At 71.5% G+C, this 108,466-nt stretch carries 112 protein-coding genes, 3 tRNA genes and 1 other RNA gene (2 of these 116 only partly in view); 59 read left to right on the forward strand and 57 right to left on the reverse strand.

The window, feature by feature from the left end; all coding sequences use genetic code 11:
• The 4 genes from IEX89_RS11285 to pal all read left to right on the forward strand — a co-directional run.
• Window positions 1-1,105, forward strand: partial view of a potassium/proton antiporter gene (locus IEX89_RS11285; protein ID WP_188912914.1) — the 3' portion only. It extends 764 nt beyond the left edge of the window; 1,105 of the gene's 1,869 nt are visible here — the last part of the coding sequence; its start codon lies beyond the left edge, outside the window; its stop codon occupies window positions 1,103-1,105.
• A gap of 128 nt (window positions 1,106-1,233) precedes the next feature.
• Complete coding sequence (locus IEX89_RS11290; RefSeq protein ID WP_280513918.1) at window positions 1,234-3,699, forward strand: heavy metal translocating P-type ATPase; 2,466 nt, start codon at window positions 1,234-1,236, stop codon at window positions 3,697-3,699.
• Window positions 3,696-4,085: a Cu(I)-responsive transcriptional regulator gene (gene cueR, locus IEX89_RS11295; protein WP_188912916.1), complete on the forward strand. Its 390-nt coding sequence runs from the start codon at window positions 3,696-3,698 to the stop codon at window positions 4,083-4,085. Before IEX89_RS11290 ends, cueR begins: the two co-directional genes overlap by 4 nt.
• A gap of 214 nt (window positions 4,086-4,299) precedes the next feature.
• Window positions 4,300-4,821: a peptidoglycan-associated lipoprotein Pal gene (pal, locus tag IEX89_RS11300; protein ID WP_188912918.1), complete on the forward strand. Its 522-nt coding sequence runs from the start codon at window positions 4,300-4,302 to the stop codon at window positions 4,819-4,821.
• A gap of 41 nt (window positions 4,822-4,862) precedes the next feature.
• Here the strand turns inward: pal and IEX89_RS11305 are convergent, their stop codons facing one another.
• Window positions 4,863-5,321 (reverse strand): Lrp/AsnC family transcriptional regulator, encoded by a 459-nt coding sequence (locus IEX89_RS11305; RefSeq protein WP_280513920.1) that lies wholly within the window; start codon window positions 5,319-5,321, stop codon window positions 4,863-4,865.
• Window positions 5,322-5,457: 136 nt separating this feature from the next.
• Between IEX89_RS11305 and IEX89_RS11310 the strand changes: the two genes are divergently transcribed.
• The gene (locus IEX89_RS11310) at window positions 5,458-5,721 is read left to right on the forward strand and encodes a DUF6356 family protein (RefSeq protein ID WP_188912922.1); all 264 of its coding nucleotides are present in this window, start codon (window positions 5,458-5,460) and stop codon (window positions 5,719-5,721) included.
• Here IEX89_RS11310 and IEX89_RS11315 read toward each other — a convergent pair.
• Complete coding sequence (locus tag IEX89_RS11315; protein ID WP_188912924.1) at window positions 5,712-6,209, reverse strand: CIA30 family protein; 498 nt, start codon at window positions 6,207-6,209, stop codon at window positions 5,712-5,714. The genes IEX89_RS11310 and IEX89_RS11315 overlap by 10 nt on opposite strands.
• Window positions 6,210-6,386: 177 nt before the next feature.
• Between IEX89_RS11315 and IEX89_RS11320 the strand changes: the two genes are divergently transcribed.
• From IEX89_RS11320 to IEX89_RS11335, 4 genes are read left to right on the forward strand one after another with little or no spacing between them, the layout of a single operon-like run.
• On the forward strand, window positions 6,387-6,917 hold the full coding sequence (locus IEX89_RS11320; RefSeq protein WP_188912926.1) for a putative pterin-binding protein: 531 nt from the start codon (window positions 6,387-6,389) through the stop codon (window positions 6,915-6,917).
• The gene (locus IEX89_RS11325; RefSeq protein WP_188912928.1) at window positions 6,914-8,695 is read left to right on the forward strand and encodes a sensor histidine kinase; all 1,782 of its coding nucleotides are present in this window, start codon (window positions 6,914-6,916) and stop codon (window positions 8,693-8,695) included. The genes IEX89_RS11320 and IEX89_RS11325 overlap by 4 nt, the downstream gene beginning before the upstream one ends.
• A gap of 15 nt (window positions 8,696-8,710) precedes the next feature.
• Window positions 8,711-9,085, forward strand: coding sequence for a response regulator (locus IEX89_RS11330; protein WP_188912930.1), 375 nt, complete (start codon window positions 8,711-8,713; stop codon window positions 9,083-9,085).
• 46 nt (window positions 9,086-9,131) lie between these two features.
• Window positions 9,132-9,953: a response regulator gene (locus tag IEX89_RS11335; RefSeq protein ID WP_244645312.1), complete on the forward strand. Its 822-nt coding sequence runs from the start codon at window positions 9,132-9,134 to the stop codon at window positions 9,951-9,953.
• 27 nt (window positions 9,954-9,980) lie between these two features.
• Here IEX89_RS11335 and IEX89_RS11340 read toward each other — a convergent pair whose 3' ends face one another.
• From IEX89_RS11340 to IEX89_RS11365, 6 genes are all read right to left on the reverse strand, one after another.
• Window positions 9,981-10,775, reverse strand: coding sequence for an MOSC domain-containing protein (locus tag IEX89_RS11340; protein WP_188912932.1), 795 nt, complete (start codon window positions 10,773-10,775; stop codon window positions 9,981-9,983).
• A gap of 25 nt (window positions 10,776-10,800) precedes the next feature.
• The gene (locus IEX89_RS11345) at window positions 10,801-11,787 is read right to left on the reverse strand and encodes a hypothetical protein (RefSeq protein ID WP_188912934.1); all 987 of its coding nucleotides are present in this window, start codon (window positions 11,785-11,787) and stop codon (window positions 10,801-10,803) included.
• A 128-nt stretch (window positions 11,788-11,915) separates the two neighbouring features.
• Window positions 11,916-12,395, reverse strand: coding sequence for a hypothetical protein (locus IEX89_RS11350; protein WP_188913435.1), 480 nt, complete (start codon window positions 12,393-12,395; stop codon window positions 11,916-11,918).
• Window positions 12,396-12,440: 45 nt separating this feature from the next.
• Window positions 12,441-13,709, reverse strand: coding sequence for a diaminopimelate decarboxylase (gene lysA, locus IEX89_RS11355; RefSeq protein WP_188912936.1), 1,269 nt, complete (start codon window positions 13,707-13,709; stop codon window positions 12,441-12,443).
• Between the two features lie 10 nt (window positions 13,710-13,719).
• Complete coding sequence (gene lptM, locus IEX89_RS11360; RefSeq protein WP_188912938.1) at window positions 13,720-13,962, reverse strand: LPS translocon maturation chaperone LptM; 243 nt, start codon at window positions 13,960-13,962, stop codon at window positions 13,720-13,722.
• Window positions 13,963-14,026: 64 nt separating this feature from the next.
• The gene (locus IEX89_RS11365) at window positions 14,027-14,287 is read right to left on the reverse strand and encodes a DUF6455 family protein (RefSeq protein ID WP_188912940.1); all 261 of its coding nucleotides are present in this window, start codon (window positions 14,285-14,287) and stop codon (window positions 14,027-14,029) included.
• A gap of 201 nt (window positions 14,288-14,488) precedes the next feature.
• On the opposite strand from IEX89_RS11365, the gene IEX89_RS11370 reads away from it, so the two are divergent.
• Both IEX89_RS11370 and IEX89_RS11375 read left to right on the forward strand, forming a co-directional pair.
• Complete coding sequence (locus IEX89_RS11370; protein WP_188912942.1) at window positions 14,489-14,917, forward strand: Panacea domain-containing protein; 429 nt, start codon at window positions 14,489-14,491, stop codon at window positions 14,915-14,917.
• Window positions 14,918-14,928: 11 nt separating this feature from the next.
• Window positions 14,929-15,399 (forward strand): hypothetical protein, encoded by a 471-nt coding sequence (locus IEX89_RS11375; RefSeq protein WP_188912945.1) that lies wholly within the window; start codon window positions 14,929-14,931, stop codon window positions 15,397-15,399.
• Window positions 15,400-15,450: 51 nt separating this feature from the next.
• Here IEX89_RS11375 and IEX89_RS11380 read toward each other — a convergent pair whose 3' ends face one another.
• Window positions 15,451-15,588, reverse strand: a complete 138-nt coding sequence (locus IEX89_RS11380; protein WP_188912946.1) for a ribbon-helix-helix protein, CopG family — start codon at window positions 15,586-15,588, stop codon at window positions 15,451-15,453.
• Window positions 15,589-15,724: 136 nt separating this feature from the next.
• On the opposite strand from IEX89_RS11380, the gene IEX89_RS11385 reads away from it, so the two are divergent.
• A complete protein-coding gene (locus tag IEX89_RS11385; protein ID WP_188912948.1) occupies window positions 15,725-16,531 on the forward strand; it encodes a hypothetical protein in 807 nt (268 codons plus the stop codon).
• An 8-nt stretch (window positions 16,532-16,539) separates the two neighbouring features.
• Here IEX89_RS11385 and IEX89_RS11390 read toward each other — a convergent pair whose 3' ends face one another.
• Window positions 16,540-16,851: a DUF1476 domain-containing protein gene (locus IEX89_RS11390; protein ID WP_188912950.1), complete on the reverse strand. Its 312-nt coding sequence runs from the start codon at window positions 16,849-16,851 to the stop codon at window positions 16,540-16,542.
• A gap of 299 nt (window positions 16,852-17,150) precedes the next feature.
• Between IEX89_RS11390 and purC the strand changes: the two genes are divergently transcribed.
• Complete coding sequence (purC, locus tag IEX89_RS11395) at window positions 17,151-17,945, forward strand: phosphoribosylaminoimidazolesuccinocarboxamide synthase (RefSeq protein WP_029031503.1); 795 nt, start codon at window positions 17,151-17,153, stop codon at window positions 17,943-17,945.
• Window positions 17,946-17,967: 22 nt separating this feature from the next.
• On the opposite strand, the gene IEX89_RS11400 is transcribed toward purC, so the two are convergent.
• A complete protein-coding gene (locus IEX89_RS11400; RefSeq protein ID WP_188912952.1) occupies window positions 17,968-18,720 on the reverse strand; it encodes an SDR family oxidoreductase in 753 nt (250 codons plus the stop codon).
• Window positions 18,721-18,778: 58 nt separating this feature from the next.
• On the opposite strand from IEX89_RS11400, the gene IEX89_RS11405 reads away from it, so the two are divergent.
• Window positions 18,779-19,420, forward strand: coding sequence for a TetR/AcrR family transcriptional regulator (locus IEX89_RS11405; protein WP_188912954.1), 642 nt, complete (start codon window positions 18,779-18,781; stop codon window positions 19,418-19,420).
• Here the strand turns inward: IEX89_RS11405 and IEX89_RS11410 are convergent.
• Entirely contained in the window at window positions 19,401-19,673 is a 273-nt protein-coding gene (locus IEX89_RS11410) for a BolA family protein (protein ID WP_188912956.1), read from the reverse strand. The genes IEX89_RS11405 and IEX89_RS11410 overlap by 20 nt on opposite strands.
• A 138-nt stretch (window positions 19,674-19,811) precedes the next feature.
• On the opposite strand from IEX89_RS11410, the gene IEX89_RS11415 reads away from it, so the two are divergent.
• The 6 genes from IEX89_RS11415 to IEX89_RS11440 all read left to right on the forward strand — a co-directional run bounded on the left by IEX89_RS11415 (window position 19,812) and on the right by IEX89_RS11440 (window position 26,213).
• Entirely contained in the window at window positions 19,812-20,453 is a 642-nt protein-coding gene (locus tag IEX89_RS11415; protein WP_188913404.1) for a J domain-containing protein, read from the forward strand.
• 150 nt (window positions 20,454-20,603) lie between these two features.
• Window positions 20,604-21,605: a cobaltochelatase subunit CobS gene (gene cobS / locus IEX89_RS11420; protein WP_188912958.1), complete on the forward strand. Its 1,002-nt coding sequence runs from the start codon at window positions 20,604-20,606 to the stop codon at window positions 21,603-21,605.
• Between the two features lie 8 nt (window positions 21,606-21,613).
• Window positions 21,614-23,530, forward strand: coding sequence for a cobaltochelatase subunit CobT (cobT, locus tag IEX89_RS11425; RefSeq protein WP_188912967.1), 1,917 nt, complete (start codon window positions 21,614-21,616; stop codon window positions 23,528-23,530).
• Window positions 23,531-23,540: 10 nt separating this feature from the next.
• Entirely contained in the window at window positions 23,541-24,584 is a 1,044-nt protein-coding gene (locus IEX89_RS11430) for an esterase-like activity of phytase family protein (protein ID WP_188912969.1), read from the forward strand.
• A 112-nt stretch (window positions 24,585-24,696) separates the two neighbouring features.
• Entirely contained in the window at window positions 24,697-25,890 is a 1,194-nt protein-coding gene (locus IEX89_RS11435; protein ID WP_188912981.1) for a benzoate/H(+) symporter BenE family transporter, read from the forward strand.
• Between the two features lie 80 nt (window positions 25,891-25,970).
• Window positions 25,971-26,213 carry a DUF1902 domain-containing protein gene (locus IEX89_RS11440; protein WP_188912982.1) on the forward strand — a complete coding sequence of 81 codons (243 nt, stop codon included), beginning with the start codon at window positions 25,971-25,973 and terminating at the stop codon, window positions 26,211-26,213.
• 233 nt (window positions 26,214-26,446) lie between these two features.
• On the opposite strand, the gene lexA is transcribed toward IEX89_RS11440, so the two are convergent.
• The 8 genes from lexA to IEX89_RS11480 form a co-directional block, all read right to left on the reverse strand.
• The gene (gene lexA / locus IEX89_RS11445) at window positions 26,447-27,154 is read right to left on the reverse strand and encodes a transcriptional repressor LexA (protein ID WP_188912984.1); all 708 of its coding nucleotides are present in this window, start codon (window positions 27,152-27,154) and stop codon (window positions 26,447-26,449) included.
• Window positions 27,155-27,494: 340 nt separating this feature from the next.
• The gene (locus IEX89_RS11450) at window positions 27,495-28,673 is read right to left on the reverse strand and encodes an IS481 family transposase (RefSeq protein WP_244645314.1); all 1,179 of its coding nucleotides are present in this window, start codon (window positions 28,671-28,673) and stop codon (window positions 27,495-27,497) included.
• A 391-nt stretch (window positions 28,674-29,064) separates the two neighbouring features.
• Window positions 29,065-30,285 (reverse strand): molybdopterin molybdotransferase MoeA, encoded by a 1,221-nt coding sequence (locus tag IEX89_RS11455; RefSeq protein WP_188912989.1) that lies wholly within the window; start codon window positions 30,283-30,285, stop codon window positions 29,065-29,067.
• 16 nt (window positions 30,286-30,301) lie between these two features.
• Window positions 30,302-30,781, reverse strand: coding sequence for a cyclic pyranopterin monophosphate synthase MoaC (moaC, locus tag IEX89_RS11460; RefSeq protein ID WP_188912990.1), 480 nt, complete (start codon window positions 30,779-30,781; stop codon window positions 30,302-30,304).
• On the reverse strand, window positions 30,778-31,581 hold the full coding sequence (trpC, locus tag IEX89_RS11465) for an indole-3-glycerol phosphate synthase TrpC (protein ID WP_188912992.1): 804 nt from the start codon (window positions 31,579-31,581) through the stop codon (window positions 30,778-30,780). The genes moaC and trpC overlap by 4 nt, the downstream gene beginning before the upstream one ends.
• Before the next feature lie 8 nt (window positions 31,582-31,589).
• The gene (gene trpD / locus IEX89_RS11470) at window positions 31,590-32,603 is read right to left on the reverse strand and encodes an anthranilate phosphoribosyltransferase (RefSeq protein ID WP_188912995.1); all 1,014 of its coding nucleotides are present in this window, start codon (window positions 32,601-32,603) and stop codon (window positions 31,590-31,592) included.
• A 220-nt stretch (window positions 32,604-32,823) separates the two neighbouring features.
• A tRNA-Leu gene (locus tag IEX89_RS11475) sits at window positions 32,824-32,910 on the reverse strand.
• Window positions 32,911-33,029: 119 nt separating this feature from the next.
• Window positions 33,030-33,377 carry a FliM/FliN family flagellar motor switch protein gene (locus IEX89_RS11480; RefSeq protein WP_188912997.1) on the reverse strand — a complete coding sequence of 116 codons (348 nt, stop codon included), beginning with the start codon at window positions 33,375-33,377 and terminating at the stop codon, window positions 33,030-33,032.
• Window positions 33,378-33,396: 19 nt separating this feature from the next.
• Between IEX89_RS11480 and lipB the strand changes: the two genes are divergently transcribed.
• A complete protein-coding gene (gene lipB, locus IEX89_RS11485) occupies window positions 33,397-34,179 on the forward strand; it encodes a lipoyl(octanoyl) transferase LipB (RefSeq protein ID WP_244645316.1) in 783 nt (260 codons plus the stop codon).
• A 17-nt stretch (window positions 34,180-34,196) separates the two neighbouring features.
• Here lipB and IEX89_RS11490 read toward each other — a convergent pair whose 3' ends face one another.
• Entirely contained in the window at window positions 34,197-34,745 is a 549-nt protein-coding gene (locus IEX89_RS11490) for a DUF1499 domain-containing protein (protein WP_188912999.1), read from the reverse strand.
• 135 nt (window positions 34,746-34,880) lie between these two features.
• Window positions 34,881-36,491 (reverse strand): LysM peptidoglycan-binding domain-containing protein, encoded by a 1,611-nt coding sequence (locus IEX89_RS11495; RefSeq protein ID WP_188913001.1) that lies wholly within the window; start codon window positions 36,489-36,491, stop codon window positions 34,881-34,883.
• A 143-nt stretch (window positions 36,492-36,634) separates the two neighbouring features.
• On the opposite strand from IEX89_RS11495, the gene IEX89_RS11500 reads away from it, so the two are divergent.
• Both IEX89_RS11500 and IEX89_RS11505 read left to right on the forward strand, forming a co-directional pair.
• On the forward strand, window positions 36,635-37,252 hold the full coding sequence (locus IEX89_RS11500; RefSeq protein ID WP_188913003.1) for an LOG family protein: 618 nt from the start codon (window positions 36,635-36,637) through the stop codon (window positions 37,250-37,252).
• A 124-nt stretch (window positions 37,253-37,376) separates the two neighbouring features.
• The gene (locus IEX89_RS11505; protein ID WP_188913005.1) at window positions 37,377-37,907 is read left to right on the forward strand and encodes a hypothetical protein; all 531 of its coding nucleotides are present in this window, start codon (window positions 37,377-37,379) and stop codon (window positions 37,905-37,907) included.
• Window positions 37,908-37,974: 67 nt separating this feature from the next.
• On the opposite strand, the gene IEX89_RS11510 is transcribed toward IEX89_RS11505, so the two are convergent.
• Window positions 37,975-40,068, reverse strand: a complete 2,094-nt coding sequence (locus tag IEX89_RS11510; protein ID WP_188913007.1) for an ethylmalonyl-CoA mutase — start codon at window positions 40,066-40,068, stop codon at window positions 37,975-37,977.
• Window positions 40,069-40,264: 196 nt separating this feature from the next.
• On the opposite strand from IEX89_RS11510, the gene IEX89_RS11515 reads away from it, so the two are divergent.
• From IEX89_RS11515 to IEX89_RS11530, 4 genes are all read left to right on the forward strand, one after another.
• Complete coding sequence (locus tag IEX89_RS11515; RefSeq protein WP_188913009.1) at window positions 40,265-40,825, forward strand: hypothetical protein; 561 nt, start codon at window positions 40,265-40,267, stop codon at window positions 40,823-40,825.
• Window positions 40,826-40,861: 36 nt separating this feature from the next.
• The gene (locus IEX89_RS11520; RefSeq protein WP_188913010.1) at window positions 40,862-41,401 is read left to right on the forward strand and encodes a hypothetical protein; all 540 of its coding nucleotides are present in this window, start codon (window positions 40,862-40,864) and stop codon (window positions 41,399-41,401) included.
• 147 nt (window positions 41,402-41,548) lie between these two features.
• Window positions 41,549-42,811 (forward strand): crotonyl-CoA carboxylase/reductase, encoded by a 1,263-nt coding sequence (gene ccrA, locus IEX89_RS11525; protein WP_188913019.1) that lies wholly within the window; start codon window positions 41,549-41,551, stop codon window positions 42,809-42,811.
• Window positions 42,812-42,931: 120 nt separating this feature from the next.
• Window positions 42,932-43,495: a flavin reductase family protein gene (locus IEX89_RS11530; protein ID WP_188913021.1), complete on the forward strand. Its 564-nt coding sequence runs from the start codon at window positions 42,932-42,934 to the stop codon at window positions 43,493-43,495.
• Between the two features lie 17 nt (window positions 43,496-43,512).
• On the opposite strand, the gene pcaD is transcribed toward IEX89_RS11530, so the two are convergent.
• Window positions 43,513-44,346, reverse strand: a complete 834-nt coding sequence (gene pcaD / locus IEX89_RS11535; RefSeq protein WP_188913023.1) for a 3-oxoadipate enol-lactonase — start codon at window positions 44,344-44,346, stop codon at window positions 43,513-43,515.
• Window positions 44,343-45,440 (reverse strand): LLM class flavin-dependent oxidoreductase, encoded by a 1,098-nt coding sequence (locus IEX89_RS11540; protein ID WP_188913025.1) that lies wholly within the window; start codon window positions 45,438-45,440, stop codon window positions 44,343-44,345. Before IEX89_RS11540 ends, pcaD begins: the two co-directional genes overlap by 4 nt.
• Window positions 45,441-45,694: 254 nt before the next feature.
• Between IEX89_RS11540 and IEX89_RS11545 the strand changes: the two genes are divergently transcribed.
• Window positions 45,695-46,774, forward strand: coding sequence for a Gfo/Idh/MocA family protein (locus IEX89_RS11545; protein ID WP_188913027.1), 1,080 nt, complete (start codon window positions 45,695-45,697; stop codon window positions 46,772-46,774).
• The gene (locus IEX89_RS11550; protein WP_188913029.1) at window positions 46,771-47,664 is read left to right on the forward strand and encodes an NAD(P)-dependent oxidoreductase; all 894 of its coding nucleotides are present in this window, start codon (window positions 46,771-46,773) and stop codon (window positions 47,662-47,664) included. Before IEX89_RS11545 ends, IEX89_RS11550 begins: the two co-directional genes overlap by 4 nt.
• Before the next feature lie 38 nt (window positions 47,665-47,702).
• On the opposite strand, the gene IEX89_RS11555 is transcribed toward IEX89_RS11550, so the two are convergent.
• The 6 genes from IEX89_RS11555 to IEX89_RS11580 all read right to left on the reverse strand — a co-directional run bounded on the left by IEX89_RS11555 (window position 47,703) and on the right by IEX89_RS11580 (window position 53,723).
• Window positions 47,703-48,647, reverse strand: a complete 945-nt coding sequence (locus IEX89_RS11555) for a Bug family tripartite tricarboxylate transporter substrate binding protein (protein WP_188913031.1) — start codon at window positions 48,645-48,647, stop codon at window positions 47,703-47,705.
• Window positions 48,644-50,242 (reverse strand): tripartite tricarboxylate transporter permease, encoded by a 1,599-nt coding sequence (locus IEX89_RS11560; protein ID WP_188913033.1) that lies wholly within the window; start codon window positions 50,240-50,242, stop codon window positions 48,644-48,646. Before IEX89_RS11560 ends, IEX89_RS11555 begins: the two co-directional genes overlap by 4 nt.
• Window positions 50,243-50,245: 3 nt before the next feature.
• Entirely contained in the window at window positions 50,246-50,758 is a 513-nt protein-coding gene (locus tag IEX89_RS11565) for a tripartite tricarboxylate transporter TctB family protein (RefSeq protein ID WP_188913035.1), read from the reverse strand.
• Between the two features lie 134 nt (window positions 50,759-50,892).
• Window positions 50,893-51,789 (reverse strand): AEC family transporter, encoded by an 897-nt coding sequence (locus IEX89_RS11570; RefSeq protein WP_188913037.1) that lies wholly within the window; start codon window positions 51,787-51,789, stop codon window positions 50,893-50,895.
• A 47-nt stretch (window positions 51,790-51,836) separates the two neighbouring features.
• Window positions 51,837-52,715: an NAD(P)-dependent oxidoreductase gene (locus tag IEX89_RS11575; protein WP_188913040.1), complete on the reverse strand. Its 879-nt coding sequence runs from the start codon at window positions 52,713-52,715 to the stop codon at window positions 51,837-51,839.
• 18 nt (window positions 52,716-52,733) lie between these two features.
• Window positions 52,734-53,723: a Gfo/Idh/MocA family protein gene (locus tag IEX89_RS11580; RefSeq protein WP_188913042.1), complete on the reverse strand. Its 990-nt coding sequence runs from the start codon at window positions 53,721-53,723 to the stop codon at window positions 52,734-52,736.
• A 208-nt stretch (window positions 53,724-53,931) separates the two neighbouring features.
• Here IEX89_RS11580 and IEX89_RS11585 point away from each other — a divergent pair, with 208 nt between their 5' ends.
• Genes IEX89_RS11585 through IEX89_RS11595 form a run of 3 tightly spaced genes read left to right on the forward strand, consistent with a single transcriptional unit; the run spans window position 53,932 to window position 56,682 of the window.
• The gene (locus tag IEX89_RS11585; protein ID WP_188913044.1) at window positions 53,932-54,888 is read left to right on the forward strand and encodes a LysR family transcriptional regulator; all 957 of its coding nucleotides are present in this window, start codon (window positions 53,932-53,934) and stop codon (window positions 54,886-54,888) included.
• A 31-nt stretch (window positions 54,889-54,919) separates the two neighbouring features.
• A complete protein-coding gene (locus IEX89_RS11590) occupies window positions 54,920-55,846 on the forward strand; it encodes a TRAP transporter substrate-binding protein (protein WP_188913046.1) in 927 nt (308 codons plus the stop codon).
• A 56-nt stretch (window positions 55,847-55,902) separates the two neighbouring features.
• Window positions 55,903-56,682, forward strand: coding sequence for an HAD family hydrolase (locus IEX89_RS11595; protein WP_188913048.1), 780 nt, complete (start codon window positions 55,903-55,905; stop codon window positions 56,680-56,682).
• A gap of 4 nt (window positions 56,683-56,686) precedes the next feature.
• Here the strand turns inward: IEX89_RS11595 and recJ are convergent, their stop codons facing one another.
• Window positions 56,687-58,525 carry a single-stranded-DNA-specific exonuclease RecJ gene (gene recJ, locus IEX89_RS11600; protein WP_188913051.1) on the reverse strand — a complete coding sequence of 613 codons (1,839 nt, stop codon included), beginning with the start codon at window positions 58,523-58,525 and terminating at the stop codon, window positions 56,687-56,689.
• 234 nt (window positions 58,526-58,759) lie between these two features.
• Between recJ and IEX89_RS11605 the strand changes: the two genes are divergently transcribed.
• On the forward strand, window positions 58,760-60,385 hold the full coding sequence (locus IEX89_RS11605) for an acyl-CoA synthetase (RefSeq protein WP_188913053.1): 1,626 nt from the start codon (window positions 58,760-58,762) through the stop codon (window positions 60,383-60,385).
• Between the two features lie 24 nt (window positions 60,386-60,409).
• On the opposite strand, the gene rnd is transcribed toward IEX89_RS11605, so the two are convergent.
• Window positions 60,410-61,564, reverse strand: coding sequence for a ribonuclease D (rnd, locus tag IEX89_RS11610; protein ID WP_188913055.1), 1,155 nt, complete (start codon window positions 61,562-61,564; stop codon window positions 60,410-60,412).
• A gap of 408 nt (window positions 61,565-61,972) precedes the next feature.
• Here rnd and IEX89_RS11615 point away from each other — a divergent pair, with 408 nt between their 5' ends.
• From IEX89_RS11615 to IEX89_RS11630, 4 genes are all read left to right on the forward strand, one after another.
• Entirely contained in the window at window positions 61,973-63,106 is a 1,134-nt protein-coding gene (locus IEX89_RS11615) for an NAD(P)H-dependent glycerol-3-phosphate dehydrogenase (RefSeq protein WP_188913057.1), read from the forward strand.
• Window positions 63,103-63,852: an HAD-IIB family hydrolase gene (locus tag IEX89_RS11620; protein ID WP_188913060.1), complete on the forward strand. Its 750-nt coding sequence runs from the start codon at window positions 63,103-63,105 to the stop codon at window positions 63,850-63,852. The genes IEX89_RS11615 and IEX89_RS11620 overlap by 4 nt, the downstream gene beginning before the upstream one ends.
• Window positions 63,849-65,372 (forward strand): glucosylglycerol-phosphate synthase, encoded by a 1,524-nt coding sequence (ggpS, locus tag IEX89_RS11625; RefSeq protein WP_188913062.1) that lies wholly within the window; start codon window positions 63,849-63,851, stop codon window positions 65,370-65,372. Before IEX89_RS11620 ends, ggpS begins: the two co-directional genes overlap by 4 nt.
• A gap of 837 nt (window positions 65,373-66,209) precedes the next feature.
• Window positions 66,210-67,808, forward strand: a complete 1,599-nt coding sequence (locus IEX89_RS11630) for a peptide chain release factor 3 (protein ID WP_188913065.1) — start codon at window positions 66,210-66,212, stop codon at window positions 67,806-67,808.
• Window positions 67,809-67,817: 9 nt separating this feature from the next.
• Here the strand turns inward: IEX89_RS11630 and murD are convergent, their stop codons facing one another.
• The 10 genes from murD to thrC form a co-directional block, all read right to left on the reverse strand.
• A complete protein-coding gene (gene murD, locus IEX89_RS11635; protein ID WP_188913067.1) occupies window positions 67,818-69,203 on the reverse strand; it encodes a UDP-N-acetylmuramoyl-L-alanine--D-glutamate ligase in 1,386 nt (461 codons plus the stop codon).
• Between the two features lie 13 nt (window positions 69,204-69,216).
• Window positions 69,217-70,302 (reverse strand): phospho-N-acetylmuramoyl-pentapeptide-transferase, encoded by a 1,086-nt coding sequence (mraY, locus tag IEX89_RS11640; RefSeq protein ID WP_188913069.1) that lies wholly within the window; start codon window positions 70,300-70,302, stop codon window positions 69,217-69,219.
• Window positions 70,303-70,311: 9 nt separating this feature from the next.
• Window positions 70,312-71,787, reverse strand: coding sequence for a UDP-N-acetylmuramoylalanyl-D-glutamyl-2,6-diaminopimelate--D-alanyl-D-alanine ligase (locus tag IEX89_RS11645; RefSeq protein WP_188913071.1), 1,476 nt, complete (start codon window positions 71,785-71,787; stop codon window positions 70,312-70,314).
• Entirely contained in the window at window positions 71,784-73,253 is a 1,470-nt protein-coding gene (locus tag IEX89_RS11650) for a UDP-N-acetylmuramoyl-L-alanyl-D-glutamate--2,6-diaminopimelate ligase (protein ID WP_188913073.1), read from the reverse strand. The genes IEX89_RS11645 and IEX89_RS11650 overlap by 4 nt, the downstream gene beginning before the upstream one ends.
• The gene (locus tag IEX89_RS11655) at window positions 73,235-75,025 is read right to left on the reverse strand and encodes a peptidoglycan D,D-transpeptidase FtsI family protein (RefSeq protein ID WP_244645319.1); all 1,791 of its coding nucleotides are present in this window, start codon (window positions 75,023-75,025) and stop codon (window positions 73,235-73,237) included. Before IEX89_RS11655 ends, IEX89_RS11650 begins: the two co-directional genes overlap by 19 nt.
• 4 nt (window positions 75,026-75,029) lie before the next feature.
• Window positions 75,030-75,440, reverse strand: a complete 411-nt coding sequence (gene ftsL, locus IEX89_RS11660) for a cell division protein FtsL (RefSeq protein ID WP_188913075.1) — start codon at window positions 75,438-75,440, stop codon at window positions 75,030-75,032.
• Window positions 75,437-76,480, reverse strand: a complete 1,044-nt coding sequence (gene rsmH, locus IEX89_RS11665) for a 16S rRNA (cytosine(1402)-N(4))-methyltransferase RsmH (protein WP_188913077.1) — start codon at window positions 76,478-76,480, stop codon at window positions 75,437-75,439. The genes ftsL and rsmH overlap by 4 nt, the downstream gene beginning before the upstream one ends.
• Entirely contained in the window at window positions 76,477-76,992 is a 516-nt protein-coding gene (gene mraZ / locus IEX89_RS11670) for a division/cell wall cluster transcriptional repressor MraZ (protein WP_188913079.1), read from the reverse strand. The genes rsmH and mraZ overlap by 4 nt, the downstream gene beginning before the upstream one ends.
• A gap of 521 nt (window positions 76,993-77,513) precedes the next feature.
• Entirely contained in the window at window positions 77,514-78,788 is a 1,275-nt protein-coding gene (locus tag IEX89_RS11675) for a M16 family metallopeptidase (protein ID WP_244645322.1), read from the reverse strand.
• The gene (thrC, locus tag IEX89_RS11680; RefSeq protein WP_373290575.1) at window positions 78,785-80,263 is read right to left on the reverse strand and encodes a threonine synthase; all 1,479 of its coding nucleotides are present in this window, start codon (window positions 80,261-80,263) and stop codon (window positions 78,785-78,787) included. Before thrC ends, IEX89_RS11675 begins: the two co-directional genes overlap by 4 nt.
• Before the next feature lie 136 nt (window positions 80,264-80,399).
• Between thrC and IEX89_RS11685 the strand changes: the two genes are divergently transcribed.
• The 4 genes from IEX89_RS11685 (at window position 80,400) to IEX89_RS11700 (ending at window position 83,793) form a co-directional block, all read left to right on the forward strand.
• On the forward strand, window positions 80,400-80,711 hold the full coding sequence (locus tag IEX89_RS11685; protein WP_188913083.1) for a hypothetical protein: 312 nt from the start codon (window positions 80,400-80,402) through the stop codon (window positions 80,709-80,711).
• A 12-nt stretch (window positions 80,712-80,723) separates the two neighbouring features.
• Entirely contained in the window at window positions 80,724-80,951 is a 228-nt protein-coding gene (locus IEX89_RS11690; protein WP_188913085.1) for a hypothetical protein, read from the forward strand.
• Window positions 80,952-81,193: 242 nt separating this feature from the next.
• Complete coding sequence (locus tag IEX89_RS11695; protein ID WP_188913087.1) at window positions 81,194-82,741, forward strand: Do family serine endopeptidase; 1,548 nt, start codon at window positions 81,194-81,196, stop codon at window positions 82,739-82,741.
• A 185-nt stretch (window positions 82,742-82,926) separates the two neighbouring features.
• Window positions 82,927-83,793 carry an RNA polymerase factor sigma-32 gene (locus tag IEX89_RS11700; protein WP_188913089.1) on the forward strand — a complete coding sequence of 289 codons (867 nt, stop codon included), beginning with the start codon at window positions 82,927-82,929 and terminating at the stop codon, window positions 83,791-83,793.
• A gap of 28 nt (window positions 83,794-83,821) precedes the next feature.
• Here IEX89_RS11700 and IEX89_RS11705 read toward each other — a convergent pair whose 3' ends face one another.
• Window positions 83,822-85,258, reverse strand: a complete 1,437-nt coding sequence (locus tag IEX89_RS11705; RefSeq protein ID WP_188913091.1) for a M48 family metalloprotease — start codon at window positions 85,256-85,258, stop codon at window positions 83,822-83,824.
• Window positions 85,255-86,079 carry a thermonuclease family protein gene (locus tag IEX89_RS11710; RefSeq protein WP_188913093.1) on the reverse strand — a complete coding sequence of 275 codons (825 nt, stop codon included), beginning with the start codon at window positions 86,077-86,079 and terminating at the stop codon, window positions 85,255-85,257. Before IEX89_RS11710 ends, IEX89_RS11705 begins: the two co-directional genes overlap by 4 nt.
• Window positions 86,080-86,302: 223 nt before the next feature.
• Between IEX89_RS11710 and IEX89_RS11715 the strand changes: the two genes are divergently transcribed.
• Window positions 86,303-86,572 carry a hypothetical protein gene (locus tag IEX89_RS11715; RefSeq protein WP_188913095.1) on the forward strand — a complete coding sequence of 90 codons (270 nt, stop codon included), beginning with the start codon at window positions 86,303-86,305 and terminating at the stop codon, window positions 86,570-86,572.
• Window positions 86,573-86,578: 6 nt separating this feature from the next.
• Here IEX89_RS11715 and copM read toward each other — a convergent pair whose 3' ends face one another.
• Window positions 86,579-86,965 (reverse strand): CopM family metallochaperone, encoded by a 387-nt coding sequence (gene copM / locus IEX89_RS11720; RefSeq protein ID WP_188913097.1) that lies wholly within the window; start codon window positions 86,963-86,965, stop codon window positions 86,579-86,581.
• Between the two features lie 41 nt (window positions 86,966-87,006).
• Window positions 87,007-87,210: a heavy-metal-associated domain-containing protein gene (locus tag IEX89_RS11725; protein WP_188913099.1), complete on the reverse strand. Its 204-nt coding sequence runs from the start codon at window positions 87,208-87,210 to the stop codon at window positions 87,007-87,009.
• Between the two features lie 125 nt (window positions 87,211-87,335).
• On the opposite strand from IEX89_RS11725, the gene IEX89_RS11730 reads away from it, so the two are divergent.
• Window positions 87,336-87,412: transfer RNA gene (locus tag IEX89_RS11730), tRNA-Arg, on the forward strand.
• A gap of 5 nt (window positions 87,413-87,417) precedes the next feature.
• Here the strand turns inward: IEX89_RS11730 and IEX89_RS11735 are convergent.
• The gene (locus IEX89_RS11735; RefSeq protein ID WP_188913102.1) at window positions 87,418-88,215 is read right to left on the reverse strand and encodes a DUF3750 domain-containing protein; all 798 of its coding nucleotides are present in this window, start codon (window positions 88,213-88,215) and stop codon (window positions 87,418-87,420) included.
• A 173-nt stretch (window positions 88,216-88,388) separates the two neighbouring features.
• Between IEX89_RS11735 and IEX89_RS11740 the strand changes: the two genes are divergently transcribed.
• On the forward strand, window positions 88,389-89,693 hold the full coding sequence (locus IEX89_RS11740; protein ID WP_188913104.1) for a DUF4214 domain-containing protein: 1,305 nt from the start codon (window positions 88,389-88,391) through the stop codon (window positions 89,691-89,693).
• A 12-nt stretch (window positions 89,694-89,705) separates the two neighbouring features.
• Here IEX89_RS11740 and IEX89_RS11745 read toward each other — a convergent pair whose 3' ends face one another.
• Window positions 89,706-91,280 carry a fused MFS/spermidine synthase gene (locus IEX89_RS11745; protein ID WP_188913106.1) on the reverse strand — a complete coding sequence of 525 codons (1,575 nt, stop codon included), beginning with the start codon at window positions 91,278-91,280 and terminating at the stop codon, window positions 89,706-89,708.
• A gap of 141 nt (window positions 91,281-91,421) precedes the next feature.
• On the opposite strand from IEX89_RS11745, the gene IEX89_RS11750 reads away from it, so the two are divergent.
• The 5 genes from IEX89_RS11750 to IEX89_RS11770 all read left to right on the forward strand — a co-directional run bounded on the left by IEX89_RS11750 (window position 91,422) and on the right by IEX89_RS11770 (window position 94,853).
• Window positions 91,422-92,261 carry a tetratricopeptide repeat protein gene (locus IEX89_RS11750; protein ID WP_244645324.1) on the forward strand — a complete coding sequence of 280 codons (840 nt, stop codon included), beginning with the start codon at window positions 91,422-91,424 and terminating at the stop codon, window positions 92,259-92,261.
• Window positions 92,262-92,338: 77 nt separating this feature from the next.
• Window positions 92,339-93,568 carry a GNAT family N-acetyltransferase gene (locus IEX89_RS11755; protein ID WP_188913108.1) on the forward strand — a complete coding sequence of 410 codons (1,230 nt, stop codon included), beginning with the start codon at window positions 92,339-92,341 and terminating at the stop codon, window positions 93,566-93,568.
• Window positions 93,569-93,645: 77 nt separating this feature from the next.
• Complete coding sequence (locus IEX89_RS11760; protein WP_188913110.1) at window positions 93,646-94,104, forward strand: hypothetical protein; 459 nt, start codon at window positions 93,646-93,648, stop codon at window positions 94,102-94,104.
• Window positions 94,105-94,162: 58 nt separating this feature from the next.
• Window positions 94,163-94,336 (forward strand): DUF1328 domain-containing protein, encoded by a 174-nt coding sequence (locus tag IEX89_RS11765; RefSeq protein ID WP_188913112.1) that lies wholly within the window; start codon window positions 94,163-94,165, stop codon window positions 94,334-94,336.
• A 217-nt stretch (window positions 94,337-94,553) separates the two neighbouring features.
• Window positions 94,554-94,853 carry a hypothetical protein gene (locus IEX89_RS11770; protein ID WP_188913114.1) on the forward strand — a complete coding sequence of 100 codons (300 nt, stop codon included), beginning with the start codon at window positions 94,554-94,556 and terminating at the stop codon, window positions 94,851-94,853.
• A gap of 32 nt (window positions 94,854-94,885) precedes the next feature.
• Here IEX89_RS11770 and IEX89_RS11775 read toward each other — a convergent pair whose 3' ends face one another.
• From IEX89_RS11775 to IEX89_RS11790, 4 genes are all read right to left on the reverse strand, one after another.
• The gene (locus IEX89_RS11775) at window positions 94,886-95,860 is read right to left on the reverse strand and encodes an Hsp33 family molecular chaperone (protein WP_188913116.1); all 975 of its coding nucleotides are present in this window, start codon (window positions 95,858-95,860) and stop codon (window positions 94,886-94,888) included.
• Complete coding sequence (gene argF / locus IEX89_RS11780; protein ID WP_188913118.1) at window positions 95,857-96,807, reverse strand: ornithine carbamoyltransferase; 951 nt, start codon at window positions 96,805-96,807, stop codon at window positions 95,857-95,859. Before argF ends, IEX89_RS11775 begins: the two co-directional genes overlap by 4 nt.
• Window positions 96,807-98,036, reverse strand: a complete 1,230-nt coding sequence (locus tag IEX89_RS11785; RefSeq protein WP_188913120.1) for an aspartate aminotransferase family protein — start codon at window positions 98,034-98,036, stop codon at window positions 96,807-96,809. Before IEX89_RS11785 ends, argF begins: the two co-directional genes overlap by 1 nt.
• Window positions 98,037-98,176: 140 nt before the next feature.
• The gene (locus IEX89_RS11790; protein WP_188913122.1) at window positions 98,177-99,088 is read right to left on the reverse strand and encodes an EamA family transporter; all 912 of its coding nucleotides are present in this window, start codon (window positions 99,086-99,088) and stop codon (window positions 98,177-98,179) included.
• Between the two features lie 205 nt (window positions 99,089-99,293).
• Here IEX89_RS11790 and IEX89_RS11795 point away from each other — a divergent pair, with 205 nt between their 5' ends.
• The 3 genes from IEX89_RS11795 to IEX89_RS11805 all read left to right on the forward strand — a co-directional run bounded on the left by IEX89_RS11795 (window position 99,294) and on the right by IEX89_RS11805 (window position 100,968).
• Window positions 99,294-99,806, forward strand: coding sequence for a DUF488 domain-containing protein (locus tag IEX89_RS11795; protein WP_188913124.1), 513 nt, complete (start codon window positions 99,294-99,296; stop codon window positions 99,804-99,806).
• Window positions 99,807-99,832: 26 nt separating this feature from the next.
• Entirely contained in the window at window positions 99,833-100,645 is an 813-nt protein-coding gene (locus tag IEX89_RS11800) for a M48 family metallopeptidase (RefSeq protein ID WP_188913125.1), read from the forward strand.
• A gap of 119 nt (window positions 100,646-100,764) precedes the next feature.
• Window positions 100,765-100,968 (forward strand): YgaP-like transmembrane domain, encoded by a 204-nt coding sequence (locus tag IEX89_RS11805; protein ID WP_188913127.1) that lies wholly within the window; start codon window positions 100,765-100,767, stop codon window positions 100,966-100,968.
• Between the two features lie 87 nt (window positions 100,969-101,055).
• Here IEX89_RS11805 and IEX89_RS11810 read toward each other — a convergent pair whose 3' ends face one another.
• Entirely contained in the window at window positions 101,056-101,652 is a 597-nt protein-coding gene (locus IEX89_RS11810) for a hypothetical protein (RefSeq protein ID WP_188913129.1), read from the reverse strand.
• Between the two features lie 302 nt (window positions 101,653-101,954).
• Here IEX89_RS11810 and IEX89_RS11815 point away from each other — a divergent pair, with 302 nt between their 5' ends.
• Complete coding sequence (locus tag IEX89_RS11815) at window positions 101,955-102,725, forward strand: DUF1194 domain-containing protein (RefSeq protein ID WP_244645326.1); 771 nt, start codon at window positions 101,955-101,957, stop codon at window positions 102,723-102,725.
• Window positions 102,726-102,737: 12 nt separating this feature from the next.
• Here the strand turns inward: IEX89_RS11815 and IEX89_RS11820 are convergent.
• A tRNA-Leu gene (locus IEX89_RS11820) sits at window positions 102,738-102,822 on the reverse strand.
• 153 nt (window positions 102,823-102,975) lie between these two features.
• On the opposite strand from IEX89_RS11820, the gene tpiA reads away from it, so the two are divergent.
• From tpiA to bchJ, 4 genes are all read left to right on the forward strand, one after another.
• Window positions 102,976-103,737 carry a triose-phosphate isomerase gene (gene tpiA, locus IEX89_RS11825; protein ID WP_188913131.1) on the forward strand — a complete coding sequence of 254 codons (762 nt, stop codon included), beginning with the start codon at window positions 102,976-102,978 and terminating at the stop codon, window positions 103,735-103,737.
• 126 nt (window positions 103,738-103,863) lie between these two features.
• A complete protein-coding gene (locus IEX89_RS11830) occupies window positions 103,864-104,238 on the forward strand; it encodes a DUF2794 domain-containing protein (protein WP_188913134.1) in 375 nt (124 codons plus the stop codon).
• A 132-nt stretch (window positions 104,239-104,370) separates the two neighbouring features.
• On the forward strand, window positions 104,371-106,083 hold the full coding sequence (gene bchE / locus IEX89_RS11835) for a magnesium-protoporphyrin IX monomethyl ester anaerobic oxidative cyclase (protein ID WP_188913136.1): 1,713 nt from the start codon (window positions 104,371-104,373) through the stop codon (window positions 106,081-106,083).
• 4 nt (window positions 106,084-106,087) lie between these two features.
• Complete coding sequence (gene bchJ, locus IEX89_RS11840) at window positions 106,088-106,723, forward strand: bacteriochlorophyll 4-vinyl reductase (RefSeq protein ID WP_188913138.1); 636 nt, start codon at window positions 106,088-106,090, stop codon at window positions 106,721-106,723.
• Here the strand turns inward: bchJ and IEX89_RS11845 are convergent.
• Entirely contained in the window at window positions 106,713-106,886 is a 174-nt protein-coding gene (locus IEX89_RS11845; protein WP_188913140.1) for a hypothetical protein, read from the reverse strand. The two genes, bchJ and IEX89_RS11845, sit on opposite strands and share 11 nt — an antisense overlap.
• Before the next feature lie 66 nt (window positions 106,887-106,952).
• Window positions 106,953-107,350: RNase P RNA component class A (gene rnpB / locus IEX89_RS11850), an RNA gene on the reverse strand.
• 188 nt (window positions 107,351-107,538) lie between these two features.
• Between rnpB and IEX89_RS11855 the strand changes: the two genes are divergently transcribed.
• The gene (locus IEX89_RS11855; RefSeq protein ID WP_188913142.1) at window positions 107,539-107,814 is read left to right on the forward strand and encodes a YMGG-like glycine zipper-containing protein; all 276 of its coding nucleotides are present in this window, start codon (window positions 107,539-107,541) and stop codon (window positions 107,812-107,814) included.
• Window positions 107,815-107,917: 103 nt separating this feature from the next.
• On the forward strand, window positions 107,918-108,466 hold the 5' portion of the coding sequence (locus tag IEX89_RS11860) for a TerB family tellurite resistance protein (protein ID WP_188913143.1). It continues 171 nt past the right edge of the window; the window shows 549 of its 720 coding nt (coding positions 1-549); the start codon lies at window positions 107,918-107,920; its stop codon lies off the right edge, out of view.

Consider the following 108,466-nt stretch of genomic DNA (forward strand, 5'->3'; position numbering starts at 1 on the left):
GGGGCTGATCCTCGGCAATCGTCCGGTGCGGGCCTTCCCCACGATCCTCTCCTTCCACGACGCCACGACCTGGCTCTCCCAGATCGTGATGTTCCTGGTGCTGGGCCTGCTCGTCACGCCCTCGACGCTGATCGACTACGCGCTGCCGGCGCTGCTGGTCGCCGCCTTCCTCATCGTCGTGGGCCGGCCTGTGGCGGTGTGGCTGTGCCTCACGCCGTTCGGCTTCTCGCGGCGCGAGAAGACCTTCGTCTCGTGGGTCGGCCTGCGTGGGGCGGTGTCGATCTTCCTCGCCGCGATCCCGACCCTGGCGGACGTGCCGAACGCGGACGTGTATTTCAACGTCGCCTTCTTCGTCGTCCTGGTCTCGCTGCTGGTCCAGGGCTGGAGCATCGCCTGGGCGGCGGGGCGGCTCGGGCTCAAGGTCCGCGACACCGGGCCCGAGATCAAGCGCCTGGAGATCGACCTGCCGGGCCAGCTCGAGCTCGAGCTCGTCGGCTACCCGGTCGCCGACCAGAGCCCGGTGCTGGCGGGCGCCGTCTTCCCGTCCTGGATGCGCATCGTGATGATCGTGCGCCGTGGCGAGGTCCTCACGCCCGAGGGGGCGGGAGACCTGCAGGTGGGGGACTACGTCTACGTCCTCGCCCCGCCCGCGCGCGTTGCTCGCCTCGACCGCCTCTTCGCCACGCTCGACGGCGCCACCGCCTTCGGCGTGGGCACGTTCTCGTTCGCGGGCGATGCGCCGATCGAGGACGTCTGCACGCTCTACGGCCTGCACGTGCCCGCCGACCTCAAGGGGCTGACCGTGGCAGACGGCTTCGCCGAGCGCTTCGAGGACCGCGTGGACATCGGCGACCGCATCGCCATCGAGCCCGCCTATCTCCTCGCCACCGCGATTCGCGACGACCGCGTCGCCAAGGCGGTGGTCGAGTTCGAGGAGGATGGCCGCGAGGGCCCCCACGGCATCGCCGGGCGCTTCGGCGCGCGGATGCGCGAGCGTTTCGTCGCGCGAAAGGCCCGCTCCGGCGAGACCCGGCCCTCGCCGGACGCCGCCGCGGACGCCGCGCGGGAAGCGCCGTCGCGCCGAGACGAAGCAGCGTCGCTCTGAGACGCGGCCGCGGGCATCGCCGCACGGTCATATCGCGGGAAAACCCGCATTGACCTTCCCATGATGGGAGACTTTATCGAGGACGGGACATGCGATGCGGCGTTCGACGCCGCCTCTCCCGGAGACCGATGATGAACCTCCAGCAGAAGACGCCGCAAGGCGCCGCTCCCGCCACCGCTCTGACGCGCCTCGACATCGACGTCGGCGGCATGACCTGCGCCTCCTGCGTGCGCCACGTCGAGCGCGCCGCCGGCGCGGTTCCCGGCGTCGCCGACGTGTCCGTCAATCTCGGCGCCGAGCGCGTGAGCCTCGACTTCGACCCTGCCCGCACCGACGCCTCCGCCATCGCGGCCGCCATCGAGGACGCCGGCTACGAGCCGCATGCGCGCACCCTCGCGCTCGCGATCGACGGCATGACCTGCGCCTCGTGCGTCTCGCGGGTGGAGAAGGCGCTCGCCACCGTGCCCGGCGTGACGGCGGCCTCCGTCAACCTCGCCAGCGAGCGGGCGACGATCACGGGCTACGGCCGCGATATCGAGGCGCTCGCCATCCGCGCGGTGGAGGATGCCGGCTACGGCGCCAAGCCCGTCGCCGACGAGGCGCAGGCGACGCGCGACGCCGAGATCGCGGCGACCGAGCGCCGGGAGATGGCGCTCGTCGTCGTCGGCCTCGCGCTCACCGCGCCCCTGGCGCTGCCCATGCTCGCGATGCCCTTCGGCGTCCACGCCATGGCGCCGGGATGGGTGCAGCTCCTCCTCGCCACGCCGGTCCAGTTCTGGCTGGGCTGGCGCTTCTACCGCGCCGGCTTCAAGGCGCTGCGGGCGAAGACCGGCAACATGGAGCTCCTCGTCGCCATCGGCACGTCGGCGGCCTATTTCCTGTCGATCTGGCTGCTCCTCACGGCGCCCGCGCATCACGCGCCCGAGCTGTATTTCGAAGCGTCGGCCGTGATCATCACCCTCGTCCTGCTCGGCAAGCACCTCGAGGCGCGCGCCAAGCGCCGCACGGCGGACGCGGTGCGCGCGCTGATGGCGCTGCGGCCCGACACGGCGCGCGTGCGGCGCGCGGACGGGAGCGAGGTCGAGGTGCCCGTCGCGCAGGTCGCGCTCGGCGACACGATCGTCGTCCGCCCCGGCGAGCGCGTGCCCGTCGACGCGACGATCCGCGAGGGCGCGTCCGAGATGGACGAGAGCATGGTCACCGGCGAGAGCCTGCCCGTCACCCGCGAGCGGGGCGAGCGCATCATCGGCGGCTCGGTGAACGGCACCGGCGTCCTCGTCGCCGAGGCGGTGGCGGTGGGCGGCGACACGACGCTCGCACGCATCGTGCGCCTCGTGGAGAACGCGCAGGCCTCCAAGGCGCCGATCCAGAAGCTCGTCGACAAGGTGGCGGCGATCTTCGTGCCCATCGTCGTCGGCATCGCGCTCCTCACCTTCGCCGCCTGGTACCTGACGACCGGCGATCTCGAGCTCTCCATCGTCACCGCGGTGGCGGTGCTCGTCATCGCCTGCCCCTGCGCGCTCGGCCTCGCCACGCCCACCGCCATCATGGCCGGCACGGGAGCCGCAGCCCGCGGCGGCGTGCTGATCAAGGACGCGGAGGCGCTCGAGCGCGCCAAGGCGATCCGCGCGGTCGCCTTCGACAAGACCGGGACGCTGACGGAGGGCCGTCCGCGCCTCGCCGGCTTCGTCGCCCTCGACGGGGAGCGCGCGGACGCGCTCGCCGTCGCGGCGGGCCTGCAGGCGGGGAGCGAGCACCCGCTCGCCCGCGCCGTCGTGGAGGCGGCCGCCGCAGAGGGCCTCGCGCCCTCCCGCGCCGAGGACGTCCGCGCCGTGGCCGGACGCGGGCTCGAGGGGCGTGTCGGGGAAGCGCGCTACGCCATCGGCAGCGCCCGCCACATGGCCGATCTCGGCATCGCGGTCGAGACCGCCGCCGAGGGCGCGCGGCGCGAGGCCGAGGAGGGGCGCTCCGTCTCCTATCTCGCCGCGCTCGACGAGCACCCGCGGCTCCTGGCGCTGCTCGCCTTCGCCGACACGCCCCGCGCCAGCGCCGCCGACGCCGTGCGGCGCTTGAAGGAGATGGGCATCGCCTCGATCATGCTCACCGGCGACAACGAGGGCGCCGCGCGCGCCGTCGCCCGCGCCATCGGCGTCGACGAGGTCGTCGCGGAGGTGCTGCCGGAGGACAAGGCGCGCATCGTCTCCGAGCTGAAGGTGCGCTTCGGCGAGGTCGCCATGGTGGGCGACGGCATCAACGACGCGCCGGCGCTCGCCGCCGCCGATCTCGGCATCGCCATGGGATCGGGCACCGACGTCGCCATGGAGGCCGCGGGCGTGACGCTGATGCGCGGCGATCCGGAAGCCGTGGCGGACGCGATCGAGATCGCCCGGGCGACCCAGGCGAAGATCCGCCAGAACCTGTTCTGGGCCTTCGCCTACAATTCGGCCGGCATCCCGCTCGCGGCGCTGGGGCTGCTCAGCCCCGTCATCGCGGGAGCCGCCATGGCGTTCTCCAGCGTCAGCGTCGTCTCGAACGCGCTCCTCCTGCGGCGCTGGAAGCCGAAGGCGTCCTCGAGCGCGGGGAGGGCGTCATGAAGATCGGCGAGGCGGCCAAGCGCTCCGGCGTCTCGGCGAAGATGATCCGCTATTACGAGGAGATCGGCCTCCTCGCACCGGCGGGGCGGGCGGGCAACTCGTATCGCGACTTCGATGCGCGCGAGGTGCACGAGCTCGTCTTCATCCGCCGGGCGCGGGCGCTCGGCTTCTCCATCGAGGAGATCGCCCGCCTGCTCGCCCTGTGGCGCGATCGCGGGCGGCCGAGCCGGGAGGTGAAGGAGATCGCCGATCGCCACGTGGCGGATCTCAAGGCGCGCATAAGCGATCTCCAGGGCATGGTCGACCAGCTCGAGCACCTCACGCGCTGCTGCACGGGGGACGACCGTCCAGACTGCCCGATCCTCGCCGACCTCGCGAGCCCGTGATCGGAAAGCGTGGCCTCGGCGGCGGGACCCGCCCCCGTCCCGCCGCATTCACGCTCGATTAACCCTGACCGAAACGCGGCGCGGCATCGTCGATTCGCGTCGTCCCGGGTAAGGCTCCGTCAACCAAGACGAGCGATCACGTAGGGGCGGGTGAAACGTGCGCCGGGGCACGCGCGCGCCGCCCGCAGACGTCCTCCAGGAGTTTCATCCCGCCATGCTCGCGTCGCTCACCTCCGTTCGCGCCCTGCGCTTCGCCGCCATCGTGGCGATGCCCCTCGCCTTCGCGGCCTGCGCCGCGACCCCGCCCGGCTCCGAGCTCGGCGGCGGCGCCGGCGCCGGATCGGGCCTCGCCGGTGCGGCGACGCCGGGCTCGGCGCAGGACTTCACCGTCAATGTCGGCGACCGCGTCTTCTTCGAGACCGACCAGTCGACCCTGACCTCCACCGCCCAGTCGACGCTCGATCTGCAGGCGCAGTGGCTCGCCCGCTATCCGCGCTACGCCGTCCTGATCGAGGGGCACGCGGACGAGCGCGGCACGCGCGAGTACAATTTCTCGCTGGGCGCTCGCCGCGCTCAGGCCGTGCGCGACTACCTCGTCGCCCGCGGCGTCGACGCGAACCGCCTGCGCACGGTGTCATACGGCAAGGAGCGTCCGGTCGCCGCCTGTGCGGACACGTCCTGCCAGTCGCAGAACCGCCGCGGCGTCACCGTCCTCGAAGGTGGCGCCGGCGCCTGATCGCGCCCGTTGCCTCATGCGTCCCTTTCCGGCGCTGCCGCTCACGCGTAGTCGAGCGGCAGCGCCGTCGTGTTCTTGATCCGCTCCATGGCGAAGGACGAGGACACGTCGTAGAGGTCCGCCACCGCGATGAGCCGCTTGTAGACCCGGTCGTAGGCGGCGATGTCGGGCACGACGACGCGAAGCAGGTAGTCGACCTGGCCGCTCATGCGCCAGAGCTCCACCACTTCCGGGATCTTCGCCACCGCCTCGCAGAAATGCTTCGCCCAGTCGGCCTCGTGGCGGCTCGTGCGCACCATCACGAACACCGTGACGCCGACGTTGAGCTTGTCCGGGTCGAGCAGCGCGACCCGGCGCAGGATCACGCCGGCCTCCTCCAGCTTGCGGATGCGCCGCCAGCAGGGGGAGGGCGAGAGCCCCACCGCGGCGGCGATCGCCTCGAGCGGGCGCGTCGCGTCCTCCTGCAGGCAGGCGAGGATTCTGCGGTCTATCGCGTCCAGGGTAATCGTTTCCGCCATTCGCCTACTCCGCAGAAAATTCTTCCGCGACGCTAGCGAACGGCGCCGAACTTCGCAAAGCGATTTCCGCCGCTCGGTGCCATCCTTCGGTCGTGTTCGCAAGCCGCAGGAGCCCCCGATGCCGAACGAGACCGACAGCCGCTTCTCCTTCACGGCCCACCCGGCTTCCGTCGGCGAGAGCTATGTCGAGCACATGGGCGTCGCCTTCTCCTTCGGCGGCCGCATGCTGGCGGCCGGGCTCGCCTGCCTCGTGCACGGGATCTTCCCGTTCCTGTTCACGAAGACCGGCTCGAAGACGGTGACCGAGCTCCACGAGCGCATGGTCCGCAATCGCGTCCGCCACGCCCATCGCGAGGGCGCCGAGGGCGTCGTTCAGCGATAAAGCGCGAGCCGCGCCAGCGCGAGATCGGCCGTGAAGGCGCGCCCGATGGCGACGAGGCCGACGCGCCGCACCCGCGCGAGGTCGAGCGGCGCCTCGATCCGATGCGCCGCGAAGCCCGCGAACGGCAGGCGCAGCCGCTGCCATTCCGGCAGGGCGACGAAGCTCGCGCGATAGGATTGCCACGGCCGCGTCACCTCCGCCGTGCGCAGGTGGACGCCGTAGGTCTCGCCGTTGCCGAATACGTCGAGCTCGAGCCCGGCATGGCCGGAGAGGTCGATCGCCGCGCCGTCGGGCGCGAGATCGCGCGCCATCTGCAGGAAGCCGCCGTCGTTCTCCAGGCTGACGCGGCCCGTCAGGCGCAGCGCCGCGCGTCCCGCGACCATCTCGCGCGCGAGACCCCCGTCGGAGACCCCGCCCATCACGCGATCCGAGATCGCGCGCCAGCTCTGCGGCGCGTCGGGCATCGCGGTGAATTCGTCGAGGATCATGGTGTACGGCCTTCTCGAGGTTCGCTCCAGAATGGAGCGGATTTTCGCGCTCGCCATCGTTTCGGAGAGGCGATGCGGTGAAACGAGCAAGGTTTTCCTGCTTTCGTGTGCCGCATGAAACCGGGCGAGGCGCCGCAGGCGTCCCGAGCCCGTCTCGTTGCCCTGCGGAGCCTTGCGATGAGTGGCGTACACGATCTCCTGCCGACCCGTCTCGCGCACCGTCTCATGGTGGCGACGCTCGCTCTCCTCGTCGTGTGCGCCGGTGCGGGCGCGGCGTCCGCGCAGTCGCTCCTGGCGCGCTGGGTCGATCGGGACGGCGCGGAGCTCGCGAGCCGTTCCGTCGACCTCGACGTCCTCGAAGGGCTCGACGGACGCACGATCGAGACGAGCACGCCCTGGACCGAGGGCGTGACCCGGTTCGACGGGCCGCGCCTGTCGGCGATCGCCGCGCTGGAGCCCGGCGCGCTCGTCGAGGCGCGCCTCACCGCGCTCAACGACTACGCCATCTCCATTCCCGCCGAGGACATCGTCGCGCACGAGCCGATCCTCGCGAGCCGGCTCGCCGGCGAGCGCATGCGCGTGCGCGATCGCGGGCCGCTCTGGCTCGTGCACGATCTCGATTCCGATCCCGCTCTGCAGACGCAGCGCTACCATGCCCAGATGATCTGGCAGGTGCGTGACGTCGTCTTCGTCGTGGACACGCCATGAGCCTCGCCCTCCGCTCCCGCGCGCCGATGACGCGCCGGCGCCGCGTCGCCCTCGTCTCGCTGCTCATCCTCGCCTGCACCGTCTTCATCGCCGCGACGGCGGCGGTCTACGTGCGCCAGCTCGAGCAGAAGGCGCTCCTCACCGAGTCGATCCGCGGCTCGGGCTGGACGGCCTACCAGGCGAAGCTCGAGCACGTGCGAAGCCTCGCCGCCCTCGATCTCGCCCGTGCCGCCCCCGACGCGCGCCACCTCCAGGAGGCGAGCCTGAGGCTCGAGATCCTGCTCTCGCGCCTCCCGCTCATCAGCAAGTCCGACGACAGCGACTTCCTGCGCGAGATCGAGGGCGTGCCGGAGATGGCGGCGCGCATGGAGCGCGACGTCGCCGCGATCCTCGACGGGCTCTACGCCACGGACCACGACGACCCGGCGCTGCCGGGCCTGCTCGACGGCTGGAACGAGCGGCTCGCGGCCTACGAGGTCGACCTCCAGGCCATGCTCCAGGCGACGGTCGCCTACAACGATCGCCTCTACAAGCGCGAGAGCGAGCTGCGCGAGGCGACGGCGATGCTGCCGCTGGGCTCCCTCGTGATCTCGGGGGCGCTCCTCGTCATCCTGCTCATCACCCAGGTGCGCCGGGCCGAGAGCGGGCTCGACGAGATGCGCGCGGCACGCGCCCAGGCGGCGGAGAACGAGGCGAGCCTGCGGCGCGTGGTCGAGGCGGCGCCCGTCGCCTTCGTCGTCGCCGATCCGCACACCGACGCCGCGGTCTTCATCAACCGCAGCGCCGCCGGCCTCGTCGCCGCCGATCCCCGCGACGGCGCCTGGCGCGCCGCCATCGGCCAGTGCCGGCGCGCCGTCGCCGCGCGCGACGCGCTCGGCCGCGAGAGCGCCGAGACGGCGGTGCCCGTCACCCTGCGCCATCCCGGCGGCTGGCTGATGAGCTGCACGGTCCTCTACGCCCGCATCGTCTGGAACGGGCGCGAGCAGGGGCTCTATGCGCTGGTCGAGACGACGCGCACGCGCACCGCCGAGCGCGAGGCCATGCAGGCCTCGACGCTGGCCGCCATCGGCGAGATGGCGGCGGCCATCGTCCACGAGATCAACCAGCCGCTGGCGACCATGAAGATGGCCTCCTCCAACGCCATCGCCCTTCTGGAGGAGGGCGCACCGCCGGAGAAGCTCAGGCCCAAGCTCGCGCGCATCGACGCGCAGGTCGACCGCGCCAAGCGCATCACCGACCAGATCCGCCGCCTCGTGCGCCGCGGCGACGAGCGGCCGCAGACCCAGTTCGCGCCCCAGGAGGCGATCGAACTCGCGGTCGGCGCCGTCGCCGAGCAATACCAGCGCGCCGGCATCGCGCTCGCGCTGCGCGTCGAGGACGCCCGCGGCGGCGTCGTCGCTGGGGATCGCACGCTGTTCGAGCAGGTGCTCGTCAACCTCCTCGTCAACGCCCACGACGCCTTCGGGACGCTCTCCGCCCGCGCCGCCGACGCGCCCGCGCCGCGGGTGCGCATCGCCGCGCGCATCGAGGAGGACGCGCTCGTCGTCGAGGTGCGCGACAATGCCGGGGGCCTGCCGGAGGAGATCGTCGAGCGCTTGTTCGAGCCCTTCGTGACCACGAAGCCCGCCGGGCAGGGCACCGGGCTCGGCCTGGCGCTCGCCCGCAAGATCGTGGTCGACATGGGCGGGCGCATCACCGGCGAGACCGCCAATGGCGGCGCGCGCTTCGAGGTGCGCGTTCCGCTGGCGGCGACCCGCCTCGCCGCCGCGGCGGCCTGACGAGGAGGCCAACCGATGATCCTGGTCGTGGACGACGAGGAGGATCTGCTCGAGGAGCTCGTCGAGATGCTCGAGCGCTCCGGGCTCGACGTCGTGGGAGAGAGCCGCCCGCGCGCCGCGCTCGACCTCCTCGCGAAGCACCCCGAGATCGACGTCGTCGTCACCGATTGGCGCATGCCCGGGCTCGACGGGCTCGCCCTGATGCGCGCCGCGCGCTGCGACCCGTGCGCGCGGCGTGACCGCACCTTCCTCGTGATGACCGGCCACGAGGGCGAGGCGGGGCTCGTCCATGCGCTCGAGGCCGGCGCCGCCGCCGTGCTGCACAAGCCCTTCGGCGCGGATGCGCTGCTCGCGGCGCTTCACGGTCACGCTCACGCTCACGAAACTTGAAGATTTGTCGTCTACCTGTGCGGGAGGGACAGGAGCCGACGAGCGGATGACGATCATGGCGACGGCCTTCGTGCGCGAGAACGCGCCGGACCAGGAGACCCTCACGGCGCTCCTCGTCGACGACGACGCGGACTTCCTTGAGGAGCTCGCCGACGGGCTGGAACGCTTGCGCGTCGGCGTCGTGTGCGCGCGCGACGCGACGGAGGCGCTCGCGGCCGTCGAGGGGCCGACGCGGATCGACGTGCTCGTGGTCGATGTCGGCCTGCCGCGCATCGACGGCATCGAGCTCCTGCGCAAGCTGCGCGCGCGCCGCCGCGAGCGGCCGCTGCCGGCGATCGTGCTCACCGGCGAGGCGACGCTGGAGCGCGCCGTCGCGGCCCTGCGGGTGGAGGCGCACGACTTCCTGCAGAAGCCCGTCGATGCCCACGAGATCGCCGCCGCCGTGCGCGCCGCCGCCGCGCGCCGGGACGAGACGCCGCCGACGATCGCGCTCCCCGATCCCGCGCGCGAGGAAGCTCCCAAGGCGTGCACGACGCCGGGAGAGCGCCTGGCCTCGCTCTTGGCCGTGCGCAAGGAGCGCAAGCGCATCTTCGGTGCGTCGCTGTTCGAGGACCCCGTCTGGGAGATGCTGCTCGACCTCGCCCATGCGGATTCGCGCGGGGAGGAGGTGGCGGTGACGAGCCTGTGCCTCGTCTCCGGCGTCTCCACCACGACCGCCCTGCGCCGCCTCGACGACATGGCGGCGGCCGGGCTGATCGAGCGACGGCGCGACCCCTCCGACGGGCGGCGCATCCTGGTGCGGCTCACCGACAGCGGCAAGGAGAAGGTCGAGCGCTACCTCGCGACCGTCGACCAGAAGCTGGGCTGACTCACGCGGCGCCGCCGAGCCGCGTCGTCAGAACGGCAGGCTCGCGCTCGCCGCCGCCCGCGCCGGCTCCAGCGTCAGCCGCTCGCCCACCGCGAGCGATCCGCCCGCGACGATCTCGGCATAGACGCCGCAATCGGCGTGGCCGTAGGCCTGCATCAGCGTCTTCGGGATCGCGAGATCGCGGATGCCGGTGGTGGGATCGACGTTCGTCGCCGCGCAGCGCACGGTGCGCTCGCGTACCCGCAGGCGCAGCCCCGAGGGCCCGGCGAGGACGTGGTCCACGAGGTCGAGCTCGGCGAAGGCCGGGAGACCCTCGACGACGAGGTTCGCTCGGAAACGCAGCGGATCGACGGGGGTGCCGACGCGTCCCTCGAGCTCGGCGAGGCTCGCGCGATTGACGAGCGAGACGTAGCCCGTGGGCGAATCCGTGAAGCGAAAGCCCTCGGGCGCGGCGAGGACCTTGGGCATGCCGTCGAGGGCGTCGCCCATGTAGGCGAGGAAGAACGCCTCGATCGCCGCGCGTCCCTCGCCCGTCGAGAGGTCGCCGCGCGCGGCCTCGGCGCCGCCATCGCGGATCGTCAGGACGTGCGTGTCGTGGTCGTAGCGCGTCTCCAGCCGAGCCAGAGCCTCGTGGCGCATGAGCATGAGGTAGTGCCGCTTCGACCGGTGGACCGGGTTTCGCGGGTCGAAGCCCGACGGGCCGTTTTCCACCGCATAGAGCCGATCGCCAGGCACGTAGGCGCCGGCCTCGAGCGCGACGCGCGCCATCGGCTCCGGGGAGAGGCCCTTGACGGGATAGCGATACAATCCGGCGATCCGCATGGCCCGTCTCCTGGAAGTGTCTGGTTCAGCGCGGCTCGAAGCGGCCGATTGCGAGATCCGGCGCGCTCGTGGCCCGGCGCGAGGGAGCCGTGCGTCCGACCCACAGATCGGTGGCGAGCCCGCTCTCGAAGGCGGTGATCGGCGCCTCCCGCCAGCCCGGCGCGTCCGCGTCGCGAACGGCGATCTCGGCGATCTCGGAGACCGAGCGGGTGACGTGGTCGCCGACGATCGCCGTGAAGGGGCGCCCGACGACGGGGCGGTCGAACACCACCTCGAGCACGAGCCGCTCGCGGTCGAGCTCGGCGAGCCGCACGGCGGCGCCGCCGCCCTCGACGAAGGCGAGCTGCATCGTGCGGGCGCGCGGCGCGAAGACGACGCTCTCGATGCGGGTGCGCAGGCGCTCGCCCTTGCCCTCGTCGAGATCCTGGAGAGGGCCGATGACGGCGCCCGCGCCGAAGGAGGTCGTCCCGCGGCCCTCGGGGGCGAGCGGGCGCATGCGCCACAGGCCCGTCGCCGTCTCCAGCGTGAGCACGGGCTCGGAGCGCCCGTCCTGCGTGACCCAGAGCTCCACGAGAGCGTAGCCCCCCGGCTGGGCGTCGCCGACGCGAACGGGCACCTCGGCCGCGGCGAAGAGCCCGCCGGGGCGCTTGACGCCGACCAGCCTGAGCCCCGCATCCTCGTAGAGCGTATTGCGAACGGGCGGCTCGGCGGGGGCAGCGGCCGGCGCGGCCTCGCTCGCGCAGGCGAGGAGATCGGCGGCGGGCGCGTCCGACGCGCCGAGCATGGGCAGGAAGGCGGGATGAGCGGCGACGATGGTGAAGCGCCGCGCCTCCTCGGAGGCGAGGGTCAGCGCCACGTTGCGCGCCCCGGCGCACAGCGCGGGCACCGTGCGGTTCTCGATCGCGACGGCCAGCCCGTCGAGGCTCGCCGCCGAAGCCGGCGAGACGGGGGCCGCTGCGAGGGCGAGAGCGAGAGCGGCGAAGGCGGCGGCGTGGCGGAGGGGGCGAAGCATCTGGCGGGCGCTCGTGATCGGTCGGAGCACCCATCAACCCCATGCGCCGCCCCCGCGCAAGGCCACGGATGCGCGAGAACGCGCGCAGCGCGCGCGCCGTGTCCGCGATGCCGCTCGCGGCGCCGTCCTCAGACCATCGCGAGGGCCACGGCGACCACGATGCCGAAGACCACGATGAGCGCGACGAAGCCGACGACGACGCGACCGTTCCCGGTTCGGGAGATGTCCGTGCCCGCCGGCGCGTCGACCTTCGGCGCGTTCCTGGCGGCCTCCTCGCGGGCGAGGCGCACGCGCTCGGGGGACGGCGGGTTGCCGGCCACCTCGTCGTCGGTGCCGAGCATGGACGTGCCGGGATCGAACACGGCGTTCTTGTCGCCGGTGCGTCCGGAATCCACGTCCGCCTTGAGCAGCGCCGGGTTCGGCCGCGCGTCGTCGGTGGGCGCGTGGTCGCCGGTCATGCGCTCGGACGAGGCGTGGGGCACCATGTCGGGCGTCGGCGGCTTCTCGGTCGCGTCGGCTGGGGTGGAACGGCGCCCGGTGCGGAGCGTGCCGGTCGCGGGGTCGTTCGAACGATCCCGCGCGCGGCGGGACTCGGGTGTCGCGGACATGTGCGCCTCCAATGTGAGACGCCAACGCCGCGGCGGCCCTCGCGTTCAGGCGAGCCAATCGGGCACGCGGTCGCGGCCGATGAGGTCCTCGTAGCGCTCGCGGGGTCGCACCACCGCCATCCGCGCGCCGCCCACCAGCACTTCCGGCACGAGGAGGCGGGTGTTGTAGGTGGAGGCCTGCACCGCCCCGTAGGCGCCCGCCGTCATCACGGCGACGAGATCGCCCGGGGCGAGGGGCGGCAGCGGGCGGGCCAGCGCGAGGTAGTCACCGGTCTCGCAGACGGGCCCCACCACGTCGACGAGGCGCCGCGGCGCCTCGGCTGCCGGCGCGCGCACCGGCTTGATCTCGTGATGCGCCTCGTAGAGCGTGGGGCGGATGAGGTCGTTCATCGCGGCATCCACGATGACGAAGGTCTTGCCCTCGCCCTCCTTCACGTAGACCACGCGCGAGACCAGGATGCCGGCGTTCCCGGCGATCATGCGGCCGATCTCGAAGAGCAGCGTGAGCCCGAGATCGCGGGTGTGGCGCTTGATCGTCTGCGCGAAGAGCGCGGGCGCCGGCGGCGGCTCCACGTCCTCGCGATAGGGCACGCCGAGCCCGCCGCCGAGATCCATGTGATGCAGCGGGTGCCCTTGCGCCATCAGGTCGCGCGCCAGCTCGGCGACGAGGGCGGTGGCGTTGTCGAAGGGCGCGAGATCCGTGATCTGGCTGCCGATGTGCATGTCGACGCCGGTGATGGCGATGCCCGGCAGCGCGGCGGCGCGGGCGTAGACCTCGCGGGCGCGCGAGATCGGGATGCCGAACTTGTTGTCGAACTTGCCCGTCGAGATCTTGGCGTGGGTCCGCGCGTCGACGTCCGGGTTGACGCGGATCGAGATCGGCGCCTCGACGCTCATCTCGGTCGCCACCGAGGAGAGCGCCTCGAGCTCGGGCTCGCTCTCGACGTTGAAGCACAGGATGCCCGCCGCGAGCGCCGCCGCCATCTCGGTGCGCGTCTTGCCGACGCCGGAGAAGACGATGCGCCGGCCCGGCACGCCGGCGGCGAGCGCGCGGCGCAGCTCGCCCTCCGAGACGATGTCCATGCCCGCCCCGCGGCGCGCGAGCGTGCGCAGCACCGCCTGGTTGGAGTTCGCCTTCATGGCGTAGCAGACGAGCGCGTCCATGTCCGCGAAGGCGGCGGCGAAGACGTCGTAGTGCCGCTCCAGCGTGGCGGTGGAATAGCAGTAGAAGGGCGTGCCCACCTCCGCCGCGATCTCTTCGAGCGAGACGTCCTCGGCATGCAGGACGCCGTCGCGATGGGCGAAGTGATGCATAGTCGCGCTCTCAGAGCAGGATGTCGAGGAGGAAGGGCCGGTCCGGCTGCGCCACCGGCACGCTCTCGGGCTGGCGCGGCCCGCCGACGGGGACGTTCACGAGGGGATCGGAGGGCACCGCCGCCTCGTCCGCCAGCGGCGCGGGGCCCGCCCCCGGCGGCGGCTCCAGCGCGCCGCGACGGCCGCAGGCGGAGAGCGTGAGCGCCGTCGCGATCAAGAGAATGAGACCAACGCTCGCCCGACCCGCACGCATCCGACCCCTCCCACGTTCGAGGGCCGCAGCTAAAGCACAGATCGGACGGGCTGGCGAGGGGGCGTCAACGCCGCGCGAGGCTCTCGAGCACGCCCGCATTGGCGCAGAAGGAGGGCGCGTGCTCCGCGCGCTCGGTCTCCGCGAGCCAGGAGCGGCAGGCCCCCTCGTGCCCGCACCCGGCGCAGCGGCGGGCGGCCTGGGCGAGGGCGAGGTCGGCGGCGGGGTCGTCCTGGCCCTCGGGGGCGACCCCGAGCCGCGCCATCATCTCCCCCATCAGCCGCGGCCGCTCCGCTGCCCGCCGCAGCCCCTCGATCATGCTCTTCATCACGCGCGCCTCCGTTGCGATGCGGGGCATGATGGAAGCCGAGGGCGGGGGAGCGCCTTGATCGAGCGCAAGGGGGACTTCTCCAGGTGAAGTCCGGGCTTATGTCGCTTTTTGCCGGTGTGCTCCGGTGACGGCCGTCCGAAGACGTGCTAGAAGATGCCGACGCGCGCAAATAGAAAATCTGGAGTTGAGGAAATTGCCGTGGCTACAGTATTCGACGTAGCAGACTACATCCTCCACCAGAAGGGCGAGATGACGGCGATGAAGCTCCAGAAGCTCGTCTACTACAGCCAGGCCTGGGGCTTGGTCTGGGACGAGGCGCCACTTTTCGACGCCAAGATCGAAGCGTGGGCGAACGGCCCCGTCGTGCCGTTGCTCTTTCAGGCGCACCAGGGCGAGTACGTCGTCTCCCGCGAGCCGAGAGGGGACCGGAACAATCTGTCGGACGAGCAGCGCGAGACGATCGACGCCGTCCTTGCTCACTACGGCGATAAAGCAGCCGCTTGGCTGAGCGACCTGACTCACCGTGAAGACCCGTGGCGGGACGCGAGACACGGCCTAGCCGACGGTGAACGCGGCAATCGCGAGATCACCCACGCCTCGATGGCCGAGTTCTACGGCAATCTCTGAGGCCGCACGCCGTGGGAAAGTCGCCGAAGATCGCGAAGCACGTCGTCGAGCCCGAGCCGACCAAGACACCCAAATACAGGGAACCGGAAATCGAGGGGCTGCCGCTCGCGTGGAGGTTCAGTGCTTGCGATCGGGACGGACCGTTCAGCTGGATCGCCTTCGAAACCGCAGACAAGTTCAAGGAGGTGATCGATCGCCTCCACGATTTCGAGACCAAGTCGTGGAATGATCTGCTTGGAGCGGGGTGTCACCCGATCGAGGTGTACCGCCTCGAGAAGGAGGCTCGTGACCGTCTTCGAGCCATCCAGCGCGATGATCTCGACGAGCTGATGTCGTTTCGCGTCGCGGGCGCGCACCGGCTCTGGTGCGTTCGGGAGCGCAACATCATGCGCATTCTCTGGTGGGATCCCGATCATATGGTCTACAGGACCGAGAAGGATCGTGCGGACAGAACGAAGCGGAAGAGAAAGGAAGGCCGTTAGGTCTTCGACAGCCTCGCCGATCAAATCCGCGTCGACAGGAGGTCTCGCACCTCACAACAACCCCCGCTCCTTCAAATAAGCCGTGACGATCCGGCGGATCATTTCCGACCGGTTCGGCTGGTCGGTCTCCAGGCGCGCGGCTTCGTCGAGGGCGTCCGTGATCTCCTTGCCGGCGCGGAAGCCGACCATGGGACGGATGCCGGTCGGGGGACGGCCGCGTCTTTTTTGATCATCAGATATTGACATCCGCGCCCGGTTTTTGCTAATCAATAATCCTGCAAGCCGAACGCATCAGAGCGCGCGTCGCGGCTCCGAGGACAGCGCCATGGCCGACCCTACCTATACCGCGCCCGCAGGCGCGGCGCATACCGATTCGTCCCCGTCCGACCCCGCCACCCAGAACCCCACCCCCTCCGAGCCCCCGCTCTCCGCCCTCGCCACCGAGTTGCGCTCGCGGGTGGCCATGGTCGAGGCGCTGGGCGAGCGGCTGTCGCGGGAGGGGGTGGACGACGACGCGCGCGATGCGCGGCTGCGCGCGCCGTGGGCGGCGTGCGATGCGCTGGCCGGGCGGATCGCCAGGCGGGCGTCGCGCACGCTCCTCGATCTGGAGGCGAAGGCGGCGGCGTTCCTGTGGCTCGATTCCGGGGCGACGTCGGCGGACGACGAGCCGCACGCGCGCCTCGTCGCCGACGTGATGACCTTCCTCGCCGGGGGCATCTCGGACTGTCTCGCCCCCGACCATCGCGACACGCCGCTCGACGTGCCGCGTCTGTTCGCGACGATCGAGACGCAGGCCCTCGTCGCCCGGGCGCGGACGGTGGGCGACCTCCTCGCGCTCCACGAGATCGGCCGCCTCCTGCGCGAGCGCGCCGGCGCACCCGCGGACGCATCGCCGGAAGCCGTCGAGGCGCTCGACGCCACGCGCCTCGCGCTCGGCGGCCTGGGCGCCGAGCTGGAGGAGGAAGCCGCCGCCCGGCTCGCGACGACCGAGCCCCGGACGGCGGAGGAAGCGCGCGGGCGCGCCATCGCGCTCTATGTCCGCGAGGCGGCGGCGCCGGTGCCCGATTGCCTGGAGCGCGCCGCGCGCGTCACGTTCCGCCTCGGCTTCGATCTGCCGGGCCACGTCTCGTAGGGCGCGCCTCAGGCGCTCTCCACCTCGTGCACCGCCCGGGCTAGGAGGTCGAGCATCTGCTTGCGGATCTCGGCGTCGGAGACGGAGGCCGGCAGGTCGGCGCGCAGCTGCTCGTAGACCTCGGCGTCGCCGGGCTTCTTCAGGTCGGCGGAGACGACGGAGCGGGCGTAGGCCTCGGCGTCCTCGCCGGTCTTGCCGAGGATCTCCGCGGCCCACAGGCCGACGAGCCGATCGCGGCGGGCGATCGCCTTGAAGCGGAGCGCCTCGTCGTGCGCGAACTTGTTCTCGAAGGCGGCTTCGCGGTCGTCGAAGGTGGTCATGGTCCGGGTCCGTGCGCGTTGAGCTGGGGGAGGGCGCTCGCGCCCTGCTCCTGCGGGTATATCGCCGGGGCCCGGCGCGCGCCACCCGGCATGCTGCGTACGCGAAGGCGCCCCGCGCGGGTCGCATGCGTCGTTCACGCAGGAGCGCGACGCGGGTGAAACGTTCGTTGTGAATCCCCATCTCTTCGGATAGGGTCCCCGGCGAACGGGCGGCCCTCATTGCCGCTCGACCGCGCTCGCCACCTCCACGTTCCTTCACCGGCGGGCCCGTTCGAGAGCCAGGAGCCTCAGGCCTTCCCATGGACTTCAACAAACCACGGTATACGCCAATGAATCGCCGCCGTCGGATCTACGAGGGCAAGGCGAAGGTCCTGTTCGAGGGGCCCGAGCCCGGTACGCTCATCCAGCATTTCAAGGACGACGCGACCGCCTTCAATGCCAAGAAGCACGAGGTGATCGACGGGAAGGGCGTGCTGAACAACCGCATCAGCGAGTTCGTCTTCCAGCACCTCAACGACATCGGGGTGCCCACGCACTTCATCCGTCGGCTGAACATGCGCGAGCAGCTCATCCGCGAGGTGGAGATCATCCCCCTCGAGGTCGTGGTGCGCAACGTCGCCGCCGGCTCGCTCGCCAAGCGCCTCGGGCTGGAGGAGGGCACGCAGCTGCCCCGCTCGATCATCGAGTTCTACTACAAGAACGACAAGCTCGACGACCCGATGGTGTCCGAGGAGCACATCACCGCCTTCGGCTGGGCGACGCCCCAGGAGATCGACGACATCATGGCGCTCGCCATTCGCGTCAACGACTTCCTGTCGGGTCTCTTCCTGGGCGTCGGCATCCGTCTCGTCGACTTCAAGATCGAGTGCGGCCGGCTTTGGGAGGGCGACATGATGCGTATCGTCGTCGCCGACGAGATCTCCCCCGATTCGTGCCGGCTGTGGGACATGAAGTCCGCCGAGAAGCTCGACAAGGACCGCTTCCGCAAGGATCTCGGCGGCCTCATCGAGGCCTACACGGAGGTCGCGCGCCGCCTCGGCATCCTCGCCGAGACCGACGGCGTCCCCATGGGCGGCCCGCGCCTCGTGCAGTGAGGCGCCGGCCGCGTCCGGCACGTCAGGACATCACGTCCGTCCAGCCGCCGTCGGCGACGAGCTCGGTGCCGGTGATGTACGACGCGTCGTCGCTGGCCAGGAAGAGCGCGGGCCCCGCGATCTCGTCCGGCGTGCCGAAGCGGCCGAGCGGAATCTTGGCCGCGAGCGTCTGCGCGATGCCCTGGAGCTGCTCAGGCGAGAGCCCGAGCTTGCCGTAGATCGGCGTCTCGATCGGCCCCGGGCTGATCGCGTTGACGCGGATACCGCGGGGCGCGAGCTCGCCGGCGAGGGTCCGCACGAGATTGCGCGCCGCCGCCTTCGTCGCGCCGTAGACCAGCGTCCCCGGCATGCCCATGCGGCCGTTGACCGAGGTGTTGACGACGATGGCGCCGCCCCGCGGCAGGTGGCGTGCCGCGGCCTGCGCCGTGAACAGGACGGCCCGCGCATTCACTGCCATCAGGTCGTCGAAGAGCGCCTGATCCGCGGTCTCGATGGACGCGAAACGTGCGGCACCGGCGTTGAGGAAGACGATGTCGAGCCCGCCCATCCGTCGCGCCGCCTCGTCGACCGCGGCGGTCGTCGCGCCGACGTCGCGGGCGTCCGCGGCGAGGGCGACGACGTCGCCCAGCGCGTGCTCCGCCTCGGCGAGCCGGCCCGCGTCCGCGCCCGTGATCGTCACGCGGGCGCCCTCGGCGAGGAAGCGCCGCGCGGCGGCGAACCCGATCCCGCTGGTCCCGCCGGTGACGAGGACCTTCTTCATCGAAAACCGTGACATGGTCGTTCTCCAGGGTTATAAGTACCGATGAGTCCGAAATAGATCGGGGCGGATCGCCATGCAAGAAAAAACGAACTCGCAGGTACGAAAAAGTGCGCGAGGCCGTGGCCGCCCCTCCACGCTCGACGAGGAGCGCGCGCTCGACGCGGCGTTGGACGCGTTCTGGCGGCGCGGCTACGCGGCGACCGACATCGACGCCGTCGCCGCGGCCGCGGGCACCGCGAAGCCGAGCCTCTATCGCCGCTTCGGCTCGAAGGAGGGCTTGTTCCTGGCGGCGCTGGAGCGGTACGCCGGCGGGCACGGGACGCAGCCGCTCGCGGCCTTCGCGGCCGAGCGGGACATCGCGTCCGCGGTGCGCGCCTTCTTCCGGACCGCGGTCGAGGGGCAGACGACGCCGGGGCGGCCGACCGGGTGCCTCTTCGCGTGCTCCGCCGCTCCGCTCGCGGAGAGCCAGGCGGCGGTCGGAACGCTCCTCGCAGACGGGACGCGTGCGGCGCACGCCGCCCTGGTGGCGCGGTTCGAGGCGGCGTCGGCCGACGGCGAGCTGCCGCGGGGCTTCCCGGCGGCGGCCCGGGCGCAGCTGATGCTCGACGCGATGCAGGGGCTCGCCCTGCGGGCCCGCGCGGGCGCCGATCGCGCCGCCCTCCTCGCAGACGCCCGGAGCTATGCGGACGTCGTGCTCAGCCCGGCTCCGCCTTGATCGCCAACGCGTGGAGCCCACGCGCGAACGCCTCCGCGAGGGCGGCGTTGACCATGCGATGACGCTCGACGCGGCTCTTGCCCGCGAAGGCGTTCGAGACCACCTCTATGCGGAAGTGGGTCTCGCCGCCCTCGCGCCAACCGGCGTGACCGGCGTGAAGGTGGGATTCGTCGACGACCGAGAGGCGCACGGGCGCGAACGCGTCCGAAAGCCGCGTCTCGATCAGGCTCTTCATGCTGGGCGTGTCGCTCATGCCGGGCCGGCTCTCCGCGCGTGTGGAATGCCTGCCCTGCGTCGCCTGCGCCGTGTCGCCGCGTCAAGCCCCGTTTGCGCCTCGCGCGCACACCTCTGCCCTTGCCCGCGCGCGGTCATGGCTCATAATCACGGGACCATGGACTTGAACTCGCCCCTGTTCGACCGCATCCGCATCAAGCCGAAGGCCGAGAAGGCCGCCGACGATGCGAAGACCTCGCAGTCCCCCGCCTGCGAGCATCCCGGCTGCACCGGCCAGGGGCTCTATCGCGCGCCCAAGGGCCGCGGGCAGGAGGGGAAGTACTGGCGCTTCTGCATGGACCACGTGCGCGCCTACAACGCCTCCTACAATTACTTCAAGGACATGCCCGACGACGCCGTCGCCGCCTACCAGAAGGAATCGATCATCGGCCACAGGCCGACCTGGTCGATGGGCGTCAACCCGGCCGCGCGCGAGCGCGCCGCCAAGGGCGCGCGGGGCGCGGGCTACAAGCGCGATTGGGCCTACCACGATCCCTTCGACGTGCTGCGCGAGGGCGGCGTGGGCGAGACGCGCCGCGCGCCGGAGCCCCCGCGCCCGCGCTATTCCGGCCCGGTGCGCCAGGCGCTCGACGTGCTGGGGCTCGAGGAAGGAGCCGACCCCGCGACGATCAAGGCCGCCTACAAGGCGCTCGTGAAGAAGTTCCACCCCGACGCGCATGGCGGCGATCGCTCCTACGAGGAGCGGCTGCGCGACATCATCCGCGCCCACGACACCCTCAAGACCGCCGGCCTGTGCTAGGAGTGCCGGCGACACCGTGATGCGGCGCGCGAGGCGCCGAGACCGGCCTCGACGTTGCATGGCGCGGCGACGGGGCGTAACCAGGACCGCGAGCGCGCGAGGCGGCGCCGAGTTGGGCGCCCGCGCGAGGTCCGCGAGAAAGAGGCGTTCATGCAGGCGACGACCGAGACCCGAGCCGACACCACCTCCGGCATGCCGGACATGAAGCTGTCCGTTCGCCAGACCTTCGGCATCGACAGCGATCTCGAGGTGCCGGCCTTCTCCTCGGGCGAGGAGCACGTGCCCGAGGTCGATCCGGACTACATCTTCGACCGCGAGACGACGCTCGCCATCATCGCCGGCTTCGCCTACAACCGCCGCGTGATGGTCACCGGCTATCACGGCACCGGCAAGTCGACCCACATCGAGCAGGTCGCCGCCCGGCTGAACTGGCCCTGCGTGCGCGTCAACCTCGACAGCCACGTCTCGCGCATCGACCTGATCGGCAAGGACGCCATCGTCCTGCAGGACGGCAAGCAGGTCACGGAATTCCGCGACGGCATCCTGCCCTGGGCCTACCAGCACAACGTCGCCCTCGTCTTCGACGAGTACGACGCCGGCCGTCCCGACGTGATGTTCGTGATCCAGCGCGTGCTCGAGAGCTCGGGCCGGCTCACGCTGCTCGACCAGAGCCGCGTCATCCGCCCCCATCCCTCCTTCCGCCTGTTCGCCACCGCCAACACGATCGGCCTGGGCGACACGTCGGGCCTCTATCACGGCACGCAGCAGATCAACCAGGCGCAGATGGACCGCTGGTCCATCGTCACGACGCTGAATTATCTCGAGCACGACCGCGAGGTCGAGATCGTGCTCTCGAAGGTGAAGTCCTGGCAGGGCACGGACCAGGGCCGCGACACCGTCAACAAGATGGTGCGCGTCGCCGACCTCACCCGCAACGCCTTCGTCAACGGCGATCTCTCCACGGTGATGAGCCCGCGCACGGTCATCACCTGGGCGGAGAACGCCGAGATCTTCGGCGACGTGGGCTTCGCCTTCCGCCTGACCTTCCTCAACAAGTGCGACGAGCTCGAGCGCAACCTGGTGGCCGAGTTCTATCAGCGCTCCTTCGGCAAGGATCTGCCGGAGAGCGCCGCCAACGTCGTGCTCACCTGAGCGTCCGCATGGCGATCTCCAACCGAAAGCCCGGCGAGAAGAAGGAAGCGCCCAACGAGGGCATCAAGCGCTCGGTGGCCGCATGCCTGCGCGCCATCGCCCGCAAGCCCGAGCTGGAGGTGACCTACGCCTCCGACCGGCCGCTGCTCACCTCGGACCGGGCGCGCCTGCCCGAGCCGCCGCGCAAGGCGTCCTCGCACGACGTCGCCGTGATGCGCGGCCACGCGGACGCGATGGCGCTGCGCCTCGCCTGCCACGACAGCGCGATGCACCGCCGCCTGACGCCCGACGGCGCGGCCGCGCGCGCGGTCTTCGACGCCGTCGAGCAGGCGCGGGTGGAATCCATCGGCTCGCGGCGAATGGAGGGCGTGGCCGACAATCTCGACGCCATGCTCGAGGACCGCTACCACCGCGGCGGCAAGTACGAGGACATCACCGACCGCGCCGACGCGCCCATCGAGGACGCCCTCGCGCTCATGGTGCGCGAGCGGCTCACCGGGCGCCGCCCGCCCAAGGCGGCGGCGAAGATCGTCGACCTGTGGCGCGAGCACATCGAGGCCAAGGCCGGCGGCGACCTCGACGGGCTGCTCTCCACCATCGAGAACCAGCGCGGCTTCGCCCGGGGCGTGCGCGACCTCCTCGTCTCCCTCGACATGGTCGAGCAGAGCGAGCTCGACCCCGAGGACAGCGAGGACGACGAGGAGCAGGAGGGCGAGGACCAGTCCGACGACAGCCAGGAGGGCGAGACCGAGGAGGACGCGCAAGGCCAGCAGGCCGAGATCGAGATCTCCGACGACGCCACCGACGACATGGAGGAGGGCTCGCAGGAGGCCTCCGACGGCCCGTCCGGCGAGATGCCCGAGGAGGCCGACGAGGCCGACAGCGAGGAGGCCAACGAGAGCTGGCGCCCGCCACCGCCGCGCGCCAACGAGCCGCGCATGCCGGACTACAAGGCCTTCACGAGCGCCTTCGACGAGATCATCCACGCCGAGGATCTCTGCGAGGCGGAGGAGCTCAACCGGCTGCGCGCCTATCTCGACAAGCAGCTCTCGAACATGCAGGGCGTCGTCGGGCGCCTCGCCAACCGGCTGCAGCGCCGGCTTCTCGCCCAGCAGAACCGCTCGTGGCTCTTCGACATCGAGGAGGGCATCCTCGATCCCGCACGCCTGCCGCGCGTGATCATGGACCCGATGACGCCGCTCTCCTTCAAGCAGGAGAAGGACACCGACTTCCGCGACACGGTGGTCACGCTGCTCCTCGACAATTCGGGCTCCATGCGCGGGCGCCCGATCACGGTGGCGGCCACCTGCGCCGACATTCTCGCGCGCACGCTCGAGCGCTGCGGCGTGAAGGTCGAGATCCTCGGCTTCACCACGCGCGCCTGGAAGGGCGGACAGTCGCGCGAGCAATGGCTCGGCGCCGGCAAGCCGCCGAACCCCGGCCGGCTCAACGACCTGCGCCACATCATCTACAAGTCCGCCGACGAGCCCTGGCGGCGGGCCAGGCGCAATCTCGGCCTGATGATGCGCGAGGGGCTGCTCAAGGAGAACATCGACGGCGAGGCGCTCGACTGGGCGCACAAGCGGCTTCTCGGGCGGCCCGAGCAGCGGCGCATCCTGATGGTGATCTCCGACGGCGCGCCGGTGGACGATTCGACCCTCTCGGTCAACCCGGGCAACTACCTCGAGAAGCACCTGCGCTTCGTCATCGAGGAGATCGAGACGCGCTCGCCCGTCGAGCTCATCGCCATCGGCATCGGCCACGACGTGACGCGCTACTATCGCCGCGCCGTCACCATCGTCGACGCCGAGGAGCTCGGCGGCGTGATGACGGAGAAGCTCGCCGAGCTGTTCGAGGACGACGGCCCCGCGCAGGCAGCCCCGATGCCGCGCCGCGCCGCCGGCGGGCGCAGGGGCTCGCGTTGAGGGGCCTGCGTTGAGGCTCACGAGGCGGCGGTTCCTCGCGGGAGCCGCGACCCTGGCGGCGGGCGCCCTCGCGCCCGGCCCGCGGGCGCGCGCGGACCTGCCGGGCCCCCTGCCGCTCTCGCTGCGCACCTATCCGATCGCGCATTTCGGGCCCCGCGGCCTCGTCGACGGCCTCTACGGCCGCCTGCGCTACCGGGCCGGGCTCGAGCTGCAGGCGGGAGAGGAGGCCTTCGGCGGGCTCTCCGGCCTCGTCATGGTGGAGGGCGGCGCCTCCCTCCTGGCGGTGTCCGACCACGGCTACTTCCTCGCGGCCGACCTGCTGCGCGGGCTCGCCGGCGAGATCGTGGGGGCGAGCGACGCCGTCCTCGTGCCGCTGAAGGGTCCCGACGGCGGGCTCCTGTGGCGCTCGGGCTTCTACGACGCGGAGGCGCTGACGCTCGCGGGCGGGACCGCCTATGTCGGCGTCGAGCAGGAGCAGGCGGTCTTCGCCTACGATCTCGCAGCCGGCATCGCCGCGCCGGGCGCGCGCATCGCGCTCTCCCCGCGCGTGCGCGCTGCGCTCGACCCCTGGCCCGGCAACAAGGGCATGGAAGCGATCTTCGTCGCGCCCGCGCCCTCGGCCTTCCCCGGCGCCCTCGTCGCCGTGGCCGAGCGGGCCGTGCGGGGCGCCGACGCGCCGACGGTCGGCGTCGTGCTCACGGGCGAGGCGGCGGGCACGACCTTCGCGCTGTCGCGCGAAGGCGGCTTCGAGATCACCGACTGCGCGGTGCTGCCCGGGGGCGACGTGCTCGTCCTGGAGCGGCGCTACGCGCTCACCTCCGGCGTCGCGGCCCGCATCCGGCGAATCGCCGGCGCGGATCTCGTGCCCGACGCGACCCTCGACGGGCCGGTGATCTTCGAGGCCGACTGGACGAACGCCGTCGACAACATGGAAGGGCTCGCGATCCATCGCGGCCCCGGCGGCGAGACGCTGCTGACGCTCGTCGCCGACGACAATTACTCGCTCTTCCAGCGCACGCTGCTGCTCGAGTTCGAGCTCGTCGACCCGGCGTGAAGCGGCGGGCGCCGCGGTGCGGCCCTCGTGGAGTGCAACCCTTCTCGGCGTTCGCGTCCCTGGCGCTCGCGCCGGCGGCACGGCATGGTGGCGCCGACGAGCGGAGGCACGCATGAGCGGGACGGCGGGCGAGACCACGGCAACGACGGCGGCGGCGGGCGGGGGAGGGCTGATCCAGCCGCTCTCCGCGGGCGCGCTCGCCGCACTCGTCGGCTTCGCCTCGACCTTCGCGCTGCTGCTGCAGGGCTTCGTCGCGGTTGGCGCCACGCCGGCGCAGGCGGCCTCGGGGCTGCTCGCCGTGTGCCTGGTCAAGGGCTTCCTCGCCATCGGGCTGTCGTGGCGCACGCGCCTGCCGATCTCCATCGCCTGGTCGACGCCCGGCGCGGCGCTGCTCGTGGCGACGGGCGCCTATCCCGGCGGGTTCCCCGTGGCGGTGGGCGCCTTCCTCGCGGCGGCCGGCCTCGTGATCCTGGCGGGCGTGATCCGCCCCTTCGGCCGCGCGGTGGAGCGCATCCCCATGCCGCTCGCCGCGGCCATGCTGGCGGGCATCCTGCTCGATCTGTGCCTCGCGCCCGCCCGCGCCTCGCTCGCCGAGCCGACGCTCGCGCTGCCCATCGTCGTCGTCTGGGCGCTCGCTTTGCGCTTCGCGCGGCCCTACGCCGTGCCGCTCGCCGTTCTCGTGACGATCGGGCTCGTCTTCGCGGCGACGCCGCTGCCCGAGGCCTCCTGGGCGACGCTCGCGCCGCGCCCGATCCTCGTCGCGCCCGTCTTCTCGCTCGATGCGATGATCGGGCTGGCGCTGCCGCTCTTCCTCGTCACCATGGCCTCGCAGAACGTGCCGGGGCTCGCGGTGCTCGGCGCCAACGGCTATCGTCCGAAGGTCGGGCCGATCTTCGTGGGAACCGGCGTCGCGAGCGCCATCGCTTCCGCTTTCGGCGGCCACCTCGTCAACCTCGCCGCCATCACCGCCGCGCTCTGCGCCGGGCCCGAGGCGCACCCCGATCCCGCCAAGCGCTGGGTCTCCGCCGCCGCGGCGGGCGCCGTCTACGTTGCGCTCGGGCTCTCGGCCGGCGCGGCGGCGGCATTCATCGCGGCCTCGCCCCCGGTCCTGATTCAAGCGGTGGCCGGCCTCGCGCTGCTGACGAGCTTCGCCGGCGCGATCCAGGCCGCGCTCGCCGACGAGCGCGCGCGCATGGCGGCCCTCGTCTGCTTCGTGACGACGGCGTCGGGCGTCGCCTTCTTCGGCATCGGTGCCCCGTTCTGGGGGCTTCTCGCGGGCGGGGCGATGTGGCTGCTGCGGCGGTGAGGGGGCGTTGCGCCGGCGCTGCGGCCGGCTCATCATGTGACCGGCTAGGCCGAGGGTCCCGGCCGACGAGAGAGGCGATCATGTCCAACCGACGCTTCACGGTTCGCACGGTCTACGATCCGGATGCGGGCGTCTTCTACACGAAGAGCGACATCGTCGGCCTTCACGTCGAGGCGCGCACGCTGGACGAGGTCGAGGCGCTCGTGCTGGAGCTCGCACCCGATCTCATCGTCGCCAACCACATGACGAAGCCGGACCTGATCGGCCGCCCGCTGGCCGATCTCATCCCGATGATCGTGCTCGAACGCCCGAGGGCCGCATGACGTGGTAGACGGGTATTACAAGATCGTCGCCGCCGAGCTGAAGCGTCTCGGCTTCCGCTACGTGAAGAATGCCAAGAAACTGCACGAGAAACGGGTTCGCACGAGAAGTGGGCGAACGAGGAGGGGCGGCTCCTGATCGTGCCGCGCAACCTCCTGAGCCGTCATCTCGCCAACGCGATCCTCGCCGATGCCGGCAGCGAACGCCGGCTGTGATCGCGGACGCTCCGCCGTCCTCAATACCGCCTGAACAGGCTCACCAGCTTGCCCTGGATCTTCACCCGGTCCGGGCCGAGCACGCGGGTCTCGTAGGCCGGGTTGGCGGCTTCGAGCGCGATGGAGGAGCCGCGGCGGCGGAAGCGCTTCAAGGTCGCCTCCTCGTCGTCGATCAGCGCGACGATGATGTCTCCCGTATTGGCCACGTCCTGCTTGCGCACGACGACGATGTCCCCGTCGAGGATACCGGCCTCGATCATCGAATCGCCGCGGACCTCCAGCGCGAAATGCTCGCCCGAGGCCACGAGATCCGGCGAGACCGTGATCGAATGGCTCTGCGACTGGATGGCCGAGATCGGCACGCCGGCGGCGATGCGACCCATGACCGGGATCTGGATGCCGCGCTCCTCGTCGGCGACGACGGGGGCGGGCGGGGGCGCGGCCTTGGGCTTGGCGGCGAGGCCGCCCTCCACCACGCTCGGCGAGAAGCGCCGGGCGCTCGTCACGCCCATGCCCTCGGGCAGGCGCACCACTTCGAGCGCGCGCGCGCGGTTCGGCAGGCGGCGGATGAAGCCGCGCTCCTCCAGCGCGGTGATCAGCCGGTGGATGCCGGACTTCGACTTGAGATCGAGCGCGTCCTTCATCTCGTCGAAGGAGGGCGGCACGCCGGTCTCGCGGACCCGCTCGTGGATGAATCGAAGCAATTCGTGCTGCTTGCGCGTGAGCATGGGCGTTCCCGTCTCCGATCCCCCCGCGCCGTCGGCCGATTGGCTGCCTTTCGACTCGCTGCGCGAATCGCTTCGACGGTGTCGCGGAAAACAAACGAGGAACTTATACCCGTTCCCCATGCGTTCCGCAACCCCACGAGCAGCGCTCGCGCGACGCGACGTCGCGGGAGGGTGAACGAGGCGGCGCATCTTCCCCGGAGGGGAGGAGTCCGCGCCTCGGCGCGGGCGGTGGGGCCGTGCGATTTTCCTGCTCGCCGGCCCGCCCCCTCCCCACCCTCCGGCTCTCGAGTGTCCAGCGGATAAATGACTGACAGATTGGACCGGATGAATGGTTGACACATCACGGCACCTGATCGGTCGTTTTCGCCGGCCGGTCCCCCGGCCGGGGGACCGGCCGGCGGCGGAGCTTTCGGGTTCGTCGATCGATGATGCCGATGGGGACGTCGAAGTAGCGGACCACCCACTCGCCGTCGTGCGTTTCCTCGATGGCGACGGGCTCGCCGACCAGAGCCTTGGTGATGTGCACGAGGCTGCCGTCCCACTTGATCTCGCCGGCCTGGCGGACCTTGCGCACCGCCGCTTCCGGCGGATAGTCCGGCTCCGGCAGGCGGTCGGGGAGCGGGCGCGGGGTCGGCCGGAAGAGGTGCGCCGGAGGCGTCTGGCCGAGCGCTTCGTGGGGACGCTCGTGATTGTAGTCGTGGCGGAAGGCGTCGAAGCGCGCCTGCTGCGCGGCCCTGTCGGCGGCCGGCGGCGTCATGGCCTCGCGCAGGAGCGTGCCGTGGAAGCGCTCGTGGCCGCCGTTCTGCTGCGGCTGGCCGGGATCGATGCGCTCGTGGCGGATGCCGAGCTTGATCCACCGCACGCCCAGCGTCGTCAGCCCCGTCGCCCCGCTCGAGGCGAAGGGCGCGCCGTTGTCCGTGCGGATCACGTCGGGCAGCCCGTGCTCGCGGAAGGCCTGCTCGAACAAGGGCTCGGCCTCCTCCGTGCGGGTCGAGGCGGTGGCGCCCAGCACCAGCAGGAAGCGGCTGAAGCCGTCCGTCACCGTCAGCGGCTCGAGTCGCTCCCGGTCGCCGAGCCGCACCCAGCCCTTGTGATCGGCACACCAGACGTGATTGGGCCGCTGCGGCCGGGTCAGCTCCTCGAGCCGCGGCGGGGCGTGACGGTGCAGGCGCCGTCCGCTCACCAGATCGGCCCGCTTGAGGATCTCCCCCACCGTCGAGGCCGACGGCCAGGGCGTCTCCGGCGCGCGCGCGCGCAGCTTCGCCACGAGCTTGCGCGGGCCCCATGTCGGCCGCTCCCGCCGCAACGCCACGATCGCCTCCACGACCGCATCCGGCGTCGCACGACCGTGCCGATGCGGGCCGCGCGGGCGATCCACGAGACCCGCCGCTCCCAGAGCCCGGTACCGGCGAAGCCACTCGTAGCCCGTCTGGCGACTGATCTCGAACAACGCGCACAGCTCCGTCATCGTGTGCTCGCCTTCATCCGCGAGCAGCGCGAACCGCATCCGCTGCTTCATCACACAGCTCTCGTTCCAAGCCATCGGCAGGTCCCCCTGCCGCCAGAACTGAACTGTCAACCATTCAACCGGTCCATTCCGTCAAGGATCTATCCGGTCCGGACACGAGCCGTCGTCCTCCCCTGCGGGGAGGTGGCGGTCGGTTTGCGTCATCGGCGTCGGTGGCTCGACGTCGGTGTCTCGGCGGCGAGGTTCAGGCGTCTCCGTCCTCGACGTTCGCGTCTTCCGCCGACCTCGCATCCTCCCCGGAGGGGAGGAGTCCGCGCCTCGGCGCGGGCGGTGGGGCGGTACCGATCATCCTGCACGCCGGCTCGCCCCCTCCCCACCCTCCGGCCCTCGGGCCGTCGTCCTCCCCTGCGGGGAGGTGGCGCGCGTCATCGCGCCCCACGCCTCACATCACCCCGTCCAGCCGCACGATCTCCACCACCTCCCCTCGCTCCAGCGCCGGTGCCTTCACGGGGCGGACGATCAGGGCGTCGGCGCGGGCGAGGATGCCGAGCATGGAGGAATCCTGGATCGGGGCGGGGGTGACCTCGGGGAGCGCGCCGGGGCGGGGGGCGAGGGTGGCGCGGACGTAGTCCTCGCGGCCGTCGTTCTCGGGGAGCGGCGCGCCCAGCACCGCCCATTCGGTGGCGAGGCCGTCGGCGTGCGGGTCGCCGACGAGGGCGCGGATCGCGGGGCGCAGGAAGAGCAGCGCGCAGACGAGGGAGGAGACCGGGTTGCCGGGCAGGCCTAGGAAGAGCGTGCCGTCGAGCGTCCCGTGCATCAGCGGCTTGCCCGGGCGCATGGCGATCTTCCAGAAGCCGAGCCGCATGCCGGCCTCGCGCAGGGTCTCCTGGACGAGGTCGTGGGCGCCGACGGAGGCGCCGCCCAGCGTCACGATGACGTCCGCCTGCGCCGCCCGCGCCGCCGCGAGCTTCTCGCGGATGGCGTCCTTCGTGTCGCGCGCGATGCCGAGCGAGACCGGCTCGCCCCCGGCGGCCGCCACGAGGGCTTCGATGGCGAAGAGGTTCGAGGCGACGATCTGGTCGGGCCCCGGCGTCTCGCCGGGCATGACGAGCTCGTCTCCGGTGGCGATGACGGCCACGATCGGCCGGCGGCGCACGGGGAGCGCGGGATGGTTCATCGCGGCGGCGAGCGCCAGCGAACGGGCGTCGAGGCTGCGGCCTGCGGGGACGAGGACGTCGCCCTCCTCGAAATCGAGGCCGCGCGGGCGCACGAACCGGCCCGCCGCGGCACCCTCGCGGATGCGCACGTGACCCTCGTCCAGCGCCTCGGCGTTCTCCTGGACGACGATCGTGTCGGCACCCTCGGGCACCGGCGCGCCGGTGAAGATGCGCACCGCCTCGCCGGCGCCGAGCGTGCCGGCGAAGCGCCGGCCGGCGGCCGAGGTCCCGACGACGCGAAGCTCCACCGGCGCCGAGGCGACGTCGGCGGCGCGCACCGCCCAGCCGTCCATGGCGGAGGCGGCGAAGGGGGGCTGCGTGCGCATCGCGACGAGATCGCGCGCCAAGGTGCGCCCGGCGCATTCCGCGAGCGGCACCGTCTCCGTTGCGAGCGGCGCGCCGGCGGCGGCGACGATGCGGGTGCGGGCCTCGGCGACGGAGATCACGGCGCGCGCCCCCCGCTCACGGCTCGGCTCGGTACGTGCCCGAGCGCCCGCCGGTCTTCTCGAGGAGGCGAACGCCCTCGATGCGCATGCCTTTGTCGGCGGCCTTGACCATGTCGTAGATCGTGAGGCAGGCCACCGAGACGGCGGTGAGCGCCTCCATCTCGACACCGGTCTGGCCCGCGACCTTCACCTCCGCCGTGACGCGCACGCCCGGAAGCGCCTCGTCGATGGCGCAGTCGACGCGCACCTTCGAGATCATCAGGGGATGGCACAGCGGGATCAGCTCGTGGGTGCGCTTGGCGGCCATGATGCCCGATATGCGCGCCACCCCGAGCACGTCGCCCTTCTTGGCGTCGCCGGCGCGGATGATCGCCAGCGTCTCCGGCTTCGTGATCACGACGCCCTCGGCGATCGCCGTGCGGGAGGTGACGTCCTTCTCCGAGACGTCGACCATGTTGGCGGCGCCGGTGGCGTCGATGTGGCTGAGCTCGCTCACGCGGCCTCTCCGAGGAGGGTTCGGGTGGCGCCGGCGACGTCCGCCTGGCGCATCAGGCTCTCGCCGACGAGGAAGGTGTCGATCCCCGCCGCACGCAGGCGCGCGATGTCGGCGGGGGCGGAGATGCCGCTCTCGCCGACGACGATGCGGTCGTGCGGGATGAGCGGTGCGAGGCTCTCGGCGACGGCGAGCGAGACCTCGAAGGTGCGCAGGTTGCGGTTGTTGATGCCGATCAGCGTCGCGGGAAGGGCCAGCGCGCGCTCGAGCTCGGGGGCGTCGTGCACCTCGACGAGGGCGTCCATGCCCCATTCGTGCGCCGCCTCGACGAGGGCGCGGGCTTCCGCGTCCGTGACGCTCGCCATGATGACGAGGATGCAGTCCGCGCCCCAGGCGCGCGCCTCCGCCACCTGGTAGGGCTCGAACAGGAAGTCCTTGCGCAGAGCCGGCAGCGCGCAGGCGGCCTTGGCGGCGGCGATGTAGTCCGGCCGGCCCTGGAAGGAGGGCGTATCCGTGAGGACGGAGAGGCAGGCGGCGCCGCCCGCCTCGTAGGCGGCGGCGAGGGCCGGCGGGTCGAAATCGGGCCGGATGAGGCCCTTCGACGGGCTCGCCTTCTTGATCTCGGCGATGAGCGCCGGGCGCCCCGCCGCGATCCGCGCGCGGATCGCGTCCGCGAAGCCGCGGGGCGAGGCCGCGTCGCGGGCGCGCGCGGCGATCTCGGCGGGCGGGATCGCTGCCTTGGCGGCGGCGATCTCCTCGCGCTTGTAGGCTTCGATCTTCGCGAGGATGTCGCTCTTGCTCATGGCCGGCCTCACGCCTGCGAGGCGCGCACGAGGCGCGCGAGCGCCTGCTTCGCGGCGCCGTCGTCCACGGCCTTCGCCGCCATGGCGACGCCCTCGGTGAGATCCGCGGCGGCACCCGCGACGACGAGGGAGGCGCCCGCGTTCAGGACCGCGACGTCGCGATAGGGCGTCTTCTCGCCGTCGAGCACGGCGCGCAGGGCAGCCGCGTTGTGGGCGGGATCGGCGCCCTTGAGGTCCTGCGGCCGGGCGATCGGCAGGCCGACGTCGCGCGGGTCGATCTGGAAGGAGCGGATCTCGCCGTCCTCCAGCGCCACGACCTCGCTCGGGCCAGTCGTCGTCAGCTCGTCGAGCCCGTCGGAGCCGTGCACGACCCAGACGCGCTCGGAGCCGAGCGCGCGCAGCGTCTCGGCCAGAGGCCGCATCCAGGCGCGGGAGAAGACGCCGAGCAGCTGGCGCTTCACGCCGGCGGGGTTCGAGAGGGGACCCAGAAGGTTGAAGATCGTGCGCGTGCCGAGCTCGACGCGGAAGGGCGCCACGTGGCGCATGGAGGCGTGGTGGGCCTGAGCGAACATGAAGCACACGTTCGCCTCCGAGAGGCAGCGCGCCAGCGCCGCGGGGTCGAGGCCGAGCGTCACGTCGAGCGCGCCGAGCACGTCGGCGGCGCCGGATTTCGAGGAGGCGGCGCGGTTGCCGTGCTTGGCCACCGGCACGCCGCAGCCGGCGACGATGAAGGCCGCGAGCGTCGAGATGTTGTAGGAGCCCGAATGGTCGCCGCCGGTGCCGACGATGTCGATGGCGTTCGCCGGCGCGGTGACCCGCAGCATCTTGGCGCGCATGGCGGAGGCCGCGCCGACGATCTCGTCGAGCGCCTCGCCGCGCACGCGCAGAGCCATCAGGAACGCCCCCGCCTGCGCCGGCGTCACCTCGCCGGACAGAAGCGCGTCGAAGGCCGCGCGCGCTTCGTCCTGCGAAAGGGCGGCGCCGGTCGCGACCTTGGCGAGATAGGGCTTGAACGCATCCATGATAGCGGCTCCCGCGTCTCCTGCAGGGTTCCTTAGCAAGCGTGGAGGCCGGGGGAAAGGCCGCGATCGACCACCCGGCGCGACGGCTGCCCGAGCGGCAGCGCGGGTAGGCGAGACGGCGGGGATGCGAGAGGTGGGATCCGAAAGCACGAAGGCCGCCGGGTCGCCCCGACGGCCTTTCGTGACAACCCTTTTCGGCTCCGACGCCCCGCACCATGTCTGGTGCGGCCGAGAGGATTTGAACCTCCACCCCGTTTCCGGGACTAGCACCTCAAGCTAGCGCGTCTACCAATTCCGCCACGGCCGCGGAGCCCGTTTCGGGGGCACCGCCCCCGGGGTGCGCAGCGTGTAACAGATCGAATCGGGGGCGACAAGCGGCATTTCTGGACGCCGGCAAAAATTCGGCGAAACGTCCGCAAACGCCTCTCAAGCGCCTTCCGCGGGCTCCGCACCGGCCTCGCGAGCCATGATCGCGGCCGCTTCCTCCAGCGCATCGCTCACCGAGAGCGCGTCGCCGATGGTCGTGCCGGGATCGGAGATGCGCGCGGGCTTGGGGATGATCTCGGTGATCTCCACCTGGATGCGCGTGCCGGTGACGACCACCTGGCCGCGGGCGATGGGATGGTCGTTGGCGCGGATCTCGACCATGTCCGTGTCGGAGGATTCGAGCTCGATCACCGCGCCGCGGCCCATGCGCAGCAGCATGTGCACGGGCATGTGCGTGCGCCCGAGCACGATCGTCAGATCGACATGAAGGCCTTCGAGACTGGACACGCGGCGCGAACTCCCCGACATGAGACGTATGACCCCGAACGACCGCGACCGCACGAGAGAGACCGTCTCGATGCTTGCCGATCATGGTGAACGCCCGGTTAACGATCGCGCCGCGCCCGCCGGCGGCTTCCGTGCGGCGCCGGGCTCTCCGCCGGTGGAATGGGCGATCGCGGAGGGGCTCGTGCCCTACGAGACGGCGCTCGCCACGATGGAGGCCCGCGCCGCCGCCATCGCCGCCGGCGAGGCGGCGGAGCGGGTGTGGCTCGTGGAGCACCCGCCGCTCTACACCGCGGGCACGTCGGCCAAGGAGGCGGACCTCGTCGCGCCGGGGCGCTTTCCCGTGCACGTCGCCGGGCGGGGCGGGCAATACACCTATCACGGCCCCGGCCAGCGCGTGGCCTACGTCATGCTGGACCTCACCCGTCGGCGCCAGGACCTGCGCGCCTACGTCGCCGCGCTGGAGGAATGGCTGATCACGACGCTGGCCGAATTCAACGTGCGCGGGGAGCGCCGGGAGGACCGGGTCGGCGTCTGGGTGCGCCGCCCGGAGAAGGGCGCGGGCGTCGAGGACAAGATCGCCGCAATCGGCATTCGCGTGCGGCGCTGGGCGACGTTCCACGGCATCGCGCTCAACGTCGAGCCGGACCTGACCCATTTCGACGGCATCGTGCCCTGCGGCGTGCGCGAGCACGGGGTGACGAGCCTCGTCGATCTCGGCCTGCCGGTGACGATGCCCGAGGTCGACGCCGTCATGCGCGCGACCTTCGAGGAGATCTTCGGCCCGACTGTCGCCGCGGGCTGAGCGGCTTCGGCGCGCCCTCAGGACGCGACGCCCGCCTCCGCGGCGACGCGGCGCTCGATCTCCTCGAGCCAGCGCTCGAGCCGCGCGCGGTTCACGCCCATGTCCGAATAGCCGATCTGCGAGCGCGAATAGAGCGCGAGGCGCGAGCGCCCGGGGCCGGCGCCGTAGATCCGCGCGGCGATCGTATCGGGATAGCGCATCAGCCCCGTGCGGGCGACGAAGCGGTCCGTCTCCTCCCGGATCGAGGCGTAGACGATGTCCGTGCGCGGCTCGGCGCTCGCCACCTCGACGACGATCTCGCGCAGACGCGCGCCGGGCACGTCGTAGACCGGCGTGACGATGTCGACGGGCGCCGCGCACACGCCCTCGGGGCAGGCGAGCGCGTCGTTGGGGCTGTCGCTGCGCGCCATGCGCTCGAAGTCGACGGGCCCGAGATCGGCCGGGCCGAAGAGGGCGGTGTAGACGTCGTCGATGCCCCCGGGCTCGGGCCCGCGCCACAGGAGGAAGCCGAAGCCAGCCCCGGCGAGGAGGGCCGTGGCGAGGGCGATGCGGGCGGCGGAGCGCATGGCGCGTTCGTCTCCTTTTCGGAAAGGCTGCGAGAGGATGGTGCGACGGGACGACGGCGCAAGTGCCGCGCCGGTTCCGCCCCGCCGGTTACGCCCCGCCGGGCCCGCGGTGCTCGCGTGCGGCGCCGCGACGCCTCAGCGCGCGTCGGCGGCCTCGGCGCCCGGCTCCATCGTCGGCAGGACGAAGACCTGGCCGGGGAAGATCAGGTTCGGGTTGCGGATCTGATCCTGGTTCGCGTCGAAGATCACCGTGTAGCGGATGCCGTTCCCGTAGATCCGCCGCGAGATGCGCCAGAGGCTGTCGCCGCGCACGACGAGGGCGGTGTTGATCTCGGGGATCGTCAGCGTGGCGGTGCGCGCCTCGCCCTCGCCCTCGAGGATCACGGCTTCGTCCGCCGCGACGGCGGGCGCCTCGGCCGAGGGATCCGCCGACGGATCGGCGGCGGCGACGTCGACCTCCGCCGCGGTCTCGATCGCGACGTCTGTCTCGAGCGCCGCCTCGGGAGCCTCGTCGGCCGCCTGCGCGACCTCGGGCAGCGCCGGCATCTCGAAGGTCACCTCGGCGCGGGAGGTCACGCGGCCGTCGCCGTCGTCGATCTCGTCGAGGCGCACGCGGTAGAGGCCGGGCCGTACGCCGCGGCCGATGGCGAAGGAGACGGCACCCGTCGCGCCCGCCTCGGCGCCGCCGACGAAGGTCTCGTTGAGGTAGAGCCGGACGTCGGCACCGGGCGCGCTCTCGCCGGAGACGTAGAGCCCGCCGCCGCTCTCGGCCTCGACGCTCGCGATGCGCACGCCCGGGCGCGTCGGTGGAGGTGCCGCCGCGTCGGCGCGGGCGACCTGGACCGCGGGCGCCTCGTCCGCCGCAGGCTCGGCCTGCGCGTCGGCGACCTCGGTCTCGGCAGTGGTATCGTCTCGGGCAGCAGCGTCCGCTGCCGCGGCGCTCTCGGGCGCCTCCGGCTGCGAGAGGATGCGCGTCGCGGCGCCCGGCTCGGCGAGGGCGACGACCGGGGCGGCGTCCTGCGTCTCGGCCACCACCACGGTGACGCTCTGGCGACCGCGGCGGGCCGAGCCGTCCTCGTCGCGTACCTGGAGCGCGATCTCGTGCGTGCCGGGCGGCAGCGGCGGCGGGATGAAGGCGAAGGCGCCGGAGGCGTCGGCGACGACGATGTCGTGCGTCTCGCCGTTGCGCAGGAGCTCCACCGTGGCGCCGGCGCGGGTGCGCCCGGCGATGACGGCGTCGCCCGTGGGCTCGACGCGCACGAGATCGAAGGAGGCCGCGTCCTCCGCGACGTCGTTCGCCGCCTCGGGATCGGCTTCGGCGACGGGGGCCTCGTCGGCGAGCGGCAGGGTCGGCAGGGGCTCGACGGGATCGATGGCGGCCACCTCGGTCTCGACAGGCGGCGTATCGGTGGCCGCCGCGGCGACCTCAGGGGCGACCGTCTCGGCGACGTCCGTCTCGACGACGGGCGTCTCCGGGGCGGTCTCGGCGACCGGCATGTCGGCCACCGACGTCTCGGCGGCAGGAGCCTCGTCCACGACCGCGTCCGCCACCGCGGGCGTCTCGACGACCGGCTCGGCCGGAGCCGGCGCGGGATTCGCCGCGGCGCTCTCGCGCGCGGAGACGTCCTCCATCGCGGTGACGGCGGCGTCGGTGCGGCGCTCGCTCGACCAGTGGAGACCGATCCCGCCCGCGACGAGCAGGAGCGTGACGATGATCGCGATGGCGCGACGCCGTTGGACTGACACGGCCGATCCGTCCTCTGCACTCACGGCGCGCACCCTGGCGCACCGACCCTGAAACGGTTTACTTTCCCTGTGCGTCGACGGAAACCAGAATCGTCGAGCCGGCAAGGGCGAATCGCAACATTTTTGAAGAGGGTGGCGCGACAATGCGTCGTATCGAGTCGATCTGCGTCTATTGCGGCTCCGCCGACGGGCGGGACGAGGCCCATCGCGCCGCGGCGACGGCGCTCGGCCGGGAGATGGCGCAGGCCGGCATCCGGCTCGTCTACGGCGGCGGCGCGCTCGGGCTGATGGGCACCGTCGCCCGCTCCGTGGTGGAGGCCGGCGGCGAGGTGACGGGGATCATCCCCGACTTCCTCACGCGCAAGGAGAAGCTCCTCGACGACGTCCAGGAGACCATCGTCGTCCCCGACATGCACACGCGAAAGCGCCTGATGTTCGAGCGCGCCGACGCCTTCGTCGCGCTGCCCGGCGGGATCGGGACGCTGGAGGAGCTCGTCGAGCAGATGACCTGGGCCCAGCTCGGCCGCCATCAGAAGCCGATCCTGCTCCTCTCGGTGGACGATTTCTGGAAGCCGCTGCTGACGCTTCTCAGCCACATGCGCGAGCAGGGCTTCATCCGCGCGGGGCACGAGCTCGCGTATCTCGTCGCCGAGCGCCCGAGCGAGGTCGTGCCGATGCTCGAGGCCGCCGCCGCCCACCGCCCGCCCCGCGAGGACGGCGATCGCAAGGCGGCGGAGCGCTTCGTCGAGCGCAAGTTCTGAACGGGGGGCGCCCGCCGCGTCCGAACCTGCGCGGCGCAGGCGCCGTTTCCGACGACGAACGGTCGAGCCGCCTCGTTTCCGACAATCTCGTAAAGGATGTCGCGTCCACGAAACGAGAACAGACATGCGTCGCATCCTTGAAGCGTCCGAGCGGGCCGCGGTCGAGCTGACCGAGCGCGCCGTGGCCGTCATCCTACCCGCCGTTCAGGCCCGACTGAGGCCGCTCCTCGGTAGACTGGCTCGACATCAGCCGGATCCCGAGGTCGTGCGCTGCCGGCAACTGGTCGAGATGCTCTCGGCTCTCGACGCGAACCGCCGGGACGTGGTCGGTGATCAGGCCCATCTGCTGTGGAGCGCCTTGCTGGAGCGCTTCGGTGGCGTATCCGGTTATCTCTCCGCTCCGGTGAGCGACCGCGACCGGTATCTTCAGCAGATCGATGCCTTCGTCGCACGATACGAGGAAATGCTGAGCACCGACCGCGCGCATGAAGTTCTCGGGACTGCGCTCTTCGCCATCTATGCTCACCACTTGGTGCGATCGGACATTTCTCCCGAAGCGAAGGTGGTGGGGAAGGACGTCGTCGCGCTGATCGAAGAGGCGAGGAAGCGGTCCAAAGCTCGCGGGTCGATCGTCGCCAGGGACCAGGTCGCGTGACGCACCCTTCGGCAGCGTGATCAGCAGACTTCCCTCCCTGCCGCGATGATCTGGACGCCAGCGCGCGTCAATAGCTCCCGCGCGCCGCGCGGCGGTCGCGCTTCGTCGTGCCGGGCGCCGGCGGCGTCTCCGGGGCCGGCGGGCGGTCCAGCGAGCGATCGATGACGCCGACGATCTCGCCCATGATGCGGTCGATCTCGTAGTTCTTGGGCGTGTAGACCTTCGAGACGCCCATGTTGGAGAGAACGAGCGCGTCCTCGTTGGAGATGATCCCGCCGACGACGACGGGGACGTGGTCGAGCCCCTCCAGCCGCAGCCGCGCCATCACCTCGCGCACGAGCGGCACGTGCGATCCCGACAGGATGGAGAGCCCGATGACGTGCGCCTTCGTCTCGGCGGCGCGCGAGACGATCTCGGCGGGCGTCTGGCGGATGCCGTCGTAGGCGACCTCCATGCCGACGTCGCGGGCGCGCAGCGCGATCTGCTCGGCGCCGTTGGAATGCCCGTCGAGGCCCGGCTTGCCGACGACGATGGTGGGCGTGCGCCCGAGCTTCTCGGAGAGCTCGGTCACGAGGAGCCGCACCTCGCGCTCGCGCGGCGTGACCTTCGTTTCCAGCGTGACGCCGGTGGGTGCGCGGTACTGGCCGAACACGGCGCGAAGCCGCTCGCCCCATTCGCCGGTGGTGACGCCGGCCTTGGCGCAGGCGATGGAGGGCTCCATGACGTTGGTGTCGGAGCGCGCCGCCGCTTCCAGCGCGTCGAGCGCGGCCATGGCCGCCGCCTCGTCGCGGGCCGCGCGCCACTCCTTCAGCGCGGCGATGGCGCCCTGCTCGACGTCCTCCGACACGGTCAGGATGGCGCGGTCCCCCGTCACGAGCGGCGAGGGCTCGCCTTCGACGTAGCGGTTGACGCCCACGACGACGCGCTCGCCCTCCTCGATCTCCGACACGCGCGCGGCGTTGGACTCGACGAGCGCGCGCTTCATGTAGCCGCTCTCGACGCAAGCCACCGCGCCGCCCATCGCCTCGATGGCGTCGAGCTCCGCGCGCGCCGCCTCCTTGATGGCCCCCACCTCGCGCTCGATCACGGTGGAGCCGTCGAAGACGTCCTCGTATTCGAGGAGATCGGTCTCGAAGGCGAGGATCTGCTGCATGCGCAGCGACCATTGCTGGTCCCACGGGCGCGGCAGGCCCATGGCCTCGTTCCAGGCCGGCAGCTGCACCGCGCGGGCGCGGGCCTTCTTGGAGAGCGTGACGGCGAGCATCTCGATGAGGATGCGGTGGACGTTGTTCTCCGGCTGCTGCTCGGTGAGCCCGAGCGAGTTCACCTGCACGCCGTAGCGGAAGCGCCGATGCTTCTCGTCGGCGACGCCGTAGCGGTCGCGCACCGTCTCGTCCCACAGCTCGGCGAAGGCGCGCAGCTTGCAGATCTCCGTGACGAAACGCATGCCCGCGTTCACGAAGAACGAGATGCGCCCCACCATCTGCGCGAAGTCGGCCTCCGGCACGCCCACGGCCTTCACCCGGTCGAGCACCGCGCAGGCGGTCGCCAGCGCGAAGGCGACCTCCTGCACCGGCGTCGCCCCCGCTTCCTGCAGGTGGTAGGAGCAGACGTTCATCGGGTTCCACTTCGGCATCTGTTCGCGCCCGAAGAGGATCGTGTCGCGGGTCAGCCGCAAGCTGGGCTCGGGCGGGAAGATGTAGGTCCCGCGCGAGAGGTATTCCTTGACGATGTCGTTCTGCGTCGTGCCGGTGAGCGCGTCGCGCGGCGCGCCCTGCTCGTCGGCGACGGCGACGTAGAGCGCGAGCAGCCAGGGCGCGGTGGCGTTGATCGTCATCGAGGTGTTCATCGTCGACAACGGGATGCCGTCGAGCAGCGTGCGCATGTCGCCGAGATGAGCCACCGAGACGCCGACCTTGCCGACCTCGCCGCGCGCCAGCTCGTGGTCGGGGTCGTAGCCCGTCTGCGTCGGCAGGTCGAAGGCGATGGAGAGGCCGGTCTGCCCCTTGGCCAGATTGCCGCGATAGAGGCGGTTCGACTCCGCCGCCGTCGAGTGCCCCGCATAGGTGCGGAAGATCCACGGCTTGTCGCGGTGGCGGCGGGCCGCGCCGTCGATCGGTGTCGTGCTTGCGATCGTGGTCGTGCTCGGCGCCTCGGGCATCGCTGCATGTCTCCATCCTGGATCGGAGCAGCGTAGCGGAGCGCCGTCCGCGGCTGAACGGGGACCTTCGTAGCGGGTGCGACAATCTGTCTAATTCCTCCTTATGCATCGAGCAATTGATTAACTCTAATTTTGTTGCATTATATATGCGTAATATGCATTGCACTGGAGCGATGGCTCCGAGCTGGAGTGTCCCATGGAGAATGTGAGCAATCAGTGGCCGGTTTCCGCCGAGCAGATCTCGCCGGAGCGTCAGGCGGCCCTCGCCGACTTCATCGCCTTCGTCGCGGCCTTCGACCCCGCGCGCGGTCGGCAGCTGCAGGACGATTTCGGCGGCCAGGAGATCCCGCCGCAGGAGACCCCCGTGGTCGAGCAGCCGATCGTCGAGCAGCCGATCGTAGCGCCTCCCCCCGTCGAGCCTCCGTCCGTGACGATCGGCCGGTTCGAGACCTTCCGCGACAGCCCCGGTCGCATGATGATGGGGCCCGATGGCTTCCCGGTGCCCGGCCCCAGCGGTCGGGACCTGGCGATCGAGAGCGCCGAGCAGCTCTTCCAGACGCTGCCGCCGGGCTGGAGCGTCATGGTGGTGGAGCATCGCGGCGACGTGCACGTCATCCAGGCGGACGGCCCGCTCTCCATCCAGGATGCGGCGGAATACTTCGACGGCACGGTCGTGTCCGTCGCCGGCTTCGGCGCGGTCACCTCGCCCGACGGGTCGGTCGGCGTCGATCTCGACACCAACAGGCCCGGCAGGTGAACGCGCGAGAGGCGCTCGGATAAGGAGAGGTTCATCATGGACATATCGACCAACCCTTCCGTCGTCGACCAGTCGACCACGCCTCCGACAGGACCGACCTTTCAAGCGCTGGCAAGCTTCATCGCCGCCGTCGATGCGGCCCGCGGCGAGCAGGTCCGAGAGGACTTCGACGGCGTCGAGGTACCGCCGGGCGACGTTCCGGTGGTCACGCCGCCGGTCGTCGGGGCGCCGCCGGTCGAGACGCCGGCCGCGAATGCCGAGGTGGCGTTGCGAACCGACAACGGGGACGCCGCGCTGCAATTCGCTGCGGATCTCTTCGCGACGCTGCCGCCCGGCTCCAGCGTCTGGGTGGTCCGGGACACGGAGGTCGGTTCCAACGCGTTCACCGTCGTTCAGGGCGACGGGCCGCTGTCTCTCGATGGAGCGGCGCTGGTCGCGGGCACGGATGCGGTGTTGGGCATCGCCTCGTTCGGCGAAGCCATTCCGTCGGAGACCGGCGTCGGACGCGGCCAGGCCATCATCGATTTGTTCCCGCCGTCCACGAGGGGTGAGAACGCCGTGCCCAGCCGCGATTAGGATCTGCCGGAGAACGAGCTGCGCTGATCGCGCACACGATCGGCGAGGCGCGCGCCCGGGCGCGCCTCGCATGCGCCGATGGTTCTATAGGCGGCGCGGCGCGCCACGCTGTACCGTTCGCCCGCTCCAACAGACGGGATCACGACCATGGCCAGCGGCGCGCAGACCCTCAAGGACGCCTACGAGATCGGCGAGATCCCCCCGCTCGGCCACGTGCCGGCGACCATGCTGGCCTACACGATCCGCAAGGACCGCCACGGCCCGCCGCTGGAGAGCCTCGTCGTCGAGCGCGTGCCCACCTGGGAGATCGGCGACGACGAGGTGCTGCTCTTCATGATGGCGGGCGGCGTCAACTACAACGGCGTCTGGGCGGCTCTGGGCCAGCCCGTCTCCGTCCTCGACTTCCACAAGAACCCCTTCCACGTCGCGGGCTCGGACGCCGCCGGCGTGGTCTGGAAGGTGGGCGCCAAGGTCAAGCGCTGGAAGGTCGGCGACGAGGTCATCGTCCACTGCAATCAGGACGACGGCGACGACGAGGAGTGCAATGGCGGCGACCCGATGCTCTCGGCCTCCCAGCGGATCTGGGGCTTCGAGACGCCGGACGGCGGGCACGCGCAATTCGCCCGCGTGCAGTCCCGCCAGCTCATGGAGAAGCCCAGGCACCTCACCTGGGAGGAGAGCGCCTGCTACACGCTCACGCTGGCCACCGCCTACCGCATGCTCTTCGGCCACCAGCCGCACACGTTGAAGCCCTCCGACAACGTGCTCGTCTGGGGCGCGTCCGGCGGTCTCGGCGTGTTCGGCGTCCAGCTCTGCGCGGCGGCGGGCGCCAACGCCATCGGCATCATCTCCGACGAGACGAAGCGCGACTACGTGCTCTCGCTCGGCGCCAAGGGCGTGATCAACCGCAAGGATTTCTCCTGCTGGGGCCAGATGCCCCAGGTCGGGACCGAGGAGTACAACGCCTGGGCCAAGGAGGCGCGGCGCTTCGGCAAGGCGATCTGGGAGCTCACCGGAAAGAAGGACGTCGACATCGTCTTCGAGCATCCCGGCGAGAGCACCTTCCCGGTCTCCTGCCTCGTCGCCAAGCGCGGCGGCATGGTGGTGTTCTGCGCGGGCACGACGGGCTTCAACCTGACCTTCGACGCGCGCTACGTCTGGATGCGCCAGAAACGCGTCCAGGGCTCCCACTTCGCCCATCTCAAGCAGGCCTCCGCCGCGAACCAGTTCGTGCTCGACCGGCGCATCGACCCGTGCATGTCGGAGGTCTTCTCCTGGGACAAGATCCCGCTCGCCCACCAGAAGATGTGGAAGAACGAGCACGCGCCGGGCAACATGGCGGTGCTCGTCGGCGCCCCGCGCACGGGGCTGCGCACCTTCGAGGACGCGCTGGAGGCGGCGGGGCAGTAAGGGCTCGCCGCGCGTGCGCTCCTGATGGAGGGGAGTAGCGCAAATGATTTCCCGCGCGAGCCCTCCTCTGTCACCATTCCCGCTCGCGAGCATCGGCTCGCTGGGAGTGTCGGAGCGGCGATGACGCGGCAGATCTTGTCCTTCGAGACGGGTCCGGTGGACCCGCGGGAGCTGCGCACGGCGCTCGGGCGCTTCGCCACGGGCGTGACGGTGATCACCACGCGCGGCCCCGACGGGAAGCGCGAGGGGCTCACCGCGAACTCGTTCTCCGCGCTCTCCCTCGACCCGCCGCTCGTCCTGTGGAGCATCAAGACGAGCGCGGCCTCGCTGCCGACGTTCCGCGCCGCGCGGGCGTTCGCGATCCACGTGCTGGCGCATGATCAGGCGGATCTCTCGCATCGCTTCGCGACGCCCGCGCAGGACAAGTTCGCGGGGCTCGCCGTGCGCGACGGCCTCGACGGGCTGCCGATGCTGGAGGGGACGCTCGCGACCTTCGAATGCGCCCTCGCGCAGGACGTCGAGGGCGGCGACCACCGCATCCTGGTGGGCCGCGTCCGGCGGGCGAGCTACGGCGAGGGGGCGCCGCTCCTGTTCAGCGCCGGCCGCTACGGCGTCGCGACGCCGCTGCCCCGCGACGTCGACGCGTCGAGCGACCTCGCCTCGCTCTGGGACGGGCTCGCCTGAGAGCCGAAGCCGCGCGATTACGCCGCCTCGATGCCGAGGAAGCCGGCGAGGACGCGGTCGAATTCCGCAGCGGAATCGACGTTGGGCAGGTGCCGGCCACCCTCGATCACGGCGAGCCGCGCGCCGGGCGTCGCCTCCGCCATGGCGCGCATCACGTCCGGCGTCGCGGCGGCGTCGTCCGAGCCGACGACGTAGAGCGTCGGCGCCTTGATCGTGCCGAGCGAGCGGGCGTAGTCGAGCGTCTGCAGCGCGCGGGCGCAGGCGATCCAGCCGTCGGCGGGCGTGCCGGCGATCATCGCGCGGATGGCGGCGGCGCGCTCCGGGTCGCGTGCGCGGAAGTCGTCGGAGAGCCAGCGCGCCAGCGTCTCGTCGGCGATGGCGTCGACGCCGCCCTCGGACACCGTCGCGATGCGGCTCTCCCAAGCCGCGACGACGGGCGCCGGCGCGTCCGCGCGCGCGGCGCAGCACACGAGCCGCTCGACCCGATCGGGATGGGCGATGGCGAGACCGAGCCCCGTCATGCCGCCGAGCGAGAGGCCCATGAAGGTCGCGCGGGGAATGGCGAGCGCATCCATCAGCCCGACGACGTCGCCGACGAGGTCCGAGAAACCGTACGGCCCCGCCGGCACGTCGCTGCCGCCGTGGCCGCGGGTGTCGTAGCGCACGACGTGGAAGCGCGTGCGAAGGAGCGCGACCTGCGCGTCCCACATCTCGAGGCTCGCCGCGAGGCTGTTGGAGAGGACGATGGTGGGCGCGTCCGGCGTCGCGCAGGCATCGCGGCGCACCCGCAGCCGCACGCCGCGACCAACCTCGATCCGGCGCTCCTCGGTCGCGAGGGGGGCGCCGCTCATGGCGTGCGTCCCGCTTCGGCCGCCTCGATCCGCGGGCGGACCTCTTCGGCGAGGAGCACCATCGAGCGGCGCGCCAGCGCCAAGTCGGCCCAGTCGTGGCCCGCATAGAGGAGCGTGCCGAAGGGCCCGACCTCCTCGCGGAAGGCGAGGAGCTTCTCCGCGACGGCGTCCGGCGTGCCGTGGATCACGAGCTCCTCGCAGACGTAGTCGAGCGTCACCGCCTCGTCGGGCATGTCGCGGTCCTTCTTGAACAGCTCGATACGGCCGTTCTTCTTCAGCTTGGTGAGGAGCTGCTTGTAATAATAGCGGTAGGGGCTGTCCGGGTCGGTGGCGTAGGCGCGCGCCGTCGCGGCGTCGTCGGCGACGAAGACGCTCTTGGCCACCCGCCAGGCGGCGTGCTCCGCCGGGCGGCCCACGCGCGCGCAGCCCTCCGCGTATTTCGGCCAATGGCTCGCGACCCAGGCCGGCATCAGGAAGTTTGCCGAGATCGGCTCCCAGCCCCGCGCGGCGGCCTCGGTCACGCCCTTGGAGAACGGCGCGACGGCGGTGACGACGATGGGCGGATGCGGGCGCTGCAGCGGCTTCGGCAGCAGGCCCTGGCCGATCTCGCGCATCATCGTGCGCGCCGTCGAGACCGTCCAGTACTCGCCCGCGAGATCGTAGGGCGGCTCGCCCGCCCAGATGGCGAGCACCTGGTCGATGGCCTCGAGGAACATCGCGTTTCGGTTGGCGTCGAGATTGCCGAAGACCTCGGCGTCCGACAGGAGCCCGCCGGGGCTGATTCCGAAGATGAGGCGCCCGTCGAGCAGGTGGTCGAGCATCGCCACGTGCGCCGCCACCGCGGCGGGATGCGTGTTGGGCAGGTTCACCGTGCCGGTGCCGAGACGGATCGAGCGGGTCGCCTCGATGAGGGTGGCGATGAAGATCATGCAGGAGGTGATGTTCTCGGCGGCGTCCGTCAGGTGCTCGCCGACATAGCCCTCCGTGAAGCCGAGCTCGTCGGCGAGCACGAAGGCCGCGCGGTCCTCGCGCAGGCATTGCCGCCAATCCTTGTCGAGCGGGTGGATCGGCATGGTGAAGAAGCCGAGCTGCATCGCGGATCCCTGGCCTCCGGTGCCTGACCTTGCGTCTTAACTTGATAGGGGCGGGGTCGCGGGCGTGGGAAATTATCATCGCTGCACGAGAGCATCGCCTTTCCTGATGGCGCCTCCCGCCGCCCTCGCACCGCCCTTGCACCGTGCGGGTCATCAGGAATGCTGATGCGCGCCTGTCGCAGCGATGATTTCCGGCGCCCTCCCGCATCCGCTAGACGGGAAGGCGGGTCCGTCTGGAGCGGGAGGATGGCGACGTGCGCACGGTCGAGGTCGCGGTGATCGGAACGGGATGGTGCGGCGGCATCCGCGCGGAGACTCTCGCGCGCTCCGCCCTCGTCGACAGGCTCCACCTGTGCGAGATCAGGTCCGATCGGCTGGCCGAGGTGGAGGAGTCGACCCGCCCCGCGACGGCGACCACGAATTATCGCGACATCGTCGAGAACGACGCGATCTCGGTCGTGTACATCTCGACGACGCCCGAATCGACGCACTACCCCATCGCCCGCGACTGCCTGCGCGCCGGCAAGCACGTGCTCCTCGAGAAGCCTATCGCCATGGAGTTCTGGGAGGCGGACGAGCTGATCACGCTCGCGCGCCGGCAGAGCCTGAAGTTCACCATCGGCTATTCCCAGCGCTTCAACCCGAAGGTCGCCTACGCCAAGGCGCGGATCGCGGACGGGACGCTGGGGCGTGTGGTCAACGTCATGGTTAGCCGCCATCTCGCCCGCGGGCTCGGCAAGAAGATCGCCTCTCGCGTGAAGCTTTCCCCTGCGGCAATGGAATCGACCCACGACCTCGACTTCGTCTTCTGGATGCTGGAGCCGGCCAAGCCCGTGCGCGTCTATTCGCAAGGCGCCTACGGCACCATGCGCGACGTCAACGGCTCCTACGACTGCATGTGGTCGACGGTGACGATGGACGACGGCTCCCTCGTCGTCATCGGCGGCGGCTGGAACCTGCCGCCGAGCTACCCGAACTTCTGCTCGACGTGGATGGAGATCACGGGGACCGAGGGCGCGCTCTTCCTCGACGACACGCATCGGGACAATTGGCTCAACACCGTCTCGGAGGGCACGCGCTACCCGATGTCGACCATGCCGGGCGAGCGGGTGGACCACGTCTTCGCCGGGCAGATGGGCCCCGAGACCATCCACTTCCTGGAATGCGTGCTGCGCGACCAGCCGGTCATGGTCGCCCCGGAGCATGCGCGCATGGTCATGGAGACCTACCGCGCCGCCGATCTCTCGGCGGAGACGGGCGCGCCCGTCGACCTGCCGCTCTCCAACGAGAGCATCGCCGCCATCGCCGACATGAACGCGGCCGCGCGGCGATGAGCGTGCACCCGCGGGTCGGGGTGGTGGGGCTCGGGCGCATGGGCGCGGGCATCGCGCGCGTGCTCGACGAGGCCGGTCTCCTCCACGCCGTACGCGATCTCGACCGCACGGCGACGGCGGCTTTCGGCGAGGCGCGCGGCCGGCCGGAGGCGCTCCACGCCTGCGACGTGCTCCTCTTCGCCACCCCGACCACCGCCGACATCGAGACGGTGCTCGACGTCGAGCCCGATCTGCTCCAGGCGGTCGACGAGGGCCGCGTCCTCGTCGATCTCACCACCTCGCATCCCCGCGACGGCAGGCGCCTCGCCGCCCGCGTCGCGGCGCGCGGTGCGGGCTATCTCGACGCGGCCATGACCGGCGGCGCCGCAGCGGCTTCGTCGGGCACCCTGACGCTGATGGTCGGGGGCGAGGCTGCGATCCTCGAGCGGGCGCGACCGGCGCTCGATCCGATCGCGCGCACGATCGTCCATGTCGGCCCAGTCGGCGCGGGCCAGACGATGAAGCTCGTCCACAACATGATCTGCCACACGATCTTCCTCGCCACCGCCGAGGGCTGCCGCGCCGCCGAGCGCGCCGGCATTCCGCTCGAGACCGCGCTCGCCGTGATCAACGCGGGCAACGCCCGCAGCTTCGTGAGCGAGCGGCGCTTTCCCGATCACGTCCTCTCGGGACGCTTCGACGGGCGCTCGCGCGTCGCCAATCTCGACAAGGACCTCGCCATGGGCGCCGATCTCATCGGCGAGGGAGGGCGGGCGGCGCCCTATGCGCGTCTCGCGACCGCGCTCCTCTCGGCGGCCCGGGAGCAGGGGATGGCCGAGGAGGATTTCACGCGGCTCTACCCGCATTACGACGCGCTCGCTGCCGCGCTCGAGGACGAGCCGGAGCGCTGAGACCGGCGCGGCGGTCATGCCGCCGCGCCGTCGGCGCCTCAGAACGAGTCCACCAGCGCGCGGTAGCGCTCGGCCTGACGACCGCGGACCTCGTCGTACTCGGCCCCGCCCATCAGGTCGGTGTTCTCGCCGAGCCGCTCCATCAGCGTCTGGTAGGTCGGGTCCTCGTCGAGCTTGGAGAAGGCGTCCCGCAGCACGGCGAGGCGGTCCTCCGGCACGCCGGCGGGCGCGAGCACGACGCGGTGCATGATGCCGATCTCGGAGACGTCGCCGTAGCCGAGCTCGTCGGTGGTCGGAACGCCCTCGACCGGCGAGGTCTCGCCGACGGCGAGCAGCGGGCGCAGGTCCTGGCCCGAGAGCACCGAGGGGAAGGCGAAGGTGAAGTCGATGTCGCCCGCGAGCAGCGCCTGGATCACGGGCCCGCCGCCCTGGTAGGGGATCAGCGTCGGCTGCACCTCGACCGCCTGCATCAGCGCCAGCCCCGGCACCATGAACGCGCCCCAATTGCCGCTGTGGCCGAAGCGCAGGTCGCCCGGGTTCTCGCGCCCGTGCGCGACGAGATCCTCGAAGGTGGCGAAGGGGCTGTCCCCGCGCACGACGAGGATCGGCTGCGCCGTGTTGGGCCGCGCCACCGAGACGAAGTCCTCGTTGGGCTCGTAGGGCAGGTCGGTGACGAATTGCTGCAGCTGGTCGATGAAGTTGTGCGTGAAGATGAGGGTGTGCCCGTCCGCCGGCGCCTGCGCGGCGGCGGCCGTGCCCGTCTGGCCGCCGGCGCCCGGCATCAGCTGCACGACGACGGGCTGTCCCAGGATGCCCGGCAGCACGGACGTGATCACGCGGGCGTTGAGGTCGTGCGATCCGCCGGCGCCGAGCGGGATGATCATGGTGATCGGGCGCTCGGGGAAGGTCTGCGCCGTCGCCGGCGTGGCGGCGAGGCCGACCATCGCGGCCAGCGCGACGAAAGTGGTCTCGAGAAGTCTCATCCCTGTCCTCCTGTGCTTCGATTGAGATCGACGCGGGCGTTTCCGTCCGTCTCGGTGCCCTCTTGCGGGGCGTTGGCGTCCACCTTGCTCGCGCTCTCCCGGCCCAGCGCGCGCATGCGGCGGTGCTGGCGCACGAGGATCCATGCGGTGAGGAGAGGCGCGAGCAGGAGGACGGCGATGGTGATGGGGCGCTCGCCGACGAGGTAGCCGGCGACGTCCCCGCGTGCGAGGAGCACCGTCTGCCCCACCGCGTATTCGAGCGGCGGCGTGAGGATGAAGCCCATGACGAGGGGGCTCACGTCGAAGGCGAGCTTTCGCGCCACGTAGCCCACGACGCCGAAGCCGATCATGAACCACAGGTCCATGGGGTTCGAGCGGTAGACGTAGGTACCGCCCACGGCGAAGAGCAGCATCAGGGGCACGAGATAGGCCTTGTCGATGCTCACGATGCGCGCGAACAGCGGCATCAGCACCCAGCCGATGAGCAGCATCAGCACGCAGGCGATGAGCATCGAGCCGAGGATGGCGTAGACGAGCACGCCCTGCTCCTCGAAGAGCTGCGGCCCGGGGCGCAGCCCCTGCGCCACGAAGGCGCCGAGCAGGATCGCCGTGATGTTGTCGCCGGGGATGCCCAGCGTGAGGAGCGGCACCATGGTGGGGCCGTTGACCGCATTGTTCGCCGCTTCGGGCGCCGCGACGCCGTCGAGCTCGCCCTTGCCGTAGCGCGAGGGGTCCTTCGCCGCGTTGCGCGCGGCGGAATAGCCCATGAAGGCGGCGACCACCTGGCCGACGCCGGGGATCATGCCGATCGTGCCGCCGATGAGCGTCGAGCGCAGGATCGTGCGCCGCGAGGCCGTGATCTCGCGCCAGGTGAGCGGATCGCCCTCCGCGCGGGTCTGGCGGGCCTCGACGAAGCTCGCCTTGCGGCTCTCGAGCGCGAGCAGGATCTCGGGGATGGCGAACAGCCCGATGATGAGCGGCAGGAGGTCGATGCCGGCCTGGAGCTGGTGGAAGCCGAAATCGAAGCGCGCGAGCGCGCCGATCGGGTCCTGCCCGATCATCGCCAGGAAGGCGCCGACGAGGAGCATCACGAGCCCCTTGATCGGCGAGCCCGAGGCGGTCACCGCGATGACGAGGAGGCTCAGCAGCAGGATCGCCGCCACTTCCGGCGGGCCGATCAGGAGCGCGATCGCCGCGATGGCGCCGATGACGAGGATCGTCGCGAAGGAGGAGAGGAAGTCGCCCACCGCGGACGCGACGAGCGCCATCTCGAGCGCCTTGCGGGACTGTCCTTTGCGCGTGAGCGCGGGACCGTCGAACGTGGTGGCGACGGAGGCGCCCGTGCCGGGGATGTTGACGAGGATCGCCGGGATCGAGCCGCCGAAGATGCCGCCCTTGTAGACGCCGATGAGGAAGGGGATGCCCACGATCGGCTCGAGGAAGAAGGAGATCGGCAGGACGATCGCCATCGCCATGACGGTGGTGAAGCCGGGCAGGGCGCCCACCAGCATGCCGAGCACGAGCCCGCCGCAGATCATCAGGAGCACGTCGAGGCGAAGGAGCAGCTCGGTCGCGGCGAGGAGCGTATCGAGCATGGCTCAGAACCCGAAGGTCGGCGGCAGCGAGACGCCCAGCACGCGCGTGAACAGCACGTAGATCGCGACCGGCGCGCCGATCGAGACCAGGGCGATGCCGACGACGCTGCGCGAGCCGTAATAGGACGAGACGATCGCCGCGACGGCGGCGCTCGCGCCGACATAGCCCACGGGGCGCAGCAGCGCGACGTAGCCGATCATCGCCGCGAGCACGACGCCGAGGTTGAGCCAGGCGCCGCGGGGGAGCGCCGCGAACGGGTTCGTCGAGCCCATCCTGAGGCTCGCCACCGCGTAGACGAGGCCCACCGCGACGAAGGCGCCGGCGACCAGGGAGGGAAACAGCTCGGGGCTCAGGCCCGTGGGCTCGAGCCCGAAGAGGCGCGGCGGCTCGTCGATCTCGCTGGGGATCGCCACGAAGATGCCCACGCCCAGAGCCACGACCCCGAGCGCGACGAGGGTGTCGATGTTCGCGGCGGGACGCGCCGCGCGTTCCCGTCCGGCGTTCGGCTGGCTCAAGCGCTCCTCCCCTCCGCGATATGCCGCGGCTCGTTATTTGTTTCGCGCCCGATCGATACTAGCTCAAGCTTCACATGACGCTACGGCGCTCGCCGATTATATTCGGTAATGGCGACTTGCATGTTTCCTGATACTCAGCCCGTTGCGGCCGCTATCCTCAACGCGACGAAGACGATCACCGGCAGCGCGGCGAGGGTGCCCAGCGTCGAGACCACGATGACGCCGGCGATCCGCTCGGGCGATCGCCCGAAGCGCTCGGCGAAGATCACGCTCACGATCGCCGCAGGCATGGTGGCCATGACGAAGACGACGCCTGCCTGGGCGCCCTCGAGGCCGAGCGCCGCGATGGTCGCGAGCGCGCCGACGGCGCCGGCCGAGAGCCGCAGGACCGCCATGCCCGAGGCGATGCGCAGGTCCGCCACCTTCATCTTGGCGAGCGAGACGCCCAGCAGGAGCAGCATGCTCGGGATCACGATGCCGCCGACGAGCGTCGTCGTGCGCTCGATCCAGGTCGGCGCGCGCAGATCCGCGACAAGGAGCGCCACCGAGACCGCGCTCGCCCACACGACCGGCTGGCGCACCAGCGAGGCGACCTCGACGCGCCCGGCGCTGACGACGAGGCCCAGCGTGTTCTGCGAGATCGATGTCACGAGAAAGACGACGATCCCGAAGGTCAGCCCGTCGGGCCCGAAGACCATGGCGCAGAGCGGCAGGCCCATGTTGCCGGTGTTCCCGAACATCGCCGTCATCAGCCAGGTGTGGAGCGGCAGGCCGGCGATCCGCAGGACGACGATGCCGACGAGGGTCGCCACCGCGATCACGCAGGCGGCCGCGAGCGCGATGGCGCCCACCGCCGCGGGCGAGACCTCGGCCGTCGTCAGCGTCGAGAAGATCAAGCAGGGCGTGCCGATGCGCAGGACGAGGGAGCCGATGGTCGGGCTGTCGAAGGGCAGGCCGAGGCGCGCCCAGGCGAAGCCGATCGCGATGATCGCGAGGACCGGGGCGACGGTCGCGAGGATCTCGAGGATCATGGGCGCTCGGCCGTCATCTGCGCTCGGGCGTCATCTGCGTGCCGCGCTCATGGCCGCTCGCAGCCGGCGAGGCGCTCCATCACCTTGCACACGACCGCGGCGTCGAGATGGGCGAGCCCCTGCGCCTGCGCCGCGCGGTAGAACTGCACCGCGAGCTGGTAGAGCGGGATCGGCGCGCCGACGCTCGCCGCGTGATCGGCGATGAGGGGCGCGTCCTTCAAGGGAACGGACATGTTCATGCCCTCGCGGGCATAGTCGCCGGCGGCCATCATCGCGCCGCGCACGTCGAACATGGCCGAGCTCGAGCCCGAGCCGGCGATGGCCTCGTGGAAGGCCACCGGGTCGAGGCCGGACTTCATGGCGAGCACCATGGCCTCGGCCGCGACCGTGTTGTGGACGAGGTTGAGGATGTTGCCGCACAGCTTCGTCTTGATGCCGTTGCCGAAGGGACCGACGTAGAGCTCCTTGCGGCAGAAGGCCGAGAGCGCGCCGCGAACCGCCTCGTAATCTGCCCGCTCCCCGCTGCAGAAGGCGGTGAGCTTGCGCTCGAGCGCCATGATGCGGTTGCCGCTCACGGGGCAATCGAGCACGCCCCAGCCGCTGCGCGCGAGAGGCTCGCGGGCGCGCTCCTTGTCGGCGACGGAGAAGGTGCCGAGCTCGACGAGGATGCGGCCCTCGCCGGGCATCCGGGCGAGATCGGCCGCGACCGCCTGGAGCGCCGCGGCGGACGCGAGGCAGACGAAGACGATCGGCGCGTCCGCGGCGGCGCGTGTATCCTCCACGATCTCGACGCCGACGTCTGCGGCGGCTTGGCGCGCCGCCTCGCTCGTGTCGGCGCCGCGCACGCGAAAGCCGCCCTCGACGAGGTTCTTGGCGATCGCGGAGCCCAGGACCCCGAGCCCGATGAAGCCGACTTCGTCCGTCATTTGCGAAGGATCTCCCGGTCAGACGGTCTCGATCGCCCCGCTCGCGGCGGAGCGGGTGACGGCCTCGAAGGTGCGCACGTTCGCCTCCATCTCGTCGAGGGTGACGGGGTAGGGCGCCTCGCCGCGCAAGGCGGCGGCGAAGGCGTCGAGGTTGTCGCGCACGGCCGGATGCGGCGGCCAGAAGGTGGAGACGCGCTCGCCCCCGCGCAGGCATTCCTCGACGTCCCAGCCGCTCGGGCTCTCGGGATGGGTGCGGTCGCGGATCTCGATCCAGCCGCGCGAGCCGTAGACGGCGAAGCGTCCGACGAAGGGTGTCGCGAGGAGCGCCGTGATCGTGGCGCTCGCCCCGCCGGGGAAGGCGACGGTGACGCTGAGCGTATCGCCGTTGGCGAAGCTGCTGCCGCGAGTCGCGAGCCTTGCCCAGACTCGATCGGGACGTCCCAGGACGGCGATGGCGAGGTCGACCATGTGGATGCCCGTCGCCGAGAGCGGGCCGACCGGCGCCTCGCTCGGCGAGAGACGCCAATTGTCGGGCGGGAGCGAAAGGAACTTGTCCTGGCTGAAATTGCCCTCCACCGCGAGGATCGTGCCGATCTCGCCGGCCGCGATGCGCTCTCGAAGCTTGCGGATCGCCGGCTCGAAGCGCCGCTCGTGGCCGATGCCGAGCACGATGCCCGCGCGCCGCACGGCCGCGAGCGCCCGCTCGGCCTCCGCGGCCGTCGTGCACAGGGGCTTCTCGCAGAAGACGTGCTTGCCCGCGGCCGCCGCGATCTCGATCTGCTCGGCATGGAAGCGGTGGGGCGAGCACAAGAGGACGGCGTCGACGTCCGCCCGCGCGCAGGCCGCGCGCAGATCGTCGACGACCGCGAGGCCCAGCGCCTCGCCCGCCTCGCGGCCGGCGGGATGCGGGTCGACGGCGAGGATCGGCCGAAGCGTCTCGCTGTCGGCGAGCGAGCGCGCCAGCGTCCGGCCCCACCATCCCATCCCGACGATCGCCACGCGCGTCACGGCATGCTCCTTCGATCGGCTCTCGTGATATGTCACTGCTGGTGAGCATAGCTGTCAAGACGTCGCTCCGCTCGTGCGAGATCGGCGCTATGCCATTGGCGTTGACCCCGATCTGAGGCCGATCTAGGCTCCTCTATGCGAGCTCGTCGCGTTCTCGTGCGCGCGTGTGATATATCAAGAGCAGGTCGGGGAGGGAGGACGTCCGGGCATGCAGTGCAGTCTCAGGGACATGGCGATCTTCGTCGCCGCCTACGAGGAGCGCTCCTTCACCGCCGCCGCGCAGCGGGAGAACGCGACGCAATCGGGCGTCTCGCAGCACATCCGCAATCTCGAGCACGTCGTGGGCGTCCAGCTCTTCGTGCGCGAGCGCGGCGGCGTCATCCCCACGCCCGCGGCGGCGAGCTTCTATCGCAGCTGCCTGGAGGTGATGCGCGCGCACGACGCCGCGCGCCGGGACGTCGCGCGCTTCGGCAAGGGCCCGATCGGCGAGCTGCGCGTCGGGCTGATGCCGACGATGACGAGCCGCGTCCTGGCGCCGGCGCTCGACGCCTTCGTGGGGCAGGCGCCCAACGTCGCCGTCCACGTGGTGGAGGGCTACTCGGCCGCCTTGACGCAGATGGTGCAGGGCGGAGAGCTCGACTTCGCCGTCGTCCCCGCCTTCGCCGGCGCGCCGGGCGTGCGGGCGCGCCACTTCGTGCGCACCCGCGAGACGCTGGTCTCGCGGCCGGACAGCGGCCTGCGCCATCTCGCGCCCGTGCGGCTCGGCACGCTGGGCCCCCTCGATCTCGTCCTGCCCGGCCCCGGCAACACGCGACGGCGCACCATCGAGACCTATTGCACGACCCACGGCATCGAGATCGCCCGGGTGGTGGAGCTCGACGCCATGCTGGGCACCCTCGATCTCGTGGCGCGCACGCGCTTCGTCGCGGTGCTCCCCGCGATCATGATGGACACCCGCCGCGGTCAGCACGGGCTCACGGTGAACCCCATCGCGGACCCGGAGCTGCCGCTCGACCTCACCCTCATCGAGCCCGCGCGGCGGGAGCGCTCGCCGGCCTCCGCCCTGTTCGAGGAGCTGCTGCTCGCCTCCGCGCAGGACCTGAACGCGCGCTGGGCGGCGGTGCTCGAGACGCAGCCGCGCACGGCGCTCGCGGCGTCCGGCTGATGCGGCGCGCACCGGCTGGAAAGACAGCGAAATGACGCGAACCGTCCCGACCCTGCGGATCGGCGGCTATCAGGGCCCGCGCTCCGTCCACACCGCCGGCATCGCCGCCTTCGCGGCGGCGCTGGAGCGCATCGCGGGGGACGCGCTCGCGATCGAGCGCACCGACGACGTCACCGCCGCGGGCGGCAGCGCGGGGGCGCTCTTCGCGGACATCGAGGCCGGCCGGACGGAAGCCGGCTACATGGCGTCCGGCTACCTCACCGCCCGCGTGCCGGAGCTCGCGGTGCTCGACCTGCCCTTCACCGTGCGCGACCGCGAGAGCGCGCTCGCCGCCCTCGACGGGCGGGCGGGAACGCTCCTGCGCGAGGCCGTGGAGGCGAGGACGGGCTATGGCGTGCTCGGCTTCTGGGACAACGGTGTGCGCCACGTGACCAACCGGGCGCGGCCGATCCGAAGTCCGGAGGATTGCCGCGGCCTCGTGATCCGCACCCTCGACAACGCCATCTACCAGGAGGCGCTCGCGGGAATGGGCTTCACGCCGATCGTCACCGACGTGCGCGAACTGCGCGAGGCGGTGGTCACGGGGCGGGTCGACGCGCAGGAGAACCCGCTGACGAACACGATCGGCTTCGACGCTCACAAGCATCATCCGCACGTGAGCCTCACGGGGCACGTCTTCGGCGTCGCGCTCCTCGTCTGCCATGCGCCGTGGCTCGCCTCCTTGCCGCACGAGCTGCGCGCGCACGTGCACACCGCCGCGGCGGAGGCGACGGGCGTGCAGCGGGCGCAGGCGCGCGCTCGCGAGGCGGAGGATCTCGCCTTCCTGCGAGCGGAAGGCGCGGCGATCCTCGCGGGCGACGACCTCGACCTCGCCGCCTTCCGCCGCGCCTGCGCGCCCATCGTGGAGCGCGAAGCGGCCCGCCTCGATCCCGCGCTGCGCGCCGCCTACGGGGTCTGACGAGCCCCGGCGGTCCCTTGCGCCGGCGCGCCGCGCGGGCGTAGCCTCGGCGCGTCATGGCGAAGGATACGCACCCGAGAGAGCCCGTCACCGCCGCCCTGTTCGACATGGACGGCGTCGTGACGGATACCGCGCAGGCGCATTTCGCCGCCTGGAAGGAGACCTTCGATCCGGTTCTCGCGCGCCACGGATCGGGTGCGGCGGCGGCGCCGTTCACGCAGGCCGACTACCACGCTCATGTCGACGGCGTGCCGCGCCTCGACGGCGTGCGCCGCCTCCTCGCCGCCCGCGGCATGGCCCTGCCCGAGGGCGTACCGGGCGAAACGGATCTCGACAGCGTCGAGGGGATCGCCGCGACGAAGAACCGGCGCTTCGGTGCATGGCTCGAGAGCCGCGCCGTTCCCGCCTATCCGGACACGATCGCGCTGATCCGCGCTCTGCGCGAGCGGGGCGTGCGCGTCGGTCTGTTCTCGGCGAGCCGAAACACCGCGCGGGTGCTCGCCAGCGCGGGCGTGACCGACCTGTTCGAGGCGATCGTCGACGGGGAGGTCGCCCGCGCGCTCGCGTTGCCGGGCAAGCCCGATCCCGCCATGCCCGTCGAGGCGGCGCGGCGGCTGGGTGCGGAGCCCGCCCGTGCGGCTCTCTTCGAGGATGCGGTCTCCGGCGTCGAGGCGGGGCGGCGCGGTGGCTTCGGGCTCGTGATCGGCGTCGATCGCGAGGCGGGTGCGAAGCGCGGCTCCCATGCGGCGGCGCTGCGGGCGAGCGGCGCCGATCTCGTGCTCGACGACCTGCGCGCCGCGCTACCGGTCCTCGTGCCGGGCGCGGCGATCGCGTGAGCGGTCAGCCGGAGCTCGTCGGCTCGGCGACGTCGGAGATCCGCACCTCGATGCGGGTGCGTCCGCCCCAGGCGTTGCGCGTGAGCGAGCCCGCCACGTGGAGCGGGCGTCCCTCCGCCGCGAGCAGCGCCCGACCGAGCGGCTCCTGCGCGCAACGGAAGGCGATCCCCTCGACGGTGCGGCCGTCGCCGGCCGAGAGCGTCGCCTTCACGTGCCCGGTGCCGACGACGAGGGCGCGCGTCACGCGATGCGCGCCGAAGGCGAAGACCGGCTCCGGGCAGCCGGAGCCGAAGGGGCCGGCCTGCTCCAGCGCGTCGAAGAGATCGGTCGTCGCGCCGCCGGCGGTGAGCCGCGCGTCGATGGGGAGCGCATCGCTCGCCAGAGAGGCCGCGACGGGATCGGCGAGGCGCTCTGCGACGAAGCTCCCGAACCGGGCGAGGCCGTCGAGCGGGACGGTCGCGCCCGCCGCCATGGCGTGGCCGCCGCCCTTCGCCGCGAGCCCCGCCTCCACGGCTGCGCGCACGGCGCGGCCGATGTCGGCGCCGGGAACCGAGCGGCCCGATCCCGTCGCGAGCCCTTCCGGCGAGGGCGCGCCGAAGGCGAAGGCGGGGCGCCTGAAGCGCTCCTTCAGCCGCGCCGCGACGAGCCCGACGATGCCGGGATGCCAGTCGGCACCTGCGACGACGAGCACGGGGGCGTCCGGCGCCGCGCCGAGGCTGCGCTCCGCCTGCGCCACCGCCTCCTCCAGCGCCAGTGCCTCGATGGCCTGGCGCTCGCGATTGTGCCGATCGAGCGCCTCCGCCATCCGCGCGGCCTCGTGGGGATCGTCCTCGGTGAGGAGGCGCGCGCCGAGCGAGGCGTCGCCGACGCGCCCGCCGGCATTGATCCGCGGACCCACCAGATAACCGAGATGCCAGGCCTCCGGCGCGGCGGTGAGGCCCGCCGCGTCGAGGAGCGCCGCGAGGCCGGGACGTCCGCGCCCGCGCATCACCGCGAGGCCCTGGCGCACGAAGGCGCGATTGAGGCCGACGAGCGGCACGACGTCGGCGATGGTCGCGAGCGCGACGATGTCGAGCTCGCCCATCAGGTCCGGCAGCCGCCGCGCGAGCGCCGGCTCGCCGCGAAGCCGCCGGGCGAGCGCCACGAGGGCGAGGAAGACCACGCCCGCCGCGCACAGATGCCCGAGCCCGGAGAGGTCGTCCTGCCGGTTCGGGTTCACCAGCGCCGCGACCGCGGGCAGCTGCTCGGGGGCCTGGTGGTGGTCGAGGACGACGACGTCCATGCCCAGCCGCGCCGCCTCGGCGAAGGGCTCGTGGCTCGCCGTGCCGCAATCGACGCAGACGAGGAGCGTCGCCCCCGCCTCCGCGAGGGCCCGGATCGCGCCCACGTTCGGGCCGTAGCCCTCGGTGATGCGGTCGGGAATGTGGATGTCCACCCGCAGCCCCAGCGCGCGCAGGAAGCGCGCGGCGAGCGCCGCCGAGCAGGCGCCGTCGACGTCGTAATCGCCGAAGACCGCCACGCGCTCGCCCCGCAGGACGGCGCGGGCGAGCCGCTCGGTGGCGGCGTCCATGTCGACGAGGGTCGAGGGATCGGGCATCAGGTCGCGCAGCTTCGGCGCGAGGAAGCCGGGCGCCTCGTCGAGCGCCACGCCGCGCGCGGCGAGAACGCGGGAGAGGGCGTCGGGCACGCCGTGAGCTTGCGCGATGGCGGTGGCGACGAGACGCGTCTGCGCGTCGAGCCGCTCGTGCCATGGGCGGCCGGTCACCGAGCGGGCGACGTCGAGCACCGCGCGGGGGGCGTCCGCCGCGGCGGCGACCGGTAGGCGCAGGGCGGCCTCGGGCATCAAGCTCGTCTCTCGCTCTCCGATCGGGCGGCGCACGCGACGCGCAACGCCCGCTCGTGGTGTCGGTTTCGCCTCCCGCTTGTTCCATGTCGGGACGGGGTCGGCAAGGACGCGCACGTCCCGGTCCACAGGAGGGAGTCGATCGGTCGCGGCGCGCGCCCCGACGAGCGGACGATTGCGGGAGGGCGCCTCCCACGCTTAGGCTTCGCGGAACGACAGCGCGGAGGATGCGCCATGGCCTCGATCTACGACCGCGATCTCGACCGTAACCCGGCGAACTTCCAGCCGCTGACGCCGCTCGGCTTCCTGGAGCGCGCGGCGCACGTCTTTCCCGATCGCGTGGCGATCGTGCACGGGGGGCTGCGCCGGACCTATGCCGAGTTCTACGCCCGCGCCCGGCGCCTCGCTTCGGCGCTGGCGAAGCGCGGCATCGGCCGCGGCGACACGGTGGCGGCGATGCTGCCCAACATCCCGGCGATGCTCGAGGCGCATTACGGGGTGCCAATGGCCGGCTGCGTGCTCAACACGCTCAACACCCGTCTCGACGCGGGCATCATCGCCTTCTCGCTGCGCCATGGCGAGGCGAAGGCGCTCCTCGTCGATCGCGAATTCGCGGGCGTGATCCGAAAGGCGCTGGCCGAGGTCGAGCACGACATCCTCGTCGTCGACGTGGACGACCCCGAATATGCGGGGGAGGGGGAGCGGCTCGGCACGACCGAATACGAGGCGCTCCTCGCCGAGGGCGATCCGGAATTCGCATGGGTGCCGCCGCAGGACGAGTGGGACGCGATCACGCTGAACTACACGTCCGGCACGACGGGGGACCCCAAGGGCGTCGTCTACCACCATCGCGGCGCCTACCTTCTCGCCACGGGCAACATCGTCACCTGCGCCATGGGCAAGCACCCGGTCTATCTATGGACCCTGCCCATGTTCCACTGCAATGGCTGGTGCTTCCCCTGGTCGATCTCGGTGGTGGCGGGCACGCATGTCTGCCTGCGGCAGGTGCGCGCCCGGCCCATGTACGACGCGATCGCCGAGCACGGCGTCACGCATCTGTGCGGCGCACCCATCGTCATGGCGACGCTGCTCAACGCGCCGGAGGCGGAGAAGCGCCCGCTGCCGCACGAGGTGCAGTTCTTCACCGCCGCCGCGCCGCCGCCGGAATCGGTGCTCGCCGCCATGCGCGAGGCGGGCTTTTCCGTGACGCACCTCTACGGCCTGACCGAGACCTACGGCCCCTCCGTCGTCAACGACTGGAACCCGGACTGGGACGGGCTCGACGGGGCCGCCTACGCGCAGAAGAAGGCGCGCCAGGGCGTGCGCTACGCGGCGCTCGAAGCGCTCGATGTGCTCGACCCGCAGTCGATGGAGCCCGTTCCCGCCGATGGGGTGACGATGGGCGAGGTGATGATGCGCGGCAACGTCGTGATGAAGGGCTATCTCAAGAACCCGAGCGCCACGGCCAAGGCCTTCGCCGGCGGCTGGTTCCGCTCGGGCGATCTCGGCGTGAAGCACCCCGACGGCTACGTGCAGCTCAAGGACCGCTCGAAGGACATCATCATCTCGGGGGGCGAGAACATCTCCTCGATCGAGGTCGAGGACGTGCTCTACAAGCATCCCGCGGTCGCCGCCTGCGGCGTCGTGGCGAAGCCCGACGAGAAGTGGGGCGAGACGCCCTGCGCCTTCGTGGAGCTGCGCCCCGGCGCGAGCGCGACGGCGGAGGAGATCGTCGCCTTCTGCCGCGAGCGGCTGGCGCACTACAAGTGCCCGCGCCACATCGTCTTTTCGGAGATCCCCAAGACCTCGACGGGCAAGATCCAGAAGTTCCGACTGCGGGAGATGGCGCGCGAGGCGTGATCCCGGCCGGTTCCCGCGCCGGCGTCAGCCGGGCCGGCTCTCCTCGACGATCACCTTGCCGTCGCGCAGCCCCAGCATCAGCGCGCCCTGCTTGAGCGCGAGCGCGCGCTCGCCGAACAGGCTGCGCCGCCAGCCATGGAGCGCCGGGACGTCCGCGTCGTCGCTCTCGGCGATGGCCTCGAGATCGTCGACGGTTGCGACGATCTTCGTCGCCACGCCCTCGTCCTCGCACACGGCCTTGAGCAGCACCTTCAGCAGATCGACCGTGGCCCCGGTCTGGCCGCGATTGCCGCGGCGCTCGGGCATGGCGATGGTGGAGGGATCGCGGTCGAGCCCGCGCTTGACGGCCGCGAGCACGCCGTCCGCGTGACGGGAGCGCTCGAAGCCGTTGGGCAGCGCCCGCAGGCGGCCCATGGCGGTGGCGTCCCGCGGGGCGGTGACGGCGATCTCGACGACGGCGTCGTCCTTCATCACGCGCTGGCGCGGGACGTCGCGCGTCTGCGCCTCGCGCTCGCGCCAGGCGGCGACCTCGATGAGGACGGCGAGCTCGCGCGCCTTGCGCACGCGCCCGGAGAGCCGGCGATAGGCGCTCTCGGGGTCGGAGGCGTAGGTGTCCGGCGAGGTGAGGACCGCCATCTCCTCCTCGAGCCAGGCGCGCCGGCCGGTCTCGGCCAGCTGCGCCTCCAGCGCCTCGTAGACGGGGATGAGATGCGTCACGTCCGAGAGCGCGTAGGCGAGCTGCGCGTCCGACAGCGGCCGGCGCGACCAGTCCGTGAAGCGGGAGGACTTGTCGATGCGCGCCTTGGCGAGGTCGTTGGCGAGCTGCTCGTAGGAGACCGAATCGCCGTAGCCGCACACCATGGCGGCGACCTGCGTGTCGAAGAGCGGGGCCGGGATGAGCCGGCCCAGGATCCAGACGATCTCGAGATCCTGGCGCGCGGAATGGAAGACCTTCACCACCCGCTCGTTCGCCATCAGCGAGAGAAAGGGCGAGAGGTCGATGCCGGGCGCCAGCGGATCGACGAGGACGCCCTCGTCGGGGCTCGCCATCTGAACGAGGCAGAGCTTGGGATAATACGTGGTCTCGCGCATGAACTCCGTGTCGACCGTCACGAAGGGATGCGAGGCGAGACGCGCGCAGGCGGCGGCGAGGGCGTCGGTGTCGGTGATCAGCTCCATGCATGCGTCATAGCGGAGAACGCATGCGCACGCCAAGACCGTCGACGTGCGAGCACGCGGTTGCGCCCGCCGACGCCTATTTCACATGGAAGAGTCGAACGGTCGCAGATTTTCGCTGCGCTGCCGCATTTTTCGGCAGTAAAAGCATCGACTCGGCACCAAGCTTGGCCTTGAGGCAAGAGGATTGGTAGAACGAACGAGAGCGAAAGTTCCCTGCGAGAACAGTTCCGAGCATATCCGCTTCGGTGCTGGGAACACGAGCCCGCCGCGCTCTCCCGGGGATTTGCCTTTTGCGCTGCGATGCCCTAACTAGACGGACATCATCACGGAACGCGCCTCGCTGCGGCACGCCACATCTACGTGGCGGCGCCCCGATCCGGCCGCGCGTCCCAACCCCGGAGGGCTGCCTTGACACTCGAGCATGCAGCCGCACGGTCGCTCGACGAGCAGAGACCAGCGGTATTCGACACCATCGCCGTGATCGGCGCGGGTTCCTGGGGCACGGCGCTGGCGCTCACCGCCTGGCGCGCCGGACGGCGCGTCAGGCTGTGGGCGCGCGAGGAGCACGTGGTGGACGCGGTCGCCCGCGAGCGCCGCAATCCGTTCCTGCCCCACGCCGACATCCCCGAGGAGCTCCTCGTCACCAACGAGATGGAGGAGGCCCTCGCGGGCGCCGACCTCGTGGTGCTGGTGAGCCCCTCGCAGCATCTGCGCGCCGTCGCCGGCCGCGTCGAGCCGCTGATCCCGCGCTCGGTCCCCGTGGTCGTGTGCGCCAAGGGCATCGAGCGCGAGACCGGCTACCTCATGGGCGAGGTGATCGAGGAGGTCATGCCCGGCCGCGAGATGGCCGTGCTCTCCGGGCCGACCTTCGCGGGCGAGGTCGCGCAGGACATGGCGACGGGCGTCACCGTCGCCGCCGCGCAGGACGATACTCGCGACGGCTTCCACGACGACCATCTCGCCGCGCGCGTCGCCGTCACCTTCGCGAGCGAATCCTTCCGGCCTTACGTCTCCGACGACGTGCGCGGCGTCGAGATCGGCGGCGCGGCCAAGAACGTCATCGCCATCGCCTGCGGCGTGGCCGAGGGGCTCGGGCTGGGCTCGAACGCGCGGGCGATGATCATCACCCGCGGTCTCGCCGAGATCACCGAGCTCGGCCTCGCCATCGGCGCGCGGCTGGAGACGCTGCTCGGCCTCGCCGGCGCGGGCGACCTGATGCTCACCTGCTCGTCGACCCAGTCGCGCAACTTCAGCTACGGCAAGGCGCTCGGCGCCGGCGAGGAGGCCGTGCGCCGCGCCGACGGCCCGGTCGTGGAGGGCGCGGAGAACGCCCAGTCGGTCGTGGCGCTGGCCCGGCGCCTCGGCGTCAAGATGCCGGTCTGCGAGACCGTGCTCGGCATCCTCGACGGCGCGCCGGTCTCGGCCTCCATGAAGGAGCTGATGCTCGCCGACCTCCACCCGGAGGCGGTCGGCGCCAGCGACGACTGGACCACCCCCCATCCCGCCCGCATCGAGCTCGAAGAGGAGCGCCTGTCCGCATGAACGCCCCGACGAACCCCGCCCCGGCCCTCGTCCTCGCGACGGACCTCGACGGCACCTTCCTCGGCGGCTCGGACGCGCAGCGCGCCGCCCTCTACGAGCAGCTCTCCGCCCGCGACGACGCGCTCCTCGTCTTCGTGACGGGTCGCGACATCGACTTCATCGCCGAGCTGATCGAGACGCCCGGCATGCCGCGCCCGCACTTCATCGTCGGCGACATCGGCACGTCGGTCTACGACGGCGTCTCGCTGAAGCCGTGGGAGGATTTCGAGGCGCCGATCCGCGCGGCCTGGGGAGACGCGGGCGAGCGCGTGCGCGCGCTCCTCGCCGACGAGCCGGGCCTCACGATCCAGGACACGCCCTTCCGCTACCGCGTCAGCTACGATTACGACCCCGCGCACCTGACGCCAGCGAGCCGGGAGAAGGTGGAGGCGGCGGGCTTCGACTGCATCGTCTCCGCCGGGCGGTTCTTCGACGTGGTGCCCAAGGGCGTGAACAAGGGCACGACGCTTCGCCGCTTCGTCGAGACGCTGGGCCTCGACCCGCGCACGGTGCTCGCCGCCGGCGACACGATGAACGACTACGCCATGCTGGCGGAGGGCTTCAACGCCGTCGCCGTCGGCAATTCCGAGGAGCCGCTGGTGGACGCCATCCAGGGCCTCGGCCACGTCTACCACTCGCCCCATCCCGGCGCGGCCGGCATCGCCGACGCGCTGCGTCATTTCGAGCTTTCGGGAGAAACGGCATGAGCGGATCGCCTCTCGTCATCGTCTACCATCGCCAGCCTCTCGAGGAGGTGATGGTCGACGGCAAGATCCACTACCGCACGAACAAGAGCCCCAACGGCATCGTGCCCACGCTCAAGAGCTTCTTCAATCATCTGGGCGAGGAAGCCGGCTCCTGGGTCGCATGGAAGACGTTCGATCCGGAGGTCGGCGTCGACTTCGAGAAGGTCGTCACCGTGGAGGACCCGTTCGGCGACTACCGCGTCTCGCGGCTGCCGCTGACGAAGGAGCAGGTGGAGAGCTTCTACCACGTCACCTCCAAGGAGGCGTTGTGGCCGATCCTGCACTCCTTCCCGGATCGCTACCGCTACGACAACGTGGATTGGGAGACGTTCCGCGAGGTGAACCGCGCCTTCGCCGAGGCCGCCGCAGAGGAGGTCGCGGACGACGGGCTCGTGTGGGTGCACGACTACAACCTCTGGCTCGTGCCGCTCTACCTGCGCCGCATCAAGCCCGACGTGAAGATCGCCTTCTTCCACCACACGCCCTTCCCCGGGCCGGACGTGTTCAACGTGCTGCCGTGGCGGCGCGAGATCGTGAACGCGCTCCTCGACTGCGATCTCGTCGGCTTCCACCTGCCGCGCTACGCCCGCAACTTCGCCGAGGTCGCCCGCTCGCTGATGGGCGCGACGATGGGCGAGGCGATCCCGGTCGATCCGGTGCTGGCGACGCCCGGCATGGCGCTCTCCGAGCCCGACGTGCCCGAGAAGGTCACGTTCGAGGGCCGCGACGTGCTTCTCGGCGTGGCGCCGGTGGGCTGCAACGCCTCGCTCGTCGACTCGATCCTCGCGACCGAGGAGAACAAGGCCCTGCAAGCGCAGCTGCTCTCCGAGCTCGACGGGCGGCGCCTGATCATGACGGTCGGTCGCACGGACTACACGAAGGGCATGGTCGAGAGCCTGTGCGCCTTCGAGCGGCTGCTCGAGCGCCGTCCCGAGCTGATCGGCAAGGTCAAGATGCTCGCGACGTCGGTGCGCGCCGCCGCGCAGATGACCGTCTACGAGGGCACGCAGCGCGACATCGAAGGGCTGGTCGGGCGCATCAACGGCCGCTTCTCGACGCTGGACTGGACGCCCGTCGTGCTGTTCGGCCAGGCGATCCCCTTCGAGAAGCTCGTCGCCTACTACGCCATCGCGGACGTGTGCCTCACGGCGCCGCTGCGCGACGGTCTCAACCTCGTCGCCAAGGAATACGTGGCCTCGAAGGCGGGCAATCCGGGCGTCCTCATCCTCTCGGAATTCGCCGGCTGCGCCGTCGAGCTGCCGCAGGCGATGCTGACCAACCCGTATTCCAACCGCTCGCTCGACAACGCGCTCGACACCGCGCTCGCCACGCCTCCGGAAGAGGCGGCGGCGGCGATGGCGGCCATGGCGAAGGAGGTCGCGACCTACGACCTCGGGCATTGGGCCGCCGTCACCCGCGAGCAGTTCACGAAGATCGACCGCGTGCGCGCCGGTGCGCGGCCGACGGAAGCCGCGGCGTAAGTCGCTGGAGCGCTCGCGGCGACGTTGCCGCGGGCGCGTTTCGGCGCTATGTTGCGTTCGTGGAGTGGAGGAGGAGAGTTTCCTCTCCCCCTCCTTTTCATCAGCCCAGCGCTATGCGGAAGACGAGGTTCCAGCTCGTCTTCCGCGTCCGGCGCAGGGTGATGGACACGCTGATGCGTGGAAAGCCCCACATCATCGCACATCCTCCAACGATCGAGCGAGGCTGTCGCCCGCAGGCACCGGGAGCCGATCTCCCGGCACGGGACGCTGGCCCGTCCTTGGCGTTCCGCTCGATTGCGCGAGCGTAGCGGTTCTTGCTCGGGGTTGCCAGATGTGAATTGCACTTCGGCGAGAATGCCGACTTTCGATCTCCGCTTCGGCTGTGGGCTCGGCGCATTCCGACATTGCCGCGGGAGCCGATCGTGCTATATTCGGGTCGTGGAGTGAGAGAGGAGGGTTTCCCCTCCTCTCCCGTTTCATCGCCCTAGCGCTAAGCGGAAGACGAGGGTGTAGCTCGTCTTCCGCGTCCAGCGCAGGGTGATGGACACGCTGATGCGTGGGATGTCCCACTTCATCGCACATCCTCCAACGATCGAGCGAGGCTGTCGCCCGCAGGCACCGGGAGCCGATCTCCCGGTACGGGACGCTGACCCGTCCTTGGCGTTCCGCTCGATTGCAGAAACGTAGCGGTTCGACACTCGCAGATCCAGCCGAAAGTGGCGTTTTCCGCGTTTTCTCGACCTTTCCGTTCATCTTCCCGGCAGAGCCGGATTTGCGTTTTGCCGCGTTCTGCCCCATCTGAGGCGTCACGTTTTCCCGAAAGCCGATCGTATCGCGATGACCGACGCCGCACGCCCCGCCGCCGATCCCGTCTCGGCGCGCAGAACCTTCGCCATCATCTCGCACCCGGACGCCGGCAAGACGACGCTGACGGAAAAGCTCCTCCTGTTCGGCGGCGCGATCCAGCTCGCCGGCGAGGTGAAGGCCAAGCGCAACCGCGTCTCCACGCGCTCGGACTGGATGGCCATCGAGAAGAGCCGCGGCATCTCCGTCGTCACCTCGGTGATGACGTTCGAGTACGGCGGGCACGTCTTCAACCTGCTCGACACGCCGGGCCACGAGGACTTCTCGGAGGACACCTACCGCACGCTCACCGCGGTGGATTCCGCCGTGATGGTGATCGACGCGGCCAAGGGCATCGAGGCGCGCACGCGCAAGCTCTTCGAGGTCTGCCGCCTGCGCGACATCCCGATCGTCACCTTCGTCAACAAGATGGACCGCGAGACGCGCGACCCGTTCGATCTCCTCGACGAGATCGAGAAGACGCTCGCCCTCGACACCGCTCCGGTGAACTGGCCGATCGGCCGCGGGCGCTCCTTCGCCGGGACCTACGACCTCGTGCGCAGCACGGTCCGCGGCCTCGACGAGGAGGTCGTGCCCCGCAGCGTGTCGGGGCCCGACGACCCGCTCTTCGACGAGCTCCTGCCCGATCCCGCCGAGCGCGCGACCTTTCGCGAGGAGGTGGAGCTCGCCCGCGAGGGGCTCAACGCCTTCGACCTCGCCGCCTTCCGCGAGGGGCACCTGACGCCGGTCTTCTTCGGCTCGGCGCTCAGGAATTACGGCGTGCGCGATCTCATCGACGCGCTCGGCGCCGTCGCGCCGCCGCCGCGTGCGCAGGATGCCGACGGGCGCGCGGTCGAGGCCGCGGAGCCGAAGATGACGGGCTTCGTCTTCAAGATCCAGGCGAACATGGACCCCAACCACCGCGACCGCATCGCCTTCATGCGCGTGTGCTCGGGGAGGCTCCAGCGCGGCATGAAGGCGAAGCTCGTGCGCACCGGCAAGCCGATCACGCTGTCGGCGCCGCAATTCTTCTTCGCGCAGGATCGCGCGGTGGCGGACGAGGCCTTCGCCGGCGACGTCGTCGGCATTCCCAACCACGGCACGCTGCGGATCGGCGACACGCTCACCGAGGGCGAGGATCTCGTGTTTCGCGGCGTGCCGTCCTTCGCCCCCGAGATCATGCGGCGCGTGAAGCTCTCCGACGCCATGAAGGCGAAGAAGCTCAAGGAAGCGCTCCAGCAGCTCGCCGAGGAGGGCGTCGTCCAGCTCTTCGTGCCGCACGACGGCTCGGGCGCAATCGTCGGCGTCGTCGGCGCGCTGCAGCTCGACGTGCTCAAGGAGCGGCTCCAGGCGGAATATTCGCTGCCGATCGACTACGAGCAGACCCGCTTCTCCGTGTGCCGCTGGATCGCGTCGGAGGACGAGCGCAAGCTCGACGAGTTCATGAACGCCAATCGCTCGGCCATGGCGGACGACCTCGACGGCGCGCCGGTCTTCCTCGCACCCTCGCCCTTCTCGCTACGCTACGACGAGGAGCGCTGGCCGCAGATCCGCTTCACGGACATCAAGGACTACCAGAAGAGGGCCGCCTGAGGCGCTTGCTCAGGGAAGGGCGGCGACGAGCGCCTTGAAACGCTCGCCGCGCTCCTCGAAGTTCCGGAACTGGTCGTAGGAGGCGCAGGCCGGGGAGAACAGGACGACCTCGTCCTCCCCCGTCGCCGCCGCGTCCGCGGCCGCGCGCGCCACCGCGACGTCCAGCGTGCCGCAGCGCTCGAACGGGACGTGCCCCTCCAGCGTCGCCGCGAACGCCTCCGTCGCCGCCCCGATGAGGTAGGCCTTGGCGATCTTGCCGAAATGCGGGGCGAGCGCCGAGATGCCGCCGGCCTTCGGCTTGCCGCCGAGGATCCAGTGGACGCGCTCGAACGCGGCGAGCGCCACCTCGGTCGATTTGGCGTTGGTCGCCTTCGAATCGTTGACGAAGCGCACCCGCCCGCGCGTCCCCGCCTGCTCCATGCGGTGCGCGAGGCCGGGGAAGGTGCGCACGCCCGCGCGGATCGCCTCGGGCGGCACGCCCGCGAGCCAGGCGGCGGCGCAGGCGAAGGCGGCGTTCTGCGCGTTGTGGCGCCCGCGCAGGCTCTCCACGCCCTCGATGTCGGCGAGCACGAGCGCCTCTTCCAGCGTCTCCCCGGCATTGCGTGCGCGGATCTCGCGGCCGAGCGCGAAAAAGCCCCACGGGCGCTCGCCCTGCGCCGAGACCGGGTAGACGTCCGCCCCCTCGCGCTGCGAGAGACGCTTGCCGATGGCGTTCGTCGGATCGTCGTCGACGCCGACCAGCGCCGTGCGCGCGCCTGCGACGAGGCGCTCCTTGATGGCGGCGTAGTCCTCGAGCGTGCCGTGGCGATCGAGATGATCAGGCGTGATGTTGATGAGGCAGCCGATCGTCGGATCGATGGAGGGCGTCAGGTCGATCTGGAAGGAGGAGACCTCGACCACGTGCACCCGCTCGTCCGAGGGCGGGGGGAGGTCGAGGATCGGCGTGCCGATGTTCCCGCCCATGGCGACCTCGATGCCGGCCTCGCGCAGGATGTGGGCGAGGAGCGCGGTCGTCGTCGACTTCCCGTTCGTGCCGGTGATGGAGATGAAGGGCGCGTCGGGCGCGCTCCGGCGGCGCTCGCGGCAGAACAGCTCGATGTCGCCGATGATCTCGATGCCGGCGGCCTTCGCGCGCTCCACCGTCCAGTGCGGGGCGGGGTGGGTGAGGGGCACGCCCGGCGAGAGCACGAGGGCGGCGTAGGCCGACCAGTCCGCGCTCGCGAGGTCGACGACCGGCACACCCGCGGCGGCCGCCTCGTCGCGCTTGGCCTGCGCGTCGTCCCAGGCGGCGACGATCGCACCGCCGGCGACGAGCGCCTTCGCCGTGGCGAGCCCCGAGCCCCCGAGGCCGAAGAGGGCGACCGTCCGCCCCGAGAAGGTGGTGGCGGGCGTCATGGCGATCGTCCCCTCAGCGCAGCTTGAGCGTGGCGAGCCCGACCATGGCGAGCACGACGGCGATGATCCAGAAGCGGATCACCACCTGCGGCTCCGTCCACCCGAGCTGCTCGAAATGGTGGTGGATCGGCGCCATCTTGAAGACGCGCCGTCCCGTGAGCTTGAAGGACACGACCTGGATGATGACCGAGGCCGCCTCGAGCACGAAGAGGCCGCCGACGATGGCGAGCACGATCTCGTGCTTCGTCGCCACCGCGATCGTGCCGAGCAGCCCGCCGAGCGCGAGCGAGCCCGTGTCGCCCATGAAGACCTGCGCGGGCGGCGCGTTGAACCACAGGAAGCCGAGCCCCGCGCCGATGAGCGCCCCGCAGATCACGGCGAGCTCGCCCGTTCCTGGCACGAAGTGGATCTGCAGGTAGTTGGCGAAGATGGCGTTGCCGACGAGATAGGCGATGAAGCCGAAGCTCGCGGTGGCGATCATCACCGGCACGATGGCGAGGCCGTCGAGACCGTCCGTCAGGTTCACCGCGTTGCCGGCGCCGACGATGACGATCGCGCCGAAGATCACGTAGAACCAGCCGAGGTTCAGCAGCACGTCCTTCAGGAAGGGCAGAGCGAGGTGGTTCGCGAGCGCCGGCGTCGAGGCGTAGGCGATGGCGACGACGGCGGCACCCGCGATCAGCGCCTCGATGGCGAGGCGCGAGCGGCCCGAGAAGCCCTTGTGGGACTGCTTCGTCACCTTGAGATAATCGTCGTAGAAGCCGATGGCGCCGAAGCCCACCGTGACGAAGAGCACGACCCAGACGTAGGCGTTCTCGAGATCCGCCCAGAGCAGCGTCGAGACGATGAGGCCGGCGAGGATCATCAGCCCGCCCATCGTCGGCGTGCCGCGCTTGGTGAGCAGGTGCGACTGGGGGCCGTCCTCGCGGATCGGCTGGCCCTTGCCCTGGCGCATGCGCAGGGCCGCGATGATCGCGGGGCCGAACCAGAACACGAAGAGGAAGCCCGTCGCCGTCGCCATCCCCGTTCGGAAGGTGATGTAGCGCAGGACGTTGAGCAGGCCGAGCGTGTCGGAGAATTCGGAGAGCCAGACGAGCATGGGAACGGGTTATCCTCGGCCCGCCGCCTGGGCGGCCGCGGGAGGCGTTGCGGTCTTCGCTGCGGCCTCGCTATAGCGCTCCTCGATCGCCTTGACGATTCTTTCCGTGCGCACCCCGCGCGATCCCTTGATCATCACGATGTCGCCCGGCCGGAGCGCGCCGAGGACGGTGGGCGCCAGCGCATCCGAGGTCTCGGCCCAGCCGCCGCGGCGCTCGGGCGGGAGGGCGCCGTGGAGGCCTTTCATCAGCGGACCCGCGGTGAAGACGAGATCGATGCCGGCGGAGAGCGCGACGCCCGCGATCTCCCGGTGCTGGCGCGGCCCGTCGGGGCCGAGCTCGAGCATGTCGCCGAGAACGGCGATGCGCCGCCCGCGCCAGGGCAGCTCCATCTGCCCGAGCGTCTCCAGCGCTGCGCGCACGGAGGCGGGGTTGGCGTTGTAGCTCTCGTCGACGAGGGTGATCGTGCCGCCCGGCACGGCGAGATCCTTGCGGGCGCCGCGCCCCGCGGGCGGGTCGACGTCGCCCAGCGCGAGCGCGCTCAGCGCCACGTCGACGCCGAGCGCCTTGGCGGCGGCGACGAGGGCCAGCGAATTGAGAGCGATGTGCCGGCCCGCCATGCCGATGCGATAGGCGAGGCGCTCGCCCAGCACCCGGGCGTCGACGATGGAGAGGTCGGGCTTCGTCACGATGGTGACGGCGCGCACGTCCGCCCGCTCGTCCTCGCCGAAGGTGAGGATGCGCCCGGCATCGCTGGCCGAGGCGAGCATCGTCAGGCGTTCGCAGAAGGGATTGTCGCGGTTGATCACGGCGACGCCTCCGGGCTCGAGGCCGAGGAAGATCTCGCCCTTGGCGTCGGCGATGCCGCGGATGTCGCGGAAGTTCTCGATGTGCACGGCTTCCACCGTCGTCACGATGGCGACGTGCGGGCGCACCATGCGCGAGAGCGGCGCGATCTCGCCCGCGTGGTTCATGCCGATCTCGAAGATTCCGAACTCGGTGTCCGCCGGCATGCGGGCGAGCGTCAGCGGGACGCCCCAATGATTGTTGTAGGACGCCGCGGCCGCGTGCGCGCGGCCCGAGCGCGAGAGCGCGAGGCGCAGCGCCTCCTTCGAGCCGGTCTTGCCGACCGACCCCGTGATCGCGACGATCTTCGCCCGCGTGCGCGCCCGCGCCGCGCGGCCGAGCCGCTCGAGCCCGCGCAGCGTGTCCTCCACCGCCAGAAGCGGGCCATGGCCCGCCAGCGTCTCGGCGCGATCGTGCGCGACGAGCGCCGCGGCGGCGCCCTTGGCGAAGGCCTGGGCGACGTAGTCGTGCCCGTCGTTGGTCTCGCCGACGATGGCGACGAAGAGGTCGCCCGGCTCCAGCGTGCGGGTGTCGATGGAGACGCCCGTGATGCGCGCCGGCGGCGTGCCGTGCGGGATGGCGCCGGTGGCGGCGCGGGCATCCTCGCCCGTCCAGAGCGGTGGGGCGGTCTCGGTCGTCATCGCATCCTCGCCTCGATCGCCGCCCGGACCTCCTCGTGGTCGGAGAACGGCAGCGTCCGGTCGCCCACGATTTGGCCGGTTTCATGACCCTTGCCGGCGACGACGAGGACGTCGCCCGGCTCCAGCATGGCGACACCCGCGCGGATCGCCTCGGCGCGATCGCCGATCTCCCGCGCACCGGGCGCGCCCGCCATCATGGCGGCGCGGATCGTCGCGGGATCCTCGCTGCGGGGATTGTCGTCGGTGACGATGGCGACGTCGGCGCCCTCCACCGCGACGCGACCCATGATGGGGCGCTTGCCCGGATCGCGATCGCCGCCGCAGCCGACGACGACGACGAGCTTGCCCGTGGCGAGCGGGCGGAGCGTGGCGAGCACGTTGCGCAGCGCGTCCGGCTTGTGGGCGTAGTCGACCACGCAGAGCGCGCCGTTCGTCTCGCCCACGCGCTCGAGCCGACCCTTGACGCCGACGAGATGCGCGAGCGGGAGCAGCGCCTCCTCGGGCTCGGCACCAACCGCCATGACGAGGCCGGCTGCGACGAGGGCGTTCTCGATCTGGAAGGCGCCGACGAGGGGAAGGTCGACACGCGTCGTGCCGCGTTCGTGTGCGATCTCGAGGCGCTGCGAGAAGCCCGCGCGCTCGGCCGAGACGACGCGCAGTGTTTCGCCGGCGCGGCCCGTGGTCAGCACGCGCCTGCCCGTCTCGCGCGCCACCGCGATCGCCCTGTCCGACCAGTCGCCGTCGGCGTTGACCACCGCCGGGCGGTCCGCGGCGAGGAGGGCGCGGAAGAGCAGCATCTTGGCGTGGAAATAGGCGTCCATCGTCGTGTGGTAGTCGAGATGGTCGCGCCCGAGATTGGTGAAGGCGGCGGCGGCGAGGCGCACGCCGTCGAGGCGCTTCTGGTCGAGCCCGTGGGAGGAGGCCTCCATGGCGAGATGCGTGATCCCGTCCGTGGCGAGGCGCTCCAGCGTCTCGTGGAGCGCCACCGGGTCGGGCGTCGTCAGCCCGCCGTAGGAGGCGCCGGACGAGGTGACGATCCCGAGCGTCCCGAGGCTCGCGGAGACCTTGCCGCGCGCGGCCTCGATCTGACGCACGAAGTCGGCGACGGAGCTCTTGCCGGCGGTGCCGGTGACGGCGACGACGGTCTCGGGCTGGCGCGGATACATGCGCGAGGCCGCCCGCGCCAGGGCCGTGCGCGCGTCGCCCACGCGGACGTAGGTCACGTCCGCCGGCAGGTCCTCCGGCCGTTCGCCCTCGCCGAGAACGGCGACGGCACCGGCCGCGGCTGCGCTCGCGGCGAAGCGCAGGCCGTCGACCTTCGTTCCGGGCACGGCGACGAAGAGGTGCCCCGGCCCGACGGTGCGGCTGTCCACCGAGACGCCGGTGACGAGGCGCCCTGCCTCCTCCGCGGGGACGCAGCCGACGAGATCGCCGAGGCGCAGGCCGCTCACCGCGTCGTCCCCCATGCGCCGAGGCGCGCCATGGTGGGGAAGGGCGCGGCGGGCGGGTCGAAGCGGGGTGGGATGTCCAGCATGGGCGCGACGCGCTCGATGATCTTGCCGGTGGTCGGGGCGGCGTTCCAGCCCGACGTCGCGAAGCCGTGCGTCTCCGGCAGCGCCTTCGGCTCGTCGAGGATGGTGAGGAACAGATAGCGCGGATCGTCCGCCGGCGCGACCGCGAAGAAGGTGTTCAGCCGCCGGTTCGAATCGTAGCGCCCGTTGACCACCTTCTCCGCCGTGCCGGTCTTGCCGCCGATGTAGAAGCCGGCGACGGAGGCGGAGCGGGCCGAGCCCTGCTCGGCGTTGAGCCGCATGACGTAGCGCAGCGCCTCGCTGGTCTCGCGCGAGATCACCTGGTCGGCGATGGCCTGCGCGTCGTCCTCCGAGCGCTGGAGGAAGGTCGGCGGGATCAGGTAGCCGCCGTTGACCATGGCCGCGGTGGCCATCGTCGCCGAGAGCGGCTGGACGGCGATGCCGTGGCCGAAGGAGACGGTGGCCGTCGTCACGTCGCCCCAGCGCGGCGGCAGCAGCGGGGCCGCGCTCTCCGCGAGCTCCGTGCGCAGGCGGTCCATGAGCCCGAGCTCGCGCAGGAACTCGCGCTGATAGTCGGCTCCGAGCGTCAGCGCCATGCGCGCCGTGCCGATGTTGGAGGAGTGGATGAACACTTCCGGCACGGTCAGCGGCCGGTTCTCGCCGCGATAATCGCTGATGGACTGGCGCCCGAAGCGCAGCGAGCCGCGCGCATCGAGCACGGAATTGATGGTGAAGCGTCCCGATTCGAGCGCCATGGCGGTGGTCACCGCCTTCATCACCGAGCCCATCTCGTAGACGCCCACGTTGATCCGGTTGATCCGGTCCGCCTGGAGGGCGTCGGTGGGGACGTTCGGGTCGAAGTCGGGCAGCGAGACGAGGCTGATGATCTCGCCCGTGCGCACGTCGAGCACGAGCCCCGCGGCGGCGATGGCGGAGAATTTCTCCACGGCCGCCACGAGCTCCTCGCGCATGGCGTGCTGGACGCGCAGATCGAGGGCGAGGCGCACGGGCTCGAGATCGGGCGATTCGCCCGGTGCGATCTCGTCGGCGGTGAGCACGAGGCCCTCGCGGTCGATCCACTGCTCGATGCCGGCGATGCCCACGTTGTCGATGTTGGCGAAGCCGAGCACGTGGGCGGCGGCGACGCCGTTGGGGTAGACCCGCTTGTTCTCGGGCAGGAAGCCCACGCCGGGGATGCCCAGCGCATGCACCTCCGCCTGCTGGCGAGGCGTGATCTCGCGCTTGACCCAGATGAACCCGCGATCCGTCGAGAGCTCGTCGCGCAGCTTCGTCGCGTCGAGGTCGGGGAAGACCGCGGTGAGGAGCTCCGTCGCCTCGTCGGGGTCGATGATGTTGCGCGGCTCGGCGAAGACCGAGACCATGGTGATGTCGGTGGCGAGGATCTCCCCGTTGCGGTCGAGGATGTCGGGGCGCACGGCGCCGATCTCGCTCGAGGCCGCGCGCCGCGGGCCGCTCTCGGCGTCCGGCTCGATGCCGAGCATCACGAGCCGGCCGGCGATCACCGCGAACAGCGCGCCGAAGCAGACCATGCCGAGCGCGATGCGCGCCCGGCTCTTGTCGGCGCGCATCTGGAAGAGGCGCCCCACGAAGCCGGGGCGCGCCTCGCGGCTCTCCTCGGCGGGGTGGACGTCGTCCTCGTCCTCGCGGGGCTCGGCGCGGCTCTCGGTGCGATTGTCTCGGAGCACGGGATCACCTCGCGGGCGTGCGGGTCGTGGGCGTCGTCGCGGTGGCGCGCGGGACGGAGCCGGTGGTGCCGGGGGTCGCGGTGGGCGCGCCGAGGCCCAGCGCCTGGAGCTTGGCGCCGATCTCGTCGGCGTCCGGCGGGCGGTCCGGCAGGTCCTCGAAGCGCGCGAGATGCTCCACGGAGAAGGGCACCACCTCCGGCAGATGCGCGTCGGCGAGCGTCTCGACCCGGTCCGGCCGGTTGAGGAAGGCCCACTCGGCGCGCAGCACCGCGATCATCTCGCGCTCGCGCTCGATGGCGCGCTCGAGGCGCGCGAGCTCCTCGGTCTGACGGATCGTCTCGTACTTGATGGAATAGGCCCAGACGGCCGAGCCGATCAGTCCCGCGATCGCCGCCACGTGCAGGATCTTGATCATCGACGGGCTCGCTGTCGCGTGTGGACGGGGAGGGCGGCGAGGGTCTCGATGGCGGCGAGCGGCGCCTGCGCCGGCGCGTCGAGGCGCTCGGCGGCGCGCAGCTTGGCCGAGCGCGCCCGCGGGTTGGCGGCGAGCTCCGCCTCGGAGGGGATCACCGGACCCTTGGTCGCGAGCCGGAGGCTCGGCTTGGGCGGCTCGCCGACGGGCACATGGCGCGAGCCCGCCGCGACGCGCCCGGCGCGGGCGGCGAGGAACTGCTTGACGATACGGTCCTCGAGCGAATGGAAGGTGACGACGACGAGCCGCCCGCCGGGCTTGAGCATCCGCTCCGCCCCGTGCAGCGCGCGCACGAGCTCGCCCAGCTCGTCGTTGACCGCGATGCGCAGGCCCTGGAAGGTGCGCGTCGCGGGATGCGGGCCGTGCGGCTCCGCGCGCACGAAGCGCGCCACGAGCTCGGCGAGCTGCGTCGTCGTCTCGAAGGGCGTGCGCCGGCGCGCCTCGCAGATGCCGCGTGCGATCGCCCGCGAGCGGCGCTCCTCGCCGTAATGGTAGAAGATGTCGGCGAGCGTCGTCTCGTCGGCCTCGTTGACGATGTCGGCTGCGCTCGGGCCCGTGCCCGACATGCGCATGTCGAGGGGACCCTCGGCGCGGAAGGAGAAGCCGCGCTCGGCCTCGTCGAGCTGCATGGAGGAGACGCCGATGTCGAGGACGACGCCGTCGAGCCCCTCCGGCGCGACCTCGCGCGCGACGCGCTCCAGCTCGCCGAAGCGGGTCTCGACGAGGGCGAGCCGCGGCGCGTAGGACGCGACGAGGGCCGCGCCCGCCGCGATCGCGTTCGGGTCTCGGTCGAGCGCGACGACGCGCGTCGCCGGATGGGCGTCGAGCAGCGCGCGCGTGTAGCCGCCGGCGCCGAACGTGCCGTCGAGAATGGTGCCGCCCTCGGCCGACGCGAGGGCCGCGACGACTTCCTCGAGCAGCACGGGTACGTGACGGGCCGGTCCGCCAGCGGCTCCGGCCAGGCCGTCGCCGCGGCCCGTCATCGCACCCGTGCTCCCGAAGAACCGTCTCCCGCCGCGCCGTCCCCCGCTCTGGAGGACGACCCGAGCGCGGCCGTTCCGATCGATCGCTTGAGCTCCCGCACCTTCGTGCGCGCCTCCTCCAGATGCGCACGAAAATGCTCGGGTTCCCAGATCTGGAACTTGTGGCCCAGGCCCACGAAGGTCACGCTGTCCGCGATCCCCGCATGCGCCTTCACGCTCTCGGTCAGGATGACTCGTCCCTCCGTATCGACCTTCAGGATCTCGCTCGTGCCGAAGAGTGCCGTGGAGAGCTGATCGCGCTCGTCCGAATAGGGCGTGAGCCCCGAGAGGAACGCGTCGATCTCCTCGAGCAGACGATTGCCGCCCGCGTCCAGCGCCGGCGCGTCCAGCGCCGGATGCACGTACAGCCCCTCGAACCCGTCCTTGGCCAGGACGGCGCGGAACGTCGCCGGGATCGACACGCGCCCCTTCGCATCCAATCGATTCGTGAAATTGGATACGAAGCGGATCATCGGCCGCCCTGACGCTCCCCGTACCGAGCCCCCCGGCAGGTACGCCGCCGGACCCCGTGCGACATGCCACGGCCGAGCGCGCGGGGCCGCGTGAGCGGCGTCCGTGCGGCTGGCGAAGCACCGTGAACGGGATGATTTGGGATACCATGGGCGCGTATGGTCGTCAACGGAAGCACCGCGGGACGAAGCGCCCGCAGCCTGCGTGACCATGAGACCGCGACAGGGTTAACGAAGTCTCACCCGCGGAGGTCCGCAGGGGCGATTTCGTAAGTCGTGCAAGGGAATGGACAGGCTTGGGGACGTGAGGCCATGGGGGCGAGACGTCGACGGCTCGGTACCCACTCGATCACGTGTCGGGAGCATGTGACGACCCGCCCGAGAGCCTCCGACGCCCCACACCCCCGGCCCCTCTCCACGAGGGAGAGGGGCCGGGGGTGTGGGCGTTCAGGATGAAGCCTGCGGTCGACGACGGGCTCGGAGACCTCACCGATCCGCGCGTTCTAGCGTCCCTCGAAGCATCATCACCCCCGCAGCCGCCCCGCGATCGCGGCGTACTTCGGCAGCGTCTTCAGCGGGCCGATGGCGGCGAGCGTCGGGGCGCCCGTCAGGAGCGCGCGGCCGGCGGCGCGGGTGGCCTCGACGTCCACCGCCTCGACGCGCTCGACGAGCTCGTGCATGGGCACGATGCGGCCCCAGGCGAGGATCTGGCGCGCCAGGCGCTCGATGCGCCCGCCGGGCGTCTCCAGCGCGGCGAGGAGCCCGACCTTCACTTGCGCCTTGGCGCGGGCGAGCTCCACCTCGGTCAGCGTCTCCGCCGTCTCGCGCAGGGTGTCGATCGCGACGTCCATGAAGGCCTTGGCGTCGCCCTCGGCGAAGCCGGCGCCGATGCCGAACACGCCGGTGTCGGAGAAGGGCCAGTGGAAGGCGTCCACCGAATAGGCGAGGCCACGCTTCTCGCGCACCTCCTGCCACAGCCGCGAGGAGATCGAGCCGCCCAGCACCTGGGCGAAGAGCTGCGTCGCGTAGTAATCCTCGTCGCGGAACGAGCGCCCCGGCAGGCCGAGCATCAGGTTGACCTGCTCGTGCTTGCGCTGGAGCCGCTTCTCGCCGCCGCGATAGGTGGCGGGCGGCGCGATCGGGCCCGATCCGGCGGGCGTCACGCCGTAGAATCGATGCGCCGCGTCGACGACGACGTCGTGATCGACGGCGCCGGCGGCGACGATCACCATGCGCTCGGGCCGGTAATGCGTCGCGACGAAGCCGCGCAGCGCGTCGGGCGTGAAGGCGGAGACGGTCTCGGGCCGCCCCAGGATCGGACGCCCCAGCGGCTGGCCCGGATAGGCCGTCTCCACGAAGAGGTCGCCGACGAGGTCGTCCGGCGCGTCCTCCACCGCGGCGATCTCCTGGAGGATCACGCCGCGCTCGCGCTCGAGCTCGGTGGGATCGAAGGTCGAGGCGGTGAGGATGTCGCCCAGGACGTCGAGGGCGAGCGCGGTGTCCTCGCCCAGCACGCGGGCGGTGTAGCAGGTGTACTCGACGGAGGTCGCCGCGTTGATGTCGCCGCCGACGTTCTCGATGTCCTCGGCGATGGCCTGGGCCGAGCGGCGCTCCGTGCCCTTGAAGGCCATGTGCTCGAGGAGATGCGAGAGCCCGTGCTCGCCCTCGGCCTCGTCGCGCGCGCCGGCGCCGATCCAGACGCCGAGCGCCACGGTGGCGACGTGGGGCATCGCCTCGGTGACGATTGTGAGGCCGTTCTCGAGGCGCGTCTCGCGGTAGTCGGGACGAGGCAGGGTCACGAGGCGGCTCCCGTCTCGCCGCCGCCGGGTGCGCGCGCGCCGGGTATGCGCGAGCGCGCGCGGATGAAGCGCTCTATGGCGCCCTGGTCGTTGGGCTGCACCTCGAAACGCTCGGCGCGATCGAACAGGTCGGCCATGTGCGGCGGCAGGGGCGGGCGCACGCCGCTCGCCGCCTCCACCGCGTCGGGGAACTTGGCCGGGTGCGCGGTGGCGAGCGCCACCATGGGCGTGCCGGGATTGCGCGCGAGGCCCTCGCGGCCCGCGACCACGCCGATGGCGGTGTGCGGATCGAGGAGGTAGCCCGCCTCGCGCCAGGTGCGGCCGATCTCGGCGGCGACGACGTCCTCGGGCACGGACGTCGCCGAGAAGGTCCGGCGCAGGCGCGCGAGGGGCTCCTCGGCGATGGCGAAGGCTCGGCTCTGGGCGAGGCCGCCCATGAGCCCGCGGATGGCACCCGCGTCGCGTTCGTAGAGCTCGAACAGCAGGCGCTCGAAATTCGAGGAGACCTGGATGTCCATGGAGGGCGAGGTCGTCGGCATCACGCCGGTGACCGTGTAGCTCCCGGTCTCGAGCGTCCGCGGCAGGATGTCGTTGGCGTTCGAGGCGATCACGAGCTCCGCCACGGGCAGGCCCATGCGCCGGGCGATGTCGCCGGCGAGGATGTCACCGAAATTGCCGGTGGGAACGGCGTACGAGATCGGCCGGTGCGGCCCGCCCAGCGCGACGGCGGAGGTGAAGTAGTAGGTCGCCTGCGCCGCGACCCGCGCCCAGTTGATGGAGTTCACCCCCGACAGGAGCAGGTCGTCGCGGAAGCGGGCGTGGTTGAACATGCCCTTCACGATGGCCTGGCAATCGTCGAACGTGCCCTCGAGCGCCACCGCGTGGACGTTGGGCGCGTCGACCGTGGTCATCTGCCGACGCTGCACGTCGGACACGCGCCCGTGCGGGTAGAGGATGAAGACGTCGACCTGGTCGAGGCCGGAGAAGGCGTCGACGGCCGCGGAGCCCGTGTCGCCCGACGTCGCGCCGACGATCGTCGCGCGCTGTCCGCGCGCCTTGAGCACGTGGTCCATGAGCCGGCCGAGAAGCTGCATCGCCACGTCCTTGAAGGCGAGCGTCGGGCCGTGGAAGAGCTCCAGGACGAAGAGGTTGTCGTCGATCTGCACGAGCGGGCACGTCGCCGGGTGGCGGAAGCTCGCATAGGCGGCGTCGATCATGGCGTCGAGCGCCGGCGTCTCGATCTCGCCCTCGACGAGGGCGCCCATCACGCGCTTGGCCGTCTCCGCGAAGGAGAGCCCGGCGAAGCCTGCGATCGCCTCGCGCGGAAGGTGCGGATAGGCCTCGGGCACGTAGAGCCCGCCGTCGCGGGCGAGGCCGGCGAGGAGCGCGTCGGTGAAGCCGATGGCGGGAGCTTCGCCGCGGGTGGAGATGTGGCGCACGGGGTGTCGGATCCTTCGTCGAACGCGCCGGACCATAGGGGCAGGTTCATGCCGCGACAAGCGTCGCGAGGGCCGCGGGGCGCTCCGGGCCGTCATCGGAACGGGGCGCATCCGCGCGGCGTTGATCCCACGACCCCGAGACGTCGAGACCCCACCATCACGGGAGGATCCCATGCACGATCCCCGCTCTCAGGAAGAGAAGGCGCGCGCCGCGCTCAAGCGGAACCAGGAGATGGGCCACGCGCCCAAGCAGAGCCCGCTCACGCGCGAGCCCTCGACCACGCCCGACACGTTCGGCGAGCATCACGGCCGCCCGCCCGAGGATTACGCCCCGCAGGACAGTCCGGGTGCACCCGGTTCCGACAACGATCCGGATCAGCACGGCCACGGTCATGCCGACACGCGGATGGGCCACGAGCACGTCTCGGATTTGTCCGATGCCGAGCGAGTCGTTACTGGTGAGCCGGCGCAGAAGAAGCGCTGAAGGACAGATGCCATGCCAGGTGACAAGACCGAGCAGCGAACGCTCGCGCAGAAGGCGCTCGACTTGAAGCGCAAGAACGACCCCCATGCGGAGATCCCCGAGCACCGCCATTCGGATGCGGGGATGCGTCCGCGCCGCTCGTCGAAGGCACCGTCGTCGGGCGCCCTCGATCATGGCGGCGCGACGCCCGCGCAATCGCGCTCCCACGGGACGCGGCGCTCCGACCAGGGCTCGAGCTGACGCGAGCCCTCAGACGACGCCGAGACGACGCCGAGACGACGCGAAGACGAGGACGGCCGGGCGAGAGCTCGGCCGTTTCGCGTTGGGTTACCAAGACTTAATCTTCGGGAAAGGGCCGCGACAGTGCGGCGCGTCTAGAACCTCCCGCGAGGCCCGACGTTCGCGTCGAGGCACGGGCGCTCGCCCGGACGAGGGCCGCGCGCCCTCCAGATCGCTTCATCAGCGGAAGAGACAGAGGTTCCATGACCACGAACTCCCCCGACCGCACGACGACCCGGCGCGTCGCGTCCCGGCGCACCGCGCTCCTCGCCGCCGTCGGCATCGGCGCGCTCGGCGCCGCCGGCTTCGGCGCGGGCCCGTTCCAGGCGACGCTGCCGGCCCAGGCCCAGACGCAAGGCGAGAGCCCGTCGGGCGCGCTGACGCTCGAGACGCCGGACGCGCGCGTTCCCTCCTTCGCCGACGTGGTGGAGCGCGTGCGCCCCGCCGTCGTCTCGGTCCGCACGCGCCTCGGCGACGAGGCGAAGGTCGCCGGCGGCCGCGGCATGCCCGGCCTGCCGCCCGGCATGGACCTGCCCGACGATCATCCGCTCAACGAGTTCTTCGAGCGCTTCCGCGGCGGCGGCGAAGGCCTCGCCCCGCGTGGGCCCGCTCCGCGCCGCGGCGCGCAGGGGTCCGGCTTCTTCATCACGGGCGACGGCTATCTCGTGACCAACAACCACGTCGTCGAGCGCGCGGAGACCGTCGAGGTCCTCATGGACGACGGCACGACGCTCGACGCCGAGATCGTCGGCACCGATCCCAAGACCGACCTCGCCCTCCTCAAGGTCGAGGAGCGCGACGACCCGTTCGCCTATGTCGAGTTCGCGCCCTCCGCGCCGCGCGTCGGCGACTGGGTCGTGGCGATCGGCAACCCGTTCGGCCTCGGCGGCACGGTGACGGCGGGCATCGTCTCGGCTCGCGGCCGCGACATCGGCGCCGGCCCCTACGACGACTTCCTGCAGATCGACGCGCCGGTGAACCAGGGCAATTCCGGCGGCCCGGCCTTCGACCAGTCCGGCCAGGTGATCGGCGTCAACACGGCGATCTCCTCGCCGACGGGCGGCAACGTGGGCATCGCCTTCGCGATCCCCTCGGAGACCGTCCAGCGCATCGTCGCGCAGCTGCGCGAGACGGGCGAGGTCGAGCGCGGCTTCCTCGGCGTGCAGATCCAGCCGGTGAACGAGGACATCGCCGCGGGCGTCGGCCTCGACGAGGCGCGCGGCGCCATCGTCGGCCAGGTGACGGCGGACAGCCCGGCGGCCGAGGCCGGCCTCGAGGTGGGCGACATCGTGCTCGAGGTCGCCGGCGAGGACATCGAGGACGCCCGCGACCTGTCGCGCACGGTGGCCTTCATGGATCCCGGCGAGAGCGTCGAGGTCGTGGTCTTCCGCGACGGCGAGCGCCAGACCCTGGAGGTCACGATCGGGCGCATGCCGACCGAGGAGGTCGTCACCGCCGGTCGCGAGCCGGAGGCGCAGGAGTTCAACGATCTCGGCCTCCAGCTCGCGCCGGTCGAGGGCGACATGGACGGCGTCGCCGTGGTCGAGGTCGACCCCGACGGCCCGGCCTTCGAGAAGGGCATCGCCGAGGGCGACGTCATCGCCGAGGTCGGCGGCGAGCCGGTGGCGAACCCGCAGGACGTCGAGACGGCGCTCTCGGCCGCGGCCGAGAGCGGCCGCGAAGCGGTGCTGGTGCGCGTGGAGCGCGACGGCGCCTCCCGCTTCATCGCCTTCCGCCTGCCGATCGGCTGAGTTCCGCGCCTTCTCGTGGGACGAATTATCGAGCCGGCGCGTCCACGAGGGCGCGCCGGCTCTTCTTTGCGCGGCGAGCGCTGTCGGCACCCGTGCAAGCGGCTCCATGCGAATGATCCCGATCCGGGATGATCCACATGGCAGGCGTGCGCGTAGATCCCCTTGAAGAGCATGGGGAGAACGCTATGGCCGAGATCGCCGGAGTTCGCCGTCAGTTCGTCCGGGCCGCCATGTCGGCGCCGTTCCTGGAGCGCGAGGAAGAACAAGCGCTCGCCGTGCGCTGGAAGCAGGCGCAGGACCAGGAGGCGCTGCACAAGCTCACGTCCGCGCACATGCGGCTCGTGATCTCGCTGGCCTCACGGTTCAGGCATTACGGCCTGCCGATGGCGGACCTGATCCAGGAAGGCCACGTGGGTCTGCTCGAGGCCGCAGCCCGCTTCGAGCCGGAGCGGGAGGTGCGCTTCTCCACCTACGCCACCTGGTGGATCCGCGCCTCGATCCAGGACTACATCCTGCGCAATTGGTCGATCGTGCGCGGGGGCACGTCCTCGGCGCAGAAGGCGCTCTTCTTCAACCTGCGACGCCTTCGCGCCAAGCTGACGCGCACCGGCGACAGTCGCATGTCGGAGGAGGTCTACGGCGAGATCGCCGAGGCGCTCGGCGTGTCGCTCAAGGACGTGGCGACGATGGACGCCCGCCTGTCGGGCCCCGACGCCTCGCTCAACGCGCCGGTGGCGGACGCCGACGCGGCCAACCCGACGGAGCGTATGGACTTCCTCGTCGACGACGGCCCGCTCCAGGACGAGACGGTGGGCGAGGCGATCGACGCGGAGCGCCGTGTCACCTGGTTGCGCTCGGCGCTGTCGTGCCTCAACGAGCGCGAGCTCGACATCGTCAAGGCGCGCCGCCTGGGCGACCAGCAGGCGACCCTCGAATCGCTGGGCGATCGCCTCGGCATTTCCAAGGAGCGCGTGCGCCAGATCGAGAGCCGCGCGCTGGAGAAGCTGAAGAAGGCGCTGACGGATCGTCACCCGGAGATCTCGGCGGGGTGATCCCCGCCGCAGATCACCCCTGAACGCGTCACCCCGTCACGATCTTGTAGCGCCGCCCCGCCTCGATGCGGGTGTGCTCGAACAGCCCGTTCAAGGTGCGGAAGGTCTCCACCGGCTTGTCCGTCTGCATCCGCGCAGCCAGCGTCTCCAGCGTGTCGCCGGGAGAAGCGGTGATCACGCGCACGCGAAGCCGGGTCAACGTCGTCGCTTCGGTCTCCGAGATCGCGCGCACGCTCGACAACGTCGCGCGGAAGGCCGCCTCGGCGCCGGGGTCGCTCGGGCGGAAGGCGAAGATCAGCCGGTAGACCGCCTCGCCCGCCTGCACCGCGGCGACGCGAAAATGCCAGGCGTCGCCCCGCGAGCTGGCCACCGCCGCCGGCAGGCCGTTGATCGTCGTCTCCTCAACCGTCCCGGTCTCGACGGCGTCCGTCCAGGTGGCGCGCACGACGTCGGCGAGGCTCTGCCCGTCGCCGGGCTCCACCGCGTCGAACATCAGGCGGCGCTCGCCGTCGGGCGAGGCGCCGAGGACGGCGCGCGAGGCGTTGTCGAGGGTGAAGCCGTCGGGTGCCGAGAAGGCGATGCGCAGCCGCGCATTGACGTAGCGCGATCCGCGCACGAGCCCGTCGCGCGGGTCCTCGCCCCAGGCGATGCCGTCGACGGCGGCGAGGTAGATGTCGCGATCGTCCGTGCCGAGCCCCGGCGCGCCGATGCGACGGGCCGCGTTGCGGGCCTCGGACACGCGCTCGGGTGTGGAGGGATGCGTCGCGAGCCGGCTCGGCGGCCCGCCGTCGCCGCCGTCGGGCAGGCCCGATTCGAGGGCGACCCAGCGATCGAGCGCGGTGAGGAAGCGCGCGGCGCCGAACGGGTCGAAGCCCGCGCCCGCGAGCGTGCGCACGCTCACGGCGTCCGCCTCGAGCTCCTGGGCGCGTGAGAAGCTCGCGAAATCGAAGCGCGACGTCTCGCGGATGCTCGCGCTCGCGCGCTGGTCGCGCAGCACGTCGGAGACGACCCGGCTGACGAGGACCGAGCGCGCCTCCAACTCCGTGCGCGCGGCGGCGTGGGCGAGCGTCACGTGCGCGATCTCGTGCGCCATGACCGCGGCGAGCTCGGACTTGTCGTTGGCGAGCGCGATCAGGCCGCGGGTGACGTAGAGGCGCCCGGTGGGGAGGGCGAAGGCGTTGATGGCGGGCGAATCGAGGATGGTGAGGCGATAGCGCGCGTCCGGCCGCTCCGTCGCGGCGACGAGCTTGCGCGTCATCTCCTCGATGAGCGCCTGGGTCTGCGGAGCGCTGTAGGCGCCGCCGAAGCTCGCCACCAGCTGCTCGTGCTCGGTGTCGACGCCCGTCACCGTCGGCGCGGCCGGCGGCGTGCGCGGCTCCGAGCCGAAGATCATGTTGCAGCCAGCGAGGCCGAGCCCCGTCGCGGCGAGGGCCGCGAGCCGCACGATGGTTGAGGCTCTCGTCATGGGAGGGGACGCCGCGGCTGTGCACTCGTCATCGGGAGTATCTCGATCGCCTCCGCGGCCCCGACGCGCAGGGCCGGTCCGCGCCACACCTCGATTATACCGCGCACGCGCATTCGTCGACCCTCCAGCGCCTCCGCATCGAGCCCCTTCGCCTCGAGCGCCGTGCGGACCTCGTCGGGGACGATGGCGGTGAAGCCGCTCGTCCACGACCAGCCGAAATCGAGATAGGTGCGCCGCTCCCGTTCGCCCACCCGGCGCACCACGCCCTCGACGACGGCGAAGCGCCCTTCGCGCGCGGCCAGCGCCTCGGTCTCCTGGGCGTCGAGCACGCGCTCGGCGGAATCTGCCCACAGGCCGCGCCCGTCGCGCCGCGCACCCGCCTCGATATCGAGGAGGTCCGGGCGGCACACGACACCGTCCGGGCCGGGATCGACCCACGCCAGGCCGCGGGAGACGAGATCCTCCGCCAGATCCAGGCCCGACCCCTCCCCCGGAGCGAGGGTCACGCTGCCGGCGAGGCGTCCCCAGCGGTCGGGCTCGGCGTTCGCGATCCGGACGGTGACGGCGCTCCCGATCAGCCGATCGAGCGCCGCGCGGGCGGTGGCGCCGGAGGCGCCTGCGTCTGCGAGCCGCACCCCCGCGAGCCGCAGCGTCGCGCCGCTCGCGAGCAGAACCTCGCCGCGCGCGGGAATCGCGACGATCCGGTCCGAAACGGGAGGCGCCGCGCAGTCGAGCGCCGCAGCGGGGGCGCTCGCGAGGGCGACGAGGACGAAAATCACACGCACGAGCGCATGCGGCGAGCGGGGGACGTCTGGGCGCACCGGCGCCTCCGGAGGTTCGAAGGGTAGCGCTGCCAGCCTAGGCGCAATCGAGGGCACTTGCGAGGGGTCTCGAGGCCGGATCTTTCCCACGAACCGTCCCGGGTCGGGCGAGTTGACGGACGGTCACGCGGGGGCGAGCCCCGCGGACCAAGGCCGGGCTTGGCGAGAACGGGCCGACATCGTCAGGGGGCGCTCGGGGGCCTCGAAAGGGTTCGCCTTGCGCATGAAAGCCATCTTCCTCGCCGCCGGTCTCGCCGGCCTCGGTGCGGGCGCCGCCTCGGCGCATTCCTGGTACGACGCGTGGTGCTGCGACGATCGCGACTGCGCGCCCTATCCCGCCGCGCTCGTCTCCATCACGGACACCGGCTATCGCCTCGACGACGGCACGGTCGTGCCGTTCGACGAGGCGCGCACCAGCAAGGACGGCGCCTACCACCGCTGCGTCCTGCACGGTCGGCAGCGCTGCTTCTACGCGCCGCCGATGAGCTTCTGACCGGGATCAGTGGCCGCGCGCCCGCAGCCATTCCTCCATCTCGGCGATCTCGCGCTCCTGCTCGCGGATCACGGCCTCGGCGAGGGCCCGGATCTCGGGATCTTCGCCGTGCTCCAGAGCGATGCGGGCCATCTCGATGGCGCCGCGATGATGCGGGATCATGCCCCGCACGAAGTCGACGTCGGCATCGCCGGTGAGCGGGATGTCCATGTCGGCGTGCATGCGCGCGTTCGCCGCGCGGAACGCGTCCACGACGGGATCGGCCGGCGCCGGGATCGCATGCGACGCTCCGTGCGCGCCGTGGGCGCCGTGCGCCGCGTGCTGGTGGGCGAGGGACGGCTGGGCGAGGGCCAGCGCACCGGCGAGGCCCGCGAGGAGGAGAAGGGACCGCATTGTCGAGGTCTTTCGATGGATGGATGCGATGGGAACCGGGGTCAATCGGCGGCGGGGGCGGGCGCGTAGCCGCCGCGGGCGAGCGCCTCGCGCACGGCCGCGTCGCTCGCCTGCGTGTCGAGCAAGACGCGCTTGTCGTCGACGGCGATGTCGATGCGCGCGCCCTCGTCGAGCTTCTGCAGGATTCGGGTGATCGCCTTGGCGCAGCCGCCGCAGCTCATGTCGGGAATGGTGTAGGTACGCACCGAGATTCTCCTCGAACGGTCGTCACCACGCCTCTGTGAAGCTTCCAGCGGTGGGAAGGTCAAGCGCCTTCGCGCATCCGGGTGGAAACGGATGCTCTCGCATGCTAGAAGGCCTGCCTGACGCTGGTCCCGTAGCTCAGCAGGACAGAGCAGCGGTTTCCTAAACCGTTGGTCGGAGGTTCGAGTCCTCCCGGGATCGCCAATTGCTCACTTCTCGTCGGGATGCGGTGACACGGGGTCGAGCCCGATCCGGCCCCAGCCGGGGAGCTTGATCGCTGGTCGCAGGACGTCGAGGCCCGCGACGAGGCCCGCGAGGTTGATCTCGACGCCCTCGAGGCGCCCGATCGTCACGCCCGCGAGGCCTGACCACGAGAGGCGCAACCCCGCGCCGCCGGCCGCGAGCGAGGCGCGCCACCCTTCCGCAGACCAGTCCTTGCCGAGCGCGGTGGGCGGCAGGGAGACGGCGAGCTCGGGCCGCTCGCGCGCGGCGTGCTCCAGCACGAAGGCGACGAAGGTGTTGGAGTTCGGACCGGGCCAGGCGCGGTAATCGCCCCGGCCGCTCCACGGATAGGCCTCCACCGCCGCGCGCAGCGCCGGGATGGCGCGCTCGGCCGCCGCGCCGTCGAGCGCGAGGACGAGCTCGGGCGGGTTCGAGTACCAGCGCCCGTCCGGCGCCCAGCCGTTGACGCGGATGGGCGAGCCCCAGCCGACCTTGTCGAAGCGCGTGTAGGCGGGCGCGCCCGCTTCCTTCACCACGATCCAGGAATGATGCGCCACGATCCCCCGCCACCGCCCCGTCCGCGCGGCGTAGACGCGCACCAGCGCCTGCGGCGCCGCGCGTGCGTCGGCGGGCAGGAGCCCGGTGCTCGACCAATCCGCCGCGCTCCAGCGCGCCGGCATCCCGTCGCGCGACATCCAGTAGAGCGCGTGGGTCGTGAGCGGCAGGACGAAGGCGAGGACGACGATCGCGAGGAGGGCGGCGGCGAAGCGGATCAGGACGGTCATCGCCGGCAGTCTAGCGCGAGCGCGGCCGCGGGTTCGCTGAGCCAAGGTGTCGCTCTTGACTCGTCTGGTCGCTTGCGTAGGGTTCCCAATACAATTGAGGGACGGTTTCATGGAGCGCGACGGACGAAGCCGCCGGCCTCGGGATCTCGGCCCAGACGACCCCGGGGGCGACCGTGACGACGACCTTTCAAGCTGACGACGACATCTATCCTGGGACCACCATCGTCTTCATCGAGGCGTGGTGGGGCAGCGCCTACGCCACCGGCTCCGGTGTCCTCGTCGGCCGCAACGACATCGTCACAGCCTCGCACGTGATCTACAGCCAGTCGCTCGGCGGAACGCCGGACTACATCCGCGTCTATCCATCCTACAATCCCAGCTCGTTCGACAACCTCTATTACGACGATCTCACCTATCAGTTTTTTCCTGATTTCGACCCGGATGGCGATGGACGATTGTTTCCCGGCGACTTCCGCCGCGGGACGCTGGCGGAATCCGAGCTCGACCTCGCTTTGATCTCGCTGCGCGATCCGCTCGGCGATCAGTTCGGCTGGATGGGCATCGACTGGGGCTTCACCGGCGGGAACGTCGGCGTGCTGGGCCATCCCGGCGTCTACGGGGTCCGGCTGATGTACGACGGCGGCAGCGTGAGCCGCAGCTCCGTCGACGGGGTCTACTACATCGGCAGGGATCTCGAGGTGAATCCCGGCAATTCGGGCGGGCCGATCTACTACGATTACGGCGACGGCCCCTATGCGGTCGGCGTCGTCTCGACGGGGGCTGCCGCTACCGCGCTCGGCGCGCATCGCTACTGGCTCGAGGAGGCGATGACCTTCAACGATCGGCTCCTGACGGCCCGCGCCGACGAGACGATCGGAACGACCTCCAACGACTGGTTCACGCTCGACAGAGGCATCAGGCGGGTCGATCTCGGCCCGGGCTACGACACGCTCTTCGTCGATCTGGCGCGCAGCGCGGTGGACGCTTTCCGTGGAACGACCGGCTTCGAGCTCCAGAGCCGCATCACGGGGGAGCGCGTGGCTCTCGTGTCGGTGGAGGAGGTGGAGCTGCGCGACGGCAAGTTTCTCGCCGGCCCGCGCAGCGGCAACATGGACGAGGCCTACCTGCTCTACTCCGCGGCCTTCGGGCGCACGCCCGACGAGGGTGGGCTCCTCCATTGGACGAACGCGCTCGACCGCGGCGCCTCCCTGCAAGCGGTGGCGAACGCCTTCCTCGGCGCACCCGAATACGTCGCGCGCTACGGTGCCTTCTGGAACCAGACGGAGGCGAGCTTCGTCACGGAGTTCTATCGCAACATCCTCGACCGCGCGCCGGATCTCGGCGGACTGGCTTTTTGGGCGAGCCAGCTCGCGACAGGCTTCCTCACGCACGCGGACGTGCTCGCCGGAATCGCTCTCTCGCCGGAGAACCGCGCGTCCGTCGCCGGCGACATCGGGGCCGCGTACTGGGTCGTGTGAGGCGCGCCGTCCTCAATACCAGCTCGCCGGGATGCCGAACACCGACGGTGCCGGCGTCGCCAGCGCGATGCCGAGCGCGAAGTCGTTGCTCCAATCCGTCAGCGGCGCGACGTCGGCGAGGTCGGGGCCGGTGACGATCGTCGGTGCCAGGGTGCGCGGCGCGCGCGCGAAGAGGTCGCTCGGATAATCGTCGATGGCGAGCGTCGGCGGGTCGGCCGCGGGCGCGCCGGCGAGCAGCATGCGGTTGAGGCGCCCGTCCGTGCCGCGCGCGTCCTCGTAGAGCGCGATCGAACCGCCGGTCGCGGCCGCGAGCGCCGCGAGGAGGCGGCGCGTCGGACGGGCGTCGAGGCCCGGCAGGACGGCGTTGACGATCATGGCGCCACCGGGCGCGAGGCACGCCGCCGCGGCGTCGAAGGTCTCGCGCGTGACGAGATGCTCGGGGATCTCGAGCCCCGAATAGACGTCGAGGACGACGGCGTCGTAGGGGCCGGCGCAGGTCTCGAGCGCGCGGCGCGCATCGGCGATCGAGACGGCGACGTCGGGCGAGAGGTCGAACCAGCGCGCGGCGATGCGCGCGGCGTCCGGGTTCACGTCCACCGCCTCGACGGCGAAGCCCGCGCGGGCGAGATCGCTGGCGATGGTCCCGCCGGCGAGGCCGAGGAGGAGCACCCGCCCGCCGGCGGGCACGGTCGCGTCGACGAGCGCCTCGGTGATCGCGGCGTAGAGCAGCGGCGTCCCGGGCAGGCCCTCGGAGGCGGCGCTCTGGACCTGGTTCTCCTCGAGATAGAGCCGCACGCGGCCCTCCCGCGACGGGCTCGTCACGTCGACGACGATCACGGTCGCGTGCGCGCTGCGCTCCGTGGCGACGTGCGTCACGCGATAGGGCCCGAAGGCGATCTCGCGGGGGCCGCCGAGGAGCGTCTCCCCGAACAGGGTCGCGCCCGCGAGCGCGAGGGCGGCGATCGCGCCGGGCAGGAGGACCACCACCGCGCGGACCTCGCCGAGCGCGCGCGCCGCGACGAAGGCGGTGGCGAGGAGCGCGAGCGCCAGCACGACGAGGGTCGCGGGCGGCGCCATGAAGGGCAGGAGGGCGAAGGCGGCGAGGAAGACGCCGGCGACGGAGCCCACCGTCGAGATGGCGAAGACCTCGCCGGCGCCGCTGTCGCCCTCGCCCGTCGAGACGAGGGCGATGGCGAGCGGGCCCATGGCGCTCAACAGGACGAGCGCCGGCGCGAGAACGAGGATCACCCCCACGAAGGCTCCCGTGAGCGCGCCGCCGACCGCGAGCTGCGGCAGCAGCATGGGGGTGAGCGCCGCGGTCAGCGCGAGCACGATGGCGGCATAGGCGGGAATGCGCGCGAAGGCCCGCCCCGGGCTCTCGCCGGAGCGCCGCGAGCCGAGATGATAGCCGAGCGCCAGCGCCAGCAGTGTCACCGACAGGATCGCCGTCCAGACCACGAGCCCGCCACCCACGTAGGGCGTGAGCAGCCGCGAGGCGATCAGCTCCAGCGCGAGCGTCGCCGCGCCCGTGACGAGGAGGGCGGCGTGGACGACGAGGCGCAGGGAGCGGGCGGGAGCGTTCGGCACGCGCTCTCGTAGCGCGCGCGGGGCCGCCGGTCCAGGGAGGAGGGCGGCGTTAACGGCCCCTTAAGGTTAAAAGTCTATTCACGTCAGCGACTTGCTACGCGGCGGCGAGACCGCGCGCAGCGTGCGCCGAGGGGGCGGGGGATGACGACGACACGAATCCGGGCGATGCATGCGAAGGCCGTCTCGAACGCCCGCCTGCGGCGGCTGCCCGGGCTCGCCCTCGTGGGCGTGCTCGCCCTCGCCACCGCCGGGTGCCTCTCCTCGCGCTTCGGCAGCGGCCCCACGACCACCGGCGGCATCGATCCGGCGCGGCTGGAGGCGCTCTCCGAGAACGACCTGCGCAGCGTCTCCGAGACGCTCGCCCAGCGCAACGCCCGCGATCCCGGCAACGCCGCCGTGGCCATGGCCTACGCGCAGGTGCTGCGGCGCATGGACCAGCGGGCGCAGGCGGTGGCCGTGCTCCAGCAGGCCTCCATGCGCAACGCGGACGATCGCGCCCTCGCCGGCGCCTACGGCCGCGCCCTCGCCGATGCGGGGCGCTTCCAGGAGGCGCAGGAGGTGCTCGCCCGCGCCCATTCCCCGCAGAACCCGGACTGGCGCGTCCTCTCCGCCCAGGGCGCCGTGGCCGATCAGCTGGGCGACGCCGTGCGCGCGCAGCGCTTCTACGAGGCGGCGCTGAACATCGCCCCCGGCGAGCCGACGGTGCTCTCGAATTACGGCCTCTCCCTCGCGCTCGCCGGCAAGCTGGCGGACGCGGAGGTGAAGCTGCGCCAGGCCGCCGCGCATCCGGCGGCGGACCAGCGCGTGCGCCAGAACCTCGCCCTCGTCCTGGGCCTCCAGGGCAAGATGGACGATGCCGAGACGGTGCTCGCCCGCGACCTCGCGCCGGCGGCGGTGGACGCCAATCTCGATGCGATCCGCACCATGGTCGCCCAGCCGAATTCCTGGGAGCGCCTGCGCCGCGCCGACGCCGACGGCTGAACCCGCCGCTGCGTAACCCGCGTTTAAAGCCCTCCCGGTAGAGTGCTCGCCCGGTGGCTCGGGCGAGGGAGGCCGGCATGGGCGGATGGCGCGAGAGAACGGGTGCGGCACGCGTCGCGCAGGGGGCCGTGCTGCCGCTCTCCCGGATCGACGCCGATCCCGCCTTGCGCGCGGCGTGGGCACGCCTCCTCCACGGCGCCGCCGATCCGAACCCGTTTTACGGTCCCGATTTCCTCGTGCCGCTGATGGCCGGCAAGGACCCGCCCTGCGCCGTCGTCACGACGACGGACGGGGAGGGGGCGTTGCGCATGCTCGCCTTCCTGCCCCTGCGGCCGCGCCGGGCGCTCCCGGGCTATCTCCCCGCGCGCATCGGCGCGCTCACCGGGCCGATGATCATGGAGGGCACGCCCCTCCTCGACGCGGAGGACCCGGACGGCGCCGCGTCGGCCCTCATCGACACGCTCGTCGGCCACGAGCACCGCGCGCTCCTGCACCTGCCCTTGTGCGTCGCCGGGCGCACGCGCACCGCGCTCGACGCGGCGGCGCTCCGCGCCGGGCTCGCACAGGGCACCGTCCGCGAAATCGCGCGCGCCGCCATCGTGCGCGCTGGCGCCGGCGAGGATCTCACGACGCGCAAGCGCAAGGAGCTGCGGCGCTCGGCGAAGACGCTCTCGCAATGGGGCGAGCCGGTCTACGCGACGCTGGCCGGCGAGGCCGTGCGCGACGGGCTCGAGGTCTTCCTCGCGCTGGAGAAGGCCGGCTGGAAGGGCGCGGCCGGAACGGCGCTCGCCTGCGCGGAGGAGACGGAGCGTTTCGCACGCGCGGCCTTCTCGCCGCGGGCGACGGCGCCGCGGGTCGTCCTCGACGTCCTGCGCGTCGCGGGCGAGCCGGTGGCGGCGGCGATCCACATCCTCGCCGGCGATCGCGGCGGCAGCTTCAAGGGCGCCTACGACGAGCGCTACGCCAAGGCCTCGCCCGGCCAGCTCCTCGACGCCTGGACGCGCGAGGAGATCCTCGCAGGCGCGCATACGGGCGTCGAGCACGTGGGGCTCGTGCGGCTCGATTCCTGCGCCCTGCCGGGGCACCCGCTGGAATCGCTGTGGACGGATCGGCTCGTCTTCGCCGACCTCCTGATCGGGCTCTCGCCCCGACGCGGCGCGACGGAGCTCGCCCGCGCGGCGTCGCGGCTCGGCCGGCTCGAGAGCGGGTATGCCGAGGCGAAATCGCGGCTGCGCCGCCTCGTCGGGCGCCGGGAGACGGTTCTGCGGCCGAAGGCCGGCGATACGAGCGAGACGCCGGGCGGCTGAGCGTCCGGGATCGATTCGATCGCCTCGTGCGTTCCGGGTGCGACGACGTAACCCGCAGCCTCGCGCGAGGAGCCCACATGCTCAGCGATACGGCCAATCGCGTGCGCCTCCATTCCAGCGAGGAGGCGAACGCACGCATCGATCACGCGACCAATGCCAGCGTGCGCTACCACGCCCGCCATCCCGAGCGCATCGACGCGCGCCTCGCGGAGCTCGACGCCGAATGGGACGTCGAGCGCGTTCTGGAGGCGAACGCCGCGACCCTGGCGCTCGGCGGCACGCTGCTCGGCGCCTTCGTCGACCGCCGCTTCCTCGCCTTGCCGATGGCGGTGACGGCCTTCCTCCTGCAGCACGCGCTCCAGGGCTGGTGCCCGCCGGTCCCGGTGCTGCGCGCGCTCGACATCCGCACCGAGCGCGAGATCGACACCGAACGCCACGCGCTCAAGGCGCTGCGCGGCGATTACGGCCCGATCGGGCCGGGTCCGCACCAGCGCGACGATCGCGTCGCCCACGCGCTCCAGGCGGCGCGGCTCTGAGCCGGCCTCCCGCGCTTCCCCCGCATCCACCCTTCACCGAGCCAACAGGAGTACTCTCATGCTCGAATGGGCCCTCATATTCCTCGTCATCGCGCTGGTCGCCGGCGCGCTCGGCTTCACCGGCATCGCCAAGGGCGCGGCCTCCATTGCGAAGGTGCTGTTCTTCATCTTCATCGCGATATTCGTGATCCTGCTGCTGCTGGCGATCCTGGGTATCGGCGCGGTGGCGTAGCGCTGCAGCCTAGAATGGAATCTTGAATCGAATGCGCGCAAAGCTCGACGCGCGCACCGTGATCGCGTACGCGTCTCCGGAATGCATCGCGTTCCGGGGGCGCGAGCCCGATGGAGTTCGAGTGGGACGAGGCGAAAGCCGCGAGCAATCTGCGCAAGTCGCGGTACCGTTCGCATCATCTCGGCCCGAAAGGCGAACAGTCGAGAGGTCGCGCGCCATGGCGCTGGTCCGAAAGAGGCTTGATCCGAACGGACGTCCTGCGCTCTCGAGCGAAGCGGCGCGGCGGTTCGACGGCATTCGGGACGAGGATATCGACTATTCCGACATTCCCGATCTGACCCGCGTCGACTGGCCGAAGGTGGATCTCGACGAGCGGGGTCGCATCGTCGCGGTCCGCGTGCCGGTCGACGAAGACGTGGTCGCATGGTTCCGGCGCCAGGACCCGGAGGGCTTCGAGCGCCGCATGGCGGAGGTTCTGGCCGACCACGCGCGCGGTAGGCGGCCGGGCGAGCGCTGAGCGCCGCGCGACCACCGTCCGCACCCGTCACGTCACCCCTCGACCTTCGCCTCGATCTCGCTCGGGTCGAAGGCGTACTTGCGCGAGCAGAACTCGCAGGTCACCTGCACGCGGCCGTCGTCGGCGACCATCTCGCGGCGCTCGTCCGCGTCGAACCGGGTGAGCACGTCCATGACGCGCTCGCGCGAGCAGCGGCAGGCCTCGCGAATACCCTGGCCCTCGAAGACGCGCACGCCCCGCTCGTGGAAGAGCCGGAACAGCAGGCGCTCGCTCGACAGCGCGGGATCGATCAGCTCGTGATCCTCCACGGTGTCGACGAGGGAGCGCGCCTCGACCCACGCGTCGTCCTCGGAGGCTGCGCCCGCCGCGTGCGCGGGATGCCCGTCGGGGATGTCTCCCGGCGGCAGCTCGGCCTGGCGCTGGCGCTCGGGAGAGGTGGGCAGGAACTGCACCATCAGCCCGCCCGCGCGATAGGCGCGCGTCTCCCCGCCGGTCAGCTCCTCCGCCACCGCGAGGCGCACGCGGGTGGGGATCTGCTCCGACTGGCGGAAATACTGATGCGCCGCCTCCTCGAGCCCCTGGCCCTCGAGGGGCACGATGCCCTGGTAGCGGCTCGTCGAGGGGCCCTGGTCGATCGTCATCGCGAGATGGCCCTGGCCGAGCAGCGCACCGGAATCCGCGCCCGTCGCCGCCACCTTGTCCGCGTCGAAGCGGGCGAAGGCGCGCAGCCGGTCGGGCGCGTCGTAGTCGACGACGATCATCTCGACCGCGCCGTCGGTCTTGGTCTGCAGCTGGAAGCGGCCGTCGAACTTGAGCGCGGAGCCGAGCAGCGCGGTCAGCGCCGCCGCCTCGCCGACGACCCGCGCGACGGCGTCCGGATAGCCGTGGCGGTTCACCAGCGTGTCGACGGCATCGCCGAGGCGCACCACGCGCCCGCGCACGTCGAGGGCCTCGACGGCGAAGGGCAGCACGATGTCGTCGGCACCATCGAATTGGGTCTGCGTCATTCCTGTATCCCGAAGCACCAGGCGAGAACGCCCTTCTGCGCGTGCAGCCGGTTCTCCGCCTCGTCGAACACCACGGAACGCGGCCCGTCCATGACCCCGTCCGTCACCTCCTCCCCGCGATGGGCGGGGAGGCAATGCATGAATATGGCGTTCGATTTCGCTTTCGCCATGAGGGCTTCGTTGACCTGGTAGGGCTGGAGGAGATTGTGCCGGCGGCCCTCCTCCTCGTCGCCCATCGACACCCAGCAATCGGTGACGACGGCGTCCGCGTCGGCGACCGCCGCCTCTGGATCGGTGCCGACGACGACGTCCGCGCCCTCCGCCTTCGCCCAGGCGATCAGGTCGGCGGGCGGCGCGAGCTCGGCGGGCGTCGCGATGCGCAGGCGAAAGCCGAAGCGCGCGGCCGCATGCACCCAGGAGGCGAGGACGTTGTTCGAATCGCCCACCCAGGCGACGGTGCGCCCGGCGATCGGCCCGCGATGCTCCTCGAAGGTCATCACGTCCGCCATGATCTGGCAGGGATGCGAGAGCTTGGTGAGCGCGTTGATCACGGGCACCGTCGCGTTCTGCGCCAGCTCCAGCATCATGTCGTGATCGAGGATGCGGATCATGATGGCGTCGACGTAGCGCGAGAGCACCCGCGCCGTGTCGGCGATGGTCTCGCCGCGGCCGAGCTGCATCTCCTGGCCCGTGAGCATCAAGGTCTCGCCGCCGAGCTCGCGCATGCCCACGTCGAAGGAGACGCGGGTGCGGGTCGAGGGCTTGTCGAAGATCATCGCCAGCGTCTTGCCCTCGAGCGGACGATCCGCCTGGCGCTCGCCGCGGCGGCGCCCGGCCTTGATGCGCGCGGCGAGGTCGAGGATGCCGCGCAGCTCCTGCGCAGAATGCGCGGTGAGGTCGGTGAAGTGCCGCACGGCGGGCGTCGCGGTCTTGATCGGGGCGTTCATCAGCGGGCTCCCGCGACGGCGGCGGCGGGGGTGTCGGTCTCGCCGGCGAGCTTGCGCTCGATGGCGGTGCAGGCGGCGTCGATCCGGCGCACGGCCTCGGCGGCCTCGGCCTCGCCGACGATGAGCGGCGGCAGGAGGCGCACGACGTTGTCGCCGGCGGCGATGCCGATGAGCTTCTCGTCGCGCATGGCCGCGACGAGGTCGCCGTTGGGCACCTTGGAGCGCAGGCCGATCATCAGGCCCTCGCCGCGGATCTCCTCGAGCACCGCGGGATGGCGATCGCGCAGCTCCGCGAGGCGCTGCTTCAGGAAGAGGCCAGTGCGGCGCACGTTCTCCAGGAAGCCGTCGGCGAGCACGACGTCGAGGACGGCGTTGCCCACGGCCATGGCCAGCGCGTTCCCGCCGAAGGTGGTCCCGTGGGTTCCCGGCGCGAGGCCCTTGCCGGCCTCCTCCGTGCACAGGATCGCGCCCATGGGGAAGCCGCCGCCGATGCCCTTGGCGACGGACATGATGTCGGGGCGCGCCTCCGGACCCGCCCATTCGTGCGCGAAGAGCTTGCCGGTGCGCCCGACGCCGGTCTGCACCTCGTCGTAGATCAGCAGGATGCCCGCCTCGTCGCACAGGGCGCGCAGGCCGCGCAGGCACTGGTGGGGAACGGAGCGGATGCCGCCCTCGCCCTGGATCGGCTCGATCAGGATCGCGGCCGTCTCCGGACCCACCGCGGCGCGCATCGCCTCGTGATCGCCGAAGGGCACCTGGTCGAAGCCCTCTGCCTTGGGGCCGAAGCCTTCGAGGTACTTCTTCTGCCCGCCGGCGGCGATGGTGGCGATGGTGCGGCCGTGGAAGGCGCCCTCGAAGGTGAGCACGCGGAAGCGCTCGGGATTGCCGTTCACGTAATGATAGCGGCGCGCCATCTTGATCGCGCCCTCGTTCGCCTCCGCGCCCGAGTTCGAGAAGAAGACGTAGTCCGCGAAGGTATTGTCCACGAGGCGCTGCGCGAGCCGCTCGCCCTCGGGAACCTGGAACAGGTTCGAGGTGTGCCAGAGCTTCTGGGCCTGCTCGACCAGCGCGCCGACGACGTGCGGATGGGAATGCCCCACCGCGTTCACCGCGATCCCCGCGCCGAAATCGAGATAGCGCTCGCCGCGTCGCGACACGAGCCAGGCCCCTTCACCCTTCTCGAAGGCCACGTCGGCACGTGCGTAGGTCGGCAGGATCGCAGAGGTCACGGCTCCATCCTCTCAGGGACACGGCGCGCGGATCCCGCGCGCCCAAACGAAAGCGCCGCCCAGGAGGGGCGGCCGCGGCGCCGAATTCTAGGTGAGAACCCCCGCGTGTCAACGAAAACACGAGGTGGAGCCGGCCGGGCTCATTCGAGGCGCCGAAGCTGCATCACGCGCGTCATGGCGAGCGTCACGAGCACGACCCCGACGAGCTGCATCGGTCCGAGGATCTGACCGAGCACGAACCATCCGACCAGGACCGCGATCACCGGCTCCGCGCTCGTGCAGACGCCGAATTCCCGAACATGCATGCGCTTGAGCGCCGCCATCTCCAGCGCGTAGGGGATCAGCGGCACGAGCACGGCGAGGCATAGCCCCGCGAAAAGCGCGTCCGTGGAGGGCGGGCCGTCCGAGGTCGCGAGGGCGAAGGGCGTCGTGATCAGCGTCGCCGCGGCGAGCGACATCGCGAGGCCGTCGAGGCCCGCGAAAGCATGCCCCGTCCGCCGCATGAACACGACGTAGGCGCCCCAGCCGATCGCGGCGCTCGCGGCCCAGGCCATGCCGATCGCCTGCTCGGCGGTCGGGCCGGCAGCCGACGGAAAGTCTCCGAGCGGGCCGACCGTCAGGCAGAGAACCCCGGCGGCCGCGCAGATCGGCCAGATCACCGCTCTCGGGTCCGTGCGTATCAGGTACAAGGCCGCGACCGTCAGCGGTCCGAGGAACTCGATGGCGACCGCGACGCCGATGGGGATCGTCACCAGCGACTGGTAGAAGCCCACGTTGACGAGAGCCATCGCGGCGCCCAGCGCGAGCGCCGTCCGCCACTGAAGGGCGGAGTACGTCCGTATCTTCGGACGCGCGACGATCCAGATCAGCACCGCGGCGAAGGCGAGCCTGAGCCAGGTGATCTCGAGCGCGCCGTGCACCTTCATGACGGGCGTCGAGAGCGCCGCTCCGATCTGCAGGACGATCATGGCCGCGACGGCCGAGCCGAGCCCGATCGCGAAGGTGCGGCCAGACGTCGGCGCCGCTCGAGCCTTGACCCGCGTGCCCGCCATCTCTCTCGATCTCCCCCGATGTGGCAGGATCGTTGCCGATGCGCGGTCGAATGTCGAGCGCGACGCGACCGAAGCGGGCGCATCTCTCGTGCGCAGCCCGTGCCTGCTTCGCGAGCGAGAGCTTGCAAAGCCGCGCCGCCGGTGTCGAACTCGGTCTGCGCCGTCTCGCAGGCGCGGATTCGCCACCAGCACGACGGACGAGGCCATGAGCGACGTGCTCTTCACCATCGGTTACGAAGCGGCGACGCTGTCGGCATTGATCGCCGAGCTGCGCGCGGCGGGCGTCGAGGTCGTCGTCGACGTGCGCGCGGTGGCGGCGTCGCGGCGGGCGGGGTTCTCCAAGACGATCCTCGGCACGTCGCTCGAGGCGGAGGGGATCGCCTACGAGCACCTGCGCTCGCTCGGCACGCCCAAGGCCGGGCGCGAGGCCGCGCGCAAGGGGCGCGTCGGCGAGATGGAGGAGATCTTCGGCGCGCACATGGAGACGCTGGAGGCCCAGCACGGCCTCGCCCGGGCGATCTCCATCGCCAGGGGCCGCCGCGCCGCGCTGCTGTGCTTCGAGGCCTGCGCGGCGGGCTGCCACCGGCGCATCGTCGCCGACATGATCTGCGAGGAGATCGGCACCGCCGTCGAGCACCTCCGGCCCGTCGCGGATGCCGGGCCCAAGGTGCGCGAGAAGACGCGCGAGAAGGCGCGCGAGAAGGCGCGCGAGGAGTGACGCGAACCGCGCGAGCTTGGCGCGCGTTGACGCGACCGATGTGCCGCTCCTGCTCCCGCCTCTCCGATCTCGCCTCGCCGACCCGCCGCCGCTTCGTCACCGGGCTCGCCTGCACGGCGATCGCGCCCAGCCTGTCGGGCTGCGAGCGTGCGGCGTCCTTCCTCGTTCCCTCCGAGACGATCGAGCGGCTCGGGCTGGAGGCATGGTCGCGCCTGCGCGCCGAGATGCCGGCCACGCGTGACCCCGCGCTGCGCGAGGCGGCCGGCCGCGTCGCCGAGCGGCTCCTCGTCGCGGAGGGCGCCGATCCGTCCGCGTGGGAGGTCGAGGTCTTCGCCGCGCCCGGCGTGAACGCCTTCGTGCTCCCGGGCCGCAAGATCGGCATTCTCGAAGGGCTGTTCCCGGTCGCGCAGAGCGAGGGCGGGCTCGCCGCCGTCGTCGGTCACGAGATCGGGCATCTCGCGGCGGACCACGCCCGCGAGCGTGTCGCCGCGCAGGTGGCGCAGCAGGTCGGCGTTCGGCTCGTCGCGCTCGCCCTCGACATCGGCGATGTGGCCTTCGCCCGCGAGATCGCGGCAGCGCTAGGGGTCGGCGTCGAGTTCGGCCTCGCGCGTCCCTACGGCCGTGCGCAGGAGCTGGAAGCCGATCGGCTCGGCCTCTTCATGATGGCGCGGGCCGGCTACGATCCCGAGGAGGCCGTCGGCCTCTGGCAGCGCATGGACGCGGCGTCCGCCGGCGGCCCGCCGGCGATCCTCTCGACGCATCCCGCGCCGCAGGACCGGATCGAGGCGATCCGCGCGATGCTCCCCGAGGCGCGAGCCGCCACTGCGGGAGCGCGCTGAGAGATCCGGCATCGTCGCCTGCGCCTCGACTGGGCATGCGATCGTCGGCGGCCGCTCGCGACACGACGCTTGCTCGAAGGTCGCCGGAGCGCGATGCTGTCCTCGTCAGGGAGGAGAGCATGACCATCGAACGCACCATCCTTCTCGTCGTCGGCCTCGTCGTCCTGGGGTCCGTCCTGCTGGCGGTCTTCCACGACATCGCCTGGCTCTGGGTCACCGGGCTCATGGGCGCGCATCTCGTCCAGGCGTCGTTCACCGGTCTGTGCCCGGTCGTCATGGCGCTCAAGCGGATGGGTCTTCCGTCGCGTCCGGCGTTCGGCTGAGCGGCTGCCACCGGCGGCAGACCGCCTCGAGGGCTCGACCTGCGCGCACGAGCCTCCGCGCATGCGCGCTGCGATGAGCCGTGCTTGTCACAGCAGCCGTTCGCTCGACGGTGCGAGCTCCGCGCAGGCGACGGGGAGCGCTTCCTGCGGCGTCAGGCCCGCGGGCGCGTAGACGGTCGGCGGCAACAGGGTGCCTTCGGCGACGCCATGGATCAGGACCACGCGGGTCTCGAGCGCCAGCGGCGTCTCGTGGCGCATTCGCACGGCCTGCGCGAGCTCGTCGATCCGGACCCGCGTCTCGAAATCGGCGACGCCCCAGGTCTCGGCCTCGGGGAAGTACTCGCTCTCGTAGCGCAGCGCGACCGTGTCGGCCGTGAGCGGGATGAGCGCGATGCCGGCGACGAGCCGGGCCTCGGCGAGATCGACGAAGCCGTCGTCGTTGATGTCGGCGTCGCGCGTCGGGCAGCGCGCCTCGCGCGGAGACGCGTCGGCGAAGCCGTGGACGAGGGTGCGATGCATCCCGGGCTCGAGCCCGCGGGCGTAGACGGCGATCTCCAGCCGGTCACCGAGCGGTGCGATCCGCACCTCGCCGTGGGGGGCCTGCATCGTGGTCTGCGCGTCGTTGAGCGGCGCGACGCGCCCGAAGACGGAGAGGCCCTCGGCGTCGCCGTCGGGTGCGATCATGTCGGTCTGTGCGGCTGCCGGTGCGGAAGCCAGCAGGAGAACGAGAGTCGTGGAACTGATCAGGTCTGTTCTCGGCTTCAAACGGCATCTCCTCGATTTTCGATTTTGCTTCCTCTTGCGAACGACCGGTGCCCGCCACGGTTTCCCTGCACGGACGACTGGTCGCAGCAGGCCGGGCGAGGAGATCGCCCCCGCGCCGAGCCCGCGAGCGGCCGAGCACCGCCGCGTCCAGCCGCCCCTTTCCTCTCCCCGCGCGCGGTCTATGTCGCTTCGAGCATGACCGCACCGCCGAGGAGACGCCCGTGACGAGGACGATCGCCGCCACCCTGCGCGCCACCGCCTTTCTCCTCGCCGTGTCGATGCTGCCGGGGCAGCCCGCACGGGCGCAGGGCACGGCCGCCGACCCGACATACGTCGACCTCGAGCTCGTCTTCGCCGCCGACGGCTCGGGCTCCATCGACGACGACGAGCTCTATTTCCAGCGGCGCAGCTGGGGCGAGGCGCTGGCCAGCGAGGACGTCCTCTCGGCGATCTCGCAGGGCATGCTCGGCTCCATCGCCGTCGCCTACGTGGAATGGGGCGGGCCGTCCTCGCAGGTGCTCGTCGTCGACTGGCGGGTGATCGACGGGCCGCAGAGCGCGCGCGCCTTCGCCGACGAGCTCATGGCGGCGCCCCGCGGCGCCTTCGGCTGGAACTCGATCTCGAACGCCATCGACTTCTCGGTGCGGCTCGTCGAGGAGAACGCCATCGAGGGCACGCGACGCATCATCGACGTGACGGCCGACAGCGGAAATCGCGGCGGACGCCAGCTCGCCGCCGCGCGCGCCGACGCGCTCGCGGCCGGCTTCACCATCAACGGCCTCGCCATCGCCCGCCCCGGAGGACGACCGGGGCTGGCCGGCGGCATGACGCTGGAGGTTTATTTCGCCCGCGAGCTGATCGGCGGGCCGGGCGCCTTCGTCGAGATCGCCGACGAGCGCCGTCCCTTCGAGGTGGCGGCCCGCCGCAAGCTCCTCACCGAGATCGCCGGCGGCCCGGAGGCGGTGCGGAGATTCGCGCGGTCGAGCGAGTGAGGAACGGGGTCGTGGTGCCCCTGGCCGGGATCGAACCAGCACTCCTTGCGGAACTCGATTTTGAGTCGAGCGCGTCTACCAATTCCGCCACAGGGGCCACGCGTCCGAGGTAGCATCGCCGCTCGCGCAAATCAACGCGGCGGGGCGCCTTTCGCGGGGCCTGCGATTTGAGCCTGCGGGCGTTAGCCTGTAGGACGGGCGCGAACGCACGCACCAGCCCGCTCACGAGCCGATCAGGAGCACGCACACCATGCCGCAGCCCAGACCCTTCGTCGCCGGAAACTGGAAGATGAACGGCCTTTCCGCCGCCCTCGCCGAGGCCGACGCCGTGAAGGAGGGCGCGGCCGCCCTCGCGGGCGCCGTCGATCTCGCGCTGTGCCCGCCCGCGACCCTCGTCCACCGCATGGCGGAGCGCCTCGCGGGCTCGGCGGTCGGCGTCGGCGGGCAGGATTGCCACGCCAAGGCGACGGGCGCGCATACCGGCGACGTCTCCGCCGAGATGCTGGCGGACGCGGGCGCGGCCTACGTCATCGTCGGCCATTCCGAGCGCCGCGCCGACCACGGCGAGAGCGACGCGGACGTGCGCGCCAAGCTCGAGGCCGCCCATCGCGCGGGCCTCGTCGCCATCGTCTGCGTCGGCGAGACGAAGGAGGAGCGCGAGGCCGGGCGTGCGCTCGAAATCGTGCGCGGCCAGCTCGACGGCTCCCTCGTCGAGGGGCTGACGGCGGCGCGCACCGTCATCGCCTACGAGCCCGTCTGGGCGATCGGCACCGGCCTCGTGCCGACGCTCGACGACATCGCCGAGATGCACGCCGCCGTGCGCGAGGCGCTGGCCGCGAAAGCCGAGGCCGCGGAGGTCGCCGCCATGCGCATCCTCTACGGGGGCTCGGTGAAGCCCTCCAACGCCGCCGAGATACTCGCCGTGGCGAACGTCGACGGCGCGCTCGTCGGCGGAGCGAGCCTGAAGGCGTCGGACTTCCTCGCCATCGCGTCGGCGGCGCCGCGCCGCTGACGCGGATGCGCGGCGGCTCTCGCCTTGCGTCGCGCGTCACGCGTCTCCATCATGACGGGACCATGACGTGCGGCCGCGAAGGCCGCCGAGAGCCCCGGGCGCAGACCCGGGAGGCGAGGAGGCGCGATGAGCGAGAGCGAGACGGCGCACAAGCAGCGCGGCGGGACGGTGGTCGCCTTTCCCGTCGCCCGCGCCCAGGACGCCAAGGTGTCCTTCGATCGCGACGAGCTGCGCGCCATCCTCAACGTCTACGGCCGCATGGTCGCGGCCGGCGAATGGCGGGACTACGCGATCGACTTCCGCAAGGACAAGGCCGTCTTCGCCGTCTTCCGCCGCAGCTCCGAGATGCCGCTCTACCGCATCGAGAAGGACCCCAAGCTCGCCCGCCGCCAGGGCGCCTATTCCGTCGTCGCGGCCTCCGGCCTCGTGATGAAGCGCGGGCAGGAGCTGCGCCGCGTTCTCGAGGTGCTCGAAGGCAAGGCGCTGCGGGTGGTGGAGTGACGCGCGCTTCGGCCGACGCGCCGGGGCGGCCGATCCATGCGCCTGCGGGCGAGCACGGACCTTGATCCAGATCACATGAATTGACGCATCGATGTGTCAGCCTCTCCTGACGATTGGTCGGGAGGCTCCCCCATGCGCATCATGCTGATCCACCCCAACTATCATTCGGGCGGCGCCGAGATCGCCGGCAACTGGCCGCCCGCCTGGGTCGCGTACATCGCCGGATCGCTGAAGGGCGCGGGCTTCACCGACATCGTCTTCGTGGACGCGATGACGAACCACCTCTCCGACGAGGCGCTGCGCGCGGAGATCGCCCGTGTCGATCCCGACATCGTCGGCACCACCGCGATCACGCCCTCGATCTACAAGGCCGAGCGGGTGCTCGAGATCGCCAAGGAGGTGAACCCGCAGATCGTCACGATCATCGGCGGCGTCCACGCCACCTTCATGTACAAGCAGGTCCTCTCCGAGGCGCCCTGGATCGACGCGGTGGTGCGCGGCGAGGGCGAGGAGATCATCGTCGACCTGTGCACCGCGGTGCTGAACGGGCGCTGGCCGGCGGACCGCAACGCCATCCGCGGCCTCGCCTTCCGCGAGGGCGACACCATCGTCGCGAGCCCGGCGGCGCCCACCGTCAAGAACGTCGACGCGATCTCGCCCGACTGGTCGCTGCTCGAATGGGAGAAGTACGTCTACATCCCGCTCGGCGTGCGCGTCGCGATCCCCAACATGGCGCGGGGCTGCCCCTTCACCTGCACCTTCTGCAGCCAGTGGAAGTTCTGGCGCGACTACCGGGTTCGCGAGCCCAAGAAGGTCGTCGACGAGATCGAGGGGCTGGTGCGCGATCATCAGGTGGGCTTCTTCATCCTCGCCGACGAGGAGCCGACCATCAACAAGAAGAAGTTCATGGCCTTCTGCCGCGAGCTGATCGATCGCGGCCTGCCCGACAAGGTGAAATGGGGCATCAACACCCGCGTCACCGACATCCTGCGCGACATCGACGACCTGAAATTCTACCGCGAGGCCGGCCTCGTCCACGTCTCGCTGGGCACCGAGGCGGCGGCGCAGATGAAGCTCGACCGCTTCAACAAGGAAACGACGATCGACGACAATCGCCGCGCCATCCAGGCGCTGCGCGACGCCGACATCTTCGTGGAGGCGCAGTTCATCGTCGGGCTGGAGAACGAGACGGCGGAGACGCTGGAGGAGACCTACCGGATGGCGCGGGACTGGGATCCCGATCTCGCCAATTGGTCGATGTACACACCCTGGCCCTATACGCCGCTGTTCCAGGACCTGGGCGACAAGGTCGAGATCTACGACTTCGAGAAGTACAATTTCGTCACGCCGATCATCAAGCCGGACGCACTGGAGCGCGGCGAGCTGCTCGACCGGGTGATGAACAATTACCGGCGCTTCTACATGAAGAAGGCGCTCTTCGACTATCCCTGGAAGGGCAAGGGCTTCCGGCGGCGCTACCTGCTCGGCTGCCTCAAGGCGTTTCTCAAGGCCGGCTTCCAGCGCACCTTCTACGATCTCGGCAAGGTGAACTATTGGGGCCCGCAGTCGAAAGGCAAGGTCGACTTCCACTTCGACGAGACCCGCCGCATCGCCCCCGCCCAGGCGGACGATTGGGAGGCCGCGGCCGAGCGCGCGGCGGCGCATCGCAAGGCCAAGCAGAGCGCGGCCCTCCGCGAGCGTGCCGCGGTGGCGAAGGCGGCGCGAGCGGACGTGCGCGAGACGGCGCCGGGCGTGCTCTCCGGCCCCGAAATGGACGATCCGGCGGCGAGCGCGCCCGTCATGGCCTGCGGCGGCGGCAAGCAGCAATTGGCGCAGGAGGCCTGATGCCATGGGCGCGCCCGCGACCCCGCTCGACCCGCGCGCACCGTCGCCCGCGACGACGGCGCCGGCGCGGATCGGCCCCAACGCGATCATCCAGATGCGCGCGGTGATGATCGAGGCGCTCGGCCGGCGCGAGGCGGGGCGCGTCCTCGCCCAGGCGGGGCTCGAGACCTACGTCTTCGCGCCGCCCGCGACGATGGTCGACGAGCGCGAGGTGGCGGCGCTCCACGCGGCGCTGCGCGCGGGCGTCGGGGAGGAAAGGGCGGCACAGCTCGGCTTCGAGGCGGGCCTGCGCACCGGGCGCTACCTCGTCGAGAACCGCATCCCGGCGCCCGTCCGCCTGGTCCTGAGGCTGTCGCCGGCGCCGCTCGCGAGCCGGATCCTGCTCGCGGCGATCGCCCGCCATTCCTGGACCTTCGCCGGCTCGGGCGTCTTCGCGATCCTCGCGAGGGCGCCGGCGCGTGTGCGCATCACGTCTTGCCCGCTCGTCGCGGGGGTTCGGCTCGCGCGGCCGGGCTGCGCCTTCTACGCGGGCACGTTCGAAGCGCTCTACCGCACGCTCGTTCACCCGCGGGCGCGCTGCGTCCAGACCGCCTGCGAGGGGATGGGCGACCCCGCCTGCCTGTTCGAGATCAGCTGGTAGGCTCGCGCGTCGCCTCGCTCGCGCGGGCGTTCGTCGCGGCCGCCTTCTCGCGGTCGCGCCGGATCTCGCGCCTCACCGAGACGAGCTGCCAGATTCCGAAGGCGATGGGCAGGAGAAGCCACAAGCCCGCCTTGCCCAGGGTGAAGATCTCAGCCGCGTTCATGCTCCGCGCCTCCTCGGCTCGGTGTACGCGCGAGGGGGCGCAGCCGATCAGCCGCGGCGAGAGCGGAGCGTCAGCCGGCCTGTAAGCCGGGTTCTGTCCACGCGGGTCTCCCCGCGATGGGCGGCCATTCATCTGGGACGGCCGTCGCCGGCCGCCTCGTGCAACCAACCCGGACGACGAGGCCGGAGCGGCCCTGGGACGCGAGGCCCCGTGTCGTCCCTATTCGGTCTTGCTCCCGGTGGGGTTTGCCGTGCCGGGCACCGTTGCCGGCCCCGCGGTGCGCTCTTACCGCACCCTTTCACCCTGACCGCGGATGACGCGCATGCTGGCGCGGGCCGCGGCGGTCTGCTTTCTGTGGCACTGTCCCTGGGGTCGCCCCCGCCGGACGTTATCCGGCACCGTGTCTCCGTGGAGCCCGGACTTTCCTCCCCGCCGCGAGGCGGAGCGGCCGCCCGGCCGACTGACGCCGGCGCATGTGGCGTGCCGGGACCCGCGCCGTCAAGTGCCCGCCGCGTCGAGCGCCCGAAGGTCGAGCGGCGGCATCGCGGCGGCGAAAACTCGGCCGCGGCTCGGGAACGGAGTCCTTTCCTCTGCGTTCGGAACACCGATTCGTCCGCCCGGGCGTGCCGGGCCTCGAGGGAGGAGACCCATGATGAAACGCTTCGCTACCCTGCTCGCCGCCGGAACCCTGGCCTTGTCCGTCGGCGCCTGCACGACGCCGGGCGAGCGCGCGGTCGGCGGCGCCCTGATCGGCGGCGCGTCCGGCGCAGCCGTCGGCGCCGCCGTCGACGGCGGTCAGGGTGCGCTCGTCGGTGGTGCGCTCGGCGCCGGCGCGGGGGCGATCATCGGCGCGGGCACGGCCCCCAGCTCCGGCGGCTGCCCGCGCGGCTACTACCTCGCCCGCGACGGCTATTGCTATCCGGCGTGATCGTCACGCATCGCCGCGCCGGACACGGCGTCGCGGAGGCCCGGGAGCACTCCCGGGCCTCTTTCTTTTGCGCTAGCGTCGCGGGCGATTCGAAAGGCGCGACATGAGCGTATGGGGCAAGCTCGGCGGGTTCGGCGTCGGTTTCCTGATCGGTGGGCCCATCGGCGCGTTGATCGGGGCCGCGCTCGGCCACGTCCTCGTCGACCGGGAGGGCGCGCCCTTCGGCCCGACCCCGCGCGACCTCGTGTTCACGACGGGCCTGATCGCGCTCTCCGCCAAGATGGCCAAGGCCGACGGCGTCGTCATGCGCTCCGAGCGCGAGGCGTTCCGGCGCATCGTCGTCGTCGAGGAAGCGGACCGCGCCCGCGTGGAGGCCCTGTTCGACCTGGCGAGCCGCACCGCCGACGGCTACGAGGCCTACGCCCGGCAGTTGCACGAGCTCCTCGCCGACGAGCCGGCTCTGCTCGAGGACGTGCTCGACGGCCTCTTCCTCATCGCCGCCGCCGACGGCGCCGTGCACGAGCGCGAGTTCGCCTTCCTGGGCGAGGTCGCGCGCATCTTCGGCTTCGACGCCGCGCGCTTCGAGCGCGTCGCGGCTCGCCACGTCGCCTTGAAGGACGATCCCTACGCCGTGCTCGGCGCCTCGCGGGAG

Origin of the sequence: Salinarimonas ramus, from assembly GCF_014645695.1 — a bacterium.
In the GTDB taxonomy this organism is placed as follows: Bacteria; Pseudomonadota; Alphaproteobacteria; order Rhizobiales; family Beijerinckiaceae; genus Salinarimonas; species Salinarimonas ramus.

Excerpts from the sequence above, each read along its gene's own strand:
- IEX89_RS11340 (WP_188912932.1), bottom strand. The coding sequence starts at position 10,775 with ATGCGGATCGCCGGATTGTATCGCTATCCCGTCAAGGGCCTCTCCCCG.
- IEX89_RS11330 (WP_188912930.1), top strand. The coding sequence starts at position 8,711 with ATGATCCTGGTCGTGGACGACGAGGAGGATCTGCTCGAGGAGCTCGTC.
- IEX89_RS11790 (WP_188913122.1), bottom strand. The coding sequence starts at position 99,088 with ATGGCGGGCACGCGGGTCAAGGCTCGAGCGGCGCCGACGTCTGGCCGC.
- IEX89_RS11630 (WP_188913065.1), top strand. The coding sequence starts at position 66,210 with ATGACCGACGCCGCACGCCCCGCCGCCGATCCCGTCTCGGCGCGCAGA.
- IEX89_RS11575 (WP_188913040.1), bottom strand. The coding sequence starts at position 52,715 with ATGACGGACGAAGTCGGCTTCATCGGGCTCGGGGTCCTGGGCTCCGCG.
- IEX89_RS11515 (WP_188913009.1), top strand. The coding sequence starts at position 40,265 with ATGGAGAATGTGAGCAATCAGTGGCCGGTTTCCGCCGAGCAGATCTCG.
- mraZ (WP_188913079.1), bottom strand. The coding sequence starts at position 76,992 with ATGATCCGCTTCGTATCCAATTTCACGAATCGATTGGATGCGAAGGGG.
- IEX89_RS11830 (WP_188913134.1), top strand. The coding sequence starts at position 103,864 with ATGAGCGAGAGCGAGACGGCGCACAAGCAGCGCGGCGGGACGGTGGTC.
- purC (WP_029031503.1), top strand. The coding sequence starts at position 17,151 with ATGGACTTCAACAAACCACGGTATACGCCAATGAATCGCCGCCGTCGG.
- IEX89_RS11345 (WP_188912934.1), bottom strand. The coding sequence starts at position 11,787 with ATGCTTCGCCCCCTCCGCCACGCCGCCGCCTTCGCCGCTCTCGCTCTC.
- lysA (WP_188912936.1), bottom strand. The coding sequence starts at position 13,709 with ATGCATCACTTCGCCCATCGCGACGGCGTCCTGCATGCCGAGGACGTC.
- rsmH (WP_188913077.1), bottom strand. The coding sequence starts at position 76,480 with ATGACGGGCCGCGGCGACGGCCTGGCCGGAGCCGCTGGCGGACCGGCC.
- IEX89_RS11405 (WP_188912954.1), top strand. The coding sequence starts at position 18,779 with ATGCAAGAAAAAACGAACTCGCAGGTACGAAAAAGTGCGCGAGGCCGT.
- IEX89_RS11585 (WP_188913044.1), top strand. The coding sequence starts at position 53,932 with ATGCAGTGCAGTCTCAGGGACATGGCGATCTTCGTCGCCGCCTACGAG.
- IEX89_RS11410 (WP_188912956.1), bottom strand. The coding sequence starts at position 19,673 with ATGAGCGACACGCCCAGCATGAAGAGCCTGATCGAGACGCGGCTTTCG.
- cobT (WP_188912967.1), top strand. The coding sequence starts at position 21,614 with ATGGCGATCTCCAACCGAAAGCCCGGCGAGAAGAAGGAAGCGCCCAAC.
- lexA (WP_188912984.1), bottom strand. The coding sequence starts at position 27,154 with ATGCTCACGCGCAAGCAGCACGAATTGCTTCGATTCATCCACGAGCGG.
- IEX89_RS11735 (WP_188913102.1), bottom strand. The coding sequence starts at position 88,215 with ATGACCGTCCTGATCCGCTTCGCCGCCGCCCTCCTCGCGATCGTCGTC.
- IEX89_RS11775 (WP_188913116.1), bottom strand. The coding sequence starts at position 95,860 with ATGACGCAGACCCAATTCGATGGTGCCGACGACATCGTGCTGCCCTTC.
- tpiA (WP_188913131.1), top strand. The coding sequence starts at position 102,976 with ATGCCGCAGCCCAGACCCTTCGTCGCCGGAAACTGGAAGATGAACGGC.
- IEX89_RS11510 (WP_188913007.1), bottom strand. The coding sequence starts at position 40,068 with ATGCCCGAGGCGCCGAGCACGACCACGATCGCAAGCACGACACCGATC.
- IEX89_RS11350 (WP_188913435.1), bottom strand. The coding sequence starts at position 12,395 with ATGTCCGCGACACCCGAGTCCCGCCGCGCGCGGGATCGTTCGAACGAC.
- IEX89_RS11435 (WP_188912981.1), top strand. The coding sequence starts at position 24,697 with ATGAGCGGGACGGCGGGCGAGACCACGGCAACGACGGCGGCGGCGGGC.
- IEX89_RS11805 (WP_188913127.1), top strand. The coding sequence starts at position 100,765 with ATGACCATCGAACGCACCATCCTTCTCGTCGTCGGCCTCGTCGTCCTG.
- IEX89_RS11380 (WP_188912946.1), bottom strand. The coding sequence starts at position 15,588 with ATGGTCGGCTTCCGCGCCGGCAAGGAGATCACGGACGCCCTCGACGAA.
- IEX89_RS11310 (WP_188912922.1), top strand. The coding sequence starts at position 5,458 with ATGCCGAACGAGACCGACAGCCGCTTCTCCTTCACGGCCCACCCGGCT.
- IEX89_RS11390 (WP_188912950.1), bottom strand. The coding sequence starts at position 16,851 with ATGACCACCTTCGACGACCGCGAAGCCGCCTTCGAGAACAAGTTCGCG.
- IEX89_RS11695 (WP_188913087.1), top strand. The coding sequence starts at position 81,194 with ATGACCACGAACTCCCCCGACCGCACGACGACCCGGCGCGTCGCGTCC.
- recJ (WP_188913051.1), bottom strand. The coding sequence starts at position 58,525 with ATGCCCGAGGCCGCCCTGCGCCTACCGGTCGCCGCCGCGGCGGACGCC.
- IEX89_RS11450 (WP_244645314.1), bottom strand. The coding sequence starts at position 28,673 with ATGAAGCAGCGGATGCGGTTCGCGCTGCTCGCGGATGAAGGCGAGCAC.
- IEX89_RS11760 (WP_188913110.1), top strand. The coding sequence starts at position 93,646 with ATGCTCAGCGATACGGCCAATCGCGTGCGCCTCCATTCCAGCGAGGAG.
- IEX89_RS11590 (WP_188913046.1), top strand. The coding sequence starts at position 54,920 with ATGACGCGAACCGTCCCGACCCTGCGGATCGGCGGCTATCAGGGCCCG.
- ftsL (WP_188913075.1), bottom strand. The coding sequence starts at position 75,440 with ATGATCAAGATCCTGCACGTGGCGGCGATCGCGGGACTGATCGGCTCG.
- IEX89_RS11335 (WP_244645312.1), top strand. The coding sequence starts at position 9,132 with ATGACGATCATGGCGACGGCCTTCGTGCGCGAGAACGCGCCGGACCAG.
- IEX89_RS11550 (WP_188913029.1), top strand. The coding sequence starts at position 46,771 with ATGAGCGTGCACCCGCGGGTCGGGGTGGTGGGGCTCGGGCGCATGGGC.
- IEX89_RS11705 (WP_188913091.1), bottom strand. The coding sequence starts at position 85,258 with ATGACGAGAGCCTCAACCATCGTGCGGCTCGCGGCCCTCGCCGCGACG.
- IEX89_RS11750 (WP_244645324.1), top strand. The coding sequence starts at position 91,422 with ATGACGACGACACGAATCCGGGCGATGCATGCGAAGGCCGTCTCGAAC.
- IEX89_RS11645 (WP_188913071.1), bottom strand. The coding sequence starts at position 71,787 with ATGACGACCGAGACCGCCCCACCGCTCTGGACGGGCGAGGATGCCCGC.
- argF (WP_188913118.1), bottom strand. The coding sequence starts at position 96,807 with ATGAACGCCCCGATCAAGACCGCGACGCCCGCCGTGCGGCACTTCACC.
- thrC (WP_373290575.1), bottom strand. The coding sequence starts at position 80,263 with ATGGTCCGGCGCGTTCGACGAAGGATCCGACACCCCGTGCGCCACATC.
- cobS (WP_188912958.1), top strand. The coding sequence starts at position 20,604 with ATGCAGGCGACGACCGAGACCCGAGCCGACACCACCTCCGGCATGCCG.
- IEX89_RS11605 (WP_188913053.1), top strand. The coding sequence starts at position 58,760 with ATGGCCTCGATCTACGACCGCGATCTCGACCGTAACCCGGCGAACTTC.
- lipB (WP_244645316.1), top strand. The coding sequence starts at position 33,397 with ATGAGACGTATGACCCCGAACGACCGCGACCGCACGAGAGAGACCGTC.
- IEX89_RS11385 (WP_188912948.1), top strand. The coding sequence starts at position 15,725 with ATGGCCGACCCTACCTATACCGCGCCCGCAGGCGCGGCGCATACCGAT.
- IEX89_RS11700 (WP_188913089.1), top strand. The coding sequence starts at position 82,927 with ATGGCCGAGATCGCCGGAGTTCGCCGTCAGTTCGTCCGGGCCGCCATG.
- bchJ (WP_188913138.1), top strand. The coding sequence starts at position 106,088 with ATGGGCGCGCCCGCGACCCCGCTCGACCCGCGCGCACCGTCGCCCGCG.
- ggpS (WP_188913062.1), top strand. The coding sequence starts at position 63,849 with ATGAGCGGATCGCCTCTCGTCATCGTCTACCATCGCCAGCCTCTCGAG.
- IEX89_RS11505 (WP_188913005.1), top strand. The coding sequence starts at position 37,377 with ATGCGTCGCATCCTTGAAGCGTCCGAGCGGGCCGCGGTCGAGCTGACC.
- pal (WP_188912918.1), top strand. The coding sequence starts at position 4,300 with ATGCTCGCGTCGCTCACCTCCGTTCGCGCCCTGCGCTTCGCCGCCATC.
- IEX89_RS11400 (WP_188912952.1), bottom strand. The coding sequence starts at position 18,720 with ATGTCACGGTTTTCGATGAAGAAGGTCCTCGTCACCGGCGGGACCAGC.
- ccrA (WP_188913019.1), top strand. The coding sequence starts at position 41,549 with ATGGCCAGCGGCGCGCAGACCCTCAAGGACGCCTACGAGATCGGCGAG.
- IEX89_RS11650 (WP_188913073.1), bottom strand. The coding sequence starts at position 73,253 with ATGGGGGACGACGCGGTGAGCGGCCTGCGCCTCGGCGATCTCGTCGGC.
- IEX89_RS11365 (WP_188912940.1), bottom strand. The coding sequence starts at position 14,287 with ATGAAGAGCATGATCGAGGGGCTGCGGCGGGCAGCGGAGCGGCCGCGG.
- IEX89_RS11795 (WP_188913124.1), top strand. The coding sequence starts at position 99,294 with ATGAGCGACGTGCTCTTCACCATCGGTTACGAAGCGGCGACGCTGTCG.
- IEX89_RS11520 (WP_188913010.1), top strand. The coding sequence starts at position 40,862 with ATGGACATATCGACCAACCCTTCCGTCGTCGACCAGTCGACCACGCCT.
- IEX89_RS11320 (WP_188912926.1), top strand. The coding sequence starts at position 6,387 with ATGAGTGGCGTACACGATCTCCTGCCGACCCGTCTCGCGCACCGTCTC.
- copM (WP_188913097.1), bottom strand. The coding sequence starts at position 86,965 with ATGCGGTCCCTTCTCCTCCTCGCGGGCCTCGCCGGTGCGCTGGCCCTC.
- IEX89_RS11500 (WP_188913003.1), top strand. The coding sequence starts at position 36,635 with ATGCGTCGTATCGAGTCGATCTGCGTCTATTGCGGCTCCGCCGACGGG.
- IEX89_RS11560 (WP_188913033.1), bottom strand. The coding sequence starts at position 50,242 with ATGCTCGATACGCTCCTCGCCGCGACCGAGCTGCTCCTTCGCCTCGAC.
- IEX89_RS11855 (WP_188913142.1), top strand. The coding sequence starts at position 107,539 with ATGAAACGCTTCGCTACCCTGCTCGCCGCCGGAACCCTGGCCTTGTCC.
- mraY (WP_188913069.1), bottom strand. The coding sequence starts at position 70,302 with ATGCTCGTCTGGCTCTCCGAATTCTCCGACACGCTCGGCCTGCTCAAC.
- murD (WP_188913067.1), bottom strand. The coding sequence starts at position 69,203 with ATGACGCCCGCCACCACCTTCTCGGGGCGGACGGTCGCCCTCTTCGGC.
- IEX89_RS11715 (WP_188913095.1), top strand. The coding sequence starts at position 86,303 with ATGAAAGCCATCTTCCTCGCCGCCGGTCTCGCCGGCCTCGGTGCGGGC.
- IEX89_RS11620 (WP_188913060.1), top strand. The coding sequence starts at position 63,103 with ATGAACGCCCCGACGAACCCCGCCCCGGCCCTCGTCCTCGCGACGGAC.
- IEX89_RS11415 (WP_188913404.1), top strand. The coding sequence starts at position 19,812 with ATGGACTTGAACTCGCCCCTGTTCGACCGCATCCGCATCAAGCCGAAG.
- lptM (WP_188912938.1), bottom strand. The coding sequence starts at position 13,962 with ATGCGTGCGGGTCGGGCGAGCGTTGGTCTCATTCTCTTGATCGCGACG.
- trpD (WP_188912995.1), bottom strand. The coding sequence starts at position 32,603 with ATGGATGCGTTCAAGCCCTATCTCGCCAAGGTCGCGACCGGCGCCGCC.
- rnd (WP_188913055.1), bottom strand. The coding sequence starts at position 61,564 with ATGGAGCTGATCACCGACACCGACGCCCTCGCCGCCGCCTGCGCGCGT.
- IEX89_RS11570 (WP_188913037.1), bottom strand. The coding sequence starts at position 51,789 with ATGATCCTCGAGATCCTCGCGACCGTCGCCCCGGTCCTCGCGATCATC.
- IEX89_RS11440 (WP_188912982.1), top strand. The coding sequence starts at position 25,971 with ATGTCCAACCGACGCTTCACGGTTCGCACGGTCTACGATCCGGATGCG.
- IEX89_RS11690 (WP_188913085.1), top strand. The coding sequence starts at position 80,724 with ATGCCAGGTGACAAGACCGAGCAGCGAACGCTCGCGCAGAAGGCGCTC.
- bchE (WP_188913136.1), top strand. The coding sequence starts at position 104,371 with ATGCGCATCATGCTGATCCACCCCAACTATCATTCGGGCGGCGCCGAG.
- IEX89_RS11325 (WP_188912928.1), top strand. The coding sequence starts at position 6,914 with ATGAGCCTCGCCCTCCGCTCCCGCGCGCCGATGACGCGCCGGCGCCGC.
- cueR (WP_188912916.1), top strand. The coding sequence starts at position 3,696 with ATGAAGATCGGCGAGGCGGCCAAGCGCTCCGGCGTCTCGGCGAAGATG.
- IEX89_RS11315 (WP_188912924.1), bottom strand. The coding sequence starts at position 6,209 with ATGATCCTCGACGAATTCACCGCGATGCCCGACGCGCCGCAGAGCTGG.
- IEX89_RS11555 (WP_188913031.1), bottom strand. The coding sequence starts at position 48,647 with ATGAGACTTCTCGAGACCACTTTCGTCGCGCTGGCCGCGATGGTCGGC.
- IEX89_RS11765 (WP_188913112.1), top strand. The coding sequence starts at position 94,163 with ATGCTCGAATGGGCCCTCATATTCCTCGTCATCGCGCTGGTCGCCGGC.
- IEX89_RS11755 (WP_188913108.1), top strand. The coding sequence starts at position 92,339 with ATGGGCGGATGGCGCGAGAGAACGGGTGCGGCACGCGTCGCGCAGGGG.
- IEX89_RS11810 (WP_188913129.1), bottom strand. The coding sequence starts at position 101,652 with ATGATCGCACCCGACGGCGACGCCGAGGGCCTCTCCGTCTTCGGGCGC.
- IEX89_RS11490 (WP_188912999.1), bottom strand. The coding sequence starts at position 34,745 with ATGCGCTCCGCCGCCCGCATCGCCCTCGCCACGGCCCTCCTCGCCGGG.
- pcaD (WP_188913023.1), bottom strand. The coding sequence starts at position 44,346 with ATGAGCGGCGCCCCCCTCGCGACCGAGGAGCGCCGGATCGAGGTTGGT.
- IEX89_RS11845 (WP_188913140.1), bottom strand. The coding sequence starts at position 106,886 with ATGAACGCGGCTGAGATCTTCACCCTGGGCAAGGCGGGCTTGTGGCTT.
- IEX89_RS11595 (WP_188913048.1), top strand. The coding sequence starts at position 55,903 with ATGGCGAAGGATACGCACCCGAGAGAGCCCGTCACCGCCGCCCTGTTC.
- IEX89_RS11530 (WP_188913021.1), top strand. The coding sequence starts at position 42,932 with ATGACGCGGCAGATCTTGTCCTTCGAGACGGGTCCGGTGGACCCGCGG.
- IEX89_RS11685 (WP_188913083.1), top strand. The coding sequence starts at position 80,400 with ATGCACGATCCCCGCTCTCAGGAAGAGAAGGCGCGCGCCGCGCTCAAG.
- IEX89_RS11770 (WP_188913114.1), top strand. The coding sequence starts at position 94,554 with ATGGCGCTGGTCCGAAAGAGGCTTGATCCGAACGGACGTCCTGCGCTC.
- IEX89_RS11540 (WP_188913025.1), bottom strand. The coding sequence starts at position 45,440 with ATGCAGCTCGGCTTCTTCACCATGCCGATCCACCCGCTCGACAAGGAT.
- trpC (WP_188912992.1), bottom strand. The coding sequence starts at position 31,581 with ATGAGCAAGAGCGACATCCTCGCGAAGATCGAAGCCTACAAGCGCGAG.
- IEX89_RS11290 (WP_280513918.1), top strand. The coding sequence starts at position 1,234 with ATGATGAACCTCCAGCAGAAGACGCCGCAAGGCGCCGCTCCCGCCACC.